112 protein-coding genes, 2 pseudogenes and 1 riboswitch (2 of these 115 cut by a window edge) are annotated in these 110,234 nt (G+C 64.4%); of the genes and pseudogenes, 60 read left to right on the top strand and 54 right to left on the bottom strand.

Annotated elements, in window-relative coordinates; all coding sequences use genetic code 11:
• The 3 genes in view from mutS to RCH10_RS13815 are tightly spaced (at most 28 nt apart) and all read left to right on the top strand, a layout consistent with a single transcriptional unit that may run on beyond the window.
• Window positions 1-1,407, top strand: partial view of a DNA mismatch repair protein MutS gene (mutS, locus tag RCH10_RS13825; RefSeq protein WP_409052806.1) — the 3' portion only. 1,269 nt of this gene lie to the left of the window's left edge; only the last 1,407 of its 2,676 coding nucleotides appear in the window; its start codon lies off the left edge, out of view; its stop codon occupies window positions 1,405-1,407.
• A 28-nt stretch (window positions 1,408-1,435) separates the two neighbouring features.
• Window positions 1,436-2,275 (top strand): peptidase, encoded by an 840-nt coding sequence (locus RCH10_RS13820; RefSeq protein ID WP_409052805.1) that lies wholly within the window; start codon window positions 1,436-1,438, stop codon window positions 2,273-2,275.
• Between the two features lie 20 nt (window positions 2,276-2,295).
• Window positions 2,296-3,111 carry an alpha/beta hydrolase gene (locus RCH10_RS13815; protein ID WP_409052867.1) on the top strand — a complete coding sequence of 272 codons (816 nt, stop codon included), beginning with the start codon at window positions 2,296-2,298 and terminating at the stop codon, window positions 3,109-3,111.
• A gap of 216 nt (window positions 3,112-3,327) precedes the next feature.
• Here RCH10_RS13815 and RCH10_RS13810 read toward each other — a convergent pair whose 3' ends face one another.
• From RCH10_RS13810 to RCH10_RS13800, 3 genes are read right to left on the bottom strand one after another with little or no spacing between them, the layout of a single operon-like run.
• Window positions 3,328-4,152: an undecaprenyl-diphosphate phosphatase gene (locus tag RCH10_RS13810; protein ID WP_409052804.1), complete on the bottom strand. Its 825-nt coding sequence runs from the start codon at window positions 4,150-4,152 to the stop codon at window positions 3,328-3,330.
• A 42-nt stretch (window positions 4,153-4,194) separates the two neighbouring features.
• A complete protein-coding gene (locus RCH10_RS13805; protein ID WP_409052803.1) occupies window positions 4,195-5,133 on the bottom strand; it encodes a LysR family transcriptional regulator in 939 nt (312 codons plus the stop codon).
• A complete protein-coding gene (locus RCH10_RS13800) occupies window positions 5,133-5,906 on the bottom strand; it encodes a LysR substrate-binding domain-containing protein (RefSeq protein ID WP_409052802.1) in 774 nt (257 codons plus the stop codon). Before RCH10_RS13800 ends, RCH10_RS13805 begins: the two co-directional genes overlap by 1 nt.
• 50 nt (window positions 5,907-5,956) lie before the next feature.
• Between RCH10_RS13800 and RCH10_RS13795 the strand changes: the two genes are divergently transcribed.
• From RCH10_RS13795 to RCH10_RS13785, 3 genes are all read left to right on the top strand, one after another.
• Entirely contained in the window at window positions 5,957-6,373 is a 417-nt protein-coding gene (locus RCH10_RS13795; RefSeq protein ID WP_409052801.1) for a hypothetical protein, read from the top strand.
• A 5-nt stretch (window positions 6,374-6,378) separates the two neighbouring features.
• Window positions 6,379-7,602 (top strand): type II secretion system F family protein, encoded by a 1,224-nt coding sequence (locus RCH10_RS13790; RefSeq protein WP_409052866.1) that lies wholly within the window; start codon window positions 6,379-6,381, stop codon window positions 7,600-7,602.
• A gap of 81 nt (window positions 7,603-7,683) precedes the next feature.
• Entirely contained in the window at window positions 7,684-8,274 is a 591-nt protein-coding gene (locus tag RCH10_RS13785; RefSeq protein ID WP_409052800.1) for a response regulator transcription factor, read from the top strand.
• Here RCH10_RS13785 and RCH10_RS13780 read toward each other — a convergent pair.
• The 9 genes from RCH10_RS13780 to RCH10_RS13740 form a co-directional block, all read right to left on the bottom strand.
• The gene (locus tag RCH10_RS13780; protein WP_409052799.1) at window positions 8,225-8,926 is read right to left on the bottom strand and encodes a response regulator; all 702 of its coding nucleotides are present in this window, start codon (window positions 8,924-8,926) and stop codon (window positions 8,225-8,227) included. The two genes, RCH10_RS13785 and RCH10_RS13780, sit on opposite strands and share 50 nt — an antisense overlap.
• Window positions 8,927-8,933: 7 nt before the next feature.
• Complete coding sequence (locus RCH10_RS13775; RefSeq protein ID WP_409052798.1) at window positions 8,934-10,565, bottom strand: ATP-binding protein; 1,632 nt, start codon at window positions 10,563-10,565, stop codon at window positions 8,934-8,936.
• 4 nt (window positions 10,566-10,569) lie between these two features.
• Window positions 10,570-10,857, bottom strand: a complete 288-nt coding sequence (locus tag RCH10_RS13770) for a hypothetical protein (RefSeq protein ID WP_409052797.1) — start codon at window positions 10,855-10,857, stop codon at window positions 10,570-10,572.
• Between the two features lie 2 nt (window positions 10,858-10,859).
• A complete protein-coding gene (locus RCH10_RS13765; RefSeq protein WP_409052796.1) occupies window positions 10,860-11,303 on the bottom strand; it encodes an ATP-binding protein in 444 nt (147 codons plus the stop codon).
• 66 nt (window positions 11,304-11,369) lie between these two features.
• Window positions 11,370-12,524 (bottom strand): porin, encoded by a 1,155-nt coding sequence (locus RCH10_RS13760; RefSeq protein WP_409052795.1) that lies wholly within the window; start codon window positions 12,522-12,524, stop codon window positions 11,370-11,372.
• 138 nt (window positions 12,525-12,662) lie between these two features.
• A complete protein-coding gene (locus RCH10_RS13755) occupies window positions 12,663-14,111 on the bottom strand; it encodes an efflux transporter outer membrane subunit (RefSeq protein WP_409052794.1) in 1,449 nt (482 codons plus the stop codon).
• An 8-nt stretch (window positions 14,112-14,119) separates the two neighbouring features.
• The gene (locus RCH10_RS13750) at window positions 14,120-17,422 is read right to left on the bottom strand and encodes an efflux RND transporter permease subunit (protein WP_409052793.1); all 3,303 of its coding nucleotides are present in this window, start codon (window positions 17,420-17,422) and stop codon (window positions 14,120-14,122) included.
• Window positions 17,419-20,556 carry an efflux RND transporter permease subunit gene (locus RCH10_RS13745; RefSeq protein WP_409052792.1) on the bottom strand — a complete coding sequence of 1,046 codons (3,138 nt, stop codon included), beginning with the start codon at window positions 20,554-20,556 and terminating at the stop codon, window positions 17,419-17,421. Before RCH10_RS13745 ends, RCH10_RS13750 begins: the two co-directional genes overlap by 4 nt.
• Window positions 20,553-22,112: an efflux RND transporter periplasmic adaptor subunit gene (locus tag RCH10_RS13740; RefSeq protein ID WP_409052791.1), complete on the bottom strand. Its 1,560-nt coding sequence runs from the start codon at window positions 22,110-22,112 to the stop codon at window positions 20,553-20,555. Before RCH10_RS13740 ends, RCH10_RS13745 begins: the two co-directional genes overlap by 4 nt.
• Before the next feature lie 249 nt (window positions 22,113-22,361).
• On the opposite strand from RCH10_RS13740, the gene RCH10_RS13735 reads away from it, so the two are divergent.
• The 6 genes from RCH10_RS13735 (at window position 22,362) to RCH10_RS13710 (ending at window position 26,026) form a co-directional block, all read left to right on the top strand.
• Window positions 22,362-22,889, top strand: coding sequence for a DUF6622 family protein (locus RCH10_RS13735; protein ID WP_409052790.1), 528 nt, complete (start codon window positions 22,362-22,364; stop codon window positions 22,887-22,889).
• Window positions 22,890-22,959: 70 nt separating this feature from the next.
• Entirely contained in the window at window positions 22,960-23,283 is a 324-nt protein-coding gene (locus RCH10_RS13730; RefSeq protein ID WP_409052789.1) for a 2TM domain-containing protein, read from the top strand.
• 32 nt (window positions 23,284-23,315) lie between these two features.
• Entirely contained in the window at window positions 23,316-24,374 is a 1,059-nt protein-coding gene (locus RCH10_RS13725) for a sensor histidine kinase (RefSeq protein ID WP_409052788.1), read from the top strand.
• 60 nt (window positions 24,375-24,434) lie between these two features.
• Complete coding sequence (locus tag RCH10_RS13720; RefSeq protein WP_409052787.1) at window positions 24,435-24,704, top strand: AbrB/MazE/SpoVT family DNA-binding domain-containing protein; 270 nt, start codon at window positions 24,435-24,437, stop codon at window positions 24,702-24,704.
• Window positions 24,691-25,071 carry a PIN domain-containing protein gene (locus RCH10_RS13715; protein ID WP_409052786.1) on the top strand — a complete coding sequence of 127 codons (381 nt, stop codon included), beginning with the start codon at window positions 24,691-24,693 and terminating at the stop codon, window positions 25,069-25,071. Before RCH10_RS13720 ends, RCH10_RS13715 begins: the two co-directional genes overlap by 14 nt.
• Window positions 25,072-25,105: 34 nt before the next feature.
• Window positions 25,106-26,026, top strand: coding sequence for a LytR/AlgR family response regulator transcription factor (locus RCH10_RS13710; RefSeq protein ID WP_409052785.1), 921 nt, complete (start codon window positions 25,106-25,108; stop codon window positions 26,024-26,026).
• 100 nt (window positions 26,027-26,126) lie between these two features.
• Here RCH10_RS13710 and RCH10_RS13705 read toward each other — a convergent pair whose 3' ends face one another.
• Window positions 26,127-26,471, bottom strand: a complete 345-nt coding sequence (locus RCH10_RS13705) for a hypothetical protein (protein WP_323498840.1) — start codon at window positions 26,469-26,471, stop codon at window positions 26,127-26,129.
• Window positions 26,472-26,613: 142 nt separating this feature from the next.
• Here RCH10_RS13705 and glnS point away from each other — a divergent pair, with 142 nt between their 5' ends.
• From glnS to RCH10_RS13690, 3 genes are all read left to right on the top strand, one after another.
• Window positions 26,614-28,518, top strand: coding sequence for a glutamine--tRNA ligase (gene glnS, locus RCH10_RS13700; RefSeq protein ID WP_409052784.1), 1,905 nt, complete (start codon window positions 26,614-26,616; stop codon window positions 28,516-28,518).
• Window positions 28,519-28,841: 323 nt separating this feature from the next.
• Entirely contained in the window at window positions 28,842-29,540 is a 699-nt protein-coding gene (locus RCH10_RS13695) for a glutathione S-transferase family protein (RefSeq protein WP_409052783.1), read from the top strand.
• Window positions 29,537-30,238 (top strand): SDR family NAD(P)-dependent oxidoreductase, encoded by a 702-nt coding sequence (locus RCH10_RS13690; RefSeq protein WP_409052782.1) that lies wholly within the window; start codon window positions 29,537-29,539, stop codon window positions 30,236-30,238. The genes RCH10_RS13695 and RCH10_RS13690 overlap by 4 nt, the downstream gene beginning before the upstream one ends.
• A gap of 167 nt (window positions 30,239-30,405) precedes the next feature.
• Here the strand turns inward: RCH10_RS13690 and RCH10_RS13685 are convergent, their stop codons facing one another.
• A complete protein-coding gene (locus RCH10_RS13685; RefSeq protein WP_409052781.1) occupies window positions 30,406-31,032 on the bottom strand; it encodes a LysE family translocator in 627 nt (208 codons plus the stop codon).
• 262 nt (window positions 31,033-31,294) lie between these two features.
• On the opposite strand from RCH10_RS13685, the gene RCH10_RS13680 reads away from it, so the two are divergent.
• On the top strand, window positions 31,295-31,795 hold the full coding sequence (locus RCH10_RS13680) for a hypothetical protein (protein WP_323498829.1): 501 nt from the start codon (window positions 31,295-31,297) through the stop codon (window positions 31,793-31,795).
• 34 nt (window positions 31,796-31,829) lie between these two features.
• Here RCH10_RS13680 and RCH10_RS13675 read toward each other — a convergent pair whose 3' ends face one another.
• From RCH10_RS13675 to RCH10_RS13655, 5 genes are read right to left on the bottom strand one after another with little or no spacing between them, the layout of a single operon-like run.
• Entirely contained in the window at window positions 31,830-33,572 is a 1,743-nt protein-coding gene (locus tag RCH10_RS13675; protein ID WP_409052780.1) for an acetyl/propionyl/methylcrotonyl-CoA carboxylase subunit alpha, read from the bottom strand.
• A complete protein-coding gene (locus tag RCH10_RS13670) occupies window positions 33,569-35,194 on the bottom strand; it encodes a 5-oxoprolinase/urea amidolyase family protein (RefSeq protein WP_409052865.1) in 1,626 nt (541 codons plus the stop codon). The genes RCH10_RS13675 and RCH10_RS13670 overlap by 4 nt, the downstream gene beginning before the upstream one ends.
• A gap of 23 nt (window positions 35,195-35,217) precedes the next feature.
• Window positions 35,218-35,985 (bottom strand): LamB/YcsF family protein, encoded by a 768-nt coding sequence (locus RCH10_RS13665; protein ID WP_409052779.1) that lies wholly within the window; start codon window positions 35,983-35,985, stop codon window positions 35,218-35,220.
• A 7-nt stretch (window positions 35,986-35,992) separates the two neighbouring features.
• Window positions 35,993-36,949, bottom strand: coding sequence for a DUF979 domain-containing protein (locus RCH10_RS13660; protein WP_187051243.1), 957 nt, complete (start codon window positions 36,947-36,949; stop codon window positions 35,993-35,995).
• A gap of 2 nt (window positions 36,950-36,951) precedes the next feature.
• Window positions 36,952-37,731 carry a DUF969 domain-containing protein gene (locus RCH10_RS13655; protein ID WP_409052778.1) on the bottom strand — a complete coding sequence of 260 codons (780 nt, stop codon included), beginning with the start codon at window positions 37,729-37,731 and terminating at the stop codon, window positions 36,952-36,954.
• A gap of 242 nt (window positions 37,732-37,973) precedes the next feature.
• On the opposite strand from RCH10_RS13655, the gene RCH10_RS13650 reads away from it, so the two are divergent.
• Both RCH10_RS13650 and RCH10_RS13645 read left to right on the top strand, forming a co-directional pair.
• Entirely contained in the window at window positions 37,974-38,609 is a 636-nt protein-coding gene (locus RCH10_RS13650) for a GntR family transcriptional regulator (protein ID WP_409052777.1), read from the top strand.
• Window positions 38,610-38,650: 41 nt separating this feature from the next.
• Window positions 38,651-39,199, top strand: a complete 549-nt coding sequence (locus tag RCH10_RS13645; protein ID WP_409052776.1) for a pseudouridine synthase — start codon at window positions 38,651-38,653, stop codon at window positions 39,197-39,199.
• A gap of 19 nt (window positions 39,200-39,218) precedes the next feature.
• Here RCH10_RS13645 and RCH10_RS13640 read toward each other — a convergent pair whose 3' ends face one another.
• Complete coding sequence (locus RCH10_RS13640) at window positions 39,219-39,800, bottom strand: hypothetical protein (RefSeq protein WP_409052775.1); 582 nt, start codon at window positions 39,798-39,800, stop codon at window positions 39,219-39,221.
• Window positions 39,801-39,980: 180 nt separating this feature from the next.
• Between RCH10_RS13640 and RCH10_RS13635 the strand changes: the two genes are divergently transcribed.
• Together RCH10_RS13635 and RCH10_RS13630 are read left to right on the top strand one after the other, a co-directional pair.
• A complete protein-coding gene (locus RCH10_RS13635; RefSeq protein WP_409052774.1) occupies window positions 39,981-40,925 on the top strand; it encodes a peptidoglycan DD-metalloendopeptidase family protein in 945 nt (314 codons plus the stop codon).
• A 137-nt stretch (window positions 40,926-41,062) separates the two neighbouring features.
• Window positions 41,063-41,941, top strand: a complete 879-nt coding sequence (locus RCH10_RS13630) for a restriction endonuclease (protein WP_409052773.1) — start codon at window positions 41,063-41,065, stop codon at window positions 41,939-41,941.
• A 10-nt stretch (window positions 41,942-41,951) separates the two neighbouring features.
• Here the strand turns inward: RCH10_RS13630 and RCH10_RS13625 are convergent, their stop codons facing one another.
• Window positions 41,952-42,329 carry a hypothetical protein gene (locus tag RCH10_RS13625; RefSeq protein WP_409052772.1) on the bottom strand — a complete coding sequence of 126 codons (378 nt, stop codon included), beginning with the start codon at window positions 42,327-42,329 and terminating at the stop codon, window positions 41,952-41,954.
• Window positions 42,330-42,348: 19 nt separating this feature from the next.
• Window positions 42,349-43,305 (bottom strand): succinylglutamate desuccinylase/aspartoacylase family protein, encoded by a 957-nt coding sequence (locus tag RCH10_RS13620; protein ID WP_409052771.1) that lies wholly within the window; start codon window positions 43,303-43,305, stop codon window positions 42,349-42,351.
• Window positions 43,306-43,415: 110 nt separating this feature from the next.
• On the opposite strand from RCH10_RS13620, the gene RCH10_RS13615 reads away from it, so the two are divergent.
• Window positions 43,416-43,631 (top strand): hypothetical protein, encoded by a 216-nt coding sequence (locus RCH10_RS13615; protein ID WP_187051235.1) that lies wholly within the window; start codon window positions 43,416-43,418, stop codon window positions 43,629-43,631.
• A 105-nt stretch (window positions 43,632-43,736) separates the two neighbouring features.
• Here RCH10_RS13615 and RCH10_RS13610 read toward each other — a convergent pair whose 3' ends face one another.
• From RCH10_RS13610 to ylqF, 3 genes are all read right to left on the bottom strand, one after another.
• Entirely contained in the window at window positions 43,737-45,182 is a 1,446-nt protein-coding gene (locus RCH10_RS13610; protein WP_409052770.1) for an MBOAT family O-acyltransferase, read from the bottom strand.
• Complete coding sequence (locus tag RCH10_RS13605) at window positions 45,182-46,078, bottom strand: hypothetical protein (RefSeq protein WP_409052769.1); 897 nt, start codon at window positions 46,076-46,078, stop codon at window positions 45,182-45,184. Before RCH10_RS13605 ends, RCH10_RS13610 begins: the two co-directional genes overlap by 1 nt.
• A gap of 256 nt (window positions 46,079-46,334) precedes the next feature.
• Window positions 46,335-47,306 carry a ribosome biogenesis GTPase YlqF gene (ylqF, locus tag RCH10_RS13600; protein WP_409052768.1) on the bottom strand — a complete coding sequence of 324 codons (972 nt, stop codon included), beginning with the start codon at window positions 47,304-47,306 and terminating at the stop codon, window positions 46,335-46,337.
• Window positions 47,307-47,457: 151 nt separating this feature from the next.
• Here ylqF and RCH10_RS13595 point away from each other — a divergent pair, with 151 nt between their 5' ends.
• Window positions 47,458-47,817: an HPF/RaiA family ribosome-associated protein gene (locus tag RCH10_RS13595; RefSeq protein WP_409052767.1), complete on the top strand. Its 360-nt coding sequence runs from the start codon at window positions 47,458-47,460 to the stop codon at window positions 47,815-47,817.
• Window positions 47,818-47,829: 12 nt separating this feature from the next.
• Here the strand turns inward: RCH10_RS13595 and RCH10_RS13590 are convergent, their stop codons facing one another.
• From RCH10_RS13590 to RCH10_RS13575, 4 genes are all read right to left on the bottom strand, one after another.
• Window positions 47,830-48,774 carry an SDR family NAD(P)-dependent oxidoreductase gene (locus tag RCH10_RS13590; RefSeq protein WP_409052766.1) on the bottom strand — a complete coding sequence of 315 codons (945 nt, stop codon included), beginning with the start codon at window positions 48,772-48,774 and terminating at the stop codon, window positions 47,830-47,832.
• 105 nt (window positions 48,775-48,879) lie between these two features.
• Window positions 48,880-49,260, bottom strand: a complete 381-nt coding sequence (locus tag RCH10_RS13585; protein ID WP_323498811.1) for a response regulator transcription factor — start codon at window positions 49,258-49,260, stop codon at window positions 48,880-48,882.
• 150 nt (window positions 49,261-49,410) lie between these two features.
• Window positions 49,411-50,964: a glutamate--cysteine ligase gene (gene gshA, locus RCH10_RS13580; RefSeq protein ID WP_409052765.1), complete on the bottom strand. Its 1,554-nt coding sequence runs from the start codon at window positions 50,962-50,964 to the stop codon at window positions 49,411-49,413.
• Window positions 50,965-51,075: 111 nt separating this feature from the next.
• On the bottom strand, window positions 51,076-51,777 hold the full coding sequence (locus tag RCH10_RS13575; RefSeq protein ID WP_409052764.1) for an alpha/beta hydrolase: 702 nt from the start codon (window positions 51,775-51,777) through the stop codon (window positions 51,076-51,078).
• Window positions 51,778-51,875: 98 nt separating this feature from the next.
• Here RCH10_RS13575 and RCH10_RS13570 point away from each other — a divergent pair, with 98 nt between their 5' ends.
• The 6 genes from RCH10_RS13570 to RCH10_RS13545 all read left to right on the top strand — a co-directional run bounded on the left by RCH10_RS13570 (window position 51,876) and on the right by RCH10_RS13545 (window position 57,743).
• A complete protein-coding gene (locus RCH10_RS13570; RefSeq protein ID WP_409052763.1) occupies window positions 51,876-52,211 on the top strand; it encodes a hypothetical protein in 336 nt (111 codons plus the stop codon).
• Window positions 52,208-52,894 carry a glutathione S-transferase gene (locus RCH10_RS13565; RefSeq protein ID WP_409052762.1) on the top strand — a complete coding sequence of 229 codons (687 nt, stop codon included), beginning with the start codon at window positions 52,208-52,210 and terminating at the stop codon, window positions 52,892-52,894. Before RCH10_RS13570 ends, RCH10_RS13565 begins: the two co-directional genes overlap by 4 nt.
• A 157-nt stretch (window positions 52,895-53,051) precedes the next feature.
• Window positions 53,052-54,002, top strand: coding sequence for an NAD(P)-dependent oxidoreductase (locus RCH10_RS13560; RefSeq protein ID WP_409052761.1), 951 nt, complete (start codon window positions 53,052-53,054; stop codon window positions 54,000-54,002).
• Window positions 53,995-54,786 (top strand): SDR family NAD(P)-dependent oxidoreductase, encoded by a 792-nt coding sequence (locus RCH10_RS13555; protein WP_409052760.1) that lies wholly within the window; start codon window positions 53,995-53,997, stop codon window positions 54,784-54,786. Before RCH10_RS13560 ends, RCH10_RS13555 begins: the two co-directional genes overlap by 8 nt.
• Before the next feature lie 65 nt (window positions 54,787-54,851).
• Complete coding sequence (locus RCH10_RS13550; RefSeq protein WP_323502347.1) at window positions 54,852-55,871, top strand: TRAP transporter substrate-binding protein; 1,020 nt, start codon at window positions 54,852-54,854, stop codon at window positions 55,869-55,871.
• 9 nt (window positions 55,872-55,880) lie between these two features.
• On the top strand, window positions 55,881-57,743 hold the full coding sequence (locus RCH10_RS13545) for a TRAP transporter large permease subunit (protein ID WP_409052759.1): 1,863 nt from the start codon (window positions 55,881-55,883) through the stop codon (window positions 57,741-57,743).
• A 14-nt stretch (window positions 57,744-57,757) separates the two neighbouring features.
• On the opposite strand, the gene RCH10_RS13540 is transcribed toward RCH10_RS13545, so the two are convergent.
• Window positions 57,758-58,204 (bottom strand): hypothetical protein, encoded by a 447-nt coding sequence (locus RCH10_RS13540; protein ID WP_187051220.1) that lies wholly within the window; start codon window positions 58,202-58,204, stop codon window positions 57,758-57,760.
• A gap of 84 nt (window positions 58,205-58,288) precedes the next feature.
• Here RCH10_RS13540 and RCH10_RS13535 point away from each other — a divergent pair, with 84 nt between their 5' ends.
• From RCH10_RS13535 to RCH10_RS13525, 3 genes and pseudogenes are all read left to right on the top strand, one after another.
• Window positions 58,289-59,491, top strand: coding sequence for a YncE family protein (locus tag RCH10_RS13535; protein ID WP_409052758.1), 1,203 nt, complete (start codon window positions 58,289-58,291; stop codon window positions 59,489-59,491).
• On the top strand, window positions 59,491-59,712 hold the full coding sequence (locus RCH10_RS13530) for a hypothetical protein (protein ID WP_409052757.1): 222 nt from the start codon (window positions 59,491-59,493) through the stop codon (window positions 59,710-59,712). Before RCH10_RS13535 ends, RCH10_RS13530 begins: the two co-directional genes overlap by 1 nt.
• 40 nt (window positions 59,713-59,752) lie before the next feature.
• Window positions 59,753-61,073: pseudogene (locus RCH10_RS13525) on the top strand (MFS transporter).
• A gap of 9 nt (window positions 61,074-61,082) precedes the next feature.
• Here the strand turns inward: RCH10_RS13525 and RCH10_RS13520 are convergent.
• The 3 genes from RCH10_RS13520 to RCH10_RS13510 are packed head-to-tail and all read right to left on the bottom strand — an operon-like array spanning window position 61,083 to window position 63,186.
• A complete protein-coding gene (locus tag RCH10_RS13520; RefSeq protein WP_409052756.1) occupies window positions 61,083-61,985 on the bottom strand; it encodes a DUF808 domain-containing protein in 903 nt (300 codons plus the stop codon).
• Between the two features lie 8 nt (window positions 61,986-61,993).
• A complete protein-coding gene (locus tag RCH10_RS13515) occupies window positions 61,994-62,656 on the bottom strand; it encodes a PepSY-associated TM helix domain-containing protein (protein ID WP_409052755.1) in 663 nt (220 codons plus the stop codon).
• A complete protein-coding gene (locus RCH10_RS13510) occupies window positions 62,656-63,186 on the bottom strand; it encodes a GNAT family N-acetyltransferase (protein WP_409052754.1) in 531 nt (176 codons plus the stop codon). Before RCH10_RS13510 ends, RCH10_RS13515 begins: the two co-directional genes overlap by 1 nt.
• 84 nt (window positions 63,187-63,270) lie before the next feature.
• Here RCH10_RS13510 and RCH10_RS13505 point away from each other — a divergent pair, with 84 nt between their 5' ends.
• From RCH10_RS13505 to RCH10_RS13495, 3 genes are read left to right on the top strand one after another with little or no spacing between them, the layout of a single operon-like run.
• A complete protein-coding gene (locus RCH10_RS13505) occupies window positions 63,271-63,420 on the top strand; it encodes a hypothetical protein (protein WP_187051213.1) in 150 nt (49 codons plus the stop codon).
• Window positions 63,417-63,743, top strand: a complete 327-nt coding sequence (locus RCH10_RS13500; protein ID WP_409052753.1) for a VF530 family DNA-binding protein — start codon at window positions 63,417-63,419, stop codon at window positions 63,741-63,743. The genes RCH10_RS13505 and RCH10_RS13500 overlap by 4 nt, the downstream gene beginning before the upstream one ends.
• A 10-nt stretch (window positions 63,744-63,753) precedes the next feature.
• Window positions 63,754-64,044: a 2Fe-2S iron-sulfur cluster-binding protein gene (locus RCH10_RS13495; RefSeq protein WP_409052752.1), complete on the top strand. Its 291-nt coding sequence runs from the start codon at window positions 63,754-63,756 to the stop codon at window positions 64,042-64,044.
• 13 nt (window positions 64,045-64,057) lie between these two features.
• Here the strand turns inward: RCH10_RS13495 and RCH10_RS13490 are convergent, their stop codons facing one another.
• Window positions 64,058-65,374, bottom strand: coding sequence for an MFS transporter (locus RCH10_RS13490; protein ID WP_409052751.1), 1,317 nt, complete (start codon window positions 65,372-65,374; stop codon window positions 64,058-64,060).
• A gap of 94 nt (window positions 65,375-65,468) precedes the next feature.
• Between RCH10_RS13490 and RCH10_RS13485 the strand changes: the two genes are divergently transcribed.
• Window positions 65,469-66,149, top strand: coding sequence for an RluA family pseudouridine synthase (locus RCH10_RS13485; RefSeq protein WP_409052750.1), 681 nt, complete (start codon window positions 65,469-65,471; stop codon window positions 66,147-66,149).
• 44 nt (window positions 66,150-66,193) lie between these two features.
• On the opposite strand, the gene RCH10_RS13480 is transcribed toward RCH10_RS13485, so the two are convergent.
• The 5 genes from RCH10_RS13480 to egtB are packed head-to-tail and all read right to left on the bottom strand — an operon-like array spanning window position 66,194 to window position 70,026.
• Window positions 66,194-66,634: a universal stress protein gene (locus RCH10_RS13480; RefSeq protein ID WP_323499288.1), complete on the bottom strand. Its 441-nt coding sequence runs from the start codon at window positions 66,632-66,634 to the stop codon at window positions 66,194-66,196.
• Between the two features lie 29 nt (window positions 66,635-66,663).
• Window positions 66,664-67,449: a 2OG-Fe dioxygenase family protein gene (locus tag RCH10_RS13475; protein ID WP_409052864.1), complete on the bottom strand. Its 786-nt coding sequence runs from the start codon at window positions 67,447-67,449 to the stop codon at window positions 66,664-66,666.
• A 5-nt stretch (window positions 67,450-67,454) separates the two neighbouring features.
• A complete protein-coding gene (locus RCH10_RS13470; RefSeq protein ID WP_187051206.1) occupies window positions 67,455-67,736 on the bottom strand; it encodes a DUF427 domain-containing protein in 282 nt (93 codons plus the stop codon).
• Window positions 67,737-67,757: 21 nt separating this feature from the next.
• Complete coding sequence (gene egtD, locus RCH10_RS13465; protein ID WP_409052863.1) at window positions 67,758-68,735, bottom strand: L-histidine N(alpha)-methyltransferase; 978 nt, start codon at window positions 68,733-68,735, stop codon at window positions 67,758-67,760.
• Window positions 68,736-68,763: 28 nt separating this feature from the next.
• Window positions 68,764-70,026: an ergothioneine biosynthesis protein EgtB gene (gene egtB / locus RCH10_RS13460; protein WP_409052749.1), complete on the bottom strand. Its 1,263-nt coding sequence runs from the start codon at window positions 70,024-70,026 to the stop codon at window positions 68,764-68,766.
• Window positions 70,027-70,279: 253 nt separating this feature from the next.
• Here egtB and RCH10_RS13455 point away from each other — a divergent pair, with 253 nt between their 5' ends.
• Window positions 70,280-70,519, top strand: a complete 240-nt coding sequence (locus tag RCH10_RS13455; protein WP_409052748.1) for a hypothetical protein — start codon at window positions 70,280-70,282, stop codon at window positions 70,517-70,519.
• 27 nt (window positions 70,520-70,546) lie between these two features.
• Here RCH10_RS13455 and RCH10_RS13450 read toward each other — a convergent pair whose 3' ends face one another.
• Window positions 70,547-72,241 (bottom strand): long-chain fatty acid--CoA ligase, encoded by a 1,695-nt coding sequence (locus tag RCH10_RS13450; RefSeq protein ID WP_409052747.1) that lies wholly within the window; start codon window positions 72,239-72,241, stop codon window positions 70,547-70,549.
• Window positions 72,242-72,472: 231 nt separating this feature from the next.
• Here RCH10_RS13450 and RCH10_RS13445 point away from each other — a divergent pair, with 231 nt between their 5' ends.
• The 6 genes from RCH10_RS13445 to RCH10_RS13420 all read left to right on the top strand — a co-directional run bounded on the left by RCH10_RS13445 (window position 72,473) and on the right by RCH10_RS13420 (window position 77,110).
• Window positions 72,473-73,270 carry a transporter substrate-binding domain-containing protein gene (locus RCH10_RS13445; RefSeq protein WP_409052746.1) on the top strand — a complete coding sequence of 266 codons (798 nt, stop codon included), beginning with the start codon at window positions 72,473-72,475 and terminating at the stop codon, window positions 73,268-73,270.
• Between the two features lie 21 nt (window positions 73,271-73,291).
• Complete coding sequence (locus tag RCH10_RS13440; protein WP_409052745.1) at window positions 73,292-73,948, top strand: amino acid ABC transporter permease; 657 nt, start codon at window positions 73,292-73,294, stop codon at window positions 73,946-73,948.
• 16 nt (window positions 73,949-73,964) lie between these two features.
• Entirely contained in the window at window positions 73,965-74,618 is a 654-nt protein-coding gene (locus tag RCH10_RS13435) for an amino acid ABC transporter permease (RefSeq protein WP_409052744.1), read from the top strand.
• Entirely contained in the window at window positions 74,602-75,387 is a 786-nt protein-coding gene (locus tag RCH10_RS13430; RefSeq protein WP_323499294.1) for an amino acid ABC transporter ATP-binding protein, read from the top strand. The genes RCH10_RS13435 and RCH10_RS13430 overlap by 17 nt, the downstream gene beginning before the upstream one ends.
• 229 nt (window positions 75,388-75,616) lie before the next feature.
• A complete protein-coding gene (locus RCH10_RS13425) occupies window positions 75,617-76,483 on the top strand; it encodes an oxaloacetate decarboxylase (protein ID WP_409052743.1) in 867 nt (288 codons plus the stop codon).
• Window positions 76,484-76,504: 21 nt separating this feature from the next.
• Window positions 76,505-77,110, top strand: coding sequence for a DUF1439 domain-containing protein (locus tag RCH10_RS13420; RefSeq protein WP_409052742.1), 606 nt, complete (start codon window positions 76,505-76,507; stop codon window positions 77,108-77,110).
• A gap of 6 nt (window positions 77,111-77,116) precedes the next feature.
• On the opposite strand, the gene mntP is transcribed toward RCH10_RS13420, so the two are convergent.
• The 3 genes from mntP to RCH10_RS13405 form a co-directional block, all read right to left on the bottom strand.
• Complete coding sequence (mntP, locus tag RCH10_RS13415) at window positions 77,117-77,686, bottom strand: manganese efflux pump MntP (protein ID WP_409052741.1); 570 nt, start codon at window positions 77,684-77,686, stop codon at window positions 77,117-77,119.
• A 22-nt stretch (window positions 77,687-77,708) separates the two neighbouring features.
• Window positions 77,709-77,886: riboswitch (yybP-ykoY riboswitch) on the bottom strand.
• A 75-nt stretch (window positions 77,887-77,961) separates the two neighbouring features.
• Window positions 77,962-78,648 (bottom strand): Fe2+-dependent dioxygenase, encoded by a 687-nt coding sequence (locus tag RCH10_RS13410; protein WP_323499298.1) that lies wholly within the window; start codon window positions 78,646-78,648, stop codon window positions 77,962-77,964.
• 18 nt (window positions 78,649-78,666) lie between these two features.
• A complete protein-coding gene (locus RCH10_RS13405) occupies window positions 78,667-80,982 on the bottom strand; it encodes a TonB-dependent receptor (protein WP_409052740.1) in 2,316 nt (771 codons plus the stop codon).
• 391 nt (window positions 80,983-81,373) lie between these two features.
• Between RCH10_RS13405 and RCH10_RS13400 the strand changes: the two genes are divergently transcribed.
• The 9 genes from RCH10_RS13400 (at window position 81,374) to RCH10_RS13360 (ending at window position 90,807) form a co-directional block, all read left to right on the top strand.
• Window positions 81,374-82,258, top strand: coding sequence for an AraC family transcriptional regulator (locus RCH10_RS13400; RefSeq protein ID WP_187051197.1), 885 nt, complete (start codon window positions 81,374-81,376; stop codon window positions 82,256-82,258).
• A 114-nt stretch (window positions 82,259-82,372) separates the two neighbouring features.
• Complete coding sequence (locus RCH10_RS13395; protein ID WP_323499300.1) at window positions 82,373-83,437, top strand: sugar ABC transporter substrate-binding protein; 1,065 nt, start codon at window positions 82,373-82,375, stop codon at window positions 83,435-83,437.
• Window positions 83,438-83,471: 34 nt separating this feature from the next.
• On the top strand, window positions 83,472-84,293 hold the full coding sequence (locus RCH10_RS13390) for an ATP-binding cassette domain-containing protein (protein ID WP_409052739.1): 822 nt from the start codon (window positions 83,472-83,474) through the stop codon (window positions 84,291-84,293).
• The gene (locus RCH10_RS13385) at window positions 84,290-85,549 is read left to right on the top strand and encodes a sugar ABC transporter permease (RefSeq protein ID WP_409052738.1); all 1,260 of its coding nucleotides are present in this window, start codon (window positions 84,290-84,292) and stop codon (window positions 85,547-85,549) included. The genes RCH10_RS13390 and RCH10_RS13385 overlap by 4 nt, the downstream gene beginning before the upstream one ends.
• Before the next feature lie 28 nt (window positions 85,550-85,577).
• Window positions 85,578-86,306, top strand: coding sequence for an SDR family oxidoreductase (locus RCH10_RS13380; protein WP_409052737.1), 729 nt, complete (start codon window positions 85,578-85,580; stop codon window positions 86,304-86,306).
• Window positions 86,306-87,943 (top strand): FGGY-family carbohydrate kinase, encoded by a 1,638-nt coding sequence (locus tag RCH10_RS13375; protein WP_409052736.1) that lies wholly within the window; start codon window positions 86,306-86,308, stop codon window positions 87,941-87,943. The genes RCH10_RS13380 and RCH10_RS13375 overlap by 1 nt, the downstream gene beginning before the upstream one ends.
• Before the next feature lie 25 nt (window positions 87,944-87,968).
• On the top strand, window positions 87,969-88,265 hold the full coding sequence (locus tag RCH10_RS13370) for a copper-binding protein (RefSeq protein ID WP_409052735.1): 297 nt from the start codon (window positions 87,969-87,971) through the stop codon (window positions 88,263-88,265).
• A gap of 48 nt (window positions 88,266-88,313) precedes the next feature.
• On the top strand, window positions 88,314-89,417 hold the full coding sequence (locus RCH10_RS13365) for a P1 family peptidase (protein WP_409052734.1): 1,104 nt from the start codon (window positions 88,314-88,316) through the stop codon (window positions 89,415-89,417).
• 16 nt (window positions 89,418-89,433) lie between these two features.
• On the top strand, window positions 89,434-90,807 hold the full coding sequence (locus RCH10_RS13360; RefSeq protein ID WP_409052733.1) for a TAXI family TRAP transporter solute-binding subunit: 1,374 nt from the start codon (window positions 89,434-89,436) through the stop codon (window positions 90,805-90,807).
• 4 nt (window positions 90,808-90,811) lie between these two features.
• On the opposite strand, the gene RCH10_RS13355 is transcribed toward RCH10_RS13360, so the two are convergent.
• Window positions 90,812-92,107, bottom strand: a complete 1,296-nt coding sequence (locus RCH10_RS13355; protein ID WP_409052732.1) for a PQQ-dependent sugar dehydrogenase — start codon at window positions 92,105-92,107, stop codon at window positions 90,812-90,814.
• A 97-nt stretch (window positions 92,108-92,204) separates the two neighbouring features.
• Entirely contained in the window at window positions 92,205-93,866 is a 1,662-nt protein-coding gene (gene ettA / locus RCH10_RS13350) for an energy-dependent translational throttle protein EttA (protein WP_409052731.1), read from the bottom strand.
• Window positions 93,867-94,170: 304 nt separating this feature from the next.
• On the opposite strand from ettA, the gene RCH10_RS13345 reads away from it, so the two are divergent.
• A complete protein-coding gene (locus RCH10_RS13345; RefSeq protein ID WP_409052730.1) occupies window positions 94,171-96,036 on the top strand; it encodes a DEAD/DEAH box helicase in 1,866 nt (621 codons plus the stop codon).
• 110 nt (window positions 96,037-96,146) lie between these two features.
• Here RCH10_RS13345 and RCH10_RS13340 read toward each other — a convergent pair whose 3' ends face one another.
• Entirely contained in the window at window positions 96,147-97,124 is a 978-nt protein-coding gene (locus RCH10_RS13340; RefSeq protein WP_409052729.1) for a Bug family tripartite tricarboxylate transporter substrate binding protein, read from the bottom strand.
• Window positions 97,125-97,231: 107 nt separating this feature from the next.
• Between RCH10_RS13340 and RCH10_RS13335 the strand changes: the two genes are divergently transcribed.
• From RCH10_RS13335 to RCH10_RS13320, 4 genes and pseudogenes are all read left to right on the top strand, one after another.
• Window positions 97,232-98,128: a 2-dehydro-3-deoxygalactonokinase gene (locus tag RCH10_RS13335; protein ID WP_409052728.1), complete on the top strand. Its 897-nt coding sequence runs from the start codon at window positions 97,232-97,234 to the stop codon at window positions 98,126-98,128.
• Between the two features lie 32 nt (window positions 98,129-98,160).
• Window positions 98,161-98,808, top strand: a complete 648-nt coding sequence (locus RCH10_RS13330) for a 2-dehydro-3-deoxy-6-phosphogalactonate aldolase (RefSeq protein ID WP_409052727.1) — start codon at window positions 98,161-98,163, stop codon at window positions 98,806-98,808.
• A pseudogene (locus tag RCH10_RS13325) lies at window positions 98,808-99,608 on the top strand (aldolase). Before RCH10_RS13330 ends, RCH10_RS13325 begins: the two are co-directional and overlap by 1 nt.
• A gap of 107 nt (window positions 99,609-99,715) precedes the next feature.
• Window positions 99,716-100,030 carry a hypothetical protein gene (locus tag RCH10_RS13320; protein WP_187051182.1) on the top strand — a complete coding sequence of 105 codons (315 nt, stop codon included), beginning with the start codon at window positions 99,716-99,718 and terminating at the stop codon, window positions 100,028-100,030.
• 50 nt (window positions 100,031-100,080) lie between these two features.
• Here RCH10_RS13320 and RCH10_RS13315 read toward each other — a convergent pair whose 3' ends face one another.
• The 3 genes from RCH10_RS13315 to RCH10_RS13305 all read right to left on the bottom strand — a co-directional run bounded on the left by RCH10_RS13315 (window position 100,081) and on the right by RCH10_RS13305 (window position 103,381).
• The gene (locus RCH10_RS13315; protein ID WP_409052726.1) at window positions 100,081-101,490 is read right to left on the bottom strand and encodes an MATE family efflux transporter; all 1,410 of its coding nucleotides are present in this window, start codon (window positions 101,488-101,490) and stop codon (window positions 100,081-100,083) included.
• A 10-nt stretch (window positions 101,491-101,500) separates the two neighbouring features.
• Window positions 101,501-102,832, bottom strand: a complete 1,332-nt coding sequence (locus RCH10_RS13310) for an MFS transporter (protein ID WP_409052725.1) — start codon at window positions 102,830-102,832, stop codon at window positions 101,501-101,503.
• Between the two features lie 75 nt (window positions 102,833-102,907).
• Window positions 102,908-103,381 (bottom strand): MarR family winged helix-turn-helix transcriptional regulator, encoded by a 474-nt coding sequence (locus RCH10_RS13305; protein ID WP_409052724.1) that lies wholly within the window; start codon window positions 103,379-103,381, stop codon window positions 102,908-102,910.
• Between the two features lie 53 nt (window positions 103,382-103,434).
• Between RCH10_RS13305 and RCH10_RS13300 the strand changes: the two genes are divergently transcribed.
• The gene (locus tag RCH10_RS13300; RefSeq protein WP_409052723.1) at window positions 103,435-103,977 is read left to right on the top strand and encodes a PaaI family thioesterase; all 543 of its coding nucleotides are present in this window, start codon (window positions 103,435-103,437) and stop codon (window positions 103,975-103,977) included.
• Between the two features lie 51 nt (window positions 103,978-104,028).
• Entirely contained in the window at window positions 104,029-104,442 is a 414-nt protein-coding gene (gloA, locus tag RCH10_RS13295) for a lactoylglutathione lyase (protein WP_409052722.1), read from the top strand.
• 1 nt (window position 104,443) lies between these two features.
• Here gloA and RCH10_RS13290 read toward each other — a convergent pair whose 3' ends face one another.
• From RCH10_RS13290 to RCH10_RS13275, 4 genes are all read right to left on the bottom strand, one after another.
• On the bottom strand, window positions 104,444-105,214 hold the full coding sequence (locus tag RCH10_RS13290) for a haloacid dehalogenase type II (RefSeq protein WP_409052721.1): 771 nt from the start codon (window positions 105,212-105,214) through the stop codon (window positions 104,444-104,446).
• A complete protein-coding gene (gene eda, locus RCH10_RS13285; RefSeq protein ID WP_409052720.1) occupies window positions 105,211-105,861 on the bottom strand; it encodes a bifunctional 4-hydroxy-2-oxoglutarate aldolase/2-dehydro-3-deoxy-phosphogluconate aldolase in 651 nt (216 codons plus the stop codon). Before eda ends, RCH10_RS13290 begins: the two co-directional genes overlap by 4 nt.
• Entirely contained in the window at window positions 105,852-107,690 is a 1,839-nt protein-coding gene (gene edd / locus RCH10_RS13280; protein ID WP_409052719.1) for a phosphogluconate dehydratase, read from the bottom strand. Before edd ends, eda begins: the two co-directional genes overlap by 10 nt.
• A 98-nt stretch (window positions 107,691-107,788) precedes the next feature.
• Entirely contained in the window at window positions 107,789-108,355 is a 567-nt protein-coding gene (locus RCH10_RS13275; protein WP_409052718.1) for an OmpA family protein, read from the bottom strand.
• A 42-nt stretch (window positions 108,356-108,397) separates the two neighbouring features.
• Here RCH10_RS13275 and RCH10_RS13270 point away from each other — a divergent pair, with 42 nt between their 5' ends.
• Window positions 108,398-109,117 (top strand): gamma-glutamylcyclotransferase, encoded by a 720-nt coding sequence (locus tag RCH10_RS13270; protein ID WP_409052717.1) that lies wholly within the window; start codon window positions 108,398-108,400, stop codon window positions 109,115-109,117.
• 107 nt (window positions 109,118-109,224) lie between these two features.
• Window positions 109,225-109,695 carry a superoxide dismutase family protein gene (locus tag RCH10_RS13265; RefSeq protein WP_261802649.1) on the top strand — a complete coding sequence of 157 codons (471 nt, stop codon included), beginning with the start codon at window positions 109,225-109,227 and terminating at the stop codon, window positions 109,693-109,695.
• Here RCH10_RS13265 and RCH10_RS13260 read toward each other — a convergent pair.
• Window positions 109,692-110,234, bottom strand: the 3' portion of a protein-coding gene (locus tag RCH10_RS13260; protein ID WP_409052716.1) for an NTP transferase domain-containing protein. The gene runs 39 nt beyond the window's last position; only the last 543 of its 582 coding nucleotides appear in the window; the start codon falls outside the window, past its right edge — the gene reads right to left on this strand; it ends in the stop codon at window positions 109,692-109,694. The genes RCH10_RS13265 and RCH10_RS13260 overlap by 4 nt on opposite strands.

The following is a 110,234-nucleotide window of genomic DNA, read 5'->3' as shown; positions in this document are numbered from 1 at the left end:
CCCGAAGGCTGCGTCGATCTGCTGGCGCAAGCCATCAAGCCCGACCCGTCGGCGCTGGTGCGCGATGGCGGCATCATCGCCACCGGCCACGATGCCGAACTCGACGAGCTGCGCGCCATCAGCGAGAACTGCGACGATTTTTTGCTGCAGCTCGAAGTTCGCGAACGAGAGCGCACCGGTATCACCAACTTGCGCGTGCAGTTCAACCGTGTGCACGGCTTCTACATCGAGGTGACGCAAAGCGCGCTCGGCAAGGTGCCTGACGACTACCGCCGTCGCCAGACGCTGAAGAACGCCGAGCGATTCATTACGCCCGAACTCAAGGCCTTCGAAGACAAGGCGCTGTCGGCACAAGATCGTTCCCTGGCGCGCGAGAAGTACCTTTACGAACAGCTGCTCGATGCGCTGCAGCCATCGATCGCACCTTTGACACGGCTCGCCACTGCCATCGCGACGCTAGACGCACTGTGCGCGCTGGCCGAGCGCTCGTACAGCCTGCACTGGCGCGCGCCGAGTTTCGTATCGCATCCGTGCATCGAGATCGAAAAGGGCCGGCATCCTGTGGTGGAGGCTCGGTTGGCCGAGAAGTCGTCGGGCGCCTTCATCGCCAACGATACGCAGCTCGGGCCGCAGCAGCGCATGCAGGTCATCACGGGGCCGAACATGGGCGGCAAGTCGACCTACATGCGGCAGGTCGCGATCATCGTGTTGCTCGCTTCGATCGGCTCGCACGTCCCGGCTGCGGCTTGTCGGCTCGGACCGATCGATGCGATCCACACGCGCATCGGTGCCGCCGACGACCTGGCCAACGCGCAGTCGACCTTCATGCTCGAGATGACGGAAGCCGCGCAAATCCTGCACAGCGCCAGCGCCCAATCGCTCGTGCTGATGGACGAGATCGGCCGCGGCACGAGCACCTTCGACGGCCTGGCGCTGGCTGCCGGCATCGCGGCGCAGTTGCACGACCGGACGCGGGCCTTCACGCTCTTCGCCACGCACTACTTCGAGCTCACCGAGTTTCCGGCAACGCACCATGCCGCGGTCAACATGCACGTGAGCGCCACCGAGAGCACAAAGAACGGGGGCCGGGACATCGTCTTTTTGCACGAGATGCAACCCGGCCCGGCCAGCAAGAGCTACGGCATCCAGGTCGCACGGCTGGCGGGCATGCCGGCTGCCGTCGTCAACCACGCGCGTCAGGCGCTCGATGCGCTGGAGGCGCAACAGACGCAAAGCCGGGCACAAGTCGACTTGTTCGCGGCGCCGCCAGCCACCGCTGCGCCGGAGGTGAGCGCCGTAGAATCCGCGCTGGCGGCGCTCGACCCCAACGCGATGAGCCCACGCGAGGCGCTCGATGCGCTCTACACACTTCAAAAATTGAACACGCGCGAACGCGGGGCCGCATGAGCTGGCCCGGTTCGTGCGGCAAGACTCCATGACTTATTGCGTAGGCATCAAACTCAACGCCGGACTGGTGTTTCTCTCCGACTCCCGCACCAATGCGGGAGTGGATCACATCAGTACCTTCCGCAAAATGATCGTCTACGAGCAGCCGGGCGATCGCGTCATGGTGCTGCTGTCGGCAGGCAACCTGAGCATTTCGCAGTCGATCCGCGAGATCCTGCAAATCGAGGAGCTGCGCGAGATCGGCGAAAACGGTCAACCCGGACCGCCCATCACCATCTGGAACGCCAAAAGCATGTTCGATGCCGCGCGGGTGTTGGGCTCGGCGGTACGCCATGTGTACGACCGCGATGCCGAAGCGCTCAAGCACGCAGGCCTCGACTTCAACGTGTCGTTCATCTTCGGCGGCCAGGTGCGCGGCGAAGGCATGCGGTTGTTCCTGGTCTACGCCGCCGGCAACTTCATCGAAGCGACAACCGAGACGCCCTACTTCCAGGTCGGCGAGTCGAAGTACGGCAAGCCCGTGCTCGACCGCGTTCTCACACCCGAAACGCCGCTGGACGAAGCTGCCAAGTGCGCGCTGGTGTCGATGGACTCGACCATGAAGTCGAACCTGTCGGTCGGCCTGCCGCTCGACCTCGTCGTCTACGAAGCCAACAAGCTCGAAACCGATCGCGTGATCTGCATCGATGCCGAAAATCCGTACTACCGGATGATGCACAACAGCTGGGGCCAGAAGCTGCGCGAAGTGTTCGACAGCATCGAAGACCCGGTGTGGGACGACGCAGCCAGCGCGCACCCGCTGAAGATGCCAGCGGCCCGGCACAGCGCGCTGCGCAAGATCTCGACGCCGGAAGAAAAGCTGATCTGAACACGACGTTGGCGCCGGGCTTGCCATCGGTCGTTTTCTCGCACGGCAACAGCTTTCCGGCAAGTACCTACCGGGTGATGCTCGACAGCCTGCGCAGCCGCGGCTTCGGGGTCGATGCTGTCGAGAAGTTCGGGCACGACCCGGCGTATCCGGTCACCGACAACTGGCCGCATCTGGTCGAACAACTCGCCGACTTCGCGCGACGGCAGGTCGACACATCAGGCGGTCCGGTGTTTCTGGTCGGCCATTCGCTTGGCGGCTTTTTGAGCCTGATGTGCGCTGCACGTCATCCCGAGTTAGCCAGAGGCGTCGTGCTGCTCGATTCACCTCTGATCGGCGGATGGCGCGCGAACACACTCAATCTCGTCAAGCGAACGCCGCTCCTCAAAAGCATGTCGCCCAGCGTCGTGAGCCGCAAGCGGAAGAACAGCTGGCAAGACCGCGACGCGGTCTTCGAACACTTCAAGAGCAAGAAGGTGTTTGCGAAGTGGGACGAACAGGTACTGCGCGACTACATCGACCACGGCACGCTCGAAGCCGCGGCCGAAACTGATGCCGCACGCACCCTGAGCTTCGACCGCGATGTCGAGACGGCCATCTACGACACGCTGCCGCACAACCTGAGCACGTTGCTGCGCGGTCATCCGCTCCAATGCAAAGTCGCATTCGTGGGCGGGCGTCAATCGGTCGAGATGAGACGCGCCGGCATGGCGATGACCGAGAAAGTCACCAAGGGCCGACTGAGCCTGCTCGACGGCACGCACCTCTTCCCAATGGAAAAGCCGATAGCAATTGCAGCGGCTGTCGAGGCCTCGTTGCGTAATCTTCTGGGCTGAAAGCGCGACGCGTTGCATCGAGCGGGTTGAACGCGCCGAAGTCCTGCTTCAGGGCTGTTCACGAACTGTCTTTCGCACCTTGCGTGGCGCGTTGATGGCGGTGCCGACCCTCCATCCCGATTCCGCCTGCGCGACGCCGCCGACCATGACCGCAGTGTCCGCGGCTTACGACTGAACACCGCACGCGCTTTGGCGCGATGGTGATGTGACCTGGAGTTATTCCGCCCAGACCACCATCCCGCTCCATGCGGTCGCCAGCACCACGATGCCGAAGGCGATGCGATACCAGGCGAACGGCACGAAGTTGTGCGTGCTGATGTACTTCAGCAGCCAGCGCACACAGAGCCATGCGCTGATAAACGCGAACACGAGGCCGACCAGAAAGAGCGGAATGTCAGCTACGGACAGCAGCGCGCGCTCTTTGTAGAGGCTGTACACGCTCGCACCGATCAAGGTCGGGATCGCCAGAAAGAACGAATAGTCGGTCGCCGCCTGCCGGCTGAGCCCGAGCAACATGCCGCCGATGATGGTCGATCCGCTGCGACTGGTGCCCGGAATCATCGCAAAACATTGCACCAGCCCGACCTTGAGCGCATCCCACGGCGTCATGTCGTCGACGTGCTCGATGCGCACAGCGCCCGGCGGCCGCTTCTCGGCCCACAGGATGATGAACCCGCCGATGATGAAGGTGCTGGCCACCACGATAGGGATGAACAGGTGCGCCTTGATCGCCTTGCCGAACAAGAGCCCCAACACCACCGCTGGCAAAAATCCGATGAGCACGTTGAGCGCCAGCCGGCGAGCCTTGGGCTGCCGCGGCAACGCCACGATGGTCGACTGGATCTTCTGCCAATACACGAGGATGACCGCGAAGATGGCGCCCGTCTGGATCGCGATGTCGAAGACCTTGGCCTTGTCGTCGTCGAAGCCGAGCAGTGAGCCCGCCAATATGAGGTGGCCGGTCGAAGAGATCGGCAAAAATTCGGTCAGACCCTCGACGATGCCCATCACCGCGGCCTTCACCAGCAAAACGATATCCACAAGCACTCCTTGAAAGTGCGCCGATTATCGCGAGCCGCGCGTTCAGGTTCTGCTCAGCCGACGCGAAGCGTCGCCCTCGGCATTCACATCGGCGAACGACAACGCGCTCGCCAGGTAGTCGATGAAGAGCTTGGTCTTGGGCGATACGAGGCGCGACGGCAGCAGCGCATACACAGGGACGCTCGCCATTTGCCAATCGGCCAGCACGCGTACGCCAGTGCGTGCAGCCTCCGAAAATGCCCCCGGATACACCGGCAGAGCCGCGATGCCGTGGCGCTGGTTGACCAGTTGATGCGCCATCTGCACCTGGTTGGTAGACAGTCGGCCAGCGACTCTCACATCGACCTTTTGATCGCCTTTGCTGAAGGTCCAGGTGGTACCGCCTGGGGGCTTTTCCAGGAGGATGCAGGCGTGGGCCTCGAGGTCCTGGGGGCGGTTCAGCGCCGGCGCGCCGGCAAGATAGTCGGGCGCCGCGAACACGTGCTGCGCAATCGCACCCAGCGGCCGTGCAATCAGAAATTGCTCATGCACGGGGCCGACCCGTATCGCCACATCCACTCGCATGACAGACGGATCGACGGCCTCCGGACACAGGTCGATTTCGAGTTCTATGGCCGGATGCGCGCGGATGAAGTCACCTAGAAGCGGTGAGATCCAGCTATTTCCAAAATCGGGCGGCATGGACACGACGAGCCGTCCCTGCGTACTGGCGGCCGCCGCAACGGTTTCTGCGTAGACCGAATGCACGGCGGCCACCAGCGGCTTGGCGCGTGCGAAATAGATTTGGCCATCAGCCGTAAGCTGGATTGATCGGCCACCCCGCATCGTCAGCTTGGTGCCCGTCCATCGTTCGAGGGCACTGAGGCGTTTCGAGACCATCACGACCGGAATACCCAACTGCGCACCCGCGCGTGCAAGGCTGCCCAGTTCGCCGACGGCCACGAACGCGGCAATATCCTGGAGTTGATCGAGCGAATCCATCAGACCGTGGCGCTTCGACGCAACCTTGATTCGAGCCATTCGACAAACACACGGCCTTTGCGCAGTGACGACTTTTCGCTGACTACTGCGCTGAGCGCCATGGGCGGCAGCTCCCAACCGCACAGCACGGGGACCAATGCGCCAGCAGCCGGCAGGCCCGCCGCCATGTCAGCCGGCAGTGCGGCAATTCCGAAATCTTCGCTGGCAAAACGCGCACGCAAAGAAACACTGTTGGTCGCGAGGGTGCCCCTTACCTGGACGGAAGCGCGCAAATCGTTGTGTTGCAGTTGCCAAACATTCAGGCCGGGATCACGTCCCTCGACGATGCAGTTGTGGGCGCAGAGGTCGGTTGGCACCAGCAGCGGTGCTGACTTTGCCAAGTAGCGCTCCGACGCATAGAGCCGCCACTGCACCGTGCCAACGGCTCGCACGAGCGCGCCTGTGGGAGGCGTGGCGTCGACGGGACCCAACTGCAGAGCGACGTCATGGCGGCTCGGCTCGTCCGTGGCATGCCGCGCCGAAAGATTCAATTCGAGCTCCAGCTTGGGATGGCGTTGAATAAACTCCGAAATGATCTCGGTCAAAAATCCGAGCCCGCATTCCGCCGGGGTTGCAACGACCAATCGACCCGAGAGCTGCTGATCGACCGCCCTGAAGGCGTCGTGCAACCGCAACGCGTCGAGCGTCAAGGCCTCGCTGCGAGCGAAGTAATCGGCACCTGCCTCGGTCAATTGGATGCGACGCGTCGAGCGCTGCAACAGGCGAACACCCATCGCGGATTCGATGGCTGTGAGGCGCCTCGATAGCGTTGCTGGACATGGGCGTGCCACCTTTCATGGTGGCCACCTCGCTTCAAGCGGTCATCGCACAACGACTGGTGCGGCTTAACTGCATGGATTGCGCGCAACCACAGACTCCCACGCCACAGGAACAATCGTGGCTCAGCGCCATGGGTGCGGCGGACGAGGGAATTTCGGCCCGACGCGGCACCGGATGCTCGGCCTGCCACGCAACCGGGTACGCCGGTCGGATGGGCGTCTACGAGTTGTTGGTGATGGACCCGGTATTGACCGAAGCCATCCTGCGCTCCGACCCCGTCGCATTCACCAAAGCCGCCCGCGAGCGAATGCTGGGCAAGACCGTGGCGCATCAGACTCTGGCGTTGGTGCGCCAGGGCCGCACTTCATTGGCAGAGGCGTTGCGCGTCGGCTTCGACACCGGCGAGGAAGAGAACTCCTAGTGGCAATGTACGCATGGCGTGGGCGCAATGCCCGCGGGGAAACGGTCCAGGGGCAAATGGAAGCGCTGACGGAAGGTGGTGTCGCCGATGAACTCATGGCCATCGGCGTCGCTCCGGTCCAAATTGCCGCAGTTGCCAAGGTCGTGACCGACAGCACCAGCTGGCTGGCGCGCTTCAACCAGAAACCGATCGTGGTGGAAGACATCCTCGTGTTTTCGCGTCAGATGCACACGCTCAGCAAAGCGGGCGTTCCCATCTTCAGGGCCTTCGCAGGACTGGAGGCTTCGGCAAGCAAACCGACCATGCTCGCGATGCTGCAGGACATTCGCTCGAGCCTTGACCAGGGCCGCGAACTTTCGGCCGCCATGGCGCGACATCCGAAAGCGTTCAGTGCTTTTTATGTCTCGATGGTGCAGGTCGGCGAAATGACCGGGCGCCTGCCCGAAGTGTTCTTGAACCTGCACGAGCAGCTGGAATTCGATCGGGATGTGCGTGAGCGCGTCAAACAGGCCATGCGTTACCCGATGTTCGTCATGGTGGCGATGGCGGTCGCAGTTGTGATCCTCACGGTATTTGTCATCCCGGTCTTCGCCCAGGTTTTCGAAGGTTTTCATGCGCAGTTGCCGCTGCTTACGCGCGCGCTGCTGGGGTTTTCCGGCTGGATGGTCTCGTGGTGGCCGCTGCTGGTGCTCGCTGGAATGGCGAGCAGCCTCGCGATCAAAAGCTATCTGCGCACTCCGGCCGGACGTTACCGCTGGGACGCACTCAAACTGCGTTTGCCCATCGTCGGGGACATTCTGCTCAAAGGTGCCCTGGCTCGTTTTGCCCGAAGCTTTGCCCTGGCGATTCAAAGCAGCGTGCCGCTGGTGCCGGCTTTGAATGTGGTGGCGGTGACGGTCGACAACGACTTCATCAGCAGCCGCATCAAACAGATGCGCGATGGCATCGAGCACGGCAGCAGCATCTCAAGCTGCGCAGCCGGTACGGGCGTTTTCACGCCATTGGTTCTGCAGATGATGGCCGTCGGCGAGGAAACCGGAGAACTCGACTCCTTGATGTTCGAAATAGCCCGTATGTATGAGCAGCAAACCGACTACAGCGTCAAAGGCTTGGCCGCGGCCATCGAACCGATCTTGCTGGTTGTCATTGCCGTGCTTGTGCTGCTGCTCGCACTGGGAGTTTTTCTACCGCTGTGGAGTCTCGGACAGGCGGCCACCGGCCGAGGCTGACCACGCGTGCGCAACAGGCGCGTGCCCTGCAGAGCGAATCAGCATCCCCTTCCACCGTTTCTCGGCGCGCGTTAGAAATCAGTGGGCTTTCAACTGGTTGCACGATGTCTGCTCAAACAAACGTTCCATTCGCTCAGACAAACGACGACTGCCGCGACGATCTCAACAATGGCAAATGTCTCGCAATTTCTCTCTGCTTCCAGTAGCGCTTCATCGATTTCACCGGAGCAGACGATGCGCGTAGCCCTCCTGGAAGACGAACCGATCCAGATGCAACTGATGGTTGCGACCCTCGAGACTTTTGGTGCGACTGACGACGACGCCATCAACTGCTCTCAATTCACGGACGGTGAATCGCTTCGCAATGCGCTCCTCACCGACCCGTTCGACCTGCTGATACTCGACTGGAACTTCAATCCCACGAACGGCCTCGACCTGGTGCGCTGGATGCGTGAAAAAGGAAGCGGCAGCGAGAACGAAAAAGCCCTTGCCGAACTGCCCGTTATCGTCGTGAGCGCACGCAGCACGGCAGGCGATTCAGCGGAAGCGCTGGCCGGTGGCGCCGACGACTACATCGCCAAGCCGTTCCGGCGCGGAGAGCTGCTGGGACGCGTGCAACAACTCATGAACTTGGTGCCTCGAAAGCAAAGCCGATCCCATACACCGACCTGATCCAGTCGTGCTCCGGTGCCGCTACCGACAGCTTGCGCCGCAGGTTCTTGATGTGGCTGTCGACCGCGCGCTCGGTCACATCGGCGGTGTCGTCATAAGCCAGTTCGAGTAAGCGGGCGCGCGAGAAAATGCGGCCCGGATGACGCGCCAGCGCCTGCAACAGGCCGAACTCCCGGCGCGTCAGATTCAGCGGTATGCCATGCAGCGATGCGCGCCAGTGCACGTCATCGAGCAACAGGGCGCGACCACGCTCCGTGGTACCAGCAGCCCCACGGCCTTCTGCGCTTTCGATGGCTGTTCGACGCAGCACCGCACGCACTCGTGCCACCACTTCGCGCGGAGAGAACGGCTTGCACACGTAGTCGTCGGCACCCGCTTCCAGCCCCACCAGCCGGTCTATTTCTTCGATGCGCGCGGTCAGCATGATGATCGGATGCAGCGTGTAGGCGCGCGCCTGCTTCAGCACCTGCAGGCCATCGAGCCGAGGCAGCATGACGTCGAGCAGGGTGAGGTCGGGAGGCGCAGCGAGCATGCGCTCCAGCGCGGTCTGGCCATCGGCGACGTGCTCCGTTTCGTAGCCCGCATGGTGCAGATAGTCTTGCAGCACCGACGCGATGTCGGGCTCGTCTTCGACGATGAGAATGCGGGTCATGTTGCACTCATGTTGCAGCGACCACGGGCAACGACACGGTGATACGGAGCCCGCCCTGCGGCGATGCAGAAGCGTCGATGGTGCCGCCATGCGCTTCGACCGTCGCGCGGCAAATCGACAGACCGAGACCCGAACCACCCGTCGCGCGACTGCGCGAGGTTTCACCGCGGAACAGGCGCTCGAACAATCGCGGCAGTTCGGCCTCCGACACGCCTGGTGCGCTGTCGTCGAAGTGCAGCACCAGTCGGTCGGTCGCCTCGGTGGCTGCGGTAGCGGCCGATGAATGGACAAGCGCCCCGATGCGCAGCTCGCCCGGTGCATCGGTGTACGCCAGCGTGTTGTCGAGCAGATTCATAAAGACAAGATGCAAGCGCCGCGCATCGCCCTCCATTACCGGTTGGGCAGAGGCGGCCAGCGCGTCCAGCGCCCGCGTGTCGACACGAATGCGCGACCGTGCGAAGCGGTCTGCCGACAGCGTGACCGCCTCTTTCAACAACGCCAGCGGAAACAGCGGGGCGACCGTCAGCGGTTCGCCTTGCGGGTCGCGCATGCTGCTGCGCAGATCGTCTACCAGTTGGCCCAGGCGCATGACCTGCCGATGCAGCCGCAACGCGGTGCGGTCGTCGAACGTGCGCACGCCGTCTTGCAGCGCTTCGATCTCGGCACGCATGGCTGCCAGGGGCGTACGCAGCTCGTGCGCGACATCGGCGAGCCACGCGCGGCGCGATGCCTCGCTGGTGTCGAGGCGCTCGGCCATGTCGTTGAACGTGCGGCCGAGCAGCGCGAGCTCGTCGCTGCCCGGCACCAGCACGCGCGTACCCGAGCGGCCGCGCGCGATGTCCTGCGCACCCTGCGTGAGCGCGTCGATCGGGCCGAGCCAGCGCCGCCCGAGCAGCCACGACAGGCCGAGCGCGAAGATCAAGCCAGCGATCGCCGTCAGCGCGACCACGCTCGACTGCCGCGCGATGAAAGCGCGATCGGCTTCGCTGTCCAGGCCCTCGACCGGCGCGAGCACCAGGTAGCCGACCACGTCGTTGCCGCGCTTGATCTTCAGCCGCGCGGCCGATGCGTTGTCCACGTTCGCCCCGACCACACGAACGCCCGCAGCATCGACCACGCCGAGCCGTTGGTAGATCGAATCGGCGGCTTCGCGTGGATCCGGGTAGAGCCAGGGTGGCGGCGGTGGTGCATAGCGCCGCGGCAGCAAGTCGAGCTGCGGCGACGGCATCGGCGGGCCACCCTCGCCGTCATAGGAGCCATTGCCATTGTTCGCACCATTGTTCTCACCGTTGCTCGCGCCGTCCCCACCGTGCGGCCACTGGCGACGCGCATACCAGGGCGGCAGTCGGCTGTCTTCCTTGACGCCGGTGCTGCTGCGCGACTCGCTCGAAAGGCCCAGTTGCAACCGATGCCACGCTTCGTCTTCGTTGCGCAGCTTGTTCCAGTTGCCATTGACGACATAGTGCTTCTGCAGCAACTGCGCGAGCCAGTCCATGCGGCGGATTTCAATTTCCGCCACGTACGGCCCCATGCCACTTTGCAAGCCGAAGATCGAGAAGCCCGAAAAAATAAGCAGCAGCATCACCAGCAATGCGGCGAGGGCGAAAAATATCTTTCTGGAGAGCGTCAGGCGGGTCATCGCTTCATTCGGTGCATGGCCCATTTTGCTGAATGCACAGGTCGCGACCGGCCCTGCTTGTCTGCTGGTTGTCGTATGGGTTGCCAGAGCGTTTGGCATAGCCTCCGACGGTGCGGCCACTGTTCATGATCGGGGCCAGCGTCGACAGCCTGGAGTTGCCGCTGCGCGCCCGGTCGGCATCGCTGCCGCCGCCATCTTCGCCGTCGCATTCGCCACACCCGATCACGGCGCAGAACACCACGGTGCCCAGCAGGCCGACCGCGCAACGCCGCACGGAAATCTGCGATTGCATCGTCATTGCCATGCCGCAGACAGCGAGGGCCGCAGCGGCAACCGCAGCGTGAGTCCGAGACTGCCCAGCGACGAAGGCGCCGCATAGATGCGCCCGCCATGCCGATGCACGATGTACTCGCAGGCCCGCACGCAGCCTGCAGTGCGCTCGTCGGGCTTGCCGAAGAGTTGCGCCAGTCCGGTGGTGCAGGCATCGCGCCCCACGTCCATGAAGTGCACCACCGCACGCGAACCCTCGGAGCGCGCCAGCAGTTGCAGCGTACCGCCGCCCTGCATCGCGAGGCAGGCGATGCGGGAGACGTTGGCCAGCAGCAGCTCCCACTCATGATCGCCCACGCCGACGGGCAAGGGCTCGTCAGGCAGGCGCTGGTCGAGCGCGATGCCGTTGGCCTGCAACAGCGTCATGCAGGCCGGCGGCACGTCGCGCAGCATTTGGCAGAGGTCCATCCGGGTTGATGGCGGTGGTGGATGTGTTTGCATCTCGCGCTTCTTGTCCGTTCGATTCGTTGCGATTCAGAACGAGTGGCGAATGCCGAAGTCGTACCCCGTCGACGAACGCGGCAAGCTGGTAAAGCCGACTGCGCTGCTGCCACCCGCGGTGATCGCGGAGCTCAGGCTGCCGCTGTAGAGCGCATCGTTGCGGTTGTTGACGCGTGCCACCGTGGCGTAGAGCGCGGTGCGCTTCGACAGGTTGTGCACGTAACCCAACGCGAGCTTCTGGACATGCGGGTCGCTGCCCGTCAAACCGCTAGCGCCCTCGTCATAGCGCACCGCGGAATACGAAGCGCGGATCAGGCCCGGCCCGACCGGCACGCTGGCGCCGAGCAGATAGCCGTTGTAGCTGTCGCGCGATGTGGCGAGTGCAGTTTCGAAGCGGTTGCGCACGCTCGACAGTTCGCCGAAGAGCTTGACCGGGCCAAAGTCGTACGAAGCGCCGAGGTTGGCGGTCTCCACCTTGCGCGTCAGGGCGTTGGTATCGATGACGGTGTTCTCGCCGAGCGACATGGCGACGTCGAGCGGGCCGTTGGCATAGCCGAAGCGGCCGCCGACGTAACGGCCGGCGTTGCTGTTGGTCGATGCGACCAGTGCGGTCGTGCTGTTGTCGGTGTTCTCATGCAGGCTGTACTGCACCTGGCCATAGAAGCCACCCAGGTTCGGCGGCAAGAAGTAGCCGACCATGTTGCTGGCGCGAATGTAGTTGGGGTTGGCGAGGTTGGCGCTCCCGCTCACCGACGAGATCACGCTGGTGCCGGAGCCGGTGGTGCCGAACGGATCGAACACGGTGTCGTTCCAGTAGGTGGCGGTGTAGTCGCGGCCCAGGCGCAGTTCGCCGAAGCCGTTGGCAAGGCTCACCGTGGAGCGTCGGTTGAAGGCGCCGATGCCGGTCGATCCGTCGTCGTTGCTGATGGCCGACTCGAGCCAGAAACTGGCAGACAAGCCGCCGCCCAGATCTTCCGTGCCACGAAAGCCGAGGCGGCTCGCGTTGTAGCCGGAATTGGCCAGGCTCCACTGGCTTTGCTTGGCGGTGGCACCGGTCACCGCATCGCGCGATGTGGCCGATTGGTAGCTGACGGCCGCATCCACCACGCCGAACAGCGTGACGGACGACTGCGCCGATGCCAAACCAGTGACGGCCAGCGCGGCGAGCGCCGTAAGGGACTTTTTCATTCAGTTCTCCGAATCAAGAGAGGTGCTTCAGGCGCAGCCGGTTGGCATTGCCCTGGCAACCGCTGCGATGCAACGGCAACTGAATGGTGGAATCCAAATGGGGAGGTAATTGGGAGGCTCCGCCACCGCCTTCGGTCTTTACTGCGGAGCGGCCGTTGCGGGTGGGACGGTCATCCAGCTGGCTTCCCAGCCGCCACCGAGGTTCTGGATCAGCGCCACCGCTGCGTTCTGTCGATTGACCTGCAACTGCACCAGCGTGCGACGTGCGTTCAACGCGGCGGCCTGCGCGGTGACGACATCGGTGTAGCTCACTTGGGCAGCGCGATAGCGGTTGAGCAACTGTTGCTCGGTCTTGTCGGCAGCGAGCGAGGCCTGCAGGCGCAAGCCCTCCTGTTGGCCCAACGTAGCGGCCGCGGTCAACTGGTCTTCCACCGACTGAAAGGCGGTCAGCACGGTTTGCCTGTAACGCGCGACGCTGGCGTCGTAGCTGCCCTTGGCCTCCTCGACGCGCGCGCTGATCGCACCGCCATCGAACACCACCTGCGCGACCGACAACCCGAGCGACCACAGCGTGTTCGATGCGCTGAACAAATCGCCAACGCGACTGGCCGAGCTGCCGACCGAACCGCTCAGGCCGAAGCTGGGAAAGTACGCCGTCCGCGCGATGCCGATCTGCGCGTTGGCCGAGGCGACTGCGCGCTCCGCAGCGGCGATATCGGGCCGGCGTTGCAGCAATGTCGACGGCACGCCGGTGGGCACGCCGGGCACCGTCGGCGTCCACTTGGAAGCCGGCAGGCTGAAGTCGTTGGGCGCGGAGCCCACCAGCACCGCGATCGCGTGTTCGTACGTTGCGCGATTGCGCGTCAACGACACGCGATCGGCGCGCGTGCTGAGCAATTGCGTCTGCGCCTGCAGCACGTCGGTCTGCGCGGAGATGCCGGCCCGATAGCGGTTGTTGGTGATCTCGTAGGCGCGCTCGTAGCCGGCGATCGTTTCGTCGAGCAGCACGATCTCCGCGTCGGTCTCGCGCAGCGAAAAGTAGTTGGTCGCCAGATTGCCAATGGCCGACAGCCGCGCCAAAGCAAGGTCGGCCTCGCTGGCCTGCGCGCCGGCTTGGGCGCTCGTCACTGCTTGCCGCAGGCGGCCCCACACGTCGGGTGCCCAGTCGACACCCAGCGTCGCCGAGAACGCGTTGGTCGGCGTCGTTCCGGAACTGCCCGAACGCAGCGCACCGCTTCGGCGCCCGCTGCCATCGACGCTCACCTGCGGAAACAGCGCGGCGCGTTGCTCGCGCACAAGCGCTTGTGCCTGCGCGTAGTTGCCGACGGCGGCAGCGATGTTCTGGTTCGATACCTGCACGCGGGCGGCAAGTTCGTCGAGGTTGGCATCGTTGAAGAGCTTCCACCACTCGCCACGATCGAGTGCGTCGGCCGGCGCGGCTGGCAGCCAGCCGGCGGCTGCAGGTGCCTCTTTGAAGGCGCCGGGGTTGGCGGCAGTGGGCGTTTCGTAGCGCGGGCCGATCGCGCAACCGGAGAGCGACAACACCAGCACGCACACGGCGCTCAAAGAGAAAGGAAAGGATGGCATCGAGGCAGTCATACGGGTTTGGGTTCGGCGTCGATCGCACGACCAAGTTCATGCTCGTGCGCGCCGCGGCGGCGCAGCTTGTCGAGCACCAGGTACACCACTGGCGTGGTCAGCAGAGTGAGAAGCTGGCTGGCGATAAGCCCGCCGATGATCGCGACGCCCAGCGGCCGGCGCAACTCCGCGCCCTCGCCGAAGCCGATGGCGAGCGGCAGCGCACCGAGCGCAGCAGCCATGGTCGTCATCAAAATCGGCCGAAAGCGCAGCAGGCACGCCTCGCGCACGGCTTCGAGCGGCGTGAGCCCGCGCGAGCGTTCGGCCTCCAGCGCGAAATCGATGATGAGAATGGCGTTCTTTTTCACGATGCCGATCAGCAGGAACACGCCGATCAACGCGATGATCGAAAACTCCATCTTGAAGAGCAACAGCGCCAGCACCGCGCCGACTCCTGCCGATGGCAAGGTCGACAGCACCGTGATGGGATGCACCAGGCTCTCATACAGGATGCCGAGCACGATGTAGATGACGACCAGCGCCGCCAGGATCAGCATCGTCTGCTGGCTCTGCGATTGCTGCGCGCTCAAGGCGGTGCCAGCGAAGGCGCCGCGCACGTTGGTCGGCATCGCGATGTTGGCCTCGGCTTTAGCAACCGCCTCGCGGGCATCGCCGAGGTTGGCGCCTTCGGCCAGGTTGAACGAGATGGTCGTCGCCAGCTCGCCGTCTTCATGGCTCACCGACGTCGCGACCGAGTTTTCCATGAACTGCGCCACCGACGAAAGCGGCACCAGGCTCGTTGCAGTGTTGCTGAGCACGTTGCCGGTGGAAGCGTTGCGCGAGCCGGGGTTGGCGGACACCGGGACGGCGCCAGTGTTCGAACCCGCCGCAGTGGAAGCTGCGGCCCCGCTCGTGGTTTTGGTCGCGCTGCCGGTCGAGGTGGTGTCCGCTGCTTCGGTGGTCACCGTCTGGCCCGCGATGACAGCCGTACGCGTGGCTGGCATGTACACGTCCTTCAGCGCGTTCGGGCTCTGCGCATAGCGCGGCGCCCACTCCATCACGACGTGGTACTGGTTCAGCTCGGTGTAGATGGTCGCGACCTGACGCTGCCCGAAGGCGTTGTACAGAGCGTTGTCGATGGCCGTCGACGTGACGCCCAGACGCCGTGCGGTGTCGCGATCGACCTTGGCGACAGTTTCGACGCCGTTCTGGTCCTGGTCGGTGTCGACGTCGGTCAGCACCGGCTGCAGCTTGAGCTCGTCGGACAGCTTGACGGCCCACGTCCGCAGGTCGGCCAGGCTGTCGCTCTTGAGCGTGTACTGGTAGGTCGAATTGCTGGCGCGGCCGCCCGAGCGCACGTCTTGCACCGTGCCCAGAAAAACGCGCAGACCGGTGACCTGGTTCAGCTGCGGTCGCAGCCGCGCGATGACCGTCAGGCCGCTGTCCTTGCGCTGATTGGCCGGCTTCAGGTTGACGAACATGAAGCCCCCCCCGGCCCGCCCGCCACCGGTGAAGCCGATCACGGTGTCGACCGCTTCGTCCTTGCGGATGATGTCGACCACCTGCCGCAACTTGGCCGCCATCGCTTGCGACGAGATGCTCTGGTCGGCACGCAGGCCGCCGTTGAGTTGCCCGCTGTCCTGCTGCGGAAAGAACCCCTTGGGTGCCGCACTGAACAGGTAGACGTTGAGGCCGATGACCGCCAGCAGGATGAGCATGACCAGCGCCTTGCTGTCGAGCGCCCAGTCGAGGCTGGCTTCATAGCGGCGCAGCACCCAGTCGTAGCTGCCGGCGGCCATGCGGCCGAGGCGTCCCGGCGGCTTGTCGTTCGCATGCTCGCCACCGGGCTTGAGCAGCCACGCGCACATCATCGGCGTGGTGGTCAGCGAGATGACCAGCGAGATCATCACGGCGGCCGACAACGTGACCGCGAACTCGCGAAACAGGCGCCCGGTTTGCCCGCCCATAAACAGCAACGGAATGAACACCGCCACCAGCGACACGCTGATCGACAACACCGTGAACCCGACCTCTTTGGCGCCGAGCAGCGCCGCCTTCATGCGCGACATGCCGGCATCGATGTGTCGGCTGGTGTTCTCCAGCACCACGATGGCATCGTCGACCACGAACCCGGTCGCCACTGTCAGCGCCATCAGGCTGAAATTGTTGAGGCTGAAGCCCAGCAGGTACATCACGCCGAATGTCCCCAACAGCGCCACCACGGTCGCTACTGCGGGCACGATGGTCGCGCGCACGCTGCGCAAGAACAAGCTGACGACCAGCACCACCAGCAACACCGAGATGATCAGCGTGACCTCGACTTCATGCAGCGAGCTGCGGATCGAATTGGTGCTGTCGGATGCCACCTGCAACTGCACGTCGGGCGGCAATTGCGCCTGCAGTTCCGGCAGCAGTGCACGCACGCTGTCGACGGTCGCGATGATGTTGGCCGAAGGCTGGCGCGTGATGAGCACGATGATCGCCGGCTCGCCGTTGAAGAGGCCGAGCGTGCGCGTGTCTTCCACGCCGTCATTGACTTCGGCGACGTCTTGCAGCCGTACCGCTGCGCCGTTGCGCCAGGCCACGACCATCGGTGCGTAGTCGCTGGCTTTGAGGGCCGGTGTCTGCGTGTAGATCTGCAGCTTGCGGCCGTCGCCCTGCACTGCCCCCTTGGGCCGATTGGCGTTGGCCGCCTGAACGGCAGCGCGAACGTCTTCGGTACTCACGCCATAGCGGTTCAGCGCGAAGGGCAGCAACTCGATGCGCACTGCCGGCAACGAGCCGCCGCCGATTTCCACATCGCCCACGCCATCGACTTGCGACAACCGCTGGCTCACGATGTTCGACACCGCGTCGTAGATCTGGCCCGGCGTCTTGGTCTTGGAGGTGAGCGCCAGGATGATGACCGGAGATGCCGCCGGGTTGGCCTTGCGGTACGTCGGGTTGCTGCGCAGCGTGGCCGGCAAGTCGACGCGGCTGGCGTTGATGGCGGCCTGCACCTCGCGCGCGGCGCCGTCGATGTTGCGGCTCAGGTCGAACTGCAGCGTGACCCGCGCCGAGCCGACCGAACTGGTCGACGTCATTTCGTTGACGCCGGCAATGGTGCCCAGGTGCCGTTCGAGCGGCGTCGCGACGCTGGTCGCCATGGTCTCCGGGCTGGCGCCGGGGATGGAAGCGCGCACCGAGATCACCGGATAGTCGACCTGCGGCAGCGGCGACACCGGCAGCACGAAGAAGGCCGCGATGCCGGCCAGCGCGACACCGACGGTCAGCAGCACCGTGCCGATAGGTCGACGAACGAACGGCCGCGACAGGTTCACGCGGGCGCTCCGTCTTCATCGAGATCGGCTTCGGGCTTGCGGCGACGGCTTTCACCGCCAAGGCGGTCGAACGCCAGATAGATGACCGGCGTGGTGAAGAGCGTGAGCAACTGGCTGACGATCAGTCCACCGAAGATGGCGAGGCCGAGCGGCCTACGCAACTCCGCGCCCTCGCCGAAGCTCAGCATCAGCGGCACGGCAGCGAACAAGGCCGCGAGCGTCGTCATCAGGATCGGCCGGAAGCGCAACAGCGCCGCCTGGTGAATCGCCTCCTGCGCCGACTTGCCCTGCGTGCGCTCGGCGTCGATCGCGAAGTCGATCATCATGATCGCGTTCTTCTTCACGATGCCGATCAGCAGGATGATGCCGATGATGCCGATCACGCCCAGGTCGTTGCCGGTGATCATCAACGCCAGCAGCGCGCCGACACCGGCCGATGGCAGCGTCGACAAGATCGTGAGCGGATGCACGTAGCTTTCGTACAGCACGCCCAGCACGATGTAGACGCACACCACCGCCGCGAGGATGAGCCAGAGCTGATTCGACAGCGAGCGTTCGTAAGCGCCCGACGCGCCGAGGAAGGTCATGGTCACGCTGGCCGGCAGGCCGATCTCCTTGGCCGCGGCGCGAATCGCATCGACCGAGGCGCCGAGCGACACACCCGGCGCGGTGTCGAAGTTGAGCGTGCTGGCCGGGTACTGCGCCACGTGCGTGATCTGCAGCGGCGCCTGCTGCTCGGTGATGCTGGCGATCGCCGACAAAGGTGTCGCTACGCCCGAGCCGGCGATGAGGTTCAGGTCGCCGAGCTTTTGCGGCGTGTTTACCAGGCCCGGTTGCGATTCCAGGATCACGCGGTACTGGTTGGTCTCGGTGAAGATGGTCGAGACGATGCGCTGGCCGAAGGCGCTGTAGAGCGCATCGTCGACCGAACTCGCGGTGATCGAAAGGCGCGCCGCGGTGTCGCGGTTCACGTTGACGAAGGCGGCCAGGCCCTGCGCGCCGGCATCGCTGCTGACGTTGCGCACCTGCTTGACCGTCTGCAGCCGGTCCACCAGCCGGGTCATCCACTGCGTGATGATGGCGCTGTCGACACCTTCGAGCGACACGCGAAATTCGGTAGGCCCGGTCTCGGCATCGATGGTCAGGTCTTGCGTCGGCTGCAGATACAGCGTGACGCCGGCGACGGTCTGCGCCCGGTCGCGCAACCGGTCCATCAGCGCCTGCTGTTTGCCATGGCTGGCGCGCAGGTTGATGAGCATGCTGCCGTTATTGAGCATCGTGTTGTTGGCCGCATCGACACCGACGAACGAACTCAGGCTTTCGACATCCGGATCTTCGAGAATCGCCTTGGCAGCGGCTTGCTGCAGTTGCGACATGCGATCGAACGACACGTCTTGCGACGCCTGGATGCGGCCCTGCAACTGCCCCGTGTCCTGCGTCGGAAAGAGGCCTTTGGGAATGCTCAGGTACAGCGCCACCGTGATGACCATCGTAAGCAGCGCGACCACGAGCGTCAGCGCCTGGTGCGCGAACACCCAGTGCAGCGAACGGTCGTAGCGGACCATCACGCCGGAGAAGAAGTTTTGAAGGCGCGCAGCGAACCCCGTCTTGCTCGGGGTGTTCGGGTTGCTCGGCTCCGCCTTGTGCGGCTTGAGCCAGCGCGCCGACATCATCGGTACCAGCGTGAGCGACACCACGGCGGAGATCAAAATCGTGATCGCCAGCGTGACTGCGAATTCGCGGAAAAGCCGCCCCACCACATCACCCATGAAGAGCAGCGGAATCAGCACGGCGATGAGCGACACCGTCAGCGAAATGATCGTGAAGCCGATCTGCGCCGCGCCCTTGAAGGCCGCCTGCAACGGCCGTTCGCCCTCTTCGATGTAGCGCGAGATGTTCTCGATCATCACGATGGCATCGTCGACCACGAATCCGGTCGCGATGGTCAACGCCATCAGGCTCAGGTTGTTCAGGCTGTAGCCAAGCAGGTACATCAGCCCGAAGGTGCCGATAAGCGAGATCGGCACCGCGATGCTGGCGATGACGGTGGCGCGCAGGCTGCCGAGGAACGCGAAGATGACCAGCACCACCAGCACGACGGCCAGGACGAGTTCCATCTCGACGTGCTGGACCGATCCGCGAATGCCCGAGGTGCGATCGCTCAGCACTTCGATCTTCAGGCCGCTCGGCAAGCCAGCCTGCAGATCGGGCAACTGCTTCTTGATGGCGTCGACCGTGGCGATGACGTTGGCACCCGGCTGGCGCTGCACATTCAGGATGATGGCTGGGTGCAATTTCCCGTTGGTGCCGGCCCAGGCGCTGAGCTGCGTGTTCTCGGCGCCGCTGACCACTTGGGCCACGTCGATCATGCGAATCGGCGCGCCGTTCTTGTACGTGACGATCAGGTTCTTGTAGTCGTCGACGGTCAGCAACTGGTCGTTCGAATTGATCGTGTAGGCGCGCTTGGGCCCGTCGAAGCTGCCCTTGGCACCGTTCGAATTGGCCGCGCTGATGGCAGTGCGCAGCGTATCGAGCCCGATGCCGTTGGCCGCCAGCGCCTGCGTGTTGGCCTGGATGCGAACGGCAGGACGTTGTCCGCCGCTGAGCGACACCAGACCGACGCCCGAAACCTGACTGATCTTCTGCGCGAGTCGCGTGTTGACGAGGTTCTGCACCTCGGTCAGCGGCAACGTTTCCGATGTGATGGCGAGCGTCAGCACGGGCGCATCGGCGGGATTCACCTTGGCGTACACCGGCGGTGCCGGCAGGTCGGCCGGCAGCAGCGAGCCGCCGGCGTTGATGGCGGCTTGCACCTCTTGCTCCGCCACATCGAGCGTTTGCCCGAGCGAAAATTGCAGCGTGATGATCGACACGCCCGCGGCGCTGGTCGAACTCATGCGGTCGAGCCCCGCCATCTGGCCGAACTGCCGTTCGAGCGGCGCGGTGACCGTGTTGCTCATCACCTCCGGGCTGCCGCCGGGGTACAGCGTCTGCACCTGGATGGTCGGGTAGTCGACCTGCGGCAACGCCGACAACGGCAGGAAGCGGAACGACACCAACCCGGCCAGCACGATGGCCACCATCAGCAGCGAGGTCGCTACCGGCCGCAGGATGAACGGGCGCGAAGGACTCATTGCGCCGGCCGGCGTTCCGACAGGCGCTGCCAGCGTTCGAGCGCGGCCGGCTCGCCGCGGTCGATGGCTTCGAGCAGGCGCTTGCGACGCTCGAGCTGTTCGGGGTTGTCCTTGACCGCATCGAGCAGGCGCTGGCGTTCCTCGGCGGTGGGCGGCTTGATGGCAGTGGTGGCGGTCGTGCCGCCGGAGGCCATCGGAGTGGCCGTCGAACCGGAGGGTGGTGCAACAGGAGCGGCCGAAGTGCCTTGCCGCCGGCCACTGGCGGCCCCCGATGCGGCACCCGCCGGACGATCGACCATGGTCTGTACGCGCGCGCCGTCCTTCAACCGGTCGCCGCCTTCGGTCACGACCTCTTCGCCGGACTTCAGGCCCGACATGATCGCCACGTTGTCGACGCTCGATTCGCCGCGCGTCACCGGGCGCTGGCTCACCGTCTTGTCTTCGTTAATGACGTAGACGTAGTCGCCATTCGGCCCATGCCGCAGCGCCGTCACCGGCACGACGACGGCGGCGCTGATGGTGCGCATCAGCAGCCGCACGTTGACGAACTGGTTAGGGAACAAGGCCGAGTCGGCATTGGCAAAGCGCGCCTTCGACTTGACCGTGCCGGTGTTCGTATCGACCGAGTTGTCGAGCGTCGAGAACATGCCTGTCGCGAGTTGCTTGATGCGGGTGCGGTCGAGCGCAGTGGCCGGCAATTGCGCGCCAGCCGCGAGCCGTTGCTGGATCTCTGGCACGCGGTCCTGCGGCACCGAAAACGCCACGTCGATGGGCGACAGTTGCGTAATGACCGCGACCCCGGCCGTGCTGCCGGTCGATACGTAATTACCGGCATCCACCGGTCGCAAACCGACCCGGCCGCTCACCGGCGCGACGATGCGCGCGTAGTTCAGGTTGAGCTTGGCGGTGCTTTCGCTGGCGCGGTCGATGGTGACCGTGCCTTCGAGCTGCTTGACCAATGCAGCCTGCGTGTCGACGTCTTGCCGTGCGATCGAGTCCTGCCCGAGCAGCGTGCGGTATCGCTCCAACGTGACTTTTGCTGCCGACAGCTGGGCTTCATCGCGCTGCCTGGCGCCAGCCGCCTGCGACAGCGCGATCTGGAACGGCGCCGGATCGATGGTGGCGAGCACGTCGCCCTTCTTGACCATCTGGCCCTCCTTGAAGAGCACCGCGGTCAGCACGCCCGCGACCTGCGGCTGCACCGTGACGTTGGCCAGCGGCTGCACGGTGCCGAGCGCGTCGAGCTGGATCGGAATGTCAGCCTGGCGCGCAACCGCGAAACCGACCGTGTTTTGCGCCCCTGCGCCGCCTGGGCCGCCCGGACCTCTCGCGCCGGCACCACCCGGTCCACCGGGGCCACCTGGACCGCGCCCGCCCGCACCCGGCGCACCGGCTGCCGGCTCCTTCGAGCGCTGGACCAGGTACCAGGCGCCACCGCCCAAAGCCACCAGCAAAAGAATCGCGAGCACGGCACCCACCCAGCGACGGCGACGGACCGGCGGATGGGTAGGCGACACGGTGGCGGGAAGAGGCTCGGGGGGAGTGTGTGGATCCATCGGGATTCGGTCAGCGTGAATGGGCTCAGAGGAGGCACCCGGAGTACAGCGCAGGATGGTATCGCCCCGCCTTGACGTGCCGTAAAGGTTCGGTAAAGCCCATGCGGCGTGTCAGCCACTTCGCTCCATCCGCGCGTTTTGCGCCGCTATTCCGCATCCGGCGCCGCTCTTTTGCGTTCCGTCGCATGACGCTCGCCGTGCGGGCGACGAATGACGAGAGTCACCCCATCGCTTTTTCTGGAGAAAACCATGCTGCTGCAAATCGTCACTCACACCCCACGCTGGGTTTTCGGCCTCTTCGCGCTGCTGGTCTGGCTCGGCTGCAAGCAGTTGATGTCGGGCCGCGTGAGCCTCGTCAAGGTCACGGTCATGCCAATCGCCATGACGGGCTTCGCGGTCTACGGCGTGGCGTCGGCCTTCGGCGCATCGAACACAGCTGGCCCGGCTGCGCTGCTCGCCTGGGCCGCCGCAGCAGCAGTGCTGTTCGCCGTATCGATCCGCCAGCCGCTGCACGCCAACACCCGCTACAACGCCGAGGCCCGTGCGTTCGACGTGGCCGGCAGCGCCGTGCCGCTGATGCTCATGATGGGCATCTTCTTCACCAAGTACGTCGTCGGCGTCAGCCTGTCGATGCACCCGGAGCTGGCCCATCAGACGCCTGTGGCGGCCGGTATCAGCGCGGTGTATGGCACCTTCACCGGCATCTTCGTCGGCCGCGCCGCCCGCTTGTGGAAGCTGGCGATCCGCACCGACCGCGGAGTGGCCAGCGCCGCCTGATCTGTCGAACCCAGCCCACTGCCCCTTCACCCATTCAGCCATCCACCCACTCAGATCGAGGAGACACACCATGTCTGCTGCCGCCCACTTCAACGACGCCACCCGAGCCACCGCGGCCGGCCGCATCGACCAGCTCGCACGACGCCGCGCCAAGGCCAAGATGGGCTGGTTCGCCCACGCGACGATCTTCACCATCGTCAACCTCGGGCTCATCACGCTGTCGTTCCTCACCGGTCGTTTTTGGGCGCTCTATCCGCTGCTCGGGTGGGGTGTAGGACTGGCCATGCATGGCGTCTCGGTCTGGGCCTTGCCGCACGGCGGCGCCTTGATGGAACGCATGGTCGAAAAGGAACGCGCCCGGCTGTCGGGCACGCCGCGCGGTGACCTGTGGTGATCCTGGGCCTTCTTCGCACAGAATCTGCTGCTATGAACATCCAATGGCGCAACCTATTGCGCCACTACCTTCAGGTGGTGGCGTTTTGCAGCGTCATCGCCGTGCTGACCACCGCGATCTGGCCGCGCAAGAGCTACCTGGTTCAGCTGGGCTACTCGCTGGCTGTCGGCACCATCACCTGGGCGGTCATCGACTTCGGCCGCCATGTCGTCGACGAACGCAATTGCCATCGCGACGGTGCGGGTGGCCACGGCTGGCCCAAGGGATGGCGCGGTCCGCTGCTCGCCGCCATCGGCATTGCCTCCGGCTTTTTCTTCGGCGATCCGCTGGGCGACCTGCTGTTCGGCGATGGCGTGCAGCAGTCGCCGCAAGACAGCCGCATCAGCCTTGCCATCACGCTGGTCGCGGGCGCCATCGGCACCTTCTACTTTTTCGCACGCGGCAAGGCGGCAGCGCTCATCGGCGAGAGAAACGCCGCTGAACGCGATGCCAGCGAAGCCAAGCTCAAGCTGCTCGAAACGCAGCTCGAGCCGCACATGCTCTTCAACACGCTGGCCAATTTGCGCGTGCTCATCACACTCGATCCGCCGCGTGCGGTGCAGATGCTCGACCACCTCAACCGCTATCTGCGCGTGACCTTGAGCGGCTCGCGTGCGGTGGCCCATCCGCTGTCGGCTGAGTTCGACCGGCTGCGCGATTATCTAGAGCTGATGTCGATTCGCATGGGCCCGCGCCTGCGCTACACGCTGGAGCTGCCCGACGATTTACGCGACGTGCCGGTGCCGCCGCTGTTGCTGCAGCCGCTGGTCGAAAACAGCATCCGGCATGGGCTGGAGCCGCAAGTCGAGGGCGGCGAGATCGTCGTGCGCGCACGTCGTGAAAGCAAAGCCAGCGCCGGCAAGCTGCAGATCGCCATCGAGGTGCGCGACACCGGGGTCGGGCTGGGCGCGGCGCCGCCATCGGAAGGCAGCGGCTTCGGGCTCGCGCAAGTGCGCGAGCGGCTCGCGACGGTGTACGGCGCGCGGGGCCGACTCGAGATGGCTGCGGCTGCAGACGGTGGTACGCGTGCGGTGGTGACGTTTCCGATTTAGCGGCGACAGGTTGCGAAGCTGCGTTTTTTATTACCGCGGTAATGTGATAGTCTGCCCAGCATGATTCATGCCCATACCAAACTCACCTCGCAAGGCCAGGTTTCCGTCCCGGCCGCGGTCAGGCGCGCCTTGGGCCTGACGCCCGGCACCGTGCTCGAATGGGTCGAAGAGAAGGGCCGCATCGTCGTGAAGCGCGCTACTCGCCACGATTCCCAGGCGGTTCACGACGCGTTGTTTCCTGAAGGCGCCACACCCGTCCAGGCGAAGTCGCTGGAAGATTTGAAGCGAGGCATCCGCCAGCGCATGAAACGCCGCCATGCGGGCGATTGATACCAATGTGCTCGTGCGGCTCCTTGTGCGAGACGACGCTCGGCAGGTGAAGCTTGCAGAGGTGTTTGTCGACGGCAACGCATGGATATCGCAGCTAGTGCTGGCTGAGACGATGTGGGTGCTGGAATCGGTTTACGACCGAACCCCCGTGCAACTCGCGGCGGCTCTTGAAATTTTGCTGGAACACAAAACGTTGACCCTGCAAGATGCCGATACGGTCGCCGCAGCTTTGCAGAATTTCAAGCGCAAACCAGCTTTGGGCTTCTCCGATTGCCTGGTGCTGGAGATTGCCCGAAAGGCGGGGCACACGCCGCTGGGCACTTTCGACAAAGGGCTTGCCAAGCTCGCGGGCGCGCAACAACTTTGAAGGTTTGACATGACTGCGTCAGGACGTTGAAGCCATGCAGAATCCCACAGCCCTCATCGCCGAAGACGAACCCCTGCTGGCCCAGGCACTGCACGCCGAGCTAAGCGCCGCGTGGCCCGAGCTCGACGTGGTCGCCATCGTCGGCGACGGCCGCAGCGCGGTCAATGAAGCGCTTCGCTTGTTGCCACAAATCCTGTTCTTCGACATCCGCATGCCCGGCCTCGACGGCCTCGGGGCCGCGGCTGAACTGGCGGACACGTGGCCGACCGACGAAGCACCGATGCCGCAGCTCGTGTTCGTCACGGCCTACGACGAGTACGCGACACGCGCGTTCGAGGCGCAGGCCATCGACTACGTGCTGAAGCCGGTTCAGGGCGATCGACTGCGCAAGACCGTAGCGCGACTGAAGCAGGCGGCGGCGACGTCGACGGCAACGCATAGCCCGGCCGAATCCGTCGCGCCGCAGCAAACTGCCGCGCTCGAACAGACCTTGGCGCAATGGCGTCAGTTGCTCGCTGCCGCAGGCGCCAGCGCTGCCGGGCCGGCGGGGTTGCTCTCACCCAGTACGTTGCCGGGCACGTTACAGGGCGCGTTCGCAGGATCGACTGCCCCATCGGCCGTCGCCCCGCTCAAATTCATCGCCGCGAGCGACGCGGGTGGCGCCACCGTTCGCATGGTGCCGATGGACGAAGTGCTGTACTTCGAAGCGGCCGACAAATACGTTCGCGTGCTCACTGCGGCGCACGAATATCTGATCCGCACGCCGCTGAAGCAGTTGATGCCGCAACTCGATGCCAACATGTTCTGGCAGGTGCATCGGGCAGTCGTCGTGCGCAGCGATGCCGTCGACTCGGTGCACCGCGACGAAGCCGGCAAGCTGCATCTGCTGCTGCGCGGTCGGGCGGAGAACATCGCGGTCAGCCGCCTCTACGCCCACCTGTTTCGCGCGATGTAAACCGCTGCGGGCCAGACCGTTCGGCCTGCTCGGCCCCATTCGAGCAACAAAAAAGCCGACCCTCTTTCGAAGGTCGGCTTCAGTGTGAATCAGCCTTGGATCAATAACCGCGGTAGTAACCGTGGCCGTGACCATGGCCATGACCGCGGTAGTAGCCCGGCGCCGGGCCGTAGTACACCGGGGGCGCGTTGTAATAAACCGGTGCCGGACGGTAATAGACCGGTGCTGGCTCGTAATACCGCGGCGGCGCGTTGTAGTAGACCGGCGCGGGGGCTGCATACATCGGTGCCGGCGCGTAGTACCCGGGAGCAACGCCAATCGCCAGACCCGGCAGGTTGATGCCAACCGAAACGCCAGCATTTGCCGCGGAGCCTGCGAACAGTGCGCCCGCTGCGACAGCCGCAGCAGCAGCGAACTTGAAGAAGGTAGAACGGTTGAGGTTCATGGTGGACTCCTGTTGATGGACACATTCAAGATGAACGGCCGAGATGTGTATTCAACGCGCCTCGTGCAAAGCCGGTGTACCCGATCATGTGAAGAATGTTGCCAAGTGTTTCTTGCGCATACCCCCCCTTTAAAATGCCGAGATGACTCCTCCGACCCCTGAAGACGGTGGCAAAAAGCCGTCGTCGGCGCCCGCAAAAGCGCCTGCAAAAACGGCTGCAACCGCTCCCGTCGCACCCAGTAATTTCCTGCGCCACGTGATCGAGAACGACCTCGAAAACGGCACCTATGCACAACGCCAGTGGGGTGGGTCGCCCGGCGACGCCGCGCATCACAAGGCGGGCATGCATGACCCCGCCAAAGTGCGCATGCGCTTCCCGCCCGAGCCCAACGGCTACCTGCACCTGGGCCACGCCAAAAGCATCTGGCTCAACTTCGAAATGGCGAAGGAATACGGCGGCGTGTGCCACCTCCGCTTCGACGATACCAACCCTGAAAAAGAAGAGCAGGAGTATGTCGACTCGATCCGTAATGCGGTCGAATGGCTCGGCTATGAAACCTTGTTGGCCGACGGACTGGCGGGGCCGGGCTTATCGAATGCAGCCGGCGCGCCCGGCACGATGCAGCCGCACGAGTACTTTGCCAGTAACTACTTCGACTTCATGTACCGGGCAGCCGAGTACCTGATCGAAGCCGGATTCGCCTACGTCGACGAGCAAACGCCCGATCAAATGCGCGCAAGCCGAGGCGACTTCAACACGCCCGGCACCGACAGCCCGTTTCGCACTCGCACGCCCGCGGAGAACCTTGCGCGCTTTCGCGAGATGCGCGACGGCAAGCTCGACGACGGCGCGGCCATCCTGCGCGCCAAGATCGACATGGCGAGCCCGAACATCAACATGCGCGACCCCGCGCTGTACCGCATTCGTCGCGCCACGCACCACAACACCGGCGACAAATGGTGCATCTACCCGATGTACACCTTCGCGCATCCCATCGAAGACGCGCTGGAGCAGATCACCCATTCCATCTGCACATTGGAATTCGAAGACCAGCGTCCGTTCTACGACTGGCTGCTCGACCGCCTCGCCGAAGGCGGGCTCATCGCCAGCCCGCACCCGCGCCAATACGAATTCGCGCGCCTCAACGTCACCCACGTCATCACCAGCAAACGCAAGCTGCGCCAACTGGTCGAAGAGGGCCACGTCGACGGCTGGGACGACCCGCGCATGCCTACGCTCGCCGGCCTGCGCCGCCGCGGCTATACGCCCGAAGCGCTGCGCCTATTCTGCGAACGAAGCGGCGTGACCAAGTCCGGCGGCTGGATCGACTACGCGAGCCTGGAGGCCGCCCTGCGCGACACGCTAGACCCCATCGCTTCGCGCGCCATGGCGGTGCTGGATCCGGTCAAGTTGGTCATCACCAATTGGGGCGAATTGATGGGCGGCCCGACCAAAGATGAAAGCGTTCTGGACGACTGCACCGCGCCCAACAACCCGCACAAGCCCGACGACGGCCTGCGCCACTTCAAGATCGGCCGCGAGGTGTGGATCGAACGCACGGACTACGAAGACGTCCAGCCCAAAGGCTTCTTCCGCCTGTTCCCCGGCAACAAGGTGCGGCTGAAATACGGCCACACGATCGAATGCGTCGGCGGCACGCGCGATGCGAGCGGCAAGTTGCTCGAAGTGCAAGCGCTGCTGGTGCGCGACACCAAGAGCGGCACGCCGGGCGCCGATGCGGTGAAGGTGAAGGGCAACATCACATGGGTGGCAGTGGCAGACGCGCTGCCAGCGGAGGTGCGTTTGTATGAGCGGCTGTTCGCGGCAGAGAAGCCGGGGAGCGGGGAGTTGATGGACGAGCTGAACAAGAACAGTTTGGTGACTGCCGCTGCATTCGTCGAGCCTTCATTGGCCGGGGCTGCGGAAGGCGGGGCGGGGTTTCAGTTCGAGCGGCACGGGTACTTCGTGGTGGATGCGAAGGCGGCGGCTGAGGGTGGGCGCGTTTTCAATCGGGCTGCGGGGATGCGGGACGGGTGGGCTAGATAGTTCGTCCTGCGGTGGAGGTGTCAGGATTTTTGTGTTCGAGGCGGGTTGGATTGATTCGCTCTCGGGTAATTCTCTAATGCCTTCAGGCCCTGTCAGGCCCCTGTCAGGCCGCCGGAGGCACCCCGGCCCTGCTGGCCACGTGAGACTGCGTCCTTCCAGCTGGCGTAGTCCAGCGAGTTGCAGGTCAGGTGCACGATGCATGGTTGCACGCGCGGTCTGATCCCTGTCGTCAAACTATGCCTCGAACTCAAATTCAGGACGAGCTCCAAAGCGCAAAAGCGTGAGCCGCTCCACAATCGATTCCCTTTCCACAAAGCGCCACCATGATGAAACTCTACTATCACCCCTCGCCGAACCCCGCCAAAGTAGCGCTGTTCCTTGAGGAAGCCGGTCTCGAGTACGAACTTGTGCCTGTTGACACTCGCAAGGGCGACCAGCACCTGCCGGCTTTTACCGCGATCAACCCGAACGCCAAGACTCCGGCGCTTGTCGACGGGGATGCGGTTGTCTTCGACAGCAACGCCATTCTTCTCTACCTCGCCGAAAAGACCGGCCAGTTTCTTCCCGAGAACACGCCGGCTGCGCGCGCGGAAATGCTCTCGTGGCTGATGTTCGTGGCCACCGGCATCGGTCCCTACTCGGGACAGGCAGTGCACTTCAAGCACTTCGCACCCGAGCCCAAAGTCTACGCGTTGAACCGCTACGATTTCGAGGCGTGGCGTCATTGGAAGATCGTGGACGCGCGTCTCGCTGATCGTCACTGGATGCTCGGCGACCGCTACACGGTGGTGGACATGGCCGTATGGGGCTGGGCGCGCGCCGTGCCGTTCGTGCTCGGCGGCGAAGCGTGGCAGGAGCTCCCCAACGTGAAGCGCCTTCTCGATGAAGTCAACGCGCGTCCAGCAGCGCAGCGCGCCGAGGCGTTGAAGGCCAAGCACGCCTACAAGGCCGAAATGGACGAAGGCGCCAAGCAGGCGATGTTTCCGCAGAACGCTCGCCTCGCCACGGAAGGGGCGGCGTGACCGTTTTGCCGTACCGGCGCGCACTGATCGTTGGCGCCGGTCCCGGTCTCGGCGCCAGCCTGGCGCGAGCCTTTGCAGGCGAGTGCGGAATGCGCGTCGCGGTCGCAGCGCGCCGGCGCGAGCCACTCGAAGCGATTGCCTCCGAGACCGGCGCAGCGCCGATCGTGGCCGATGCAAGTGACGGAGCCGCCGTCGACGCGCTGTTCGATGCGGCCGAACTGGCGCTTGGTGGCGCGCCCGACGTCGTCGTTTACAACGCGAGCCAGCGCGTTCGGGGATCGTTTGTCGAGGTCGATGCCCAAGCAGTCGCGCGCGCGGTCGACGTCACAGCGATCGCCGCCTTTCGCGTCGCCCAGCAAGCCGTGCGCCGGATGTTGCCGGATCGACACGGGGCGGTGTTATTCACCGGTGCTTCTGCTGGGATCAAGGGGTTCGCGCAATCGGCCGCGTTCGCGATGGGCAAGTTTGCGTTGCGTGGCCTCGCGCAGAGCATGGCGCGGGAGCTGGCGCCGCAGGGCATCCACATCGCTCATGTCGTCGTCGACGGCGCAATCCGTCCCGTCGGTGTACCGAACAACGGCCAAGACTCGCTCCTCGACCCCGACGCGATTGCTGCCACCTACGTGCACCTGCTTGCGCAACCGCGCAGCGTCTGGTCCTGGGAGATCGAGGTGCGTCCTTGGGTCGAGCACTTCTGAGCCGCGTGCCGCGCTCAGACGACGATAACCGGATACGGCCACCTGGTGCCGCCGCAGCGGCATAAGCGGTTCGACGGCCGATGCTGATTTAGTTGCCTCTCGCGCACGCATCATGCGCGCCACAGAATCTCGCTTGCAAGTCCGCGCGTGCGCCGCCGAGACTTGAATCAAGCAGTCCGCCGCGTCAACAGCAGCAGCCCGCCCATCAAGGTAAACAATCCACCACACACGCGATTGGCCCAGCGTAGCGGCCCGCTCCGGCGCAGCAGTGGGGCCAGACGCGACACGCTGAGCGCACAGGTCGTGAGCACCGTGAACTCGAAGACCATGAAGGTCAGCGCAAGGATCGCGAACTGCGGCGCCATCGGCGCAGACGGGTTCAAAAATTGCGGGAAAAACGCCGCGAAGAACAGCACGGCCTTGGGGTTGCTCGCGCCGACCAGCAAGCCCTGCAGGTAGAACGACCGGCGCGGCACGCTGGCCGCGTCCTTGTCGACGCTCAGCACCGACGCGTCGCTCCGGAAGGTCTTGATGCCGAGCCAGACGAGGTAGGCCGCGCCGATGAGCTTGGCCGTCGTGAAGGCGGTTTCCGATGCGGCCAGCAGCGCGCCCAGGCCGGCTGCCGAGAGCAGCATGACCACCAGCACGGCTGTCACCGACCCTGCCACGGAAGTCATCGCGCGCCGCGTGCCATGGTTCAGCGCGTTGGTCATGCACATGAGCATGGTGGGGCCGGGGGTTGCGATGAGCAGCGCGACCGCTGCGACATACAGGAGGTAAGTGGAGAGCGTCATGGGCCAAAGTATGCGGGAGCCGGGTCGATGTCTGGCGCTGCGAACCGCCTCCGGCAATCCCGCGGCGTTACGCCCAGGTGACGCTAAAAAGTCATGCGCATGCGATCCTCGAGGGCTTTGCCACCGCCAGCGCACTCATCGCTCTGTTCCAACGGGCTTTCGACTTGACACCGACGCGGTTCGATACTTTGCGCCTGCCGCTGACAGCGCGGCGCGGTGACGACGATCAACATCGAACACCGTTGCTTAGCTCCACCAGTCCATGAAAGCCTTCCTCCGTCTCTACTCCGTCGTCCATGCGCTCATGGCGTTGCTCTTTGCCGGCGCCAGCATCGCGCTCATGGTCATCGCAGCGCACAACGGCTGGATGGCCATGACCGGCGGCGTCGACACGACTGCGGGCGAAGCGGTGATCGAGGCGATCGGCCTGCTGGCCGCTGCGGTGGTGGCGCTTCAGATTTCGCAGACCATCACGGAGGAAGAGGTCATTCGCGACGCGCACATCGGCGCACCGACACGCGTGCGGCGCTTCCTCTCGCGCTTCATGGTGGTGATCGTGGTCGCCATCGCAGTCGAGGCACTGGTCGCCACCTTCAAGTCGCGCGAGAAGCCCGAGCTCATGCTCCACGCCGCCGCGATGTTCTGTGCGGTGGGGATCGTGCTGGCTGGCTGGGGCGTGTTCATTCGGCTCAATCGCTATGCTGAAGAATTGGAGCCGGAAGCGATGGCGGAGGCGAAGAAAGAGGACGCGAAGCTCGAGTAGCCCTCGCGAAGCCGATGGTGCCTTGGCTTGCCGTCTATCGGATCTCCGCAATGCCCGTCCCGGCCGTGATGTAGGCGCCCTGCTCCACCTTGAGCGCGATGCGACCCGCGCGATGTGCAGCCACCTGCATCTCCATCTTCATGGCCTCCATCGACGCGATGGGGTCGCCTGCAGCGACGGTGTCTCCATCGGCGACTTTCCAAGATTGAAGCGTGCCGGTGATCGGCGCGGCCACCGTCGCGGGGTCGATCTCTGTGGCGATGGCGTGCGCTTCTGCCGCCGAATTCCCGCCGCTGGAAGAACCCGACTGCAGGCCACGCAGCAACTCGGCCGGCAACCCGAGCGCCATGCGCCGGCCATCGATCTCGATGGCGGTACGAGTCAATGGCGCCTCTGACACGCCAGGCTCGGAGCGCACTGCCGCCGCGAGCGTGTTGGCGAAGTCGGTCTCGATCCAGCGCGTGTGCACCTTGAATTCGTCCGCCGAGGTGAAGTCCCCGTGCGCCATGACCGCGCGGTGGAACGGCAGGACCGATGCTACGCCTTCGATGCGAAATTCCTTCAGCGCCCGCCGTGCGCGTGCAATGGCTTGCGCACGCGTGGCGCCGGTGACGATGAGCTTGGCCATCAACGAATCGAAGGTGCCGGGCACCATCGATCCCGACACCACGCCGCTGTCGACGCGCACGCCCGGACCTGAAGGCGCATCGAACACACGCACCGCACCCGGCGCCGGCAGGAAGCCACGACCGACGTCCTCCGCGTTGATGCGGAATTCGAAGGCATGGCCGCGCGACACAGGCGTTTCGGTGATCGACAACGGCAGGCCATCGGCCACGCGCAATTGCTCGACCACGAGATCGATGCCCGACGTCTCTTCAGTGACCGGGTGCTCGACCTGCAACCGCGTGTTCACTTCGAGGAACGAGATCGTGCCCGACGGACTCAGCAAAAACTCCACCGTGCCGGCGCCAACATAGCCCGCCTTCGCACAGATGTCCCGTGCCGACGCATGGATGCGCTCGCGTTGCGTATCGGTGAGGAACGGCGCGGGCGCCTCCTCGACCAACTTCTGGTTGCGGCGTTGCAGCGAGCAATCGCGCGTGCCGAGCACCACGACGCGACCGTGCGTGTCGGCGATGACTTGCGCCTCGATATGGCGCGGGCGATCGAGGAACTGCTCGACGAAACACTCGCCACGACCGAAGGCGGTGATGGCTTCGCGCACCGCGGATTCGAAGCAATCGGCGACCTCGTCCATGCGCCATGCCACCTTGAGCCCACGACCGCCACCACCGAAGGCGGCCTTTATCGCGATCGGCAAGCCATGCTGCTCGGCAAAGGCGACGACCTCCTGCGCGTTGTTCACCGGGCCCGGCGTTCCGGCGACCAGCGGTGCGCCGACTTCGAGCGCGATCTTGCGTGCCTGCACCTTGTCGCCGAGCGCGTCGATGGCTTCCGGCGGTGGGCCGATCCAGATCAACCCCGCGCCAATCACGGCGCGTGCGAAGCCCGCGTTCTCCGACAGAAAGCCGTAGCCGGGATGCAACGCGTCGGCACCCGACCGTGCCGCCACGGCCAGCAGCTTCTCGATGTGCAGATAGGTGTCGGCGGGCCGCTGGCCGTCGAGTCCGTAGGCTTCATCGGCCATGCGCGCATGCAGCGCGTCGAGGTCGGCGTCGGCATAGACCGCCACCGATTTCACGCCGTAGTCGGCACAGGCACGCACGATGCGCACGGCGATCTCGCCACGGTTGGCAATGAGGACTTTTTTCATGGCGTGATGTCGATTTCGAAAGCTTGAATCGGGTTGAAGCGCACGCGAGCTCCGATGGGGATTTGCCCTGCGCGGTCGAGATGATGGGTGGCGACGGCGCCGATGACCGGATAGCCACCGGTGAGCGGATGGTCGGCCAGGAACAGCACAGGCTGTCCGCTCGGCGGCACCTGGATGGCGCCGAGCGCAGTGCCTTCGCTCGGGAGTTCGGCCGGGTTCGAACGCGTCAGCGACTGCGCGCCCGCAAGACGCAAGCCGACGCGGTTGGACTGCGGTGTGACGGTCCAGGTCTGGCTTGCCAGCAGCGCGACCGCCTCGGGCGTGAACCAGTCGGTGCGCGGACCCATCACCACGTCGAGCGTGACGACCTCGTGTGTCGTAGGCAAGTCGTGCGGCGGCTGCTCGGGGGCACCGACGATGGCGCCGACCGTCGAGCGGTGGATCGGCAGCGTGTCGCCTGCGGCGACAGGTGCAGGGCCGACGTTGGCCAGCGTGTCGGTGGACCGACTGCCGAGCACCGGCGCGGCCGTGAAGCCGCCGCGCACTGCAAGGTAGCTGCGAATGCCTGCGCGCGGTTCGCCGAGCACGACGCTGTCGCCATCCGAAAGTGCGATGGCCTGGTAACCCGAAGCTGCGAGCCGCAGACCGCTCGCGGTCGTCACTTCGATTGGTGCCTCGGCGCCGGTGAACGCCACGACAGCGTCGCCATGGCACACCGCATGAAAGCCGCCGTAGACGATCTCCACGCAAGCCGCATCGCTGGCATTGCCGACGAGTCGGTTCGCCGCGCGCAAGGCGCCCTGGTCCATCGCACCCGAGGCCGACACGCCCTGCCCTGCCTGGCCGTGACGGCCCAGGTCCTGAAACAGTGCCTGCAGGCCGGTGCTGCGGATTTCGAGTGACGAACCTTCGTGTGCTGCGACCGGCGCTGCTGGCGATGCCGTTGATGTTGTTGTGGCTGTCGATGGCCCGGCAACCAGGGCTGGCGGCGCCAGCGCAACGGCAGCCCGTTGCGTCACATCGACGAAGCGCACGCGAAAGCCAGGCTGCAACAACGCTGGCACGTCGCGCGACAGATCCCACATCGGTGTTGCCGTCACGCCGATGATCTGCCAGCCACCGGGGCTGGCCTGCGGATAGACACCGCTGAACTGCCCCGCGAGCCCAACCGCGCCGGCCGGGATGCGCGTGCGCGGCGTGGTGCGGCGCGGCACGTCGAGGCCAGGATCACCGCCGCTCAGATAAGCGAAGCCGGGTGCGAAGCCGGTGAACGCCACCGTGTACTCGCTGCCAGTATGGCGCCGGATGACCTCCTCCCGCGTAATACCGAGCATCTGCGCGACCTCGTCGAGATCCTCGCCGCTGTAGCTGACCGGAATCTCGATCAACGTTGCCATGCGCTCGACGGTCGCGTCCAGGCTGCGTGCGCCGATCGCAGCGACCAGCGCCGCGCGCGACACCATCGACGGGCGATAGCGAACCAGCAACGTGCGCGCCGCCGGCACCAGCTCTTCGATGCCACGGAGGGGCTCGGACTGCAGCGAGGCCAGCAGGGCCAGCGTCTGCGGCAGATCGTCGAGCTCGACCAGCAGCGCATCCAGGTTGACGGGCAGAAAACGCATCGTCGATCGCTTGATCGACGCCTTCATCGATCGGCCTCGACGAATGACCGGATCACCACGCCGGAGCGCTCCAGCAGCGCCCTCACTTCGCGCGCCATCTCCACCGCGCCGGGACTGTCGCCGTGCACGCAGACCGAGTCCGCCTCGATGCGCACGGTACTGCCGTCGATGGCCGTCACGACGCCTTCGATCGCCAGCGTCAACATGCGTGCCGCAACCTCGTGCGGATCGTGCAGCACCGCGCCTTTTTCACGCCGCGACACCAGTGCGCCGTCAGGCATGTACGCGCGATCGGCGAAGGCCTCGGCGATGGTGCGCAAGCCGCTGGCACGGGCCCATCCGATCAACGGCGAGCCGGCCAGCGCGACGAGACAGAGCGATGAATCGATCGCGCGGATGGCAGCGATCACGTCGCGCGCCTGCCGTTCGTCGTGCGCGATGGTGTTGTAGAGCGCGCCGTGCGGCTTGACGTAGCGCACCGTCGTGCCGGCCGCTGTCGCCATGCCCTTCAGCGCACCGATCTGGTAGATCACATCGGCCTGCAGGTCGGCGCTCGCCACGTCCATGTTGCGGCGGCCGAAGCCGGCGAGATCCGGGTACGCCACATGCGCGCCGACCGCCACGCCTCGCTCCTTCGCGCGTTTCAGCGTCTGCAGGATGCCGGCCGCATCGCCTGCATGAAAACCGCATGCCACGTTGGCACTGCTCACGATGCCGAGCATCGCATCGTCGTCGCCCATGCGCCAGGCACCGAGGCTTTCGCCGAGGTCGCTGTTCAGGTCCATCTGCATACCGAACTCAGCGGAACATGAGGAAGTACAACAGGAAGACGTTGCACGCCAGCAGCGTGAGCGCCGTGGGTACCTGCGCGCGAATCACCGCGTTCTTGTCCGGCAACTCCAGCAGCGCGGCGGGCACGATGTTGAAGTTGGCTGCCATCGGCGTGAGCAAGGTGCCGCAATAGCCCGAGAGCATGCCGATCGCGGCCATTACCGCCGGGTTGCCGTGGTAGACGCCGACCAGGATCGGCACGCCGACGCCGCCTGCCATCACGGGGAAGGCCGCGAAGCCGTTGCCCATGATCACCGTGAAGAGCGCCATACCGATCACGTAGACCGCCACCGCGAAGAAGCGCACGTCCATGTTGATGTAGGTGGTGGTGATGTGCGCGACGGCCTTGCCTACACCAGCGTCGGCGAACACGAGCCCCAGCATGCCCAGCATCTGCGGTAGCACCAGCGCCCAGCCGAGCGCATCGGTCAGGCGGCGCGATTCACGGATGCCCTGCATGGGCGTTTCGTGTGTGAGCTTGCAGGCCAAAGCCAACGCGACGATGCAACCGACACCCAGGCTCACCAGCGTGGTGTTCTTCGGGTCGAGCAGTGGCACGCCGCCAAAGATCAGGTGGCTCGCGGAGAGCGTGCCGATCATGGTGACCACGGGAATCGCCAACGCCGGAATGAAGAGCTTGTTGCCGAGGCGTTTGGCGCTCTCCAGATATTGCGCTGGCGTGCGCGCCGCGTGATGGCCGATGCCCACACCGCCGAAGGCCGCGATCAGCGCCATGACGATGACGCCGACGCCGACCCACACCGGCGGAATGAAATCGCCGATGAGGAACACCAGCGCATAGAGCGCCCAGAAGAACGCGCTGGAGTAGCGCTTGGAATGATGCTTGTCCATCAGCGTCATCACGGCCGTGATGGCCAGGATGATGCCGACGAGGTCGTAGAGGTGGGTGATGGTGAGCGTCATGATCAGGCTCCCTTCACCGCGGCAGTGGCAGTGGCAGTGGCAGTGTCCGCGAGACTGGCCGTGACGTTGTCAGGGCCGACGTCCGATGGCGTCTGCCCACTCATCTCCTTGTTCAGCCACTTGTCGAGCCGCCGCAGGCGCCAGGCGTGGATCACGAAGGCGCACACGGCGGTCGGGATGCCCCACAGCGCCACATGGATCGGCTCGATTTCGATGCCCAATTCGCGCAGGATGGTGGTCATCAGCACGATGGCGCCAAAGGCCACGAAGATGTCTTCGCCAAAGAACAGGCCAACGTTGTCCGTCGCCGCCGAGAAGGCTCGCAACTTGTGGCGGACGCGATCGGGCAGCGCACCGAAACGGGCTTCGGCTGCACCTTCGGCCATCGGCGCGAGCAACGGCCGCACCATTTGCGGATGGCCGCCGAGGCTGGTGAGGCCGACGGCTGCGGTCAGCTGACGCGCCGCCAGGTAGACGATCAACAAGCGGCCCGAGGTGGCCGACTTGATGCCGCTGATCCAGCGCTGCGCGTGCTGCCGCAGCCCGTGCCGCTCGAGCAAACCGATGACCGCGAGCGGCAGCAGGATGATCAGCGGCAGGTTACGCGTCTTGATGAACCCGGTGCCGATGGTGGCGAGGATCTTGTCGACCGGAAAGTTCGCGGCAAAGGCGGTGACGATAGCCGTGACGATCACGACCAGCATCGGGTTGAAGCGCAGGATGAACCCCACGATGATGACGGCGACCCCGAGCAGGGGCCAGAGATTGATAGCAGTGGGCACGGCGGATACTCCTGAAAGTGATCGTGGGTGACTCAAGCACCCGGATGTTTGAATGAGTCAGTAGCTATTGATTGTTCAACAATTACAGAAGAATCGTTTGCAAGTTGCGTGCCAATTCCTAGGGAATAACCCGACACTCGTTGAGCAATTGAACGCAGATGTGGCAACTCATCTGCTAAAACGCGGGGAATATGAGCCTGCCCGCTTCACCTTCCCCCGCGGTCCGGACGCTGAGCGAACGCATGGCTGAAGAGCTCCGTCAGCGCATCACCCGGGGCGAGTTTTCACCCGGCCAACGGCTCTCGGAGCAGACGTTGAGCGACAGTCTCGGCATTTCGCGCAACACGTTGCGTGAGGTTTTTCGCATGCTGACCAAGGATGGCCTGGTCAAGCACTCTCCGAACCGCGGCGTGTTCGTGGCGATTCCGAGCATTGCGTCGATCATCGACATCTATCGCGTGCGGCGCCTTATCGAATGCCAGGCGCTGGGCCAGGCCTACCCTCGGCATCCGGCCAAGAAGAAGATGCGCGAGGCCGTCGAAACCGCACTGCGCTGCCGCGCCGACAGCGACTGGCTCGGCGCGGGTACCGCCAACATGGCATTCCACATGGCCATCGTGGAGCTGGCCGACAGCGAGCGCCTCAACTTGCTCTTCGCGCAAGTGCTGGCCGAGTTGCGGCTGGCCTTCGGTTTGCTGCAAGACCCGGAGTTCCTGCACGCGCCGTATGTCGACATGAACATTAATATCCTCGCACTGGCCGAGAGCGGCGAATTCGCCCGCGCCGCTGCAGCGCTCAACGACTACCTGGTGCACTCCGAACGCATCGTGCTCGCGGTGTATGCGCGGCACATCAGCGATTCCGGCTGGGGCATTTGAGGCCGCGGCTATGCTGCCGCTCAATGTCTCCGCCTGTGTCGATGCCCCGCCTCATCTGCTTCAACAAGCCCTACGGCGTCCTCAGCCAATTCACCGCTGAAGGTCGCTGGCGAGGCCTGAAAGACTTCATCGACATCCCCGGCGTCTATGTGGCGGGCCGGCTCGATGCCGACAGCGAAGGGCTGTTGCTGCTCACCAACGACGGCCAGTTGCAGGCGCGCATCGCCGATCCGCGTTTCAAGATGGAGAAGACCTATTGGGTGCAGGTCGAAGGCGTGCCGACGGAGGCCACGCTGGCATCACTGCGCGCGGGTGTGCATTTGAACGACGGCATCACCCGCCCGGCCCGTGCGCGCCTGCTCGACCCGGCACCCGACGTGTGGGACCGGCAACCGCCGATCCGCGTCCGACAGGCGATTCCGACCGCATGGATCGAGCTGGCGATCAGCGAGGGCCGCAACCGGCAGGTGCGGCGCATGACGGCGGCCGTGGGCTTGCCGACACTGCGGCTGATTCGCGCCGCGATCGGGCCGTACACGCTCGACGGTCTTGCACCGGGAAGCATGAAGACGGCCGCTGTCGCTGTGTGAGCGTCCGCGCGCGAGTCGCTCAGCGCTCGCCCAGGAACGCACCGTCGACCGGCTTTTTCATCCACTTGATGATGTCGCTTCCCAGCGTGTACGCCACGCTTCCGACCATGCTGCAGGTCGAGCGCGGCACGCCGAAGTAAATGAACATCTGACGCCGCGCAGTGAACTGCGTGGGTGCCACGCCCGGACGTTCGAGCGTGCCGTGGATGTCGACAATCTTGGGGCCGCCATAGATGCCGCCCGCGTTCGCCAGCAGGTCGGTGATTTCGATCTTCAACACCGGTGCCGCCTCGGCGCCTGCGGTCGCTGCAGGCAACAGATACAAGAGCGGTTCTTCGAGCTGGTCTTGCACGTTCTGGCGCAGCAACGCGGGCACGTCGCAGTTGTCGTCCGACTTCAAGATTTTTACGCCCTTGGGTGTGCTGCCATAGGTGATGCGTGGCATGACGATGCTGTTGCTCGCAGTGGCCGATGGTGGCGGCGGCTCCGGCGCGACCGGTCCGCGTGAGCCGCAAGCGACGAGCAATCCGGCGGTGGCCAGTGCAGCAGCCAGCACGGTAAGCGCGCGCGCGGCGCGGCCAACATTCTTCGAATGGATCAATCTGAACTCCCTGATTTTGTAAGCCGCGTTCAAGACGAAGCGGCCCGGTTGTCATGGCGCCAAGCTGCCCGTTCGACGTCGCAGCCTTCGCTTGGCCGCGTGCAGTGTGACTTTGATGGCGGTTCGGTAGCGCATGCGCTGGGCATACTCCGGACAAGAGGCGGTGGCTAGACTGGCGGCATGCCTTCACATCACACTTTTGTATTGCATCGGCGCTCGGCCATGCTCGGCGCGCTGGGGCTGGTTGCCCTGCCTGCCATTGCGGCGGTTACGGTCCGTAGTGCCGTCGCAGGGACGAAGGTGCCTCATTCGCCCTCGCAAACCACACCATCGGCTGCAGATGTCTGGCCCAGCGCATCGCAGGTGCCGGGTGGCGTCGCGCGTCTGTCGCTCGGCCCGGCCGCCACGCGACCTCGGGCGACGACGACCAGCGACGTGCCCTTGCTGGTGCTAGGCGATCCGATCGAATGGACGGCGATGGTCGGCATTCCGTTGGCCGCTTTACCCGGCGAAGGTCGCATCACGGTGCAAGTCAAAGACGATGCAGCGACGCGCGACATCCTCTACGCCATCGCGCCCAAGCAATATCGCGAGCAACGCCTCAATGTTGCCCCCGGCACGGTCGATCTCTCGCCCGCCGACCAGGCCCGCTACGAGCGCGAACGCCATCGTCTGGCAATCGTCATGGCGACCTTCACCGAGCCCTTGCCGCAAGCGCAGTCGTTGCACATGCGCGTGCCGGTGCCGGGGCGTCGCTCCAGTTCGTTCGGACTGCGCCGCGTCTTCAACGGACAGTCGCGCAATCCGCACAGCGGCATGGACATCGCCGCGGGCACCGGCACGCCGGTGCTGACGCCGATGCCGGGTCGCGTCATCGACACTGGCGACTACTTCTTCAACGGCAATACGGTCTGGCTCGACCATGGCGGCGGTCTGCTCACGATGTATTGCCATCTCAGCGCGATCGACGTGAAGCCCGGTGACGTGCTGAAAACCAGTGAGCGCTTTGCAGCCGTCGGAGCAACCGGCCGCGTGACCGGGCCGCATCTGCATTGGTCGGTGATGCTCAACCGCGCGATGGTCGACCCGGCGCTGTTCGTGTCGGCGCCGGCCGCCAAGCTTTAATCCGCATTTTCGTGAACTGGTTCGCGTGCGGTTTCGCTACGTTTTTGCTAGCGACTTCCAAGCGTGCGCATTGCGCTGTAAGCAGTTTTGCCTCATAAAGTCGGCGCGCCTCCATATTTACGAAAGCACCGCCGGTCATGACAACGCAAATTACAGACGATCGCGCCAGCCCCGCCGCCCCGGTCATTCGTGCCCGCACGGGCAACGCGCTATTGGGAACCGGCCTGATGACGTTGGTTGCCGGCGTCGTGCTGCTGACCGTGATTCCGGCCCTGGTGCATGGCTCCATCGCCGAGCGCGTTGAACAGGCGCTGCGCCCGGCGGGTTGGGCCGCCTTGATTTTGGGTGCGGTGTTGTTGGGTTTGCACTACACGATGCGGCGCGGCAATGCGGCAGCGGAATGGGGTGGCTACAGCGAAGAGGCGCCGAAAGACGGTGGCGGCCGGTTGATGGACTCGTCATCGACATTCAAGCGAGAGCCCGTCCTCGAGTTCGAGGAGACCTATCCTGCGCCCTCCCCATCCCTTTCGACGACCGAGGCGCTGTACGCGCTGCGCATGCCCGCCGCAACGCCATTCCAGCACCGTGAGCAGGCTTGGAGCCCACGGGTGCTGGCCACCATGCAATGGCAGCGCTTCGAGGCTTTGTCCGAAGCCTTCTTTGCGCAGGTCGGCTTTGCGACGCATGCCAAGTCGCACGGCGAGCAAGGCGGCGTCCACCTCTGGCTTCAATCGAAACGCATGGACGCGCCGCGCATCGTCCAGTGCAAGCATCGGCCCTCTAAGCCAGTCGGCCTAAAAGACCTGCGCGACTTCTTCGGCGTGATGAGGGCAAACCAGCTCAAGCACGGCAGCTACGTCACCAGCTCGACCTTCACGCCCGATGCGCTGGCCTTTGCCAAGGAGCACGGCATTCAGGCGCAAGACGGCGCGGCGCTGCTGAAGCTGATCGCCCTTCGCACGCCGGAGCAGCAGGCGGCGTTGCTCGCGGTGGCATACGGCGACACGCCGGTTTGACCTAGGCGGATCAACGCGGCGGCGGCTCTGCTGTGATCCAGGCTATGAGCGCCAGCAGCGCGACCTGAATCGGCAGCCGCAAGATCAGCGCCCAGTACGGAATCGACTGAAACAAATCCGGCCGTTGCAGCATGTAGAAGTGCGCTGGCGTCACCGCAAGAGTCAGCAGAAAAAGCCCCATGCCGGCAGCACGACGCGTCGGTTGCCAGAGCAAGCCGGCGGCTCCAAGCAGTTCGAAGACGCCGCTGATCAACACCGCAGCGCGCGGCCATGGAATGTACGGCGGCACGATGCGCATCTCTGTGTCGGTCGCGACGAAGTGCGCGATGCCGCCGAGCGCAAACCAGAGGAAAACGAAGGCCACGCCGGCCCAGCGCGCGCGAGTCATTCGCTTCAGGTCGATCGCTTCAGGAAATCGGCTTGGTCAGGTACACCGCTTCACGCCCGATGATCGGCGCGCGCGTCGGCATGAACACAGTGCAGTTGTCGCAAGGCGAGCGGATTTCGATGGCATCGCCATCGGTCGCGATGAGCTCGCCTTTGGCAAAGGTCTCGAAGCCGATGAGCGGCCGCGTGAAAGCGAAATGGTCGGTCATGACCATGCGCGTTTCGAGCAGTTCGAAGCGCCGCTGCGCATCAAGCAAGGCCGCCGGTCCCGAACGCTCGACAACGCCGAAATACGCGAGGAACCGCGCCGTCACTTCAACCGCGACATCCGCCGTCTTTTGCATGAAATGCTGGCCGCATTCCGCGACCATCGCAGCGCCGGGCGCGTCCGCGCCGGCATGCAAGCCATGCTGGATCAACGGCGTGCCGGAGCCTAAGCCGTTGGGCATGACGAGGTGAACCGAGGGCAGTCCGATGGCGAGCGCGGTATCGGCGTTGCGGGCGAAGTCGGGATACACCCAGAACGGCACGACGTCCTGGCTGGTCGAATGGATGTCGAGGATGTGATCGGCAGCCGCGACCACCGGCCGCAGTGCGCGGGCCCGACGAAGCTCGGGGCTGTCTTCGGTGCCGCCCAGCAATTCGTCGGACCAGATGCGGTTGAGGTTATGGACGATCTGCCGGTTCTCGTACGGCTTCGACGGATCGAAAGCGTTGTAGGCCTCGACATGGGCAAAGCTGAGTGTGAGCGTGCCGATCTTCGGACGCACGCCCGCGTCGAGCAGTTGCTTCACCGCGACCATGCCGCAAATCTCATTGCCATGCGTAAGCGCATTGACGAGCACGTGCGGGCCGGGCTTGCCCGATTCAAAACGGTGCACGTAGTCGACGCCCGTGTTGCCTTGGCGGTAGGCGGAGAGATCGCCTTGGATCACTTCGATGGGCGGCTCGACCGATGGTTGTGTTGTGGTTGTCATGACGCCAAGTTTGCCCAAGTTCGCCGAAGTCCGCTGACACTCCGCACCGTCACGATTGCATGTAATGATTGCCTGTCATACGCAGAGTCCACCAGAGCCCAGGAGCACCCATGACACACCATGCAACCATTCAAGGCCATGTGACCTATACCCCCGGCGACGGCGTGCCGTTGACGATTCCCGAGGGCCTGGTCGAAGTGGACCTGGCCGCCGACAGTGCAACCATCAGCTGGGACGCAGGCGACAACACCGCTGGCCTTACCGCCATTCCGCGCGACGAGTACGACCGCTACGTGCGCGAGGGAAAGATCAAGCTTAAAGAGTGACAAGCGTCAGCGCACTGCACCGGGCACGGGTGATCGGCCCTGCCCTTTTTCATAAAAATAACGGAGACAACCGAACATGAAAAAACACCGGCGTCTTGCTGCCGTTCAAAACTGGAAGTAGATGAACTCGCGGCGGCCAAACACGCCGAACAGCAAGATCACATAGGTCAGTGCCACGCCGAGCACGATCGACATGCGCGGCCCGACCAGCTGGTCGATGTCCTGGTAACGGTCTTTGCTCACGACCCATTCGACAATGAAGGTGAAGGGAATGAACAGGGCCGCCAGCAAGATCTCGAAGCTCGCGAAGCCCAGTACCTTGAACGTGCCGTAGTCGAGTGCGGTGAGGTGCTGAAAGCCCTTGAGCATGGTCCACGCATCGCCGAGTGTGGCCGAGCGAAAAAAGACCCAGCCGACCAGCACCACGACCATGGTCGCAGCCCAGCCGAAAGCACCACGGGCAAAGCGCGCTGCGATGCCTGCGCCGCCGACGGTGTCGAGCCCCTTCCAGCGAACGATGCGTTCGACCACCAGCCCCATGCCGTGCAGCAGGCCCCAGACCGCGAAGCACCACGACGCACCGTGCCAGATGCCGCTGATGACGAAAACGATGAGCACGTTGCGCAGCGTATTCGAGTGCGTGCCGCGGCTGCCGCCCAGCGGCTTGTAGAGATAGTCGCGGAACCAGGTCGAGAGCGAGATGTGCCAGCGGCCCCAGAACTCCGACAGCGAGCGGGAAAAATACGGCTGCCTGAAATTGATCATCAGATCGAAGTCGAACAGCTTGGCCACGCCGCGGGCGATGGTCGAGTAGCCTGAAAAATCGCAATAGATCTGGATCGCGAACAGTACTGTCGCCAGCAGCGTGTAGCTGCCCGAATAGTTGCTCGGGTCGCTGTAGATCGAATTGACGAATGGCGCGATTTGATCGGCCACGCACATCTTCTTGAACAGGCCCCAGCCGATGAGCCACATCGCCGGCGAGACGTTCTCTGCCTTGAAATAGTGGCGCGCCTTGAACTGCGCAAGCATGTGGCTGGCCCGCTCGATCGGTCCTGCCACCAGTTGCGGAAAGAACGCGACGTACTGTGCGTAGGTCAGCAAATTTCGCTCTGCCGGCGTGCGCTTGAAGTAGACGTCGAGCGTGTAGCCGACCGACTGGAACGTGTAGAAAGAAATACCCACCGGCAACACGAACTGCACCATGTTCCAGTGACCGCCAACGCCGGCGGAATGTGCCACCGCCTCTGCGTTTGCAACCAGGAACCTGCCGTACTTCAGCACGATGAGAATGCCGAAGTTGAGCACGAGCGCCGTCACCACCGCGAGCTTGCGCACATGCGGCTTGCCGCTGTTGGCCATGACCAGTGCAGTCGAAAAATCGACCAGTGTCGTGAACAGCAACAGCAGCACGAACTTCGGCTCCCAGCTCATGTAGAACACATAGCTGGCGACCAGCAAAATCCACGGCCGGTAGCGGAACGGGCTCGAAAAATAGACGAGCAGGAAGATGCCGAAAAATCCGAAGAACTCGAAGGAATTGAACAGCATTACTTCAACTCCCCAGCGTCCTTGAGAAATGCGGCGAGACGCTTCGTGTAGGCCTCGGCACCGCCCGAATTCATATGGACCGGGTCGGAAAAGGACGGCGGCGGATACAGCCAGTAGTTGGGCCCGCGCTCGGCAACGTACGGCGACTGCGACACCACTTTGGCGGCGCTGCTGCCGCTGTTCTCAGCGGGTGCGTACTCACCGGTGCGCGCAGACCACGGAACGAGCACCACCTTGAATTCGTATTGTTTTGCAAGCGCCAGCAAGGTGGCGTAGTCGTCGCCCGAGGGGGCCAGTGCGCGCACCGGCGTGGCCTGTGCGTTGTCCGAGGCCAATGCAAAGTCATCTGGTAACTGCCCATTCGGATAGCGGCTCTGCCCGCTGATGAAGTACCAGCCCCGGTTCTTTTCCACCGAGTCGATCTCGCCCTTGATGCGCATCCACTCGACCCCGACGCCGGTGTGAAGCGACTGAAAAACGAACAGCGTCAGGTCGCGGAAGAAGCGCCGAAACGGGATCAGCGTCATCAGGATGCGGTTGTCGTCCTTAAGCAGCGGCAATGCCTTGGAAGCGGCATCGGGAGGCGCCCAGGGCAACTGCAGCAGCAGGTGCGTCGGGCGATTGCCGCTCGCCAGGATCGACCGCAAGACCGGCAGGAACTGCGACTCGCCCGGCAAGCCGAAGTTGTACGAGCGCACGTCGCCGGAGAAGGCGGCATCGAAGACGTCGGGCTTGAAGCTGCTGAGCGTCTTGCTGTTGCCCATCGCGATCACGCGGTACTTCTCCTGGCCCGAAAAAAGCGCTTGTTTGGAGAGCTTGTCGTACTTTTCTTCCAGAACCAGATCGGAGCCGGCCTGTACGTATCGCAGCTTCTGATGGGCGAAGTCGAGTGCCACCCAAACCACTGCGAACAAACAGACGAAAAGGAGCACGCTCCGGAGCAGACGGCGCAACGACTGAGGACTGTCGGATGGCATTTTTCAAAAGACGGTGAAGATCAGCAAGTGTATCCAAAAGTAAACACTGCCGATCGCCACACTCACCGCCTCGAAGCCGGTTTGCCGCGACCTTGCGTGACTTAAACCCGCTGAGTGAGCTCGGCGATATCAACCACGCTGGACTTGCGGGGCCGTAGCGCAACGGCCGCTCAGGTCAACTCGATTCGGAAGGCACGTCGGCCTCGGGCGCACCCCCTGCACCGCCACGCTTGTTTCCTCGCGCGGCCTTTTTCATCTGGCGTTCGGCATCGAGTTGCTGCCCGGCCGCCAGCCATTGCGCGAACTCTTCGGGTGTTTCCAGCGTGATGCGACCGAAGTTGCCGGCACGGAATTCATGCATCACGATCTCCGACGCCTTCTGCAAATTGACGCGCCCTTTGCCCAAAATGGCGCCGCGTTTCCGCGCGATGGCTTCCAGCAAATCTTCGTCCTTCATGGCCGCGATATCGTGCGCGGTCATGTCGAGCTTGAAGCGCGTCGCGACGGCCGCTGGATAGTGCGTCTTCAGGTAGGCCAGCAGTTCGAGCGCGACCTCTTCGTCGTCGAAGGCATTGCGGCCGATGGCGCCGCTGGCGGCCAGGTTGTAGCCGCTCTTGGCCACAATGATGCGCGGCCACAGCATGCCGGGCGTGTCGTACAGATAGAAATCGTCGGTCAGCGTGATGCGCTGTTCCAGCTTGGTGATGCCGGCTTCGTCGCCGGTCTTGGCCTTCTTGCTGCCGGTGAGCGTGTTGATGAGGGTCGACTTGCCGACGTTCGGAATGCCGCAGATCAGCACGCGCATCGGCTTGGCGAGACCACCGCGATTCGGCGCCAGTTCATGACATGCCTTGACCAGTTGCTGTGCCGGCGTGCTCTGGCTCGCATCGAGGCCGATCGCGCGCGTGGCCGGTTGCGCGTTGAAGTGCGCGAGCCATTGCGCCGTGCGTGCCGGGTCGGCCAGGTCCTGCTTGTTGAGAACCTTGAGCGTGGGCCGCGACGACGTGAGCTGCGACAGCATCGGGTTGGCGCTGGAAGCAGGCAAGCGTGCATCGAGCAACTCGATGACGACATCGGTGTCCTTGACGCGTTCGGCAATGGCCTTTTGCGTCAAATGCATATGGCCGGGAAACCACTGAATGGCCATGGGGACTAACTTCTTTCTCGGTGCGCAGTGCGCCCGTTGCGTGAATCTGAAGTGACCAATTGTGATGTGCCCCGAGACCTACATTCGCCTTTCCCATTTTGGGAGCACAGTGGGGGTTCGCATATTCGCGTGCACTCAGAGAGACACAAACATGCAAATTCAGGTCAATACAAGCAATGGCGTCGAAAACAAGGAAACGCTGGAACGCTGGGCCGACGCCGAAATCAGGCAGCACCTCAGCCGTTTCGCAGAAGACGTGCTGCGGGTCGAGATCCACCTGAGCGACGAGAACCATGGCAAGGCCGGGGCCGACGACAAGTGCTGCGTCATGGAGGCCCGTCTGGCCCACCACCAGCCGCTGGCGGTCACGCAGCATGGCCACACCATGGATGAGGCGTTCCGCGGCGCTACCGGCAAGCTCAAGCGCCTGCTCGACAGCACGTTGGGCCGCCTGAACAGCCACCGCGATCACGACTCCATCCGTAAGGACGATAGCCTGATACCGGATTAACTCAGCGTGCGCTCAACGCGCGGCGGCGGCTAGCGCTTTGCCGACTTCGTTGCTGCCCTGTGCCGACCCGCTTTGCGGCACGATCTCGCCGGCGCGGTCGGTGACTTCGGCGAGGCGTGCGGCCAACTGCTCCGGCGCATCGCCACCAATGCCGATGAAGGCACCCGCGGTGAGCGTGATGTGGGCAGCTTCGAAGGTACCCGCACCGGCACACAAAATCGTCCGCGTCGGCGCATCCTGCGCCGAGAGCACCAACATCGCCGGCACCACTGCTTCAGGCTTGAGCGCATCCAGCACTTCTTTCGACATCAGGCCCTCTGTCATGCGCGTGGCCGCCGTCGGCGCCAGGCAGTTCACGCGGATGTCATTCTTTGCGCCTTCGATGCTCAGCGTCTGCATCAGGCCGACGAGCGCCATCTTGGCTGCGCCGTAGTTGCTCTGGCCGAAGTTGCCATAGAGGCCGGAAGACGAAGTCGTCATCACGATACGGCCGTATTTCTGCGCGTTCATGATGGCCCACACCGCCTTGCTGCAATGCACTGCGCCCATCAGGTGAACGTCGACCACCAGTTCGAAATCCGAGATCTCCATCTTGCTGAAGCTCTTGTCGCGCAGGATGCCGGCGTTATTGACAAGGATGTCGACGCGGCCCCAGGCGTCCATCGTCTGTTGCACCATTGCCTGTACCGCCTCGAAATCGGTCACCGAGGCGCCATTGGCGATGGCCTCGCCACCCGCAGCCTTGATTTCGTCGACCACCCGCTGCGCCGCACTGGTCGATCCACCCGCCCCGTCGAGCGCACCGCCGAGGTCGTTGACGAGCACTTTGGCGCCGCGCTGCGCCAGCGCCAACGCGTGCTGACGACCAAGGCCGCCGCCCGCGCCCGTCACGATCGCGACGCGGCCCCCGAAGTCGATCTTGCCAGTCTTGTCTATGGTGTTGCTGATGTTGCTCATGCGTAGCGTTCCGTTGTCGATAACGGAAGCAGTTTTACCGCAAGAGATACCACTGCACGACGCACCGTCGTGACACGACACGACTTCTGCTCGGCTTAGGGCGAGCTAACGCCGCGTGGCGCCAAGCCGTTCGCAGTACTCGACCAACTCGTCGATCTCCGCGGACTTGTCGAAGAACGCATCGGCACCCAGGGCCTTGGCCCGCGCACGCATCGCTGGCGTCGCATAGTTCGTCAGCACCACGACCTTTTGGTCCAACGACCTGCCGCGGCAAGCTCCGACGACCTCCAAACCGTTTCCCTGCTCGAGAAACAGATCGATGATCGCGATGTCCCACTGGTCGTGATGCGACTTCAGCCAAGCAACCGCTTCGTCTTCACTGCTGGCATGGGCAACGACTTCAGCGTGAGCGATGTCTTCGAGAAACCCGACGAGGTTGTCCCGGATCACCGGGCTGTCTTCGACCAGGTAGGTCTTGAAAGTCATGGGATCGTCAGGTAGCGGCTGTGTGTGGAACGAATGCTGGAGCACGATTGCATCATGCGTGCGTCTCGCACCACGAAGGTGAGCCATGCAGGCCAATGCGAGTAGGTCGGCACCTACCACGCACCTTCATGGACTGTGCGGTTGTTCCGCTCAGGCCGTCATGGCCGTCCGCCCACGCAACCCCAGGCGCGCCGGCGAAACGTACTGCTCGCGATAGATTTCGAACGGCAAGGTGTCGGCTGCCTCTATGCGTTTTTGCTCCTCGATCGAAGTCTGCGTCATGCGCTCGAAGGTCGCTTGCTGCTCCGCTGTCCACGGCGAGGCGAGCAACGCAACGCGCGTCGATTCGGACTGCGCCCTGATAAAGCCGGTGAACGAATCGGCGTGCGATGCCTTCATCGCGGCCAGCACGCGTGCCGACGGCAGACTGCCGGAATTCCGAAAGGCATCGGCGGCCGCATGCACGGCGTCGCTATGCAACGTGTCGCCGTGCACCGCATCGAGCGCGGCTGCGATCGGCAGGCACTCCACCACCAGCTCCGCGCCCCACTCCACCAAAGGCACTTCGCGGCCACCACGCTGCAGGGTGAGTCCCGGCTCGCGGCCGCGCGCCGCTGTCAGATGCTGGTTGTGCGCAAGCTCGGCAATTTCTTGCGGCGTGTCGTCGGGGCTGTTGCTCAAAAGGCAATGCAGAAGGAATACGTCGATGAAGCGCATGGTCTGCGCGTTGATGCCGACCGGCTCGAACGGATCGAGGTCCATAAGTCGCACCTCGACGTACTCGACGCCGCGCTCGCGCAACGCATGCAGCGGACGCTCGCCGGGGTAGATCACCCGTTTGGGCCGGATGGTGCCGTAGAACTCGTTCTCGATCTGCAGCAGGCTGGTCGCGAGCTGGTTGTAGTCGCCGCCCAGGTTCTGGATGCCGATGGCTTGGTAAGCCGGCCACGGACGCGTCAACGCGTCTTGCAGCGAGGCGCCATAACCGTCGAGGCTGTTGTAGCTCACCGCCAGCGAGGCCTGTGCATCGCTCTGGTAGCCGAGCCGGCCCATGCGCAACGACGTGCCGTGCGGCATGTGCACGCTTCCCTCGCCCAGCGGCTGAAGCTCGTGCGGCCGGCCGGCGACGAAGCTGCTGCACAGTGCCGGTGACGCGCCGAAAAGGTACAGAAGCAAGAACGCATGGCGCCTGAAGTTTCGGATCAGCCCGAAGTACTGGTCGCTACCGACACCCGGCAGAGACCAGTTGTAGTGAATGCCGGAAATAGTCTGCATGCGCCGGCCGTAGCGATGGCTCAGCCCCATGCGGTAGACGCTCTTGGCGCGCCCGACGTTCGACGAGCCGTAACGCCCGATCGGAATCGTCTCGTCAGTCGGCAAACCGCACGGCATGCTCGACACCCACAGCCGCTCGTCGCCAGCGGCATCGAGCACGCGGTAAGTGAATTGGTGAACGCGGGTCAGTTCGTCGAGCGCCGCGTCGACATCGCCATGCACGCCGGTGATGAGTTCGACCTGCGATTCGCTGAAATCCGTGGTGATGTGCGGGTGCGTGAGCGCAGAACCCAATGCCAACGGATGCGGCGTCAAAGCCAGCGCGCCGTCGGCCGCAGAACGCAAGCTTTCTTTCTCGATGCCGCGGCGCATGCCCTTCAGGCGCCCCGGCGAAAGCGAAGCCAAACGCTTCTGCAATGTGCTGCTCATATAGTTATGCCCCTCAATCTTGGGGCTGGAAGGTAGCACGGTCAGGCCGTCGCTGCTGGCTGGGGGCCATGGCGTTTCAGGTAGAAAGTGCTGCTTGTCCGGGTAACAGGGTCATGGGGCGGCTCCCGTGTCTTCCTCGTCCTGCAGCACGCGCAGCAGGAATGCGTTGATATCGGCGATCTCCTCGATGCAGACCGAATGTTCCATCGGGTAGCTGTGCCACTCGACCTCGTATCCCATGGCGGTGAGTGCGTTCCGGGACTCGATGGCGCGCGCCATCGGCACCACACCGTCGCGCGTGCCATGGCCCATGAAAACGGGCGTGTCGTGGTTGGCGGCCTGTCGCTCAGCGGCGGTGGTCGAGGCGATCGGCAGGTAGCCAGACAGGCCGACGATGCCGGCCAGCCGCTCGCCGTGGCGCAGGCCGGTCATGAGCGCCATGGCACAGCCTTGCGAAAAGCCGGCGACGACGATGCGATCGGCCGGAATACCACGGGATTTTTCGTGCGCGATCAGCGCCTCGATGGCGATGCGCGAGCGCCGCAAGCCGGCTTCGTCTTCACGCGACCCGAGATCGGCCACGGCGATGTCGTACCACGCCGGCATGGCATAGCCGCCGTTGATAGTGACCGGGATGACCGGCGCGTTGGGAAAGACGAAGCGCACCGCACCGACGGCCGACAGGTCGAGCTCGTTGACGATCGACACGAAGTCGTTGCCGTCGGCGCCGAGTCCGTGCATGAGGATGACAGTGGCGACCGGATGGGGCGCGGTCTCGATTTCGACCGGGGGGCGTGGGGGGGCGGATGACATGGCGAGACGATATCGCATTCAGGCGCCGTCGGACGGCAGGTTCGCTGACGACGCGCGCGGCCGATCCCGAGGATGATCGTCGCTCGAAAGGACAACCCGTGAGCCATTCCCACATCGCAGCCGCACCCGACGATTCGCTGCTCGTCAAAGTCAAGTTCGCTGGCGTCGTGCTGGTCTGTGGCGATTGCGAAGAACGCAGCAACGGACCATCGAAGTTCAAAGCCAGGTCGGCACGCAAGGAGCTCAAGCGCGGCTTGGTGCAGTCGCCTGTGCGCCTGCGCATCGTGGAGTCGACCTGCCTCGGGCTGTGCCCGAAGAAAGCCATTGCGGCCACGGCAGTGGCGCCGGGGCACAAGTTGCTTGCGGCCGAGCTGTGCGACGAAGAAGACGCCCAAGCCTTTGGAGCCACCATCGCATCACACTTCGGGAAATGACCCGTTCCCGCCTTTCGCCACAACCTCTCCCAGTCCTCTATTCATTTCGCCGCTGCCCGTACGCGATGCGGGCACGGCTCGCACTGCTGGCATGTGGTGAACGATGCGAGTTGCGCGAGGTTTTGCTGCGCGACAAGCCGGCCGATATGCTCGCCGCCTCACCCAAAGGCACTGTGCCGGTGCTGACACTCGACGACGGCACGGTGATCGACCAGAGCCTGGACATCATGCTGTGGACGCTCAGTCGCAACGACCCCGGCGGTTGGCTGCGGCCGTCTCACGGCACGCTCGACGATGCACTTGCGCTCATTGCCGAATGCGACGGGGATTTCAAGGCGCAACTCGATCGCTACAAATACCCGGCCCGCTACGACGCGGCGGAGGGCTTGGCCGATGGCGCGGCGCATCGCGATCGCACCATGCCGTTCCTTGACCACCTCGAAGACCGCCTTACTCGCGCACCTAATCTGGGGGGCGACAACGCGAGCCTGGCGGATGCGGCGCTCATGCCGTTCGTGCGGCAGTTCGCGGCGGTCGATCCGATATGGTTCGGTTCGCAGCCTCGCCCACGCCTTCGCGCATGGCTCGACGAATGGACCGGTTCCGCGCTGTTTATCCAGGCCATGCACCGCTATCCGCTCTGGACAGCCGGCACGACGGGCGAAGAGTTTCCACCGCGATAACCATTCGGTGCCCGCACGCAGCCAAAACATCGACGGAGGCGTCTTGTGGCCCCCGTCCACCAAAGGCGACAAACAGGCGGTGCTTGGCCCCGAAAGGGAGGGGAAACCCGCAAGGCGACGCGGGTAATATCCGACCCCTCGAACCTTCGGCAGCCACATGCAATCTCCACTCAAAGTCGGTGTCATCGGTGTCGGTGCCATGGGCTTGGCGATGGCGACCAACCTGCATGGCAAAGGGTACGCAGTGCAAGCGCGTGACGTTGCCGACACGGCGATAGATGCTGCTGCCGCTGCCGGCATCGGCACCTGCAAATCGCCACGCGAACTTGCCGACTGGGCCGACCTGCTGATCGTGGTCGTCGTCAACGCGAAGCAGATCGAAGAGGTGCTCTTCGGCGTCGACGGTGTCGTGAAATGCAGCCGCGGCGACAGTCACATCGATCGCGACAACGGCAGCGGGAACGCACCGGTCGTGATGCTCTGTTCCACCGTATCTCCAATCGACAGCGCACAGTTCGGACACCGCCTCGCCGCCGTTGGCATCGCGACGCTCGACGCACCGATCTCCGGTGGCCCGGTGCGCGCAGCCAACGGCACGATGACCCTCATGCTGGCTGGCGACCAGCGCATCGTCAAGCGGCTCGACGGCGTACTGAACGACCTCGCATCGAAGGTCTTTTTCATCAGCGAAACCATCGGCGATGGCGCGAAGACCAAGCTGGTCAACAACATGCTCGCCGGCATCAACCTCACCGCGGGTGCCGAGGCATTGGCGCTGGGTCATCGGCTGGGGCTCGACCGCCAGCAGCTGTTCGACGTCATCTGCGCATCGAGCGGGGCCTCGTGGATTTTCGAAGACCGCATGGCGCGTGCCTTGCGCGACGACTATGCGCCGCGCGCACAGGCGCACATCCTGACCAAAGACGTCGGCCTCGCGGTCGACATGGCGGCAGGCGCAAGCATCGAGACGCCGCTGGGCGCTGCTGCATTGCAGATCTTCAAGGCGACGATCGCGGCCGGTTTGTCAGACGAAGACGACGCGGCCGTTATCAAGACGATAGACCCGCACTTCAACCGCGCAAAACAACGAGAGACGTCGCATGACTGAAGCCTCAGCATCTGCCGTCGAAGCGCGACCCGTCGCGGTTGTCACCGGGGCTGCCAGCGGCATCGGCGCTGCGACGATGGCTTTGTTGGTCAGCCGCGGCTGGCGCGTCGCGGGCATCGACATCGACGGCGCGACATTGAAGTCGACCGTTGATCGCGTCAACGGCAAAACACCATCCGGCACCGACGTCTCCTCGATCGCGAGTGCCTTCGTCGCCGACGTTGCAGACGAGGCCGCCGTCGTCTCCGCCTTCAAGGAAATCGAATCGGCTTTCGGCACGATCCATGGCCTTGTCACCAGCGCGGGCATGGCCGACACGACGCCGTTCATGGATCTGACCGTCGACATCTTTCGCCGTGCCCACGACGTCAACGTCATCGGCACCTGGCTTTGCATGCGCGAAGCCGCGTTGCGCATGAAGCCGGGCGGTCGCATCTGCACTGTAGCCAGCGTGGCGGGCATTCGCGGCGGCGGCCTGTCGGGCACGGCAGCGTATGCAGCCTCCAAAGGGGCGGTGCTGGCGCTGACAAAGAACGCAGCACGCGCGCTGGGCGAACGCGGCATCAGCGTGAACACGGTCGCTCCCGGGGCAACAGAGACACCGATGATCGCGGCGCCGCTCGCCATTCCCGGCAACCGCCAGCGCCTCGAATCGATGAGCGTGCAGCAGCGCATCGCGAGCCCTGAGCAGATCGCCAACGCCATCGCGTTTTTGATCTCGTCCGAATCGTCGATCGTCACCGGCTCCACGCTGGTGGCCGACGGCGGCTTGCTGATGTATTGAGTGTCGAGTCCGCTTCAAGTGCCATCGTTTTTCACAAACCCATCAACAAAACCAGGAGACAAGCCATGACCATTTCCCGCCGCAAGTTCGTACAAGGGACCGCCGCAGCCAGCGGCATTGCGCTCGCCGCCACCCATCACATCGCGAGCGCGCAGACCGCCGAGTTCCAGATGAAGTGGGCCAGCAACATCCCCGTCACGCACCCGACCAACGTGCGCGTGAAAGAAGCGCTCGACCTCATCCGCAAGGACACCAACGGCAAGGTCGACATCCAGTTGTTTCCAAACAACCAACTGGGCGGCGACACCGACATGCTTTCGCAGGTGCGCTCGGGTGCCATCGACTTCTTTCCGCTGTCGGGCCTGATCCTGCAGACGCTGGTGCCGGTGGCCGGCATCAACGGCGTGGCCTTCGCCTTCAAGGACTACGCCACCGTGTGGGCCGCGATGGACGGCGACCTCGGCGCGCATGTGCGTGCAGCCATCACCAAGGCCAACCTGTATGTCTTCGACAAGCCGCTGGACAACGGCTACCGCGACATCACCAGCTCGACGCGCCCTATCGTCGTGCCTGAAGACTTGAAAGGCTTCAAGATCCGCGTGCCTGTGAGCCCGCTGTGGACCTCGCTGTTCAAGGCTTTCGGTGCATCGCCGACCAGCATCAACTTCGCCGAGGTTTATTCCGCCCTGCAGACCAAGGTGGTCGAAGGACAGGAGAACCCGCTGGCGATCATCGAGATCGCCAAGCTGTACGAAGTGCAGAAGTATTGCTCGATGACCAACCACATGTGGGACGGCCAGTGGATTTTGTCCAACACCAAGAAGTGGGCCGCGCTGCCAGCCGACATCCAGGCCATCATTACCAAGCACATCACCGAGAAGGTTGTGGCACAGCGCGACGATCTGCGCCGGCTCAACAACAACGTCGAGGTCACGCTGAAGGCCAAGGGCATGACCTTCAACACGCCCGACGTCGAACCGTTCCGCGCAACGCTGAGCAAGGCCGGCTTCTACAAGGAGTGGAAGGGCAAGTTCGGCGACGAGGCCTGGGGCAAGCTCGAAAAATACGCCGGCAAGCTCGTCTGAAGTCGTTCCATGCACCTTGAAGACGAGGCAGGCGCGGCCCCGGTCGCGCTGCGCCGCTTTCCTCGACTGGACCGGGGACTCGCGCTCCTGACGGAAATTCCGGCGGCGGCGCTGGTCGTGCTCGAAGTGGTCATCCTTCTGGCGGGCGTGATATCGCGCTATGTGTTCAACCAGCCGCTCACATGGTCGGACGAACTCGCGTCGATCCTGTTCCTGTGGCTGGCGATGCTGGGTGCGGTGATCGCACTGCGGCGCGGCGAGCACATGCGCCTCAGCACTTTTGTCGGGCGCATGTCCCCCGCGGTTCGACCGTGGGTCGAGTCGCTGGCCTTGATGCTGGTCATCGTCTTTCTCGTCATGTTCCTGCCGGCTGCGCTCGAGCACATGGAACAGCAGTGGCCGGTGGTCACGCCAGCGCTCGAAATCCCGGACGGCATGCGCGTCGCGGCTATTGCCTGCGGCGCTGTGCTGATGCTGCTGATCGCGACCATCAAGCTGATCGAAAAATGCACATGGCGGCAGGTCGCGCTGGTGGTCGGCACCACGCTCGTGGTCGCGCTGGTGCTGTGGCTCGCAAAGCCGCTGTTCAGGCAACTGGGCAACCTGAACCTCGTGATCTTTTTCGTGATCGGCGTCGGCGCAGCCGTGGTCATGGGAACGCCGATCGCGTTCGCCTTCGGCGCGGGCACGGTGAGCTATCTGGCGCTGGCGACCAACACGCCGATGTCGATCGTCGCCGGGCGCATCGACGAGGGCATGTCGTCGCTCATTCTTCTCTCCGTGCCACTGTTCGTCTTCCTCGGCGCGCTGATCGAAATGACCGGGCTGGCGCGCGCGATGATTGAATTTTTGTCGTCGCTGCTCGGGCATGTTCGCGGCGGACTGCAATACGTGTTGCTCGGCGCGATGTATCTGGTTTCGGGCATCTCCGGCTCCAAGGCGGCCGACATGGCGGCGGTGGCACCGGCCCTCTTCCCCGAAATGAAGAAGAGAGGCAGCAAGGACGGCGACCTCATCGCGCTGCTCTCGGCCTCGGGCGCCATGTCGGAGACCATACCGCCGAGTCTCGTGCTCATCACCATCGGGTCGGTGACTGGCGTTTCGATTGCCGCGCTGTTCACGGGCGGCCTGTTGCCTGCGCTGGTCGGCATGCTGGCCCTTTGCGTGGTGGTCGCGTGGCAGACGCGTGGCGAGGACATGCGCGGCGTGCAGCGCGCCAGCAGGCGCCAGATCGGCCGTGCGCTGCTGATCGCGCTCCCGGCCCTCGCATTGCCTTTCGTGATCCGTACGGTGGTGGTCGAAGGCGTCGCCACGGCCACCGAGGTGTCGACCGTCGGCGTGGTCTACACGCTGCTCGCCGGCCTGTTGATCTACCGCCAGTTCGACTGGCGGCGCGTCTATCCGATGCTGGTCGAAACGGCTTCGCTGTCCGGCGCGATCCTGCTCATCATCGGCTGCGCGACCGCGATGGCCTGGGCGCTGACGCAATCGGGCTTTTCACACCAGCTGGTCGAGGCCATGCAAAGCATGCCGGGCGGCAAGGCCGGCTTCATGGCGGCGTCGGTCGTAGCCTTCGTCATTCTGGGCAGCGTGCTCGAGGGCATTCCGGCCATCGTGCTGTTCGGGCCGCTGCTGTTTCCGGCGGCGCGTGCGCTCGGCGTGAACGAAGTGCACTACGCGATGGTCGTGGTGTTCGCGATGGGCCTGGGGCTCTTCGCGCCGCCTTTCGGCGTCGGCTTCTATGCAGCCTGCGCCATCGGGCGCGTGGCACCCGACAAGGCCTTCAACCGTGTGTGGCCGCACCTTGCGGCGCTGCTGGTGGCGCTGATCGTCATTGCCGCGGTGCCGTGGATTTCGATCGGCTTCCTCTGAGCTTTCTGTAGCGTTCAGCCACCGGACGCGAGTTCCCGGCAGCGCTTCAGATTGCTATCGAAGCGCGGCGCAAGCCGCGGTTCGCACACGTCGCCGTTCGGAATGAGCCGGCACAGCCCGACCACCAGAAAGTCAGACACCGCTTCGGTACATGTCGCATAGCGAGTGAGCGCCGGGTTGTCCGTCGACTTGAAGCCCCACTGCTGCGAGAAGTCGAGCATGCGACCCATCGCGTCTTCGAAATAGTCGCGGTCGCGCTCGGACACGGCGCCTTCCATCTTGGGCAGCTCTTCGTTCAAAAAGCCCATGGCGGCGCGTGGAAATTCGGCTGACGCCGCAGAACTCGACGGAGGCAACGGCTGCGCCCAGGCGAGCGGCGCAACCGAAGCGGCGAGCCAGAGCGCCGAGGCGGACAGCAGCCGCGGGAACACAAGGCGGACGGTCGATGATTTGATTCGCATGACGACGGATTTTGCTACGAGCACTCGCTACCATGCGCAACCGGCGCTCGACGCCGGATCAACGAAAAACATTGGAGACAAACCATGACATCTCTCACCCGGGTTCGCGCGGCTGCTGCGCTCGCAACCATGGCCGCACTCGCGACGCTGGCTGGCTGTACCGGCATGTCCACCACCACGCCGCAGCGACAACTCATGCTCGTCGCCAACGACGAAAAGCAGTCGTGGAACGATGCCGGCGCCGCGATCCTCGGCGCACCAGGCCGCGACACCGTGCAGGTGCTCGACATCGGCACCGACCCGCTGGCACCCAGGTCACTGGTCTCGCTGCAGCTCGACAACACCGTGGTCGGCCCGCCCACCAACCTGGCGATCAACCCGACCGAGACGCTGGCGCTCATCGCCAACTCCGTCAACGTGGTGGAAGAGAACGGCGTCAAGAAGCAGGTGCCCGACAACCGCCTCTTCGTCATCGACCTGACGACGAACCCGCCCAAGCTCATCGACACGCTCGCCATCGGCAAGCAGCCTTCGGGGCTGACGATCAATCGCGCCGGCACGCTCGCACTGGTCGCCAACCGTGCCGACAACTCGGTGAGCGTGCTGCGCATCGCGGGCAAGCAGGTGACGCTGATCGACACCGTCGCGATGGGCGATTCGGTCGCGCACGTGCGCTTCACGCCCGATGGCCGGCGCGCGCTGGCGGCCAAGTTTCCAAGCCACAAGATCGCGCTGCTCGATGTCGCGGGTGAAAAGGTCAGCTACAACAAGGTCGACCTCGCGGCCGGTCTGTGGCCGTACAACGTCGACGTGACGCCTGACGGCAAGATCGCACTCACTGCGGACAACGGCAACTCCGGCGCGTCCGACGGCCAGATAGACACGGTGAGCGTGATCGACATGGAAGCCCAACCACCGCGCGTGATCGACAAGGTGGTAGTCGGCGATGGCCCCGAGGGGCTTGCCATCAGCCCGACCGGCCGGCACGCGGTGGCGGTAATCCTGCGCGGCAGCAATGCATCGAAGAGCGCATATTTCTACAACCGCAACGGTTCGGTCGTGCTGCTCAAGATCGACGGCAAGAAGGTGACTCGCGGCAACGAGGTCGAAGTCCGCGGCCTGCCCGAGGCGGCCGTGTGGAGCGCCGACGGCAAGTACCTCTACGTCGGCAACTTCATCGATCAGGACATCAGCATCTTGCGCATGGACGGCGACACGCTGGTACCGACGGGCAAGTCGTTCGCACTGCAGGGCCATCCGGCCGCGATGAGGAGCAAGACCAACTGATGGCACGAAACAAGGCCCCGGAGCGCGCGCCGCGGATGGTCGAGCGCGGCATTTTGTGCGTGCTGATCGGGGCTGCGGTGATGCTGGCGCCGCGCTTTTTGCCGCCGTCGAATCTCATGAATACCGTGGCCGGCGCTTCGGTGGTCGGCTGGTTCGCGGTTGTGCTGGGCGCGACACTCATCGTGGTTGACCTGATATCGCGCAGCCGACATCGCAAGTAAGCTCCCGTTCTCCAAAAATCAGTCCAACAGGAGACATCCGATGGAAAAAACCCTCCCAATATCGAAGCAACCGGCACAGCCGGCGGGGCTCGCTTCAGCGAGCGAAGAATCCACGTACCGCAAGGTCACGGTCCGCCTCGTCCCGTTTCTTTTTCTTTGCTACGTGGCGGCGTATCTCGACCGGGTGAATGTCGGCTTTGCCAAGCTCGGCATGTTGGCCGACCTGCAGTTCAGCGAGACGGTCTACGGCCTCGGCGCCGGCATATTCTTCATCGGCTATTTCATCTTCGAGATACCGAGCAATCTCATCCTGCATCGCGTCGGTGCCCGCATGTGGATCGCACGCATCATGATTTCGTGGGGCGTCATTTCGTCCGCGATGATGTTCGTGCAGACGCCCACGCAGTTCTACATCGCGCGCTTTTTGCTGGGCGTATCAGAAGCAGGCTTCTTCCCCGGCATCATTCTTTATCTCACCTACTGGTACCCGGCAGCGCGGCGCGGCCAGATCATCTCGATGTTCATGACGGCAGTGGCCGTCGCGGGCATCATCGGCAGCCCGCTCTCTGGCTGGATCCTGCAGACCATGGGCGGCGTGAGCGGCCTTGCGGCCTGGCAGTGGCTCTTCTTGCTCGAAGGCATCCCGTCGGTGCTGATCGGCATCTGGGTCATCTTCTATCTCGACGACTCGATCGAGAAGAGCAAATGGCTCGACGCTGGTGAAAAGGCCATGCTGGCGCGCAACGTCGCAGCCGACAACATCGGCAAGGTCGCCACGTCGGCCGCCGAAGGGTTGAAGAATCCGAAGATCTGGCTCATGGCGCTGATCTACTTTTCGTTCGTGATGGGCCTCTACGGCGTCAGCTTCTGGCTGCCCAGCATCATCAAGGCGATGGGCGTGAAGAGTGCGCTCGACATCGGTTTGCTGACGGCCATCCCATGGATTGCCGGGGCTGTCTGCATGGTGCTGGTCGGACGTCGGTCAGACCGCACCGGCGAGCGCCGCTGGCACATCATCGTGCCGGCGTTCCTGGGCTGCATCGGCTTCATCCTGAGCGTGCAGTTGGCGTCGAACACCGTGCTTGCCATGGCATCGCTGACGCTGGCCACGGCCGGCATCCTGGCGACGCTGCCACTGTTCTGGAGCTTGCCCACCGCCCTGCTCGGCGGCAGCAGCGGGCATCGCGCTCATCAACTCCTTCGGCAACCTGGCGGGCTTTGTCAGCCCTTACATGATCGGCTGGATCAAGGACATGACGAAGAGCACCGACAACGGCATGTACATGCTGGCCGGCGCAATGCTGATCGGTGGTTTGCTGGTTTGGTTTGGCGTGTCCGCGCGCGAGGTCGAAAGAAAATAGCCCGGGCTTTCAGCCCTTGCGTCGAACCCGCTTGAAGAGTTCGACGCCCGCCAGCACGATGGCGCCAGCAACGAGGCCGATGCCGGCGTTCACCAGCATCGAGCCGATCGTGCCCAGCACGCCCGCAGTGGCAGCCCAGGCCTCGACCGCATGGCCGAACGCCGGTACGCCGTGCACCAAAATGCCGCCGCCGACCAAAAACATCGCGACGGTACCTGCGACGGACAAAGCCTTCATGAGCCACGGCGCTGCGACCAGAATGCCGCGTCCCAGGGCCTGCGCACCGGAACCCGGGCGCTGCGTCAGGTAAAGCCCCGCATCGTCGAGCTTGACGATGCCGGCGACCAGGCCGTACACGCCGATGGTCATGATCAGCGCGATGCCCACGAGCACCGTCAACTGCGTGACGAAAGGCTGACCCTGCACCGTGCCGAGAGTGATCGCGATGATTTCTGCAGACAGGATGAAGTCGGTGCGAACGGCGCCCTTGATCTTGTCTTTTTCCACCGCCACGACATCGACGGACGAGTCCGCGACGGCCTTCTCGTGGCGCGATGTGTCGGCAGCGTGTTCGTCCTTGTGCAGGAACTTGTGGGCGAGCTTTTCGCAGCCCTCGAAACACAGGAAAGCCCCGCCCACCATCAGCAGCGGCGTGACCAGCCATGGCAACCAGGTGCCGATCGCCAATGCCGCCGGCACCAGGATCGCCTTGTTGATCAACGAGCCCTTGCACACGGCCCACACCACCGGCAATTCGCGATCGGCCTTCACGCCGGACACCTGCTGCGCATTGAGCGCGAGGTCATCGCCCAGCACGCCAGCCGTTTTTTTGGCGGCGACTTTGGTCAGTAGCGAAACGTCGTCGAGCACCGATGCGATGTCGTCGATCAGCAGGAAAAGACTGGTGGCCATGGCGCGCCTTAAAAGCTGCTCAATGCAATGCCGGCCACCGCTGCCAACGACGCGCCGAAGATGGTCAGTCCGAGAGCCCGTCGGCGCGTGGTCAGAACCCACAGCGTGACGCCCGAGAGCGACAAGAAGATCAGGCTGCCAGCCAGCGTGTCGATCAGCAGAATCCATGCGATCGGCATGCCGCTGCCCTTGTGCATGCTGGTCAACGTCGCGACGATGCCATTGCGCGTGGTGTTGATGCCGATCGACCGATTGCCCTGCCAATAGTCGGCCTGAATGGTCTCGTTCGGGCCGCCAAAATTGAAGACCCAGTGCGCGGGCTGAGTCAGCGCGGGTGCCGACTTGTCGCTCTTGTCGGCCCACGGCACCGGGCGAGCGTCCTCGATGCGGCTGGAGCTGGGCGGCCCGTCGGTGCGCAGCGCGGTCACGAGCCAGGCGCTCATTGCCTCGGGCGTGTCGGGTACCGGATCGGGAAGCGCCAATTGCGCACGTGAGCGCTCCTGCGCCTGCGGCAGCTTCAGCACGTTTCGGTGATTCAGGAAGATGCCGCTGAACCCCATCAACAGGCCCAGCACGGCACCCCACAGGCCGAACCAGCCATGCGTTCGACGAATCCAGCGAACGACGTCGGCCCGGCGCTGGTGGTCTGCAGCAGCGGCGGTGGCGGCCATCAGACGACGGCGCGCTTCAACCGGATTTCTTCGATCTTGACCGCGCCGAGCGCGGTGGTCTTGAGCGTTTTCATCTCGCGCTTGAAGCCGGCGAGTTCGTGGAAGCGCATCGCACGTTCGTTGCGGACCGGCACCCATATCGTGACGACCGTGCAGCCCTCTTCTTCCAGACCGTCGCGGGCCGCATCCCACAGCATGACGCCAACGCCTTCGTCCCAATGGCCGGGCTTGACGTAGATCGACCAGATCTCACCGGTGGTCGAAGGCGTCTTGGCGTCGCGTGAGCGGTCGTAACCGACGAAGCCGACGATTTCTTCGCCATCGTCGGTCGTGCTCACCGCGACCTGCACTTGCGGCTCGCTGAACTCGATGGCTTCACGCCACTTGGCTTCGCGTGTGGTGGACGCCAGGGCGCGCAACTGGTCTTCCGGCAGGATGCCTTCGTAGGCGGCCTTGGCGGACAGGGCATGGACTTCGGCGATGGCTTTGGCATCGGCCATGACGGCGGGACGAACTTCGTAATCGGACATGGATCGGGGCAGTGACTGGTAGACCCGCTATTGTCGCCGCGCCGCTAAACTCCTCAGTCGCATCCGCATTACCAGGAGAGTCAGATGGCTAAAAGTCAGCAGCGCAGCAGCAAGGAAACCAAGAAACCGAAGAAGGACACCTCGCCTCCCAAGCCACCGGCGGTGGGCGGCGAACCCGTGCGCGCAACCGTCACCACCGCGGTGATTCCGCGCGGCAAGCTCAAGAACAAGTGACCGACGAGGCAGCACCGCCGGAGTCGCTGCCTGCGGAAGCGGCGGTGCCTGTCAAGAAGTCAGCGCAGCCGCACAACCCGCTGCACGGGTTGACGCTCGAGGTCATCGTGACCGCACTGGCCGACTACTACGGCTGGGAAAGCTTGGGGCAGCAGGTTCCAGTGCGTTGCTTCACCGTCGACCCGAGCGTCGGGTCGAGTCTCAAGTTTCTGCGCAAGACACCGTGGGCGCGCGACAAGGTCGAAAGCCTCTATCTCTTCATGTTGCGCGACCAGAAGCGCGAGCAAAAGCTCGTGCGGGAGCGCTCCCGGCCGCCCGGCTGAGGCTTCCTAGATGAAGGTGCGCATCGAGCCTGACGGGTTCGGCTTCGACGCCGATGGCGAGTCGACGCTGCTTCAGTCGGCCGATGCGGCCGGCATCGAGTTGCCGAGTTCATGCCGCAACGGCACCTGCCGGACCTGCATCTGCAAACTGCTGGCGGGCCGGGTGCGCTACCGGATCGAATGGCCTGGCGTCAGTGTCGAAGAAAAAGCCGAGGGCTGGATCTTGCCCTGCGTGGCGGAGCCGCTGAGCGACGTCAGCCTCGACGTGCCGTTTGCGATGCTGGCCGTTTCGCCTCGCTGAATCGCTGCCCTGTTCAGTTCTTCGGCTCGACTTCTTCCGGCACAACCAGCGAGGCGTTTGTCGACGCGATGCGGTCGCGCTGCGCCAGCGACGGGAACAGGCGGAACCACGTCAGCGCCACGAGCACCGTACCGACGCCGCCCGCCACCACCGAACCGACCGGCCCGAGCAGGGCAGCAGTCGCCCCCGACTCGAACTCGCCGAGCTGATTGCTGGCGCCGATGAAGATCGAATTGACCGCACTCACGCGGCCGCGCATGGCATCTGGCGTATCGAGTTGGACCAGCGTCTGGCGGATCACGACATTGACCATGTCGGCGCCGCCCGAAACGGCCAGCGCGATCAGCGACACGGCGAAGCTCTTCGAGATGCCGAACACGATCATGCAGATGCCGAAGAGCCCGACCACCAGCAGCAACGTGCGCCCGACGTGCCGCTCGATCGGCCGGCGCGTGAGCATGATCGACATCACCAGCGCACCCACCGCCGGCGCGCCGCGCAGTAGCCCGAGGCCCCACGGGCCGGTGTGCAGGATGTCGCGCGCGTAGATGGGCAGCAGTGCCACGGCACCGCCCAGCAGCACCGCGAACAGGTCGAGCGACACGGCACCGAGCACGGTCTTGCGCTTCCAGATGAAGTCGACGCCCGCCAGGACCGTGGCAACCGTGGTCGGTTCGCGCGGCGCCGGCGTGTAGGCATAGCGCAGCCGCACGACCAGCAAGCAGCCGACGACGAAGCAAAGCACGCTGGCGCCATAGACAGCGCCGACGCCGAGGATGAACAGCAGACCGCCAAGCGCAGGCCCGCCGATGATCGCGCCCTGCATGCCGGCCGAGCTGAAGGCCATCGCACGCGACAGCATCGTCGGTGGCACCAAAAGCGGCGTGAGCGCCTGCTGTGCCGGCATCTGGAACGCACGCACGGCGCCGAGCACCAGCGACAGGCCCAACAGCAACCCACGTGAATCGTGATGCGACTGATGCGCCGTCAACAGCGCCAGCGCCACCAGCCCCTGCACGGCGAAGCATGCCGCCACGATGCGCCCGCGGTGATGCCGGTCGACCACGTGGCCCGCGTAGAGCGCCAGTACCAGCGCCGGCACGAATTGATAGAGCCCGACCAGGCCCAAGTCCCAGGCGCTGGCGGTAAGGTCGTACATGTGCCAGCCGATGGCGACCAGCAGCATCTGCGACGCCGCCGTACCGAAAAGTCGCGCGACCCACATGCGCATGAACGGGCGCTGGCGCGTGAGATCGGAAAAACCGGGAGGAGAAGTCGCTGCCAAGCCTTGGGCAGGGGCGGAAGCAGAGGCGGAAGCGGGACCGGGCATGACCGCCGAGGATAGCCGAGGCGATTGAGGCTGGCGTGAGGCGGGCGAGCGGGCAGGCGGGTGGGCTTCTACACTCGTCGACACGCCGCGCCCAATGACCGACCTCCACCTGATTCACGAAGACGCGCACCTGCTGGTATTCGACAAGCCCGCCGGGCTCCTCTGCGTACCCGGCCGTGGCGAAGACAAGCAGGACTGCCTGAGCGCACGAGCACAGCAACGCTGGCCGGATGCGCTCGTCGTGCACCGGCTCGACATGTCAACGAGTGGACTGGTCGTGATGGCACGCGGCATCGATATGCAGCGGGCGCTTGGCGATGCATTCGCGAGGCGCGAAGTACACAAGCGCTACGAAGCGATCGTCGATGGTGTGTTGCCCATCTCAGAAGAGTGGGCCACCATCGACGCGCCACTGATGTCCGACTGGCCGCGTCGGCCATCGCAGAAGATCGATGCGGCAGGAAAGCCGAGCCTGACGCGCTGGCGGGCGCTCGGGCCGATGACGCTTCAGCGCGCGCAAGAGCGGATGGCGACCCATGTTTTGCTGGAGCCGCTGACGGGTCGCACTCACCAGCTGCGCGTGCATCTCGCGTCGATCGGGCACGCAATCGTCGGCGATGCGCTGTATGCGAGCGAAGCGGTCAGGCAACTCGCAACGCGGCTGATGCTGCACTCGACGGTGCTGGCGTTGGTGCATCCGGTGACGCGGCAAACAATACGTTTCGAGAGCGTCGCGCCATTCGATGCGCACACCGGCTCGGGGCGAACACCCTGAGCGACGCCGAGGAAGGCAAACGCCTCCAACCAAAAAGAACCGCTCTATTCGCCCTTGACGACCAGCACCGGCATCCGCGCGTCCTGCAACACGCGTTGCGTCACGCTGCCGAGCAGCAACTTCTCGATGCCCGCACGCCCATGCGAACCCATGACGATCAGGTCGGCACCGATGCCGTTGGCAGTGTCGACGATGCCTTCGTGCACCACGTGCCCGTCGATCACGCGCTGATCGCTGTGCAGCCCTTCAGCCGCCAGCGATGCCACACCGCGTGCCAGCGCCGCATTGGCACTGCTCGTGGCGGCAGCGAGATATTCGTTCTGGCCCAGCGCGTAGTCGGCGCCGATACCGATGAACGGATAGTTGTCGATCACGTGGATCAGCGTGATGCGACTGCCAAAAGCCAGCGCGAGCCCGCTCGCTTTGCTGACCGCGTGCATCGACGTTTCGGAGCCGTCGATGGGAACCAGGATGTGATTGAACATGCGGACCTCCTTTTGTCTTGCGACGACGTTCAGTCGCCCTGAAAACCGTGGGCGCGGCACGTGACCACGAGCGTATCCCGAAAGCCCGGCGCCGTCTCGTCGATCGGCTGGATCGGCGTCGACTCGTGGATCACGCGGGCATCGTCGAGCAACAAAAGACTCCACGGCTCGGTCATCGTAAAGCGTTCCCCGCGGCGACCGTTCGCCTCGAACACGCGCGTCTCGCCACCCTTGACATTGTGCCGTCCGACGAACGCCACCGCCACCAGATCGACGCCGTCACGGTGCGCGCCCTCGGGTGTCGGCCGGCCGATGCCGCCGGCCGTGTCGATGCGGAACTGGTGCGCCTCGAGGGACCAGCGTTGATCACCCCGGAGCCCGCTGGCCAGTCGCGCGAGACCGCGCATCAGGTGCGTCCACACAGGCTGCGCGATCGTGCCGGCGAGCATCGGCTTGAACCACCGCTGCATGCCGCCATGCAGCGCGTTGTATTCGACCGGCTGCCAGTGTGCGCGGTGCGGCACCTGATTCACTTCCGCGTCGTCGACCGTGAAGCAAGCGTGACGGCGCTGCCGGTAGCGGCCACCGTCTTTCAAATATTCATCAGGCGGCAGATCGCTCCAGTCTTCGTGGAGCGCTTCGAGCTGCGTTAGAGGAGCGCCGAGCCATTCAGCGACGCCGTCCGGGCTCAGCACCGCATAACCTTGAGCGCGAAGGAGCGCCAGCGTGTCAGCAGGCGCGGTGAAAGGCGGCGAGAACGGTGGAGAAGAAGTAAGCGCAGGCGCGGAGGGTGAAGCAGGTGGCGGTGAAGCCAACGCGTTCACGCGGCGACCTTGACGCCCTTCCAGAAGGCAACTCGGTCCTTGATTTCATCTGCCGCGGGCTTCGGGTCGGGGTAGTACCAAGCAGCGTCGGCATTCATTTCACCCTTGACCAGCAATGAGTAATAGCTCGCCATGCCCTTCCAGGGACAGGTTGTCTTGTGGTTGCTGAAGGTCACGTGTTCGCGGTTGAGCGAACTCAACGGAAAGTAGTGGTTGCCTTCGACAACCACGGTGTCGTCGCTTTCGGCGATGGTGGCGCCGTTCCAGGTTGCTTTCATTTCATATCTCCAGGAGAGCGTCTATTGTGCCGCCGGCGCGTGGAGCCAGTGGACGCTGAACAGGCGCGCCTCGTCGGTCCACACCGGGCCGGGTCGAAAGCCGGCGCGCACGGCCAGCGCACGGAAGCCTTCGACGGTGAACTTGTGCGAATTCTCGGTATGGATGCTCTCGCCTTCGAAGAAGTCGAAGCGCTCGCCGCCGATGTTCACGGTCTGCGCGCGCCGGCTCACAAGATGCATCTCGATGCGCTGCAGCAGCGGGTTGTAGAACGCGTAATGGCCGAACGCATCGAGGTCGAAGTCGGCACCCAGTTCGCGATTGGCCCGGAGCAGCAGATTCAAATTGAAGGCCGCAGTCACGCCCTGCGCGTCGTTGTACGCCGCGTGCAACCGAGAAGGCTCCTTCACCAGATCGACGCCAACCAGCATGCCGCCGCCGCGCAACAAACGCGCTGCGAGTTGCATGAACGACAGCGCTTCTTCGGGATGAAAGTTGCCAATGGTCGAGCCGGGGAAAAAGCCGACGCGCTGACCGACGCCGGCGCCTGTCGCCGGCAACACCAGCGGCATCGTGTAGTCGGCGACGATCGGTTGCACGACCAACTCCGGATAGTCGGCACGCAGCCGCTCGGCTGCCCCCTCCAGATGTTCGCCCGAGATATCGATCGGCAGGTAACGCCGCGGCGCGTCTTCGGCCTTGAATGCGTCGAACAGCAAGCGCACCTTGGTAAGCGAACCGGCGCCGAATTCCACGAGCTCGGCGCGAGGCCCGATCTGCGCTGCAATCTCGGGCGCACGCTCGGCAAGGATGCGCAGTTCGGTGCGCGTCGGGTAGTACTCGGGCAGTTCGCAAATGCCGTCGAACAAGGCCGAACCCGCAGCATCGTAGAAATACTTGGGCGGCACATTGCGCGGCGTGCGCGCGAGGCCCGCCATCAGGTCGCGGGCGAACTCAGACGGCTCGACCGTGGTGGTGGTCCGAGCACGGGCGCGCGGCATGTCGAGATTGACGACTGGATTTCTCATTTCAGATGTCGCGCGCCAAGCGCACGCCGGTAAATTGCCAGCGGGCTGCCGGCGGAAAAAAGTTGCGATAACTCGGGCGGGTATGGCCCTGCGGGGTCGCCACGCTGCCGCCACGCAATATCAATTGGCCGACCATGAACTTTCCGTTGTATTCGGCGGCGATGCCAGGCAACGGGCGAAAGCCGGGATACGGGTCGTAAGAAGAGCGCGTCCATTGCCAGACGTGGCCAGTGGCTTGCGCCATGCCAGGGGTGTCGATTGCAGCCTCCCATTCGAACTCGGTCGGCAATCGCGCACCGGCCCATTCCGCATAGGCGGACGCTTCATAAAAGCTCAATTGCGACACCGGTGCTTCCGGCTCCATCGGCCGCACACCGTTCAGTCCGAACACCTGCCAGCCAGCGGTGCTCGCACCATGTTGCGCGATGCGTGGATCGTCCGGCGATAGCCAATACGCAGGCGCCCGCAAGTCGTTCGCCTTGACCGCCGCCCAACCATCCGACAGCCAGAAGTCTGGCCGCTGGTAACCGCCGTCGGCAATGAATTGGGCGTAGTCGCCGCAAGTCACCAGACGGTCTGCGATCTCGAACGGGCGCAGAAGCACGGAGTGACGCGGCGTCTCGTTGTCGAATGCAAAATCATTGCCTTCGTCACTCGACTGGAATCCGACCTCGACCACGCCGCCTTCCTGCCGCAACCAACGCGCCGGCGCAGCAACCGAAGCAAGGCGCAGCGCCGGACCATTGGCCGGCCGATACGCAGGCAGCAAAGGGTTGCAGGACAGCGCGTGCAATATGTCGGTAACGAGCAACTCCTGATGCTGCTGCTCGTGATGCAGCCCGAGGACGACGATCGGTTCGATGGTTCGCAACAACGCGTCGTCGGCACCCTCGAGCAACGCCATCACGGATGCATCGACATGCTGACGATAGGCATGCACTTCGTCGATGGACGGACGGGTCAGCAAGCCGCGCTGTGGGCGTGGGTGACGCGGCCCCAGTGCCTCGTAGTACGAGTTGAAAAGGAAATGAAAGCGCGCATCGAACGGCTGGTAGCCGGTCGAATGCATTTGAAGCAGCACCGTCTCGAAGAACCATGTCGTGTGCGCGAGATGCCACTTGGTGGGGCTCGCATCGGGCATCGACTGGATGCACTGGTCTTCAGGAGACAGGGGCGCCGCCAGCCCGACGCTGTGCGCCCTCACCTCAGCGAAGCGCAGTCGCAGCGTATATGCCCCCTGCGCCATCGGCCGTAAAAAGCTCATGAGGTCTCCGTTGAATTAGCAGGAGTGGTTGTAGCCCAAGGTCGGTGACCCGCCGCGTAGGACAAGCCCGCACGGGGCCGGTCGCGCTGGTATCGCTCGACCCAGTAGTCACCGGGAGGCACCGTTAGAGCACTCTGGCACAAGCCGCCGGTGCGCGCACAACCACTGCGTATCATCCCGTGAATGAGTCCGCCCTCTTCTGCCGCCCGAGCATGTGCTCGGTGCTGGGTGGTAAGCGACGATTCATCAAAGCATGCCCATCACGCTCCTTCACCGGCTCGCCGCCGCCACTCTGCCCTGCAACATCGAAGGCGGCCGCAACGTCGATGCCGTACGCATTCTGGTGATGGCGGGGCATATCAAGGCGACCATTCCGGCGCCGGTCCGCACGCTCGATGGCTACGTGCAACCCATCGCCACTGTCACGGCGGTCACGCCGCTGGGCCAGACGATGTTGAGGAAGTTCGTGCCGCCGGGCGGGCGCAAACCCTGACGCTGCGTTGCAGCCACGTGACGTCCCTCAATCGACTTTCGACTCGGCTTCCTGCAGCAACCTCCACATCACCTTGCCGCTGCCGCTCTTGGGCAACGCATCGACGAACTGCACCTTGCGCGGGATCTTGTAGACCGCCATGTTCTCGCGGCACCAGTCGATGATCTGCTGCTCGGTCGTGTCTTTGTGCGTCGGGCGCAGCACCACCATCGCCTTGACCGATTCACCGCGGTAGTCGTCCTTCATCGAAATGACGCACGCCTCCTGGATGGCGGGGTTGCGGAACATCAGCAACTCGACCTCGGCTGGCCACACCTTGAAGCCGCTCGCGTTGATCATTCGCTTCAATCTGTCGGTCATGAAGAAGTAGCCGTCTTCGTCGACACGGCCCATGTCGCCAGTGCGAAAGAAGCGCTTGCCCTCGAACTCGATGAACGCCGCCGCCGTGGCATCCGGCCGCTTCCAGTAGCCCTGGAACACCTCGGGCCCGTGCGTGATGATTTCGCCCGACTCGCCCACGCCCAACTCCTTGAGCGTGTCGGGATCGATGACGCGCGAATCGGTGCTCATGTACGGGATGCCGAGGCATTGCTGCTTGGGATGCTCGAACGGATTGGCGTGTGACGGCGCGGCTGTCTCTGTCAGGCCATAGCCTTCCTGGTACTTCAGGCCGAACTGCTCCAGCAGCCGCTGCGCCACCGCCTGCGGCATCGCCGCGCCGCCGCCGCCGATGTAGGTCAGGCTGGTGAGGTCGTAGCTTGCGAAATTCGGGCTGGCCATCAGGTCGATCACCATCGTCGGGATGTTGGTCCAGCTCGAGACCTTCCAGCGCGAGATGAGCCGCCCCGCCACTTCACGATCCCAGCGCGGCATGATGACCAGCGTGCCGCCGAACAGGATCGACGTGTGCATCATGCTGACCGTGCCGGTGATGTGGAACATCGGCACCACGGCCAGTACGATCGCCTCGGCCGAACCCAGACCCCACAACTGGCCGGCGAAGGCGTTGTGATTCAGGCTCGAGTGGTTGTGGATGCACCCCTTGGGCAAGCCTGTGGTGCCGCTGGTGTAGGGCAGCAATGCCATGTCGTTGGCGCCGACTACATGCTCCGGCGGTGCATGGCCGGCGCTCAACGCGTCGGTCCACGTCATGGTGTTTCCGTTGGCGAGTTCGGGCAGCGGATGGCGGGTAAGCAGCCAGTCGCGCCAAGCCGGTGCAGGCGCCTCGTCGCCGCTGACTTCGGCATCGAAGGCGTCCGTGAAATGCGTGACGATCATGTGCGCCAGGCGGTCCTTCGCGTCCAGCGCGTTGCTGGCCTTGGCCAACTCCGGTGCCAGGTCGCCGGTGGTGATCGCGACCTTGGCATCGGGGTCGGTGATGTAGTGCTTGAGCTCCTCGGCACGGTTCATCGGATTGACCGGCACCACCACCGCATTGGCTCGGAGGATCGCGAAGTGCGAGATCACCAGCTGCGGGCAGTTCTGCATGTCCAGTACCACGCGGTCACCGCGCCTAACACCCAGCGCATGCAGCGTTCCAGCGAGCCGATCGACCTGCGCCGCGAACTCGCGGTACGTGATCACGCTGCCAAAAAACACCAGCGCCGCCTTGTCCGGGAACCGCGCGGCGGAAGTCGCAAGGTTGTGCCACAGCGAGGTCGCGGGCACGGTGATCAAATGAGGCAGGCGCTGCGGCCAGAATTTGTAGTGCGGGCGATCCATGTGTTTCTCAGTCGAAAAATTAAGTCGGTTCAGGTCAGGCCCGGGAAGCCGGCAGCCTACGCCCGCGGGTGGATTCGCCGCATCGGGGATGCCCCGATGGCGTCACCTTGGCGACCCGCATTCGGCACCGCGGCACGGCTCTTTCGGGGCCAGGCGGCCGGACTGCCGCACACGCGCTGGCACCGATGTTGCATACAACGACGAACCGTCGACTTATCCAGGAGCCCTGCCATGCCGTCCAATTTCTCGAAACGCCACTTCATGCTCGCGATCGCCGCAGCTTCCCTGTTTGCCGCCGGCGGCGTGCAGGCGCAAAACGTTCTCGACAACGTGATGAAGTCCAAGACGCTGAAGGTGGCGATTCCCACCGACTACCCGCCTTACGGCTTCGTCGGCACCGACATGGCGCCGCAGGGCCTCGACATCGACGCAGCGCGCCTCATCGCCGCCAAGATGGGTGTCAAGCTCGAGCTGGTGCCGGTGACCAGCGCCAACCGCATACCCTACCTGCAGACCAAGAAGGCGGATCTGGTGATCTCCACGCTGGGCAAGAACGCCGAGCGCGAAAAGGTGATGGACTTCTCGTCGGCCTACGCCCCGTTTTTCCAGGGCGTGTTCGCGTCGAAGAGCGTGAAGCTGACCGACTTCAAGGAAATGGCCGGCAAGACCGTGGCGGTGACACGCGGCGCCATGGAAGACCAGGAACTGAACAAGGTGGCACCGGCGAACGTCGACTACCGCCGCTTCGAAGACAACAACGCCACTGTCGCCGCCTTCGTCGCCGGACAGACGCAAACCATCGCTATGAGCGGCGCGGTCGCGGCCGAGATGATCCGCAAGAACCCCAAGATCAACGCCGAGTACAAGCTCTTGCTGAAAGACAGCCCGTGCTTTGTCGGCATCGCCAAGGGCGAAGATGCGCTCAAGCTGAAGGTCAACGAGATCATCGCCGCCGCCAAGAAGGACGGCACGCTCGACGCCATGTCGAAGAAGTGGCTCGGTAAGGGCATCGGCGACCTGCCGGTCTGATCACGCGCACCGTCCACCCGCATGGAATTCGACTTCGGCGCCATCCTCGTCGACTGGCGTTTGCTCGCCAAGGGGATCACGTGGACCATCGGCCTGACGGCCATCGCCACGCTCATCGGTATGGTCGTCGGCGTGGCCTGTGCATGGGCACGTTCCAGCGGACCGGCCTGGCTGCGCTGGGTGGTCGGCGCGTATGTGGAGCTGATCCGCAACACGCCGTTCATCGTGCAGCTGTTCTTCATCTTCTTCGGCTTGCCGGCGGCGGGCGTCAAGCTGTCGCCCGAAGTGGCATCGATCATCGCAATGGTCGCCAACCTCGGTGCTTATTCGACCGAGATCATTCGCGCCGGCATCGAGGCCACGCCCAAGGGCCAGATCGAAGCGGCGGTGAGCCTCGCGCTCAACAAGGCGCAGGTCTTCTTGCGCGTGGTACTGCCTCCGGCGCTTAAGAAGGTCTGGCCGTCGATGGTGAGCCAGATCATCATCGTCATGCTCGGCTCCGCGGTGTGCGGCCAGATTTCAGTCGAAGAGCTGAGCTATGCAGCCAACCTGATCCAGAGCCGCAACTTCCGCGCTTTCGAAGCATTCATCGTTGCCACGTTGATCTACCTCGCGCTATCGGTGGGCTTGCGACGCCTGCTCAACTGGGCCGGCCCGCGCTGGCTCTTCGGTCGCTGAGCGCAGAAAAAGCACCATGATCGAATTCACCCTCTGGGACATCCTGCGCAACCTCCTGCTGGCGCTGCGCTGGACCGTCGCGCTGTCGTTGATCGCCTTCGTCGGTGGTGGCCTGGTGGGCGCAATCCTGCTGCTGTTGCGCCTGCGTGCCGGCAAATGGCTCGACCGCGCGATCAGCGTTTATGTTCAGCTGTTTCAGGGCACGCCGCTGCTGATGCAGTTGTTCCTCGCTTACTTTGGCATCGCGCTGCTGGGCGTCGATGTGTCGGCCTGGACCGCTGCCACCGTGGCGCTCACGCTCTACACCAGCGCCTATCTCACGGAGATCTGGCGTGGTTGCGTGGCCTCGATTCCCAAGGGCCAATGGGAAGCATCCGGCAGCCTGGCGCTCAGCTTCGGCGAGCAGATGCGCCACGTCATCCTGCCGCAAGCCATCACCATCGCCACGGCGCCCACCGTGGGCTTTCTCGTTCAGGTGGTCAAAGGCACGGCGCTCGCTTCGGTGATCGGCTTCGTCGAACTCACCAAGGCCGGCAGCATGATTTCAAACGCCACCTTCCAGCCGTTCGTGGTGTTCGCCTGCGTCGCGCTGCTGTATTTCGCACTGTGTTTCCCGATCAGCTTGTATGCCAAGCACCTCGAAAGGAAGATCAATGTCCACCGTCGTTGAAGCCCCGGCCGCCGCTGCGCGCACCGCCCTCGGCGGGCCCATCGTCCAGATCACCGCCCTTCGAAAGTCTTATGGCTCCAACGAGGTGTTGAAGGGCATCGACCTCACAGTGAAGCGTGGTGAAGTCATCGCCGTCATCGGCAAGAGCGGCTCCGGCAAGAGCACGCTGCTGCGCTGCATCAACGGGCTCGAAGTGTTCCAGGAAGGCGCGCTCAGTGTCGATGGCAAGCCCTTGTTGCACGAGAGCGCGATGGCCATGCGCGAGCTGCGCCAGCACGTCGGCATGATCTTTCAGAGCTTCAACCTGTTCCCGCATCTGACGGTCGGCAAGAACGTCATGCTGGCGCCCACGCTGGTCAAGAAGCGGACGACTGCCGAGGCGACGGCGCAAGCCAAGAAGCTGCTGGCCCGCGTCGGGCTGGCTGAAAAGTTCGATGCCATGCCCGATCAGCTGTCGGGTGGCCAGCAACAGCGCGTGGCCATCGCGCGCGCGCTGGCGATGGAGCCGGCAGTGCTGCTGTGCGACGAGATTACGTCGGCACTCGACCCTGAACTGGTCGGCGAGGTGCTGCGCGTAGTGGAGTCGCTGGCCGACGAAGGCATGACCTTGCTGATGGTCACGCACGAGATGAGTTTTGCCCGCAAGGTGAGCGACCGGTTGATCTTCATGCACCAGGGCAAGGTGCACGAGATGGGCCCGCCGACCGAGCTGTTCAGCAACCCGCAGACGCCTGAACTGAAGCAGTTTCTGTCTTCGCTGCACGATTGAGCTTGGCGTTGAAAAAACCCGCCCGGTGCGTTTGCGCCGGGCGGGTTTTTTTGCTTTAGGCGGTGCGTGATCGTGTCTGCGCTGCGAAACTTTCGCATGCAGATCCTTCTAAAGTCGAAGGTGACAGCTGTTTACGGCCCGCTCGCGTTGCGCTTTCCCACAAGAATCGCGATTCCAGCTTTGTCCTGCGTGCCGCCAGAATTTCATGTTCCCCAAAAGGCCATAGTTCATGACGTCAACCCAAAACCGACCATCGACCCGCCCCGGTGTTGCTGACAAGCGACGCGTTTTTCAGCAGCTGCACACGTCGGGATGCTTCGCCCTTCCAAACCCCTGGGACGTCGGAAGCGCGCGCTATTTGCAAGGCCTGGGCTTCAAGGCGTTGGCAACGACCAGCTCAGGTTTTGCATGGTCGCGTGGTGAGCCTGATGGCGCGGCGTCGCGCGACGCTGTGCTGGCGCATTTGCACGAGATCGTCGAGGCTTGCGACTTGCCGGTGAATGCAGATTTCGAAAGCGGCTTCGCGCCCGATGCTGCCGGCGTGGCGGAGAGCGTTCGACTCGCGATAGAGACCGGCATCGCCGGCGTGTCGATCGAAGATTCCACCGGCAGCGCCGCCAGCCCGCTGCACGACATCGAAACCGCGGTGGCGCGGCTGCGTGCCGCACGCGGCGCCATCGACAAGGCAGGCGGCGACTGCCTGCTGGTCGGCCGGGCCGAATGTTTTCTGGTCGGCCGACCCGACCTCGACGAAACGATTTATCGCCTTCGAGCCTACGCCGCAGCCGGCGCCGATTGCCTCTATGCGCCGGGCATCAAGACCCGCGAGCAGATCGCGGCCGTGGTCGCTGGCGTGGCGCCCAAGCCGGTCAATCTGCTGATCGGCTCGACAAGCGATCTCACGATGGCCGAGGTGGCGGAGTTGGGTGTGCGACGCGTCAGCGTGGGTGGCGCGCTGGCGCGAGCGGCCTGGGGCGCTTTCTCGAACGCTGCCAAACTGATAGCCGAACAAGGCAGCTTCGACGGCTTCGCCCAGGCTGCTTCGGGCAACGAACTCGACAACTTTTTTCGCGCGGACCGCGCGGGCCGTGCATAGCCCCAATCAACGCAACCCTTCATGAACCTGATGCTTTCCCAACCGCCGTCCCCTCGGTTCTCCAATCAGATTTCCCGCCGCCGCCTCGTCGGTGCGACGCTGCTGGCTGCGGTGCTGCCGGCCGGTGCCCCTGCCTTCGCAGGCTTCAACTTCTTCACGAACGAATACACCGCCAGCCGCGTCGAACTGCAGGCGCAGATCGTCAAGCATTTTCCAGTGGCGCAGCGCTATGCGGAGCTGTTCACCGTCGGCCTGCGTGAGCCGCAGTTGAGCCTCGACGCACTCGGCAACAGGGCGACCGTCACTGCGGTGTTGTCGATCGCCAGCCCGCTGCTGCGGCCATCCCCGATGGAGGGAATCGTCTCCGTGAGCAGCGCGCTCAGGTACGACGCGGCCACGCGTTCGTTGCGCCTGGACCAGCCGAAAGCCGAACGCCTCGAACTCCAAGGCGTGGGCGGCAGAGATGCCGAGCGCGTGCAGCAGATCGGCGCCCTCGTTGCGCAGGAGTTGCTGCGTGACCAGGTGCTGCGCAGCTTCACCGCAGAGGAACTCACCGTCGGCCGCAAGACCTACGAGATCGGTGACATCACGGTGGTCGACGACGGGATCAAGGTGCAGTTGCGGTAGGCCCGCTCAGACCGCGTGCAGATGCTGATACAGGATGGTCGAGCCTATCCCGATCAACACCACGCCACCCAGGGCCTCGGCCCAGCGGCCCGCGATTTTGCCGAGCACACGGCCGACCATCACGCCGAGCGTCACCATGATGAAGGTCGCGAAGCCGATCGAGGCGGCAATGGGAAAAATGTTGACGTTCAGGAAAGCCAGCCCGACGCCGACCGCCATGGCATCGATGCTGGTCGCAAAGCCCGTGGTCGCCAACACCCAGAAGGAATGGCGCGTCGGCTTTTCATCCTCTTCTTCGGCAGGCGTCTTCAAGCCCGCGTAGATCATGCGGACGCCTAGAACGCCGAGCAATGTGAAAGCGATCCAGTGATCCCAGGCGTTGACATAGTCGGCGGCTGCATGGCCCAGCACCCAGCCGATCATCGGGGTGATCGCTTCGATGACGCCGAAGATGAGCCCGGTGCGCAGCGCCTCGGACCAGCGCGGGTTCTGTAGGGCCGTGCCTTTGCCGACGGCGGCGGCAAACGCGTCGGTCGACATGGCCAGCGCGAGCAACGCTATTGCGGCGAAATTCATGGTGGGAAATACTTTTTATTGGCTCGGTCGGGCAAGAACAGAGGCGTGTCATCACTGCCCGACTCACATCGTGCTGACACGCCAATGGTCTCGCCAACCTGCAAAGGCTGCCTGCGCCACAGCGTGCAGGGTGCACGCCGAGTATGTTGACGCAGGCGCTTCCGTGAAGCGGAAGCCGGCTACTCCCCAATGGGGAGGCTAGTGTAGGTGCTCGAGCACACCGCGGTGCTTCATGTCGCGCAAAATTCCCTAGGGCGAAGGCAATGGGATAACCGTCAGGTGTCGCTCCACTTGCGCAACAGGTTGTGGTACGTGCCAGTCAATGTACGGCGCGCCCGCTCGTCGGCGCCGCTCTGGTTGAGCCGCTGGATCGCGGTGTCCATGTCGAACAGCAACGCGCGATCACCGGCATCGCGCACCAGGCTTTGCACCCAGAAAAAGCAGGCGACCCGCACGCCCCGTGTGATCGGCGTGACCTGATGCACGCTGGTCGCCGGATAGACGACGAGATCGCCAGCGGCCAGCTTGACGCTCTGCATGCCGTGCGTGTCCTCCATCTGCAGTTCCCCGCCGTCGTAACTTTCCGGGTCGGAAAGGAACAACGTCGCAGAAAGATCGGTGCGCAGCTTGCGGCCGGTATGCGGATGAATGCGCACGCCACCGTCGACGTGCAGGCCGAAGGTCATGCCCTCGCTGTAGCGGTTGAACATCGGCGGGTACAGCAGGTTGGGCAACGCCGCGCTGATGAAGGTCGGGTTGCGCTCGAGCGCAGCGGCCACGATGTCCTGGCACGCATGCGCCACTTCGGCACGCTCGTCGATCTGCTGGTTGAACTTGACCGGCGCACCCTGGTGGCCGGCCGTGGCGCGACCGTCGACCCAGGCATCGCCCGCTGCGTCGAGCCGAGTGCGCACCTCGGCCAGCGCATCGGCATCGAGAACTTTCGGAATGCAGACCAGCATGAAGGCAGTTTGGCGCTGTCAAAAACGGTAGTTGAGCGACACCGTGGCCGCTCGACCCGAACCCGGCACGGAGCGCCCTCCATCGGACGGAATCAGGGCATCGTAGTAGTACTTGTTCGACAGGTTGAACAGATTCAGGCGAATGTCGTACTTGGGCTGATGGTAAGCCAGCAGCGCGTCGAAGCGCACGTAGCCCGGCACCCGCACGAGGTTCGTGTTGTTCGCGAACCGGTGCGCGTTGTAGGTGGCGCCGCCGCCCACTTCCCACGCAGGCGTGATGGCGTACGTCGCCCAGAAACTGGCCGAGTCTTTCGGCGTGTTGGCAGGCGTCTTGCCGAGCGTGCCGGGTGCGATGCCCTCGATGATGGTGGCATCCAGGTGCGTGTAGGCGCCGAACAGCTGAAGCTGATCGGTAATGCGACCAGCGACGCCCGCGCGAGCACCGTTGACGCGCACTGTGCCGGTGGCCGTGTATGTGCCGTCGTTGTTTTGTGCGCGCGCATTGGTCTGCGTGATCTGGAACGCGGCGGCGCTGAAAGACAGATTGCCGTTCATCGTGTCCCACTTGCCGCCAACCTCGTACGATTTGTTTTTTTGCGGTGGCAAAGGCTGTGTGCCTCCGGTGGTCGCGACCAGTTGCTCGAGCGATGGATTGAACGACGTGCTGTAAGACGCGTAGTACGACTGCTCCGGCGTCGGCTGCCAGATGGCGCCCGCACGCACGCTGTTGAAATTGACCGTCTGCTGCTCGTAGCCAAGTGTCGTGGCGCTGGTGACGGTGTTCGCGATATCGGCCTTGTAGCGGTCGTGGCGCACACCCGCGACCAGCTTCCACTGCGGGCTCAGCTCGATCGTGTCGTTGACATAGGCAGCCACCGTCGTGGCAGTGGCGGTCGCCAGATTGCCCGGACGGCTCGGCGCGTTGAGTGGCGAATCGGTTTCGATGGGGAAAGCCAGCGGCGTGCAGGACACATAGCCGCTGGTGGTGCCCGCCGGGTTCAGTGCGACGCCGCCACAGCTGCCGTTGCGGTAGTACGCCTGGTTGCGGTAGGTGTCCCGACCCAGTTCGAAACCGGTCAGCAGCGTGTGCTTGATCGATCCCGTGTCGAACTTGGTGCTCAGTTCCGTCAAATTGAAGAGCGACTTGTCGTTGATGACGCGGTCGTGGCTTTGCTGGCGCACCCACAGCTGCTCGAGCGGCAGCGTGCTGGACACCGCAGCCGGCGCGGCGGTGGTGCCGGTCGACGACGCGATGAACGAGCCGTTGGCGGCGCGCCGGCCGATGTTCTGCGGCGATGTTTCACGCGCATCCGTCGTCACGTCGTTCAACTGCGTCTGGTTGCGGATCGTCGTTGTCGGCGTGATCTTGTGCGTGACCAGCGCGCCGAACGCCCGGATGTCGGAAATCGTGCGGTCGTCGCTGTCGCCATACGCGGTGTTGCGATCGACCTTGGCCGGCCGGCCGTTGAGGCCGAGCACGCCGTAGTCCGCCATGTCGCGGTTGTGCTGCACCAGTGCCGACAAAGTGACTTGCGTCGGCGTCCCGATGCCCAACTTGAGCATCGGCGCGATGCCGACGTCTTGCAGGCGGGTCTGGTCGCGCGTGGTGGCATTGCCGTCCTGGCCCATCGCGGAGAGGTGAAAGGCCGATGTGTCGGACATCGGCTGGTTGAGGTCGACGGTGGTGCGCACCAGCCCGGTGGTGCTGGCCGACACCGACGCTTCGGCGGATGGCGTCAGCGTCGGCCGTTTGCTCACCTGGTTGATGACGCCGCCGGTGCTGCCACGCCCGAACAGCATCGACGACGGGCCCATCAGCACTTCCACCGAATCGAGCGCGAAGATGTCGCGGTAGTACTGCGCCCGATCGCGTGCCCCGTCGAGGTAGATGTCGGTGCGTGCGGAGAAGCCGTTCAGGTTGATGTTGGTGCCGATCTGGCCACCCTCGGCGCCGCCGATCGTTAACCCCGGCACGTTGCGCAACGCACTCGCCAGGGATGTCGCGCCCTGCGACTGCATCAGCGCCTGGTTGATGACGGTGATCGACTGCGGAATGTCGCGCAGTTCGGCCGGCAGCCGGCTGATCGACGCCGCGTTCGGGCCAAAGCTGGACTTGTCGGCCATGCCTTCGACCTGGATCTCGCGCAGCGTCGGGGGCACCGACGTCGATGCGGCGGGCGCGGCACCTGGCGATGGCGTGGCCGCTGTCAGGGATGCAGGACTCACGGCTGGTTGCGCTGCTTGCTGCGCCCAGGCGCCGGAGACAGAAACAAGGCTAAGGAGCGCCAGCGTGATGGGCTTTCTGCGGCTTGGCAGGGTGTCGAGTCGGGTCATGGTGTCTTGTCTTCGATCAGGCGGCTGCGCGGTTGCGAAGATGCACCGGCCAGCGTCCTAATTTTGACTGCGAATCGTTCTTATTTGTTATTACCGACTGCTTTGTGAACGCGACGAGACAAGGCAACAAGAAAACATTAACTAGTCAGGCTGGAGACAGATTCATATTTGCTAAACCTGGAACTTTTTGAAGCGACGAAAGGCTCCGTGCAAATCTGTCGCCCAACACCATCGAAAACGACAAAAACGTATAAGTTGACATCCGGAAACGTAGTAGCACGCAACCCGATCGCGCTCTTACTATTCGCGTCGAGTGAGGTGCCTGACACCGAGCCGCAGAGACAAACGGCGCCGACCTGAAGCAGTCGGCGACCGTCAATGGAGACAGTCGATGAAACCAGACCTCGAGGTCGTTCAGATAGGACGCGCCCACTCCTTCAAGGCATGGGAGCACGGCTATCCATTCAGGACCGTGCGCTGGCACTTCCACCCGGAGTGCGAACTCCATCACGTGGTGGAGACCACTGGCCGCTGCTTCGTCGGCGACTACATCGGCGATTTCGCGCCGGGCCATCTGGTGCTGACCGGTCCCAACCTTCCTCACAACTGGGTCAGCGATCTCGCCGCCGGCACGTCGGTACCGCTGCGCGGCCGCGTCCTGCAGTTCAACGAGCAGTTCATCCGGGATGCGTCCGAAATCCTGCCTGAGCTTTGCTCATTTCTTCCGGTGTTGGAAATGAGCCGGCGCGGCGTGCTTTTCACGCCAGCCACGGCGGCCATGGTCGGCCCGAAGATTCAGGAGTTGATCGGTGCGACCGACATCCGGCGCATCGAACTCTTCGCCTCGATCCTTGGCGCGCTGAGCCGGGACACGGGCAGCCGCCCGATGACCAGCAGCGACTACCACCCGGACCCGCATGGCTTCATGGCGAACGGGATCAACGCGGCGCTCGACTACATCCGCGCTCACCTGACCGAATCTTTTGGGGAACCCGAACTGGCCGTGATCTCGCGACTCAGCACCAGCGCCTTCTCGCGCAGCTTTCGCCGGCACACCGGCATGGCACTCGGTCAATACGTCAATCGGCTTCGCATCAACCTCTCGACGCAGCTTCTGATGAGCGATGACGACATGACGATCACCGACATCTGCTTCGCCTCGGGCTTCAAGAACATTTCCAATTTCAACCGGCAGTTTCTTCGGCAAAAGGGCATTCCGCCATCGCGCTTTCGAGCCTTGCTGGCCGAGAACGCCGGCATTGCCGAAGCGGCTTGAGAAAGGAGTTTCACATCGAGGCACCCAGGTGCTTGCGAAACAGTCAGCGAGAGAGATTTGCAACCCATGCCGGCAACCCCTTGCGCCGGCCATTCAAAGAAAAGAGACAACCCCATGAAGAAACTTTCCAGCCCTTCTTTCAGCGCAACCGCGCTCGCAATGGCAATCGGTCTCACGACCGGAACGGCAGCGTTTGCCGCACCGTCCGGGACCGTCGCTTTCCTGATGCCCGACCAGGCTTCGACGCGCTACGAACAGCACGACTTTCCCGGCTTCAAGGCCGAGATGAGCAAGCTCTGCGCGGACTGCAAGGTGCTCTATCAGAACGCCAACGGCGATGTCGCGCAGCAGCAGCAGCAATTCAACTCGGTGATCTCGCAAGGCGCCAAGGTCATCGTCCTGGACCCGGTGGATTCGACTTCCGCGGCGTCGCTGGTCAAGCTCGCCCAGAGCAAGGGCGTGAAGGTCATCGCATATGACCGTCCGGTGCCCACGACGCCAGCCGACTACTACGTGTCTTTCGACAACGAAGGCATCGGCAAGGCTATCGCCGAGTCGCTGGTGCAGCACCTCAAAGACAACAAGGTGCCGATGGACAAGGGCGGCCTGCTGGAAGTAAACGGTTCCCCCACCGATGCGGCTGCGGGCCTCATCAAGAAAGGCATCCACGCCGGCCTGGAGAACAGCGGATACAAGACACTGGCCGAGTTCGACACGCCTGAATGGGCGCCGCCCAAGGCACAGCAGTGGGTGAGCGGGCAGATCACCCGGTTCAGCACGCAGATCATCGGCGTGGTCGCCGCCAACGACGGCACGGGCGGGGGCGCCATCGCCGCCTTCAAGGCAGCCGGCGTGAACCCGGTGCCGACCGTTACGGGCAACGACGCCACGATCGCCGCCTTGCAATTGATCATCGCGGGCGACCAGTTCAACACGATTTCCAAGCCAAGCGAGATCGTGGCGGCCGCAGCGGCCCGAGTCGCCGTCGGCTTCCTGGCCGGCGAGACGCCCAAGTCGGAAATGAAACTCTACGACACGCCTTCGCAACTCTTCGTACCCGCAGTCGTCACGGCGAAGAACCTGAAAGCGGAAATCATCGACAAGAAGATCGCCACGGCCAATGAACTTTGCACCGGGCGCTACGCCGACGGCTGCAAGAAGCTCGGCATTTCCAACTGACAGACAGCAGGCTCCACCAGAAGGCTTCGAGTCGATGACCGATCCAACCCCCCCACGGCGTTCTGCAGGCGAACTGGTCCTGAGCCTGCGCAACGTCTCCAAGCGCTTCGGCGCAGTGTCAGCCCTGACGGACATCGACCTCGACGTTCACGCCGGTGAAGTGGTCGCGCTGGTCGGCGACAACGGCGCCGGCAAATCGACCCTGGTGAAGGTGCTGGCCGGTGTCCACCAGCCCAGCGCCGGGACCATTCACTTCGGCGGCAAACAGGTCACGCTCGACAACCCCGGCGCGGCGCTCGATCTGGGCATCGCCACCGTGTTCCAGGACCTGGCCCTGTGCGAGAACCTCGACGTCGTCGCCAACATCTACCTCGGGCGCGAGCTCAATGCCCTGTGCCTCGACGAGGTCGCGATGGAGGTCAAGGCCTGGACACTGCTCAACGAGTTGTCGGCCCGCATTCCGAATGTGCGCGATGTCGTCGCATCGCTGTCGGGCGGCCAGCGCCAGACCGTGGCCATCGCACGCTCCCTGTTGCTGGACCCCAAGTTGATCATGCTGGACGAACCCACCGCGGCGCTGGGCGTCGCACAGACCGCCGAAGTGCTGAACCTGATCGAGCGGGTGCGCGATCGCGGACACGCGGTGATCATGATCAGCCACAACATGGAAGACGTCCGGGCGGTCGCGGACCGGATCGTCGTCTTGCGGCTCGGCCGCAACAACGGCATGTTCTATCCCGATTCCTCCAACCAGGAATTGGTGGCCGCCATCACCGGCGCGACCGAAAACGCGGTGTCCCGCCGGGCCGGCCGGCGCCAGGAAGCGCAGCACGTCGACAAGCGGGAGAACGCATGACCACCGAAGCGAAAAACGTGTTGCAACCGCAGCCGCTGCTGGACCGCAGCGACGTCCGCGTCAAGCATGCTGAAGGCCTCGGCGGCACCGTCTCCGCCTTCGTCGAGCGCGTCCGCTCCGGCGACCTGGGCTCGCTGCCGGTGATCGTCGGCCTCGTCATTATCTGGACCGTCTTCACCAGCTTGAACCCGGTGTTTCTTTCGGCCGACAACCTGGTCAACCTGCTGTTCGATTGTTCGACCACGGGCGTCATCGCGCTGGGCATCGTCTGCGTATTGATGGTCGGGCAGATCGACCTTTCCGTCGGCTCGATGAGCGGCTTCGCTTCGGCTCTGCTCGGCATGCTCTGGGTCAATCAGGGCTGGCCGCTGCTGGTGGCGATCGTCGTCGCACTGCTGGTCGGTGGCTTGATCGGCGCGGTCTATGCCCTGCTTTTCAACCGGCTCGGCATGCCCAGTTTCGTCGCCACTTTGGCCGGCCTGCTGGCGATCCTCGGCCTGCAGTTGTACGTGCTGGGCAACAGCGGCTCCATCAACCTGCCCTACGGTTCGACGATGGTCGACTTCGGGCAAATGCTGGTCATGCCGGCCATCGTGTCCCACCTGTTGGCACTGGCGCCCGGTGCCGTGATCCTGCTGACGGGCCTGCGCACGCGCACGCGCCGGCAGGCGGTCAACCTGTCGGCACCGTCGGTGGCGAGCCTGCTGGTTCGCGTCGTCGCCATCACGGTGTTGCTGGAGGTGGTGGTTGCCTACCTGAACCACGGACGCGGTGTGCCGCTGATGTTCGGCCTGTTTCTCGCGCTCGCGGTGGCCATGGACTACGCGCTGAAACGCACGCGCTGGGGCCGCTCGATGAACGCGGTGGGCGGCAACCGAGAGGCTGCGCGCCGCGCAGGCATCAACGTCAACATGATCTTCACCAGCGCCTTTGTCCTGTGCGCGAGCCTGGCCTCGCTGGGCGGCGTGCTGACCGCGGCCCGCTTGGCCTCGGCCAGCCAGCAGGCCGGCACGGGCGACGTCAACCTGAACGCGATCGCCGCGGCCGTCATCGGCGGAACGAGTCTCTTCGGAGGTCGCGGCAGTGCCTATTCGGCGGTGCTCGGCATCATCGTGATCCAGTCGATCGCCAGCGGCCTGACGCTGCTCAACCTTTCTTCATCGCTGCGATTCATGATCACCGGCGCCGTGTTGGCGATCGCAGTGATCGTCGACTCGATCGCCCGCCAGTCTCGCGTGTCGCATGGACGATCGTGATCAGCCGAGCCAACCGAAAACTCACACCATGAACGAATCTTTCAAGGGTCGCGTTGCGGCCATCACCGGCGCGGCATCGGGCATCGGCCTGGAATGCGCGCGTGCGCTGGTCGACGCCGGTGCCAGGGTCGTGCTCATCGACCGCGACGGCGACAAGCTGGCGCAGGTCTGCAAGGCGCTGGGACCTGAAGCCCTGGCGCTGACAGTCGATCTGCTCAAGCCGGAAGACAACTCGTCGATGCTGCCCAGGATCCTCGCGCTGGCGGGCGGCCTGCACATCTTCCATGCCAACGCCGGCGCCTATGTCGGCGGCGATGTCGTCGAAGGACATCCCGACGAATGGGATCGCGTGCTCAACCTGAACGTGAACGCAGCGTTCCGCTCAGTGCACGCCGTGCTGCCGCATCTGGTCGCGCAAAAGTCGGGCGACATCATCTTCACCAGTTCGATCGCCGGCATCGTCCCGGTTGCCTGGGAGCCGATCTACACCGCGTCCAAGTTCGCGGTGCAGGCATTCGTGCACACCACGCGGCGGCAGCTTTCCAAGCATGGCGTGCGGGTCGGCGCGGTCGCACCCGGTCCGGTGGTGACCGCGCTGCTCGACGACTGGCCCAAGGCCAAGATGGACGAGGCATTGGCCTCCGGCAGCCTGATGCAGCCGAAAGAGGTCGCCGACTGCGTGATGTTCATGCTGACGCGACCGCGCAACGTGACGATCCGCGACATCGTCGTGCTGCCCAACAGCGTCGATCTCTGATGAAGCTGCCGACACGCACAGCACCGGACGGATACGTCATCGGCGTAGACGTGGGCACCGGCAGCGCCCGGGCCGGCGTCTTCGATCTCGCAGGGCGCATGCTGGCATCCGCCAAGCAAGACATCGCTTTGTTTCAGGCACCGGGCTCGATCGTCGAACAGTCGAGCAACGAGATCTGGGCCGCCGTGTGCACGTCGGTCCGGAGCGCTGTGGCGCAGTCGGGCTTGTCGTCCGACCGGGTGGTCGGCATCGGCTTCGACGCCACATGCTCGCTGGTCGTGCTCGGCCAAGGCGGCAAGCCGTTGCCGGTCGGTCCGAGCGACGACCCGGAGCGCAACATCATCGTCTGGATGGACCATCGCGCCGTGACGCAGGCCGATCGGATCAATGCCACCGGCCACGATGTGCTCAAGTACGTCGGCGGCCGCATCTCTCCAGAGATGGAGACGCCGAAGCTGCTCTGGCTGCGCGAGAACAAACCCGCCGTCTTCGCCGACGCGTGGCAGTTCATGGACCTGACCGATTTCCTGACTTGGCGCGCGAGCGGCGACCTGTCACGGTCGACCTGCACGGTCACCTGCAAATGGACCTACCTGGCCCATGAAGACCGCTGGGACGCGAGTTACTTCCGCGCCATCGGCCTGGACGTGCTGACCGACGAGGCCTTCGAACGGATCGGCAACAAAGTCGTCGCACCAGGCACGGCGCTCGGCAGCGGATTGACGCCGGCCGCGGCCAGGGAGCTCGGCTTGCCAACAGGAACGCCGGTTGGCGCTGGCGTCATCGACGCGCATGCCGGAGGCATCGGCACCGTGGGGGTCGACGGCGATCCTTTCTCTGCGCTGGCCTACGTCTTCGGCACCTCCTCATGCACCATGACCAGCACCCGTGCGCCGGTGTTCGTGCCGGGCGTCTGGGGGCCCTATTACTCGGCGATGGTGCCCCACACCTGGCTGAACGAAGGCGGCCAATCGGTGGCCGGTGCTGCGATCGAACAGTTGTTGTCGATGCATCCGCTGGCGCCCGAAGCGCGACAGCAGGCGCAAGCCGCAGGCCAGTCCCTGGTGACGATGCTGGCCGATATCGCCGCGCAAAAGACCCGCAGTCTGTCCGACGCGGTGCGGCTGGCGGATGGCCTTCATGTCGTACCGGAATTTCTCGGCAACCGGGCGCCGATGGCCGATCCGCATGCAAGGGCAGTGATCGTGGGTCTGGGCATGGCCAACGACATGGACAGCCTCATCGCGCTGTACATCGCGGGCATTTGCGGTATCGCCTACGGGCTGCGCCAGATCATCGAGGCGCAGACCGCCGCCGGCGCTCCGATCGAGCGAATCATGATCAGCGGCGGTGCGGGGCGGCTTGATCTGGTGCGACAACTCATCGCGGACGCGACCGGCAAGGTCGTGGTCGCGACCGATGCGGAAGAGCCGGTGCTGCTCGGCGCGGCGATGCTGGGCAGCGTCGCGGCCCGTGCCTTCGACGATGTCGGCGCCGCCATGTCCGGCATGTCGCAAACAGGAAGAACCTTCCTCCCCGACAGCGGCGCCAACGCCGCACTGCACCTGACGCGCTTTCGCGCCTTCGAGCAATTGCAAGCTCTGGCACGAGAGCTTCGGCAAGCAACCGCTGCATAACGCAGCGCACGCTCACGCTAAAGACATGAATCTCCTCAAAACATGGATCGCGTGCATCGCGCTGGCCAGCAACTCGATGGCATTTTCCCAAGCCGCGCTGCCAAGGGTCGATGCCGAAGTGCGTGATGTCGACTCGGCGGCCCGGACGATCACGCTCGCGCACGGCAACATCGGGAACGTCGACATGCCAGCCATGACGATGACGTTTCGCGTCAAGGATGCGACCCTGCTTGACCACGTGAAGACCGGAGACAAGGTGCGCTTCAGCGCCGACAAGGTCGACGGCCTGACCACCGTCGTCGCGATCGAGCCGCCGAACTGACACGGCGAGTTACCGGGTGGCGCTGAGCGACCTCCATAATCGGCCGCCATGCCTTTCCAGTCGTCGTCCCCGCCCCGTGTTCCCGCCACCGTCGCGCCCACCGCGGCTTCGTCTGCATCACCACCGTCCGCACCGTCCGACGGCGCCATCACCGACGTCGCAGGCATCGAGGTCGGTCACTTCTCCGACATGCGTCGGCCCACCGGCTGCACCGTGATCATCTCGCGCGACGGCGCTGTCGGCGGTGTCGACGTGCGAGGTGCCGCCCCCGGCACGCGCGAAACCGACCTGCTCGCTCCCGGCAATTTTGTGCAGCAGGTGCACGCGGTGATGTTGGCAGGCGGCAGTGCATGGGGGTTGGCCGCAGCGGATGGCGCCATGCGCTATCTCGAAGAACAAGGCGTCGGCCTCGACGTGCGCTTCGGCACCCTGCCGATCGTGCCGGCGGCCGTGCTGTTCGATCTGCCGATGGGCGATGCGCGCATTCGGCCCGATGCAGAGTCGGGCTACGCGGCCTGCGTCGCTGCGTCCAGCGCCGCACCCGCGGAAGGCAATGTCGGCGCTGGCAGCGGTGCACTGGTCGGCAAACTTTTCGGCGTCGACCGCGCCATGAAGGGCGGCATCGGCACGGCCTCGGTCACGGTCAATGGCGTGACGGTTGGGGCGCTGATCGCGGTGAACTCTTTGGGCGACGTGCTCGATCCGGACACGGCGCAAGTCGTTGCCGGCGCCCGCACCGCGGACGGCAAGGCCTTGCTCGACACGCGCCGAGCTTTGCTACGCGGCGAGGTGCCCAAGCCCTTGCTGGCCGGCACCAACACCACCATCGGCGTGATCGCCACAGATGCGGTGCTGACCAAGGTGCAGGCGAATCGCCTGGCTAACGTGGCGCATGACGGCCTGGCGCGCGCCATCAATCCTGTCCATACGATGAGCGACGGCGACACGCTGTTCGTGCTGGCGACCGGCCGCGTCGCGCTGGCCGACGACGCACCCGGCATGACGGTGCTCGGCACCATGGCCGCCGAGGTCGTGGCGCGCGCGACCTTGCGCGCGGTGCGGGCAGCGCGATCGGTCAAAACGGACAAACTCGACATTCCTTGCGCAAGCGACCTGATGCGATCTGGGCACTCGCCAGTGACACGCAACTGAACCCTGGACTGCCTTCATGCCAAAGACTCTCAAGCTGATCCTGCTTTCCATCCGCGACCTGATCGTGTCGGCCGGCCCGGTCGTCTTCATCGTGATCGGCGCGCTGATCGCGGCGTATTGGTACCTCGATCCACAGCCGCCGAAGCACGTGACGCTGGCGACCGGCCCGGCCGGCAGCGCCTATGCAGAGTTCGGCAAACGCTATGCCACCGCACTCAAAGCCAACGGCATCACCGTCGACCTGAAGGCCACGAACGGCGCAGCGGACAACCTGCAGTTGCTGCGCAATGGCGAGGCCGACGTGGGCTTCGTGCGAGGCGGCAACGCCGATGCGGGCGCTGACGAAGACGCCGGCCTGACCTCGCTCGGCAGTCTGTTCTATGAGCCGCTCTGGCTCTTCTATCGAACCGATTCCGCGCAGAAGATCGATCGCAAGACCAGCACGCTCACCTCGCTCGCCCAACTGCGCGGCCTGCGCGTGAACGTCGACAAGGCGGGCAGCGGCGTGCCCGACATCATGGATAAGCTACTCAAGGCCAACCACATCGACGAGACGACGATGCAGTTGTCCAACCTCGAGCCGGCACCCGCCACCGAGGCGTTGCAGGCGGGCATGCTCGACGCCATCGTGCTGGCGTCGGCGCCGCAATCGCCTCTGGTGCAGCGCTTGTTGCGCTCACCCGGCATTCAGCTGATGGACTTTGGCCAGAGCGATGCGTATGCCCGGCGCTTTCCGTTTCTGTCGGCCGTCGCCTTGCCGCGCGGCGTGGTCGACCTCGCTTCCGACCTGCCGCCGCACGATGTGTCTCTGGTCGCTGCGACCACTTCGTTGATCTCGCGGGAGCACACGCATCCGGCCTTGCGTCAGCTGTTCGCTGAAAGCGCGCAATCGATTCATGGCGGCGCCGGCTGGTTCAACCGGGCGCGCGATTTTCCGAACACCAAGACCAGCGAACTTCCCGTGAGCCCTGAAGGCGACCGCGCCATCAACGGCACACCACCTTTCTGGCAACGCTACTTGCCTTTCTGGGCCAGCAACCTGGTCGAGCGCATGTGGCTGGTGCTCGGCGGCCTTGTCGTATTGATGCTGCCGTTGAGCAAGATCGTGCCGCCGCTCTATCAGTTCCGCGTACGAAGCCGGGTGTTCCGCTGGTACGCGCGGCTGCGCGAGATCGAGACCAAGGTCGATGCGCGCAAGGGCGACCGCGACCGGCTGCTCGACGAGCTCGACGAACTCGATCGGGTGACGCATCGCATCACCGTGCCGCTGTCTTACACGGACGAGCTCTATGCGCTGCGCAATAACATCTACGCGGTGAGAAAACGGCTGCTGGCGACCTGGCCGCGCAGTTCGCCGAAGGCATCGACAGCGACGGTGCCGAGCCCTTAGCGCATCAACGTTCCAGCCGCAGCAGCTTGCCGTTGTCGGTGAGGAGCCAGAGCCAGCCATCGGGGCCTTGCCGCACATCGCGAATGCGCTCGCCGCGATCGGCCAGCAAACGCTCGCGCGAGACGAACGTGTTGCCGTTCAGCGTGATGCGCCAGAGCGACGTCCCGGCCAGTGAACCGACAAACAGATTGCCTGTCCAGCCGACGAGTTTGTCCCCGGTGTAGAAGGCGATGTTGCTGGGCGCGGTCGAAGATTTGGCCGTGCCGGGTACCCACGCCGAGCCGTCGATCTTTTCCCAGTAAGTCACTGGCTGCTCCATGCCGGCCTTGGCCGTGCCTTCGCCGACCTGCGTCAGGGTGCCGTACTCCTGGCCGTAGCTGATGATCGGCCAGCCGTAATTGCGGCCCGGCAGGTCGAGATTGACCTCGTCGCCGCCCTGCGGTCCGTGCTCCGCTGTCCACAGATCGCCCGTTGCCGGGTTGATGGCCGCGCCCTGCGGGTTACGGTGTCCGTAGCTCCAGATGCCGGGCTGCGCCGGCGTCGGCGCAAAGCTCGGATTGCCAGGCGCCGCCGCGCCATCGGTGGTGAGGCGGACGACCTTGCCGTTGCCGCGCGTCAGGTCTTGCGCAAAGCCGCGTTGCGAGCCGATCTCGCGCTCGCCCATCGTGACGAACAGATAGCCGTTGCGATCGAACACCACGCGCGATCCGTAGTGGTTGTTGCTGCCGGTTACCTTCGGGTCTTGCCGATAGATGACGGTGACATTCGACAGCGCCCGATTGACCACGTCGAGTTCGGCACGGGCCAGCGCCGTTCCGTTGGCCGTACCAATCTTTTCGGCGAAGCTGAAGTAGATGCGACGGTTGCTTGCAAAGGCTGGGTCGAGCGCGACATCCAGCAAGCCGCCCTGCCCGTCGGTGTCGACCGCCGGCACGCCGCTCACGCTGTCGGCGCCGTTGTTGACTGCAGTGCCATCGGCGTTGCGAATGCGCAGCTGGCCGGTGCGCTGCGCGATGAGCATCTTGCCGTCGGGCAAAAAGGCCAAGCTCCAGGGCGCCGTCAAACCAGTAGCGACTTCGACCACCTTCAACGGGCCGGGCTGCGGTGCGGGAGCCGGAGAAGGTGCAGGCGCTGCCACCGGTGCAGGGGCAGACGCAGCCGGTGGCGCAGGAGCAGGTGTCGTGCCTGCTCCGGCAACGGCGAATCCAGCATTGCTCCCACCGCCGCCGCCGCACGCGGCCACGCAAACCGACAGGGCGCTAACCAGTGTTCCCCACGAATGCGAAACGGTGATTGCCATGTGTTCATGGTGACATTTCCCATACGCAGCGGGCGTAAAAAAACCGCCCTGAAGCGGTTTCATTTGTAAGCGCAATGCAGCGCCGCGAGCTGTTGGCCTACTTGAGCGCCTTGTAGCGCATGCGCTTGGGCTTGGCGCCCTCTTCGCCCAGACGCCTCTTCTTGTCGGCCTCGTACTCCTGGTAGTTGCCGTTGAAGAAAGTCCATTGACTGTCGCCTTCGGCCGCGAGGATGTGCGTGGCGATGCGGTCCAGAAACCAGCGGTCATGGCTGATGACCATGACTGTGCCGGCGAACTCGAGCAACGCGTCTTCGAGCGCGCGCAAGGTTTCCACGTCCAGGTCGTTTGACGGTTCATCGAGCATCAGCACGTTGCCGCCGGCAATCAGTGTCTTGGCCAGGTGCAGGCGACCGCGCTCGCCGCCCGACAGCGTGCCGACTTTCTTTTGCTGGTCGGCGCCGTTGAAGTTGAAGCGACCGGCATAAGCACGGCTCGCCATCTGGAACTTGCCGACGTTGATGATGTCCAGGCCGTTGGAGATGTCTTCCCACACGGTCTTCTGGTTCGCCAGTTCGTCGCGGTGCTGGTCGACGAAGGCGGCCCGGACGGTCGAGCCGATGATGACCTGGCCGCTATCGGGCTGCTCCTTGCCTGCGATCAGCTTGAACAGCGTCGACTTGCCGGCGCCGTTCGGCCCGATGATGCCGACGATCGCGCCCGGTGGAACGGTGAAGCTCAAGTTGTCGATCAGCATCCGGTCACCGAAGGACTTGCTGACGTTGTGAAACTCGAACACCTGCTGGCCGAGCCGCTCCGCCACGGGAATGAAGATTTCCTGCGTCTCGTTGCGCTTCTGATACTCCATGTCGCTCAGTTCTTCAAAGCGCGCGAGACGCGATTTGCTCTTGGCCTGGCGCGCCTTGGGGTTCTGGCGCGACCATTCCAGTTCCTTCTTCAGTGCCTTGGCGTGGGCTTCTTCGCCCTTTTGCTCCTGCGCCAGGCGCTCGCCCTTTTGCTCCAGCCACGTGCTGTAGTTGCCCTTCCACGGAATGCCGCGACCGCGGTCCATTTCCAGAATCCATTCGGCCGCGTTGTCCAGGAAGTAGCGGTCATGGGTGATGGCCACCACAGTGCCGACGAAACGCTTGAGGAACACTTCCAGCCACTCGACCGATTCGGCGTCCAGGTGGTTGGTCGGCTCGTCGAGCAGCAGCATGTCCGGCTTGGACAGCAGCAGGCGGCACAGCGCAACGCGGCGCTTTTCGCCGCCCGAGAGCAAGCCGATCGTCGCATCCCACGGCGGCAGGCGCAGCGCGTCGGCAGCGATCTCCAATTGGTGCTCAGAGTCAGTGCCGGCAGTGGCGATGACGGCTTCGAGCTGGGCTTGCTCGGTCGCCAGCGCGTCGAAGTCGGCGTCGTCCGCGCCATAAGCGACGTAGACCTCTTCGAGACGCGCCTTGGCCGCAAACACGGCGCCCATGGATTCTTCGACCGACTGGCGCACCGTGTGCTCGTTATTGAGCTTGGGTTCCTGCTCGAGGTAGCCGATCGTCAGGCCCGGCATGGGCAGTGCCTCGCCCTCGTACTCCTTGTCGACGCCGGCCATGATCTTGAGCAGGGTCGATTTGCCCGAGCCATTCAGGCCGAGCACGCCAATCTTGGCGCCGGGGAAAAACGAGAGTGAAATGTCTTTCAAGAGCTGCCGCTTGGGCGGCACTGTCTTGCTGACACGGTTCATCGAATAGACGTATTGGGCCATCTGTATTGACTGCTTTGGATAAACGTTGATTGCGCAAAAAAGGTTGCGCGGGCGCCACGACGACATTCTCGAAATCGGGCGCGGCAACCTCCGATTATCGACTCATGCGACAATCCACCCCGTTGCCGGGTCCAGTTGCCCGCTACACCGGCTCTCTGCCGGGGACAAGATGGCTTTTCGCATTTGCATGCAACAAGCTCTCGGCTCCCACTCCTGACCTTCATCTGCCCCTACTGGCTTCGCGTCGCACAAGACGTTGAGCGGGCCGATACCACTGCGCCGTGTAAGGCGCTTATTGCTTCCAATGAATTTTGATGATCTGAAGTTGGCTCCTGCCATCTTGAAGGCTGTGCACGAGCATGGCTACGACACCCCGACCCCCATCCAGGCGCAAGCCATTCCCGTGGTACTCGACGGGCACGACCTGCTCGGCGGCGCCCAGACCGGCACCGGCAAAACGGCGGCCTTCACGCTGCCGATGCTGCACAAGCTCACCTTGAGCGCCAGTGGCACCAACAAGTTCGGTGGCACCGCCATCCGCGCGCTGGTGCTCACTCCGACGCGTGAACTCGCGGCCCAGGTCGAAGAGTCCGTTCGCACCTACGGCAAGTACCTCGATCTCGAATCGACGGTGATCTTCGGCGGTGTCGGCATGAACCCGCAAATCAGCAAACTGAAGAAGGGTGTCGACATCCTGGTCGCCACGCCGGGCCGCCTGCTCGACCTGCAGCAGCAAGGCATGCTCGACCTGTCGCAAGTGCAGATCCTGGTACTCGACGAAGCCGACCGCATGCTCGACATGGGCTTCATCCACGACGTGAAGAAGATCCTCGCACTGGTGCCCAAAGACAAGCAGAGCCTGCTGTTCTCGGCCACCTTCAGCGATGAAATTCGCGACCTCGCCGCCACGCTGCTGAAGAACCCGCAAAGTGTTCAGGTGACGCCGGCCAATACGACCGTGCAGCGCATCACGCAGACCATTCACCCGGTCGGCCGCGGCAAGAAAAAGGCGCTGCTCGCGCACGTGATCAACGAGCACAACTGGAGCCAGGTGCTGGTGTTCACCCGCACCAAGTTCGGTGCCAACAGCGTGGCCGAGTTCCTGACCAAGAACGGCATCCAGGCGATGGCGTTGCACGGCAACAAGAGCCAGAGCGCGCGCACGCAAGCGCTGGCCGGCTTCAAGAGCGGTGACATCCGCGCGCTGGTCGCGACCGACATCGCAGCACGCGGCATCGACATCGACGAGTTGCCGCACGTCGTCAACTTCGAAATCCCGAACGTCAGCGAAGACTACGTGCACCGCATCGGCCGCACTGGCCGTGCCGGTTCGAGCGGCGAGGCAGTGAGCTTCGTGTGCCTGGACGAAGAAGGTTTTATGCAGGAGATCGAGCGCTTCACCAAGCAGCAGATCCCGGTGAAGATCGTCGAAGGCTTCGGCCCCGAAGAAGGTGAACGCGCCGAGCCTATCGCCATGGGTCGCCAGACGATCTGGGGCGGTGCCGGTCGTCCGCCGAGCCGTGATGTGATGCAGGCTGCGGCCAAGGCCGCACGTACCGAAATGCTCAGCCGTATTCGCGAGAACAAGGCCGGCCAGGGCGGTGAACGCTCGGGCGGCGGTGGCGGTGGAAATGGCGGCGGTGGTGGCGGTCAACGTCGCGGCGGCGGTGGCGGCCAGGGACAGGGCCAAGGCCAGGGCCGCAATGCCAACGGCGGCGGTCAGGGTCCACGTGGCCCGGGCGGCCGTGCACCGCAAGGTCAAGGTCGCGGCCCGCAAGGCCCGGCACGTGCGCCGCATCACGCGCCATTCGCGCCGCGTGAACCCCGCGAGGCACGTGAGCCACAGGGCTCGCTCGATGAGCGCCAGCCGCGTCATCACGGCAACAGCCACAGCCCGACCCAGGCCAATCAGGTAGCGCATCAGCGCGCCGAGTCGATCACGAGCGGCGTCGAGGGTCAGCCGGATCCGTTGCGCACGAGCGTCGACCACATGGGCGCCGGTCGCGGACGCGGCGGCCGCTCTGGCGGAGGCGGCGGTGGTGGTGGTGGCGGCTACGGCGGCAACCGTTCGGGCGGCGGTGGTCGTTCGGGTGGTGGCGGCGGAGGCGGAGGCTACGGTGGTGGTGGCGGCGGCGGTGGCGGTGGCGGTGGCCGTTCGTTCGGACGCTGATCGCGGACCGCATCACGAACAGATCGATCGAAACTCGATCAACAAAAAAGGCGCCTCGGCGCCTTTTTTGTTTTGTGCCGCAACCACCACGGTGCGGCAGTTCGTTGGGCTCAGGCCTTGATGCCCAATTTTTGCACCAGCGCCTTGAAGTACTCGTTGTCGCGTTGCATCGCCTGGCCGAATTCCGGCGCATCGAGGTACGAAAACCCGAGATTCAACTTGTCGAGTTGCTCCCGCAGCACGGGCTCTTCGGCGGCCTTGCGCGTGGCGGTGCGCAGCACCATCGCGATGTCTGGCGGCGTCGACTTATGCACGGCCAGCCCACGCCAAGTGCCGATAGACAAATCGATCTTGCGTTCTTTCAGCGTCGGCACGTTGGGGAAGCCTTTCAGCCGCTGATCGGCCATCACGGCGAGCATCTTCAGCTTGCCGCCTTGCACGTGTGCCGCCACCTCGCCGGGGCTCACAGCCACCGCGTCGATGTGGCCGCCGAGCAGCGCCACGACACCCGGCGCCGCACCCTGATAGGGCACGTGGTTGAACTTGACACCGGTCTTGTCTTCGAAGCCCGCCGCGGCCAAATGCCAGATCGATCCGTTGCCGGAGTTGCCAACCTTCATTTCATCGGGCTTCGCCTTGGCGGCTGCGATGAACTCTTCGATGGTGTTCCATGGCGCGCTGGCCTGCACCGTGATGGCGGCCGGGTCGGCGTTCAGGCGAGCGATCGGCTGAAAGTCGGCATAGCTGAACTTGGCCAGACCGAGATGCGGAAGAATGACCAACTCGGCGATGACGACGCAAACCTTGTAGCCATCCGACTTGCCATTGAGCACGTCGCTCATGCCTACGACGCCGCTGGCGCCGGGCTTGTCATTGACCACCACGGGTTGCGGCAGATACTTTTTGACCGCCTCCGAGAAAGCACGCGCGAGCGCATCGGTACCGCCGCCGGCCGATGCCGGAACAACGAGTTCGATCGCCTTGTTTGGATAGTCGTCGGCCCATGCGGAGAGCGACGACAGCGGAAGCGCCACTGCGCCGAGCGCCTGCAGGGCGTGCCTGCGACGGATGCCTTGAAAATGCGACATGAAACGAGTCTCCGGAGAATTGGGGCGGCGCCCATCGTATGTGCAATGAAACCGGTTTTCCGCAGGACAAACCCTGAACGCCAACTGACGAAAGAGAGAATCCGAATATGAATCTGGTCGCGATCGATTGGGGCACGAGTTCGCTGCGTGGCGCGCTGCTCGATGACAGGGGGCGCGTGATCGAGGAGCAAAGCCATCCGCGCGGCATTTTGACCGTGCCGCCCGGCGAGTTTTCAGCCGTCTTCGAGTCGCTCTTCGGCGACTGGATGCAGCCGCGCGGTTCGCGCTGCCTGATCTCCGGCATGGCCGGCAGCAAGCAGGGCTGGATCGAGGCGCCCTACTGCGGATGCCCGGCCGGCAGGGTCGAGGTCGGCAACAGCATCGTCGACATCGAAAGCAATGCGGAGCGAACGATTTCGATGGTGCCAGGCCTCAGCGACGAGCACGACGGCGTGCCGGATGTGATGCGCGGCGAAGAGGTACAGATCTTCGGCGCGATGGCTTTAATGGGGCGCGACGAAGGCGTCTTCGTGCTGCCGGGCACGCACAACAAGTGGGTCGTCGTGCGCAAGGGCCGCGTCGCTGGTTTCCGCACCTTCATGACCGGCGAGTTCTATGCGCTGCTGAGCCAGCATTCGATCCTCGCACGCATGCTGGATGCGACCGCGCCACTCGACGAGGCCGCGTTTTTGCAGGGCGTGACGCAGACCGACAATGGCCAGGGCGTGCTGCACAACGCTTTTGGGGCGCGCTCGCTTCCCTTGTTCGACCGCATGCCCAAAGCCGAGGTGGCGAGCTATCTTTCAGGCTTGCTCATCGGCGAAGAACTTCGCACGCAGTCGCTGCATGGCGTCGGCGAAGTGGTACTTATCGGCTCGCCCGCACTGACCGAACGCTACGCCCTGGCGCTGCGAACAATCGGCGTCGCCAATCACACGCTCGGCGCCGAAGCGACCTGGGCCGGACTGCATGCGCTTTCGGCTTATCAAAGAGCAGGAGCCTGACGACGGGTCACGGCCCAACTCTAAAAACCCTCATGAACAACATGACCCCACTAGAAAAATTCAGCGCCGCAGTGCGCCAACTTCCGCTTGTCGCCATCCTGCGCGGCCTGTCGCCCGGGGAAGCGAATGCCGTTGGCGATGCCATCGTCGAGCCCGGCTTCAGGCTGCTCGAAGTGCCGCTCAACTCACCGCAGCCGTACGAGAGCATCGCGCTGTTGCGCGCGCGCTTTCCGCAGGCACTTGTGGGCGCGGGCACGGTGCTTTCCGTGGCACAGGTTCATCAAGTGCGGGAAGCAGGTGGTGAGCTGATCGTCTCTCCCAACTTCAACGGCGAGGTCGTCGCCGAAGCCGCGCGGCTCGGCCTGGTGTGCCTGCCCGGTGTGATGACGCCCACCGAAGCTTTCGGCGCATTGGCGGCGGGCGCCACCGGGCTCAAGCTGTTTCCGGCCGAACTGGCCTCGCCGAGCGTCGTGAAGGCTTTGCTGGCGGTCCTGCCATCTGGCACGCCGCTGATGCCGGTGGGCGGCATCACGCCGAGCAACATGACGGAATGGCGGGCCGCAGGCGCGACCGGTTTCGGCATCGGCTCGTCGTTGTACAAGCCCGGCAAAGAAGCGTCGGCGGTGCGCGACACAGCCATGGCTTTCGTCGCTGCTTACAACGGCGTGGTGCGTGCGTGATGAGCGCCTTGCCTTCAGCCTTTGCGCCATCCGCCGAGGCCGACTACGCCAGCCCGGCAGTGCGCCAGCTGCGCGACGATCTCGCGCTCGCATTGCGTGCCGCCGCCCACCACGACTTGTCCGAAGGCGTCTGCAACCACTTCAGCGTGCTGCTGCCGGGCGCGCAAGACCGCTAACTCATCAACCCGCGTGGGCTGCACTGGAGCGAGATTGGCGCCGACGACATCGTATTGATCGACGTGCGGGGCAACGTGCTGGCCGGGCGACATCGGGTGGAGCCGACCGCCCTCTTCATCCACGGCGCGGTACATCGCATCGCCGGCCATGCCGTGGTGCTGCACTGCCATATGCCTTACGCGACGGCGCTCACGCTGACCGCAGACTGCGCGCTCGATCCGACGCTGAGCCAGAACGCAATGCGCTTCATGGACCGCATCGCGATCGACGGCCACTACAACGGCCTCGCGCTCGACGATGCAGAAGGCGAACGCATCGCGCATGCGATGGCGGGCAAGGACGTGGCCTTTCTGGCGAATCACGGCGTGATCGTCGCCGGCGCCTCCATCGCGCACGCGTACGACGACCTGTACTACCTCGAGCGCGCGTGCCTGCACCAGGTCATTGCGCAATCGACCGGCCGGCCACTGGCGCCGGTCGATGCACGGCTGGCGGCGAAGGTCGCCGCGCAGGTGCAAAGCGAACGCGAACAGTCGGACCTGTTCTTTGACGCGCTGCGACGGATGATGCCCGCGCCCGCTTCGGCGTTTGCACCGCCGACTGCAGGCAAACACCGAGGCTGAACGGCCACTGACGGCTTACAGTTATTCATGACACTTCGCGTGCGGCTTACAAAGACTTCACATCGGCCGGTGACGATAGTGGCTCCTATCACTCCATCGGAGTTGCCATGAAAAAGCTCTCTTTCGTCATTGCCGCAGCCGCACTGCTGTCACTGGGTGCCATCGGCACCGCAGCACAGGCGCAGCCATTCGGTGGCCACACCATCCAGGCGCAGGTCTACGTCGTGCCCGCTCCGCCACCGCCCGGCTACTACCATCGCCCGCCGCCGCGCTATTACAACGCGCCGAACCATTACCGCCATAACGATCGTCGCTGGGAAGATCGCCGCCGTTGGGATCATCGCCGCGGGCGCTGGGACAACGACCGTGACGGCGTGCCCAATCGCTACGACCGCGCGCCGAACAATCCTTATCGTCGTTGAGTCGACCGCCCAAGCGGCGAAGTGGCAAAGTGGCGAGACGGCCTGGTGGATCAGGCCTGCCGCAGCCGCCGGAGCAATCCGGCCGTACTGCGCGGCCAGCCGACCCGGCCGAACCAGGCGCCGCCAGCAATGGCCGACGCGATGACGATGCCGTAGACCACCATCGCAACGCCCTGCATCGTGAAAACCTGAACAAGCTGGCCGCCCCATCGCAGCGCCAGCCAGCCACCGATGCCCGCGACAGCGAGCCGCGCCAGGTTGCCGATCACCGGCCACAACAAGCGACCCGCGCCCTGCGACGCGAAGTACAGCACCAGACCTACGCCGAAGAAGCCGTACATCGGGCCCGCCGCGCGCAGGTACTGCGAACCGGTCTCCAGCATTGCCGGATCGTTCCCGAACAGGCCGAGCCATTCGCGCGGAAAGATCGCCGCCGCGATGCCGACGACTTCGGTCAGCGCGAACGCCATCGCCGCACCGGTCCACGCAGCGCGCATGGCGCGCTCGCGCTGACCCGCGCCGATGCAGGTACCGACCATCGCGACCAGCGGCGCGCCGAGGCCGAACACCAGCGGCACCAGCAAATATTCGAGCCGTGAAGCGGTACCGTATCCGGCGATGGCACCGGAGCCGAAGTGGCCCGACAACGCGGTCGCGATGCCGATCGACAGATTGGTCGCCACGGTCGAGATCGAGCCGACCAAGCCGATGACCAGGATGTCGCGAAACAGAGTCCAACGCAGCTTGACGCCAGCGATCTTGGGTTTCAGCAAGCTACGGTTCGACCGCAGGTACAGGAGCAGCGCGACGGTGCCACCCAGGTAATACAGCAGCAAGGCGATCGCGCCACCGGCAATGCCCATGCCCGGAATCGGACCCCATCCGAAGATCAGCAAGGGCGACACCGGAATCAAGAAGACCACGCCCACGACCGTCACGTTGGCTGGCACCGCCATGTTGCCGGTGCCGCGAATCACCGCCGCGAGCGAGTTGAACATCCACACCAGGATCGCACCGGCAAAGACCCAGTGCGAGTACGTCAGCGCCGCTTCGAGCGCCGTGCCGCTGCCGCCCATCAGCGCATACAACCAGCGCCCGCCCAGCAACAGCACGGCTGAAAACGCAACACCGAAACCGAGCGCGATCACGCCGACATGCACCACCAGTGCGTCGGCATCGCCACGACGACCCGCACCGAGCGCGCGAGCGATAGACGAAGCGATGCCGCCGCCCATCGCGCCTGCCGACGTCATCTGCATCAGCATGACGATGGGGAACACCAGCGCCATGCCGGCCAGGGCGTCAAGTCCGAGCTTGCCGACGAAGTAGGTTTCGATGAGGCCGACGGCGGCCTGCGCCACCATCACGACGATATTGGGTGCGGCGAGTCGCAGGAGCGTCGGGACGATCGGTGCTTCGAGCAGAAGACGGGTGCGCGGGTCGATGGTGATCGCCGTCATTTCATCTCTCTCAAGCGCGCGCAACGCTGGTCGGCGCGGCGGGTCGTTTGACTGGCGCTGCCGCAGCAGGGCCTGCAGGACGCTTGATCAGCAGCACCAGCACCGCGGCCAGCAGGCACGCAGCGCCAGCCGCATACAGAGCCGGGCTGTAGGTCAACAGCAAGGTGCGCGCGAAGCCAGCGCCATAGGCCGCCGTCGCGGCACCGAGCTGATGCGCTGCGAAGATCCAGCCGAACACCAGACCGACCTTTTGCGGACCGAAGGTGACGCCGGCGAGCTTGACCGTCGGCGGCACGGTCGCTATCCAGTCGAGCCCGTAGAACATCGCGAACAGGCCGAGACCGTAGATCGTGAACTCGGAATGCGGCAGCCAGAACAGCGACAGGCCACGTAGGCCGTAGTACCAGAAGAGCAGCTTGCGGTTGTCGTAGCGATCGGACAGCCAGCCCGACATGATGGTGCCGACGAAGTCGAACGCGCCCATCATCGCCAGCACCGAAGCAGCAGGTATGGCGCCCATGCCGTTGTCGCCGCAGAGCGAAATAAAGTGGGTCTGCACCAGCCCGTTGGTGCTGAGCCCGCAGATGAAGAAGGTGCCGGCGAGGATCCAGAACGTCTTGTTGGACGAGGCTTCACGCAGCGTGATGAAAGGCGTGCGCCAGTTCATGACCATCGCGGGCGGCGGCGGTGCTGCGCCTGCCGCGGCGGGCGTCTGGCCGTAGGGCAGCAGGCCGATATCGGACGGCCGGTTGCGCACGAAGAGCAAACACAGCAACGCGATCACGACCGCCCCGACGAACACCGGCACGGTGGCGGAACGCCAGCCCCAGTGTTCGATCATCCATGCTGCCACCGGCAAGAAAGCCAGTTGCCCCGTCGCCGAACTGGCCGTCAACATGCCGATGACCAGCCCGCGTCGCCCGACGAACCAGCGGTTGGCCACCACCGCGCCGAGCACCAGCGCCGTCATGCCGGTACCTATGCCGAGCATCAGGCTCCAGACGATGAAGAGTTGCCAGAGCTGCGATGCCAGCGTGACCAGCGCCATGCCCGAACCGACCAGCGCCAGCCCGACGCACATCACCGCGCGCAGCCCGTAGCGCTCCATCAACACCGCCGCGAACGGACCCATGAGTCCGAACAGCGCGAAGCGCAATGCCAGTGCCGACGACACCTGCTCGGTGCTCCAGCCGAACTCCTTGCCGAGTGGCTGCATCATCGCGCCCGGCAGGCCGAGCGCCGCCGACATCATCAGCATCGTCAGGAAGGTGACAGCGGCAATGATCCAGCCGTAATGGATGCCACGGCGCTGCAGCCATGCGGAGAACTGGGGAGCGAACATGCGACCTCTGCGACTAAAAAATGGCATCTAAAAGACGGGACGAAAACATGAGCAGGAGCGAAAGCTGTACGAGCGTCAGCTCTCTTGCGCAGCTACGGCCACCGCATCGGCACCGAGCAACTCGAGCGAGTCGTCGACCAGCTGATGCAATGCCAGCACGCGATCCGCACCCAGGATTCGGTTGAGGTCGAGCTGTGCGCTGCGCCACAGGCGTTGCGCTTCGACGCGCTTGACACGGCCTGCATCGGTGATGGTGATGAGCCGACTCCGCGCATCCACGCCCTCGCATTGCGTGAGATAGCCGGCCACCAGCAGCGGCTTGAGATTGCGGGTGAGGGTCGAAGCCTCGACGTTCATAGCGCGCGCCAGATCGATGGGGCGCAACGGGCCCAACTTGATGACATGCGACAACAGTGAATACTGCGAAGTCTTGAGCCCGCACTCAGTCAGCGCGCCGTCGTAATGCCGTGACACCACCCGGCCCAGGCTGCGCAGCTTGAAGTTGGTACAGCCCTGGGGCTCGATTTGTGTCGCGGTGGCAGCTTTCATGAGCATTTATTGTATCTACAATAGTTGTATCTACAACCATCCAAGGAATTTCCGTGTCAGAGAACAACCAGCTCGAAGCCTGGATCGCGAGAGAAACCGAAGTAAACGCGCTGCTGCACGCCGGTCCCGGACCAGGCGTTGCGCGACCGGAAGACATCGAAGGTCTGACCGGTCTCGAAGTAATGCAGGCCATGATGGATGGCAAGATTCCCTATGCCGCGATTGCCAGGACACTGAACTTCACCGTCGTCGAAATCAGCATCGGCGTGGCGATCTTCCAGGGCGAGCCGCTGGCCGAGCACCTGAATCCACTTGGCACCATTCACGGTGGCTGGGCCGCCACGATGCTCGACTCGGCATTGGGTTGCTCGGTCCATACGATGATGCCGCCGGGCCGTGGCTACACGACGGCCGAACTCGGCGTCAACTACGTCAAGGCCCTCACGCCCAAAGTGCAACGCGTGCGCGCCATCGGCAAGGTGATCCATTGCGGTCGCCAACTGGCCACAGCTGAAGCAAGGCTCGTCGGCCCCGACGGCACGCTCTACGCCCACGCCACCACGACTTGCCTGGTGTTCGAACTCCCCAAGCGCTAAAAGGCGCGGCGCGCCAAAATCGGGGTTTCCACGACGACAAGAAATCCCAAAATGAGATTGCTTCACACGATGCTGCGCGTCGGCAACCTGCAGCGTTCGATCGATTTCTACACGAAGGTGCTAGGCATGAACCTGCTGCGCACGTCTGAGAACCCCGAATACAAATACAGCCTGGCCTTCATCGGCTATGGCGAAGGAAATCCGGCGCAGGCCGAGATCGAACTGACCTACAACTGGGGCACCGAAAGCTACGACCTCGGCAGCGCCTACGGCCACATCGCCCTCGGCGTGCCTGATGCCTACGCGGCCTGCGACAAGATCAAGGCGGCCGGCGGCAACGTGTCGCGCGAGGCAGGCCCGGTCAAGGGCGGCAGCACGGTCATCGCCTTCGTGACGGATCCTGACGGCTACAAGATTGAGCTCATCCAGCGGAAAGAAGACGCGAGCGGCGGCGGCCTGCGCTGATTCAGCAGCCCAGCAAATCCGCCAGCGCGTCGATGTCTCGCGCGTGCAGCGAGTTGTCGGGCTGCGGTGAAACGTCTTTGGGCCTCGCCGCGCCGAACTCGTTCGGCCGTTCGATGTAGCCCGTCTTCAGGCCGCAGGCGCGCGCCGCAGCCAGGTCGTCGTGGTGCGCCGCCGCGAGCATCACATGCCCGGGAGCGACATCGAACACCGCCGCCACGCCGAGGTAGGTGCGCGGGTCGGGCTTGTAGGCCTTGAAGACTTCGGCCGAAAGCACGCAGTCCCAGGGCAATCCTGCCCCCTTCGCCATTTCGGTCAGCAAGCCGATGTTGCCGTTCGACAGCGTGCAGATGATGTACTTCTTCTTCAGCCGCGCGAGGCCCGCGACCGCGTCGGGCCACGCCGGCAAACGGTGCCAGGCTCGATTCAACTCGCGACGGAGGGCCGGGTCGACATCGGTCTGGCCGAAGTCCCGCAGCACGCCTTCGAGGATGCTCATGTGCAATTCGTCGAGCAGAGTGAAGCCACCGGTGCCACCCCCGTGACCGACGTCGCTCGCCATGCGCTCCATCACGCACTTCATCGCCGGCTGGTAGCCCGCGCGCCACGCCAGCGCAAACGCGCCACCATCGACACCCGGCAGCAAGCGCTCGGCCTCGGCGGCGATACCGCTGTGCCAGTCGACCACGGTGCCGAAGACATCGAAAGCGATGACCTTCAGATCGGCCAACTCCGCACCTCCGCTCTGACCGGAACCCGCCAGAGCGGCGGTCATGCCGCCGAGCGTGCCAGCGTGGTGGCGGCGCGCGCCAATTGTTCGATCAGCGCCCAATTGCCTTCGCGAATCGCCTCGGCCGGCACGATCCACGAACCGCCGACGCAAGCCACGTTCGAAAGCGCCAGAAACTCCGCCGCATTGCCCACGTGGATGCCGCCGGTCGGGCAGAAGGTGACGTCGCCGAACGGGCCTTGCCATGCCTTCAGCATCGGCAAGCCACCTGCCTGAAGCGCCGGGAAAAACTTGAGCTGGGTGTACCCGTCTTCCTGCGCCGTCATGATTTCGCTGCCGGTCGCGACGCCGGGCAGCAGTGGCAAGCCCAGGTCGCGGCAGGCCTTGCCGACCGACCGCGTGTAGCCAGGGCTCACGCCGAACCTGGCACCCGCAAGCGCCGACGCCTGTGCATCGGCGGCACTTCGAATGGTGCCGGCACCCGCCACCGCTTCAGGCACGTCCTTGGCGATGGCTTCGATGCATTGCAGCGCCTGCGGCGTGCGCAGCGTGACCTCCAGCATGCGGATGCCGCCGGCCACCAGTGCACGCGCCAACGGGATGGCGTCTTTGACGTCGTGCAGCACGATGACCGGAATGACCGGTGCGTCGCGCATCACGTCGAGGGCGGTGAGTTTGTCTGTTACAGCCATGAGCAGGCTCCTTCTTCAGCAGTCAAAGCATTGCGCCGCATGCCGGCGAACAATTCACGGCCCAGGCCATGACCGTCGGCGACGCGCTGCGCATCGGAAAGCGTAGCGACTTCGCGCTCGGCCCATTCGTCGTCGGGCAGCAGCACGGCCAGTGTGCCTGCGACCGCATCGAGCCGGATCAAGTCGCCATCGCGCACCTTGGCGATCGGACCACCGGCGGCTGCTTCGGGCGACACATGGATGGCCGCCGGCACCTTGCCCGAGGCGCCGCTCATGCGGCCGTCGGTGACCAGTGCGACCTTGAATCCCTTGCCTTGCAGCACCGACAGCGGCGGCGTCAGCTTGTGCAGCTCGGGCATGCCATTGGCCTTTGGACCTTGCCAGCGCACGACGCAGATCACGTCGCGATCGAGTTCGCCGGCAGTGAAGGCCTGCTGCAATGCGGCCTGCGAATCGAACACGCGCGCCGGCGCTTCGACGACATGCCGGTCATCGGACACGGCCGACACCTTGATCACGCTCCGGCCGAGGTTGCCGTTCAACAACTTCAAGCCGCCAGTGGCGCTGAAAGGTGCGCCGACCGGCCGCGCGACCGCATCGTTTTTGGAGGGTGCCGCCGCGCTCCATGACAGCTTGTGTTCGCCATCGGCCAGCGTCGGGATGTTCGCGAACTCGCGTATGCCGCCGGAGCGCACGGTGAGCACGTCGGCGTGCATGAGTCCGCCATCGACCAGCTCGCCGATGACGAAGCCGGGGCCGCCGGCGGCCTGGAATTCATTGACGTCGGCGCTGCCGTTCGGATAGACGCGTGTCAAGAGCGGAATCACGTCGGAGAGCCGGGAAAAGTCGTCCCAGTCGATCACGATGCCGGCGGAACGCGCTACCGCGACCCAGTGGATCAGGTGGTTGGTCGAACCGCCGGTCGCGAGCAAGGCGGCCATGGCGTTGACGATGCAGCGCTCGTCCACCATGACGCCGATCGGCGGCGTGGCGAACGCAGCGGCCCCGGTGTCGCCAGCACGGCCGAGCACCGTGCGAACCGCCTCGCGCGTGAGCGTTTCGCGCATCGCATCGCCGGGCTGGATGAACGCCGTGCCGGGCACGTGCAGGCCCATGGCTTCGAGCAGCATCTGGTTGCTGTTGGCGGTGCCGTAGAAGGTGCAGGTACCGACCGAGTGATAGGCCGCCATCTCGGCCTCCATCAGCCCCTTGCGCCCGACCAGCCCCTGCGCAGCCTGCTCCCGCACTTTCGACTTCGCGGTGTTCGACATGCCAGACGCCATTGGTCCCGCCGGCACGAAGACCGTCGGCAAGTGGCCGAAGTGCAGCGCGCCGATCAACAGGCCGGGCACGATCTTGTCGCACACGCCGAGCAGCAGCGCGCAATCGAACATGTCGTGGGTCAGCGCAACCGCGGTGCTCATCGCGATGAGGTCGCGACTGAAAAGACTCAGCTCCATGCCGGGCGTGCCCTGCGTTACGCCGTCGCACATGGCCGGCACGCCGCCCGCCACCTGCGCCGTGGCGCCCAGCTTGCGGGCCTCGTTCTTGATGATGTCCGGGTAGGTCTGGTACGGCGCGTGGGCCGACAGCATGTCGTTATAAGCCGTGACGATGCCGATGTTGGGTGCGCGCTCGGTCACCACCTTGAACTTGTCGTTGGCCGGGATGCCGGCGACCGCATGGGCCACATTGGCGCACCCCATGCGTTCGGCGCCGCGATCGCGGTCGCGGGTCTCGGTGAGTCGCTGTAGATAGGCCGTGCGCGTGGCCTTGCTGCGCTCCCGGATGCGGTCGGTGACCTCGGTGACAGTGGTATGCGTCGTCATGAGTTTCATCGCAATGGGGAAAACTCATGGTACCAAGAGCCAATGAAAAAGCCCGGTATCGCCGGGCTTGATGTCGATAGGATTTTGCGCGGTGGCGGCTAGTCGACCAGCTTGACCTCGACCCGACGCGCTTCGGCGTTGTTGCCCGAGCCCGCCGTCTCGCCCGGCTTTTGCAGATCGACCTTGGCGGCCGGCACGCCCAGCCCGGTCAGCACGTCGCGAACCATCTCCGCGCGCTTCTTGGCGAGTTGCTCGTTGACGGCGGCATCGCCCGTAGTGTCGTGGTAGCCAGATATCACTGCCTTGCGACCGCCCTGCACGCCCTTGATGACCGCAGCCAGTGCCTCGGCGGCGCCCGGTGCCAGATCGGCGCTGCCGGTGGCGAAGTAGAAGGCGACCACACCGTTGGCGCCGACGTTGACGCTGGCGCCGTCGGGGATCGTCACCGTCACGGTCTCGGTGACAACCGCGATGGGCGGCACTGCAGCTGCGGCGGGCGCCACCATCGCCGCGACAGGCGCGCCGCCCGATTTAGCCGGTTTGGCGCTGTGCCCCTTGTGCCAGATCACGATGCCGACCAGCAGGAAGATGACGAGCGCGATGAGTCCAAAGAGCAGGCCGAGAATCAGGTTTTGCAGGCTGTCGTCGTCGGCGCTGGATGCCATGGGTCTGTCTCCATAGGAAAGGGGGCGGTAAATAATGGTGCGGTGAACCATGACCCTGAAATTGTAGTTGGCAACCCCGGCCCTCCCGGACTCGACCCGCTGCCACGACCGTTGCGCGACCCCAAGCCGATGCTCGATCGCGTGATCCACGAATGGGGCGGGCACCAGGATTTCTGGGTGTATGGCTATGGCTCGCTGATCTGGCGACCCGACTTCGACTTTGCCGAGCGCCGCCCGGCCCGTGTGCACGGCTGGCATCGGGCGCTGAAGATGTGGAGCCGCGTAAACCGCGGCACGCCGGAAAACCCCGGCCTGGTGTTCGGCCTGCTGTCGGGCGGCAGTTGTCGCGGCATGGCGTTTCGCATCCCGCAGTCGGATGCGCTCGAAACACTGGGCCGCCTCTGGCTGCGCGAGATGCCGACGGGTGTCTACGACCCGCGCTGGCTCGATTGCGTAACGCCTGGCGGCACAGTGCGCGCGCTGGCTTTCACGCTGTCTCGCCGCAGCCCCAACTTCACCGGCGAGCTGAGCGACGCGCGCTATCGCGAGATCTTTTCCAGTGCGGTAGGGCGCTACGGCACCTCGCTCGACTATGCGCAGCAGACCTTGCAGGAACTGCAGCGCCACGCCATCCACGATGCGGCATTGGCCCGTCTGATCAAGCTCGCTGCAGAAGAAGTCGCGGCCGGCACCGATGGCGGCGGGGCGGCAATGCGGCTATACAACGAGTCACCTTCCAATTCCGACCAGGAACCTTCATGAATCTTCGCTTCGCCTGTATTTCATCCGCAGTACGGTCCTCCGTACGCTCTTGCGCCGTGTGGTCGCTCTCGATCAGCACGGCGGTCGTGCTCACGGCTTGTGGGAGCATGGGTGGCAGCAGGCCCGGCGCGGTCGCCAACCTGGTGCCGACTGCCGCCATCAACCCCAACCCGACGATGGGCACGGTGGTGTTCAGCACGCTCGATCACGGCGTGCGCATCAAGGGCGAAGTGCGCGGACTGGCGCCGGGAAGCGAGCACGGCTTCCACATCCATGAAAAGGGCGACTGCGCCAACAACGGAGATGCATCGGGAGGACATTTCAACCCGACCGGCGTCACGCATGGAAAGTTCGGCGCGCCGGGCAGCCACGCAGGCGAGCTGCCGAGCCTGGTGGCGGATGCTGCAGGCGTCGCCCGCTTCTCGGTCGACGACCACTCGCTGTCGATGACCGAAGGCGCCGACAACAACGTCGTCGGCCGTGCCTTGATCGTGCATCGCGATCGCGACGACTTCACGACGCAGCCGTCCGGCAACTCGGGACCGCGCATCGCCTGCGCGATCGTCACGCGCAGCTAGCCGGCGCGGCGTGCGAGCAGCAGGCGTTCGGCTTGCGCCAGCGCGTCGGGGGTATCGACGTCGGTGACGATGCCGATGTCTTCGACTTCCACATCGGTCACCGCCCCCGCCGCGCGCAGCGCTCGCAGCACGGGCGCCGCGCCAAGGTTGCCTTCGAGTGCCGAGAGTCGCGCGAAGCACGCCGCAGCGAAGCCGACCGGATGGCCGCGCTCGCCACGAAAGCGCGGTTGTGCCGCGTGCACCGCTGCCGACAACGCAGCCGCCACTGCACGCAGCGTCGTCGATTGCACCAGCGGCAGATCGCCCGGCAGGATCAACCAGCCGGCCGCATCGCTGGTAGCGCGCACTGCGGCCGCGATCGAATCGCCCATGCCCGGATGACCGACGTCTTCCAGATGCCAGGGCAGCCCGCTGGCGCGAACCGCGTCAAGCGTGTGCGCCAGCACGGGCTGCCCTGCCAGTGCGGATTGCAGTTTGGAGCCGATACCACCGGCCGCGCGGAAGCGCTCGCCACGCCCGGAGGCCAGCACGATCACGGT

It is taken from the genome of Variovorax sp. GrIS 2.14 (assembly GCF_046115955.1).
In the GTDB taxonomy this organism is placed as follows: Bacteria; Pseudomonadota; Gammaproteobacteria; order Burkholderiales; family Burkholderiaceae_C; genus Variovorax.
This window is presented reverse-complemented; position numbering and strand designations above follow the sequence as displayed.

What these genes read in the sequence shown, in the direction of transcription:
- RCH10_RS13820 (WP_409052805.1), top strand. Translation starts at nt 1,436, where the DNA reads ATGACTTATTGCGTAGGCATCAAACTCAACGCCGGACTGGTGTTTCTC.
- RCH10_RS13805 (WP_409052803.1), bottom strand. Translation starts at nt 5,133, where the DNA reads ATGGATTCGCTCGATCAACTCCAGGATATTGCCGCGTTCGTGGCCGTC.
- RCH10_RS13800 (WP_409052802.1), bottom strand. Translation starts at nt 5,906, where the DNA reads ATGGGTGTTCGCCTGTTGCAGCGCTCGACGCGTCGCATCCAATTGACC.
- RCH10_RS13790 (WP_409052866.1), top strand. Translation starts at nt 6,379, where the DNA reads ATGTACGCATGGCGTGGGCGCAATGCCCGCGGGGAAACGGTCCAGGGG.
- RCH10_RS13780 (WP_409052799.1), bottom strand. Translation starts at nt 8,926, where the DNA reads ATGACCCGCATTCTCATCGTCGAAGACGAGCCCGACATCGCGTCGGTG.
- RCH10_RS13775 (WP_409052798.1), bottom strand. Translation starts at nt 10,565, where the DNA reads ATGACCCGCCTGACGCTCTCCAGAAAGATATTTTTCGCCCTCGCCGCA.
- RCH10_RS13770 (WP_409052797.1), bottom strand. Translation starts at nt 10,857, where the DNA reads ATGCAATCGCAGATTTCCGTGCGGCGTTGCGCGGTCGGCCTGCTGGGC.
- RCH10_RS13765 (WP_409052796.1), bottom strand. Translation starts at nt 11,303, where the DNA reads ATGGACCTCTGCCAAATGCTGCGCGACGTGCCGCCGGCCTGCATGACG.
- RCH10_RS13760 (WP_409052795.1), bottom strand. Translation starts at nt 12,524, where the DNA reads ATGAAAAAGTCCCTTACGGCGCTCGCCGCGCTGGCCGTCACTGGTTTG.
- RCH10_RS13755 (WP_409052794.1), bottom strand. Translation starts at nt 14,111, where the DNA reads ATGCCATCCTTTCCTTTCTCTTTGAGCGCCGTGTGCGTGCTGGTGTTG.
- RCH10_RS13745 (WP_409052792.1), bottom strand. Translation starts at nt 20,556, where the DNA reads ATGAGTCCTTCGCGCCCGTTCATCCTGCGGCCGGTAGCGACCTCGCTG.
- RCH10_RS13740 (WP_409052791.1), bottom strand. Translation starts at nt 22,112, where the DNA reads ATGGATCCACACACTCCCCCCGAGCCTCTTCCCGCCACCGTGTCGCCT.
- RCH10_RS13735 (WP_409052790.1), top strand. Translation starts at nt 22,362, where the DNA reads ATGCTGCTGCAAATCGTCACTCACACCCCACGCTGGGTTTTCGGCCTC.
- RCH10_RS13730 (WP_409052789.1), top strand. Translation starts at nt 22,960, where the DNA reads ATGTCTGCTGCCGCCCACTTCAACGACGCCACCCGAGCCACCGCGGCC.
- RCH10_RS13725 (WP_409052788.1), top strand. Translation starts at nt 23,316, where the DNA reads ATGAACATCCAATGGCGCAACCTATTGCGCCACTACCTTCAGGTGGTG.
- RCH10_RS13720 (WP_409052787.1), top strand. Translation starts at nt 24,435, where the DNA reads ATGATTCATGCCCATACCAAACTCACCTCGCAAGGCCAGGTTTCCGTC.
- RCH10_RS13715 (WP_409052786.1), top strand. Translation starts at nt 24,691, where the DNA reads ATGCGGGCGATTGATACCAATGTGCTCGTGCGGCTCCTTGTGCGAGAC.
- RCH10_RS13710 (WP_409052785.1), top strand. Translation starts at nt 25,106, where the DNA reads ATGCAGAATCCCACAGCCCTCATCGCCGAAGACGAACCCCTGCTGGCC.
- RCH10_RS13705 (WP_323498840.1), bottom strand. Translation starts at nt 26,471, where the DNA reads ATGAACCTCAACCGTTCTACCTTCTTCAAGTTCGCTGCTGCTGCGGCT.
- glnS (WP_409052784.1), top strand. Translation starts at nt 26,614, where the DNA reads ATGACTCCTCCGACCCCTGAAGACGGTGGCAAAAAGCCGTCGTCGGCG.
- RCH10_RS13695 (WP_409052783.1), top strand. Translation starts at nt 28,842, where the DNA reads ATGATGAAACTCTACTATCACCCCTCGCCGAACCCCGCCAAAGTAGCG.
- RCH10_RS13685 (WP_409052781.1), bottom strand. Translation starts at nt 31,032, where the DNA reads ATGACGCTCTCCACTTACCTCCTGTATGTCGCAGCGGTCGCGCTGCTC.
- RCH10_RS13680 (WP_323498829.1), top strand. Translation starts at nt 31,295, where the DNA reads ATGAAAGCCTTCCTCCGTCTCTACTCCGTCGTCCATGCGCTCATGGCG.
- RCH10_RS13675 (WP_409052780.1), bottom strand. Translation starts at nt 33,572, where the DNA reads ATGAAAAAAGTCCTCATTGCCAACCGTGGCGAGATCGCCGTGCGCATC.
- RCH10_RS13670 (WP_409052865.1), bottom strand. Translation starts at nt 35,194, where the DNA reads ATGCGTTTTCTGCCCGTCAACCTGGATGCGCTGCTGGTCGAGCTCGAC.
- RCH10_RS13665 (WP_409052779.1), bottom strand. Translation starts at nt 35,985, where the DNA reads ATGCAGATGGACCTGAACAGCGACCTCGGCGAAAGCCTCGGTGCCTGG.
- RCH10_RS13660 (WP_187051243.1), bottom strand. Translation starts at nt 36,949, where the DNA reads ATGACGCTCACCATCACCCACCTCTACGACCTCGTCGGCATCATCCTG.
- RCH10_RS13650 (WP_409052777.1), top strand. Translation starts at nt 37,974, where the DNA reads ATGGCTGAAGAGCTCCGTCAGCGCATCACCCGGGGCGAGTTTTCACCC.
- RCH10_RS13645 (WP_409052776.1), top strand. Translation starts at nt 38,651, where the DNA reads ATGCCCCGCCTCATCTGCTTCAACAAGCCCTACGGCGTCCTCAGCCAA.
- RCH10_RS13635 (WP_409052774.1), top strand. Translation starts at nt 39,981, where the DNA reads ATGCCTTCACATCACACTTTTGTATTGCATCGGCGCTCGGCCATGCTC.
- RCH10_RS13630 (WP_409052773.1), top strand. Translation starts at nt 41,063, where the DNA reads ATGACAACGCAAATTACAGACGATCGCGCCAGCCCCGCCGCCCCGGTC.
- RCH10_RS13625 (WP_409052772.1), bottom strand. Translation starts at nt 42,329, where the DNA reads ATGACTCGCGCGCGCTGGGCCGGCGTGGCCTTCGTTTTCCTCTGGTTT.
- RCH10_RS13620 (WP_409052771.1), bottom strand. Translation starts at nt 43,305, where the DNA reads ATGACAACCACAACACAACCATCGGTCGAGCCGCCCATCGAAGTGATC.
- RCH10_RS13615 (WP_187051235.1), top strand. Translation starts at nt 43,416, where the DNA reads ATGACACACCATGCAACCATTCAAGGCCATGTGACCTATACCCCCGGC.
- RCH10_RS13610 (WP_409052770.1), bottom strand. Translation starts at nt 45,182, where the DNA reads ATGCTGTTCAATTCCTTCGAGTTCTTCGGATTTTTCGGCATCTTCCTG.
- ylqF (WP_409052768.1), bottom strand. Translation starts at nt 47,306, where the DNA reads ATGGCCATTCAGTGGTTTCCCGGCCATATGCATTTGACGCAAAAGGCC.
- RCH10_RS13595 (WP_409052767.1), top strand. Translation starts at nt 47,458, where the DNA reads ATGCAAATTCAGGTCAATACAAGCAATGGCGTCGAAAACAAGGAAACG.
- RCH10_RS13590 (WP_409052766.1), bottom strand. Translation starts at nt 48,774, where the DNA reads ATGAGCAACATCAGCAACACCATAGACAAGACTGGCAAGATCGACTTC.
- RCH10_RS13585 (WP_323498811.1), bottom strand. Translation starts at nt 49,260, where the DNA reads ATGACTTTCAAGACCTACCTGGTCGAAGACAGCCCGGTGATCCGGGAC.
- gshA (WP_409052765.1), bottom strand. Translation starts at nt 50,964, where the DNA reads ATGAGCAGCACATTGCAGAAGCGTTTGGCTTCGCTTTCGCCGGGGCGC.
- RCH10_RS13575 (WP_409052764.1), bottom strand. Translation starts at nt 51,777, where the DNA reads ATGTCATCCGCCCCCCCACGCCCCCCGGTCGAAATCGAGACCGCGCCC.
- RCH10_RS13565 (WP_409052762.1), top strand. Translation starts at nt 52,208, where the DNA reads ATGACCCGTTCCCGCCTTTCGCCACAACCTCTCCCAGTCCTCTATTCA.
- RCH10_RS13560 (WP_409052761.1), top strand. Translation starts at nt 53,052, where the DNA reads ATGCAATCTCCACTCAAAGTCGGTGTCATCGGTGTCGGTGCCATGGGC.
- RCH10_RS13555 (WP_409052760.1), top strand. Translation starts at nt 53,995, where the DNA reads ATGACTGAAGCCTCAGCATCTGCCGTCGAAGCGCGACCCGTCGCGGTT.
- RCH10_RS13550 (WP_323502347.1), top strand. Translation starts at nt 54,852, where the DNA reads ATGACCATTTCCCGCCGCAAGTTCGTACAAGGGACCGCCGCAGCCAGC.
- RCH10_RS13545 (WP_409052759.1), top strand. Translation starts at nt 55,881, where the DNA reads ATGCACCTTGAAGACGAGGCAGGCGCGGCCCCGGTCGCGCTGCGCCGC.
- RCH10_RS13540 (WP_187051220.1), bottom strand. Translation starts at nt 58,204, where the DNA reads ATGCGAATCAAATCATCGACCGTCCGCCTTGTGTTCCCGCGGCTGCTG.
- RCH10_RS13535 (WP_409052758.1), top strand. Translation starts at nt 58,289, where the DNA reads ATGACATCTCTCACCCGGGTTCGCGCGGCTGCTGCGCTCGCAACCATG.
- RCH10_RS13530 (WP_409052757.1), top strand. Translation starts at nt 59,491, where the DNA reads ATGGCACGAAACAAGGCCCCGGAGCGCGCGCCGCGGATGGTCGAGCGC.
- RCH10_RS13520 (WP_409052756.1), bottom strand. Translation starts at nt 61,985, where the DNA reads ATGGCCACCAGTCTTTTCCTGCTGATCGACGACATCGCATCGGTGCTC.
- RCH10_RS13515 (WP_409052755.1), bottom strand. Translation starts at nt 62,656, where the DNA reads ATGGCCGCCACCGCCGCTGCTGCAGACCACCAGCGCCGGGCCGACGTC.
- RCH10_RS13510 (WP_409052754.1), bottom strand. Translation starts at nt 63,186, where the DNA reads ATGTCCGATTACGAAGTTCGTCCCGCCGTCATGGCCGATGCCAAAGCC.
- RCH10_RS13505 (WP_187051213.1), top strand. Translation starts at nt 63,271, where the DNA reads ATGGCTAAAAGTCAGCAGCGCAGCAGCAAGGAAACCAAGAAACCGAAG.
- RCH10_RS13495 (WP_409052752.1), top strand. Translation starts at nt 63,754, where the DNA reads ATGAAGGTGCGCATCGAGCCTGACGGGTTCGGCTTCGACGCCGATGGC.
- RCH10_RS13490 (WP_409052751.1), bottom strand. Translation starts at nt 65,374, where the DNA reads ATGCCCGGTCCCGCTTCCGCCTCTGCTTCCGCCCCTGCCCAAGGCTTG.
- RCH10_RS13485 (WP_409052750.1), top strand. Translation starts at nt 65,469, where the DNA reads ATGACCGACCTCCACCTGATTCACGAAGACGCGCACCTGCTGGTATTC.
- RCH10_RS13480 (WP_323499288.1), bottom strand. Translation starts at nt 66,634, where the DNA reads ATGTTCAATCACATCCTGGTTCCCATCGACGGCTCCGAAACGTCGATG.
- RCH10_RS13470 (WP_187051206.1), bottom strand. Translation starts at nt 67,736, where the DNA reads ATGAAAGCAACCTGGAACGGCGCCACCATCGCCGAAAGCGACGACACC.
- egtD (WP_409052863.1), bottom strand. Translation starts at nt 68,735, where the DNA reads ATGCCGCGCGCCCGTGCTCGGACCACCACCACGGTCGAGCCGTCTGAG.
- egtB (WP_409052749.1), bottom strand. Translation starts at nt 70,026, where the DNA reads ATGAGCTTTTTACGGCCGATGGCGCAGGGGGCATATACGCTGCGACTG.
- RCH10_RS13455 (WP_409052748.1), top strand. Translation starts at nt 70,280, where the DNA reads ATGCCCATCACGCTCCTTCACCGGCTCGCCGCCGCCACTCTGCCCTGC.
- RCH10_RS13450 (WP_409052747.1), bottom strand. Translation starts at nt 72,241, where the DNA reads ATGGATCGCCCGCACTACAAATTCTGGCCGCAGCGCCTGCCTCATTTG.
- RCH10_RS13445 (WP_409052746.1), top strand. Translation starts at nt 72,473, where the DNA reads ATGCCGTCCAATTTCTCGAAACGCCACTTCATGCTCGCGATCGCCGCA.
- RCH10_RS13440 (WP_409052745.1), top strand. Translation starts at nt 73,292, where the DNA reads ATGGAATTCGACTTCGGCGCCATCCTCGTCGACTGGCGTTTGCTCGCC.
- RCH10_RS13435 (WP_409052744.1), top strand. Translation starts at nt 73,965, where the DNA reads ATGATCGAATTCACCCTCTGGGACATCCTGCGCAACCTCCTGCTGGCG.
- RCH10_RS13430 (WP_323499294.1), top strand. Translation starts at nt 74,602, where the DNA reads ATGTCCACCGTCGTTGAAGCCCCGGCCGCCGCTGCGCGCACCGCCCTC.
- RCH10_RS13425 (WP_409052743.1), top strand. Translation starts at nt 75,617, where the DNA reads ATGACGTCAACCCAAAACCGACCATCGACCCGCCCCGGTGTTGCTGAC.
- RCH10_RS13420 (WP_409052742.1), top strand. Translation starts at nt 76,505, where the DNA reads ATGAACCTGATGCTTTCCCAACCGCCGTCCCCTCGGTTCTCCAATCAG.
- mntP (WP_409052741.1), bottom strand. Translation starts at nt 77,686, where the DNA reads ATGAATTTCGCCGCAATAGCGTTGCTCGCGCTGGCCATGTCGACCGAC.
- RCH10_RS13410 (WP_323499298.1), bottom strand. Translation starts at nt 78,648, where the DNA reads ATGCTGGTCTGCATTCCGAAAGTTCTCGATGCCGATGCGCTGGCCGAG.
- RCH10_RS13405 (WP_409052740.1), bottom strand. Translation starts at nt 80,982, where the DNA reads ATGACCCGACTCGACACCCTGCCAAGCCGCAGAAAGCCCATCACGCTG.
- RCH10_RS13400 (WP_187051197.1), top strand. Translation starts at nt 81,374, where the DNA reads ATGAAACCAGACCTCGAGGTCGTTCAGATAGGACGCGCCCACTCCTTC.
- RCH10_RS13395 (WP_323499300.1), top strand. Translation starts at nt 82,373, where the DNA reads ATGAAGAAACTTTCCAGCCCTTCTTTCAGCGCAACCGCGCTCGCAATG.
- RCH10_RS13390 (WP_409052739.1), top strand. Translation starts at nt 83,472, where the DNA reads ATGACCGATCCAACCCCCCCACGGCGTTCTGCAGGCGAACTGGTCCTG.
- RCH10_RS13385 (WP_409052738.1), top strand. Translation starts at nt 84,290, where the DNA reads ATGACCACCGAAGCGAAAAACGTGTTGCAACCGCAGCCGCTGCTGGAC.
- RCH10_RS13380 (WP_409052737.1), top strand. Translation starts at nt 85,578, where the DNA reads ATGAACGAATCTTTCAAGGGTCGCGTTGCGGCCATCACCGGCGCGGCA.
- RCH10_RS13375 (WP_409052736.1), top strand. Translation starts at nt 86,306, where the DNA reads ATGAAGCTGCCGACACGCACAGCACCGGACGGATACGTCATCGGCGTA.
- RCH10_RS13370 (WP_409052735.1), top strand. Translation starts at nt 87,969, where the DNA reads ATGAATCTCCTCAAAACATGGATCGCGTGCATCGCGCTGGCCAGCAAC.
- RCH10_RS13365 (WP_409052734.1), top strand. Translation starts at nt 88,314, where the DNA reads ATGCCTTTCCAGTCGTCGTCCCCGCCCCGTGTTCCCGCCACCGTCGCG.
- RCH10_RS13360 (WP_409052733.1), top strand. Translation starts at nt 89,434, where the DNA reads ATGCCAAAGACTCTCAAGCTGATCCTGCTTTCCATCCGCGACCTGATC.
- RCH10_RS13355 (WP_409052732.1), bottom strand. Translation starts at nt 92,107, where the DNA reads ATGGCAATCACCGTTTCGCATTCGTGGGGAACACTGGTTAGCGCCCTG.
- ettA (WP_409052731.1), bottom strand. Translation starts at nt 93,866, where the DNA reads ATGGCCCAATACGTCTATTCGATGAACCGTGTCAGCAAGACAGTGCCG.
- RCH10_RS13345 (WP_409052730.1), top strand. Translation starts at nt 94,171, where the DNA reads ATGAATTTTGATGATCTGAAGTTGGCTCCTGCCATCTTGAAGGCTGTG.
- RCH10_RS13340 (WP_409052729.1), bottom strand. Translation starts at nt 97,124, where the DNA reads ATGTCGCATTTTCAAGGCATCCGTCGCAGGCACGCCCTGCAGGCGCTC.
- RCH10_RS13335 (WP_409052728.1), top strand. Translation starts at nt 97,232, where the DNA reads ATGAATCTGGTCGCGATCGATTGGGGCACGAGTTCGCTGCGTGGCGCG.
- RCH10_RS13330 (WP_409052727.1), top strand. Translation starts at nt 98,161, where the DNA reads ATGAACAACATGACCCCACTAGAAAAATTCAGCGCCGCAGTGCGCCAA.
- RCH10_RS13320 (WP_187051182.1), top strand. Translation starts at nt 99,716, where the DNA reads ATGAAAAAGCTCTCTTTCGTCATTGCCGCAGCCGCACTGCTGTCACTG.
- RCH10_RS13315 (WP_409052726.1), bottom strand. Translation starts at nt 101,490, where the DNA reads ATGACGGCGATCACCATCGACCCGCGCACCCGTCTTCTGCTCGAAGCA.
- RCH10_RS13310 (WP_409052725.1), bottom strand. Translation starts at nt 102,832, where the DNA reads ATGTTCGCTCCCCAGTTCTCCGCATGGCTGCAGCGCCGTGGCATCCAT.
- RCH10_RS13305 (WP_409052724.1), bottom strand. Translation starts at nt 103,381, where the DNA reads ATGAAAGCTGCCACCGCGACACAAATCGAGCCCCAGGGCTGTACCAAC.
- gloA (WP_409052722.1), top strand. Translation starts at nt 104,029, where the DNA reads ATGAGATTGCTTCACACGATGCTGCGCGTCGGCAACCTGCAGCGTTCG.
- RCH10_RS13290 (WP_409052721.1), bottom strand. Translation starts at nt 105,214, where the DNA reads ATGACCGCCGCTCTGGCGGGTTCCGGTCAGAGCGGAGGTGCGGAGTTG.
- eda (WP_409052720.1), bottom strand. Translation starts at nt 105,861, where the DNA reads ATGGCTGTAACAGACAAACTCACCGCCCTCGACGTGATGCGCGACGCA.
- edd (WP_409052719.1), bottom strand. Translation starts at nt 107,690, where the DNA reads ATGACGACGCATACCACTGTCACCGAGGTCACCGACCGCATCCGGGAG.
- RCH10_RS13275 (WP_409052718.1), bottom strand. Translation starts at nt 108,355, where the DNA reads ATGGCATCCAGCGCCGACGACGACAGCCTGCAAAACCTGATTCTCGGC.
- RCH10_RS13265 (WP_261802649.1), top strand. Translation starts at nt 109,225, where the DNA reads ATGGGTGGCAGCAGGCCCGGCGCGGTCGCCAACCTGGTGCCGACTGCC.